Origin of the sequence: Bacteroides sp. FSHCM14E1, from assembly GCF_019633785.1 — a bacterium.
GTDB classification, from domain to species: Bacteria; Bacteroidota; Bacteroidia; order Bacteroidales; family Bacteroidaceae; genus Bacteroides; species Bacteroides hominis.
The window spans coordinates 57672-173014 of the sequence record NZ_JADKYL010000007.1 but is presented as its reverse complement, the minus strand read 5'-3'; the positions used below and the strand labels follow the sequence as shown (position 1 = coordinate 173014).

General features: G+C 44.2%; 83 protein-coding genes (2 of these 83 cut by a window edge). 38 read left to right on the top strand and 45 right to left on the bottom strand.

What is annotated here, in order from left to right; all coding sequences use genetic code 11:
- The 10 genes from ISX59_RS12800 to ISX59_RS12755 all read left to right on the top strand — a co-directional run.
- Positions 1-1458, top strand: the 3' portion of a protein-coding gene (locus ISX59_RS12800; RefSeq protein ID WP_220575953.1) for a bifunctional UDP-N-acetylmuramoyl-tripeptide:D-alanyl-D-alanine ligase/alanine racemase. 1038 nt of this gene lie to the left of the window's left edge; the window shows 1458 of its 2496 coding nt (coding positions 1039-2496); its start codon lies off the left edge, out of view; its stop codon occupies positions 1456-1458.
- Between the two features lie 160 nt (positions 1459-1618).
- Positions 1619-1846, top strand: coding sequence for a twin-arginine translocase TatA/TatE family subunit (locus ISX59_RS12795; protein ID WP_005785095.1), 228 nt, complete (start codon positions 1619-1621; stop codon positions 1844-1846).
- A gap of 113 nt (positions 1847-1959) precedes the next feature.
- Positions 1960-2754, top strand: coding sequence for a twin-arginine translocase subunit TatC (gene tatC / locus ISX59_RS12790; protein WP_044300039.1), 795 nt, complete (start codon positions 1960-1962; stop codon positions 2752-2754).
- A gap of 342 nt (positions 2755-3096) precedes the next feature.
- Complete coding sequence (locus ISX59_RS12785) at positions 3097-5211, top strand: S8 family serine peptidase (protein WP_220575952.1); 2115 nt, start codon at positions 3097-3099, stop codon at positions 5209-5211.
- Between the two features lie 10 nt (positions 5212-5221).
- Positions 5222-5698, top strand: a complete 477-nt coding sequence (locus ISX59_RS12780; RefSeq protein ID WP_005818479.1) for a hypothetical protein — start codon at positions 5222-5224, stop codon at positions 5696-5698.
- A 242-nt stretch (positions 5699-5940) separates the two neighbouring features.
- Positions 5941-6255 carry a hypothetical protein gene (locus ISX59_RS12775; protein ID WP_044300040.1) on the top strand — a complete coding sequence of 105 codons (315 nt, stop codon included), beginning with the start codon at positions 5941-5943 and terminating at the stop codon, positions 6253-6255.
- 98 nt (positions 6256-6353) lie between these two features.
- Positions 6354-7529: a 6-bladed beta-propeller gene (locus ISX59_RS12770; protein ID WP_005818474.1), complete on the top strand. Its 1176-nt coding sequence runs from the start codon at positions 6354-6356 to the stop codon at positions 7527-7529.
- Between the two features lie 11 nt (positions 7530-7540).
- Positions 7541-8779 (top strand): 6-bladed beta-propeller, encoded by a 1239-nt coding sequence (locus ISX59_RS12765; RefSeq protein WP_052510096.1) that lies wholly within the window; start codon positions 7541-7543, stop codon positions 8777-8779.
- Between the two features lie 4 nt (positions 8780-8783).
- Positions 8784-9398 carry a hypothetical protein gene (locus ISX59_RS12760; RefSeq protein WP_022011954.1) on the top strand — a complete coding sequence of 205 codons (615 nt, stop codon included), beginning with the start codon at positions 8784-8786 and terminating at the stop codon, positions 9396-9398.
- Positions 9399-9440: 42 nt separating this feature from the next.
- The gene (locus ISX59_RS12755) at positions 9441-12869 is read left to right on the top strand and encodes an AAA domain-containing protein (RefSeq protein ID WP_220575951.1); all 3429 of its coding nucleotides are present in this window, start codon (positions 9441-9443) and stop codon (positions 12867-12869) included.
- 401 nt (positions 12870-13270) lie between these two features.
- Here the strand turns inward: ISX59_RS12755 and ISX59_RS12750 are convergent, their stop codons facing one another.
- Entirely contained in the window at positions 13271-14518 is a 1248-nt protein-coding gene (locus ISX59_RS12750; RefSeq protein ID WP_005810225.1) for a PNGase F N-terminal domain-containing protein, read from the bottom strand.
- A gap of 14 nt (positions 14519-14532) precedes the next feature.
- A complete protein-coding gene (locus ISX59_RS12745; protein WP_175636831.1) occupies positions 14533-15882 on the bottom strand; it encodes an alpha-L-fucosidase in 1350 nt (449 codons plus the stop codon).
- 455 nt (positions 15883-16337) lie between these two features.
- On the opposite strand from ISX59_RS12745, the gene ISX59_RS12740 reads away from it, so the two are divergent.
- The gene (locus ISX59_RS12740; protein WP_175636830.1) at positions 16338-17783 is read left to right on the top strand and encodes an MFS transporter; all 1446 of its coding nucleotides are present in this window, start codon (positions 16338-16340) and stop codon (positions 17781-17783) included.
- 71 nt (positions 17784-17854) lie between these two features.
- Here ISX59_RS12740 and ISX59_RS12735 read toward each other — a convergent pair whose 3' ends face one another.
- Positions 17855-21940 carry a two-component regulator propeller domain-containing protein gene (locus ISX59_RS12735; protein ID WP_175636862.1) on the bottom strand — a complete coding sequence of 1362 codons (4086 nt, stop codon included), beginning with the start codon at positions 21938-21940 and terminating at the stop codon, positions 17855-17857.
- 184 nt (positions 21941-22124) lie between these two features.
- On the opposite strand from ISX59_RS12735, the gene ISX59_RS12730 reads away from it, so the two are divergent.
- The 6 genes from ISX59_RS12730 to ISX59_RS12705 all read left to right on the top strand — a co-directional run bounded on the left by ISX59_RS12730 (position 22125) and on the right by ISX59_RS12705 (position 33920).
- On the top strand, positions 22125-25310 hold the full coding sequence (locus ISX59_RS12730; protein WP_175636829.1) for a TonB-dependent receptor: 3186 nt from the start codon (positions 22125-22127) through the stop codon (positions 25308-25310).
- Positions 25311-25322: 12 nt separating this feature from the next.
- Positions 25323-27305 carry a RagB/SusD family nutrient uptake outer membrane protein gene (locus tag ISX59_RS12725; RefSeq protein WP_175636828.1) on the top strand — a complete coding sequence of 661 codons (1983 nt, stop codon included), beginning with the start codon at positions 25323-25325 and terminating at the stop codon, positions 27303-27305.
- A gap of 117 nt (positions 27306-27422) precedes the next feature.
- A complete protein-coding gene (locus ISX59_RS12720; protein WP_005810232.1) occupies positions 27423-28868 on the top strand; it encodes a sulfatase in 1446 nt (481 codons plus the stop codon).
- Positions 28869-28873: 5 nt separating this feature from the next.
- Positions 28874-30256 carry an alpha-L-fucosidase gene (locus ISX59_RS12715; RefSeq protein WP_175636827.1) on the top strand — a complete coding sequence of 461 codons (1383 nt, stop codon included), beginning with the start codon at positions 28874-28876 and terminating at the stop codon, positions 30254-30256.
- An 8-nt stretch (positions 30257-30264) separates the two neighbouring features.
- Positions 30265-32343 (top strand): Sip1-related alpha-galactosidase, encoded by a 2079-nt coding sequence (locus ISX59_RS12710; RefSeq protein WP_165016896.1) that lies wholly within the window; start codon positions 30265-30267, stop codon positions 32341-32343.
- Between the two features lie 20 nt (positions 32344-32363).
- Positions 32364-33920 carry a sulfatase gene (locus tag ISX59_RS12705; RefSeq protein WP_175636826.1) on the top strand — a complete coding sequence of 519 codons (1557 nt, stop codon included), beginning with the start codon at positions 32364-32366 and terminating at the stop codon, positions 33918-33920.
- 75 nt (positions 33921-33995) lie between these two features.
- On the opposite strand, the gene ISX59_RS12700 is transcribed toward ISX59_RS12705, so the two are convergent.
- Positions 33996-34643 (bottom strand): HAD family hydrolase, encoded by a 648-nt coding sequence (locus tag ISX59_RS12700; protein ID WP_005775598.1) that lies wholly within the window; start codon positions 34641-34643, stop codon positions 33996-33998.
- Positions 34644-34845: 202 nt separating this feature from the next.
- Between ISX59_RS12700 and ISX59_RS12695 the strand changes: the two genes are divergently transcribed.
- From ISX59_RS12695 to ISX59_RS12615, 17 genes are all read left to right on the top strand, one after another.
- On the top strand, positions 34846-35979 hold the full coding sequence (locus ISX59_RS12695; RefSeq protein ID WP_005775597.1) for an acyltransferase family protein: 1134 nt from the start codon (positions 34846-34848) through the stop codon (positions 35977-35979).
- Between the two features lie 170 nt (positions 35980-36149).
- Positions 36150-36446, top strand: a complete 297-nt coding sequence (locus ISX59_RS12690; RefSeq protein WP_032531193.1) for a hypothetical protein — start codon at positions 36150-36152, stop codon at positions 36444-36446.
- Positions 36443-37783, top strand: coding sequence for an alpha/beta fold hydrolase (locus ISX59_RS12685; RefSeq protein WP_005818455.1), 1341 nt, complete (start codon positions 36443-36445; stop codon positions 37781-37783). Before ISX59_RS12690 ends, ISX59_RS12685 begins: the two co-directional genes overlap by 4 nt.
- A gap of 650 nt (positions 37784-38433) precedes the next feature.
- Entirely contained in the window at positions 38434-40380 is a 1947-nt protein-coding gene (gene dxs, locus ISX59_RS12680; protein ID WP_044300167.1) for a 1-deoxy-D-xylulose-5-phosphate synthase, read from the top strand.
- Positions 40381-40420: 40 nt separating this feature from the next.
- A complete protein-coding gene (trkA, locus tag ISX59_RS12675; protein WP_005775589.1) occupies positions 40421-41761 on the top strand; it encodes a Trk system potassium transporter TrkA in 1341 nt (446 codons plus the stop codon).
- A gap of 4 nt (positions 41762-41765) precedes the next feature.
- Complete coding sequence (locus tag ISX59_RS12670; RefSeq protein WP_005775588.1) at positions 41766-43217, top strand: TrkH family potassium uptake protein; 1452 nt, start codon at positions 41766-41768, stop codon at positions 43215-43217.
- A 133-nt stretch (positions 43218-43350) separates the two neighbouring features.
- On the top strand, positions 43351-43728 hold the full coding sequence (locus ISX59_RS12665; protein WP_005775587.1) for a hypothetical protein: 378 nt from the start codon (positions 43351-43353) through the stop codon (positions 43726-43728).
- A 150-nt stretch (positions 43729-43878) separates the two neighbouring features.
- Positions 43879-44229 carry an NADH-quinone oxidoreductase subunit A gene (locus tag ISX59_RS12660; RefSeq protein ID WP_005775585.1) on the top strand — a complete coding sequence of 117 codons (351 nt, stop codon included), beginning with the start codon at positions 43879-43881 and terminating at the stop codon, positions 44227-44229.
- Positions 44220-44810: an NADH-quinone oxidoreductase subunit B gene (locus tag ISX59_RS12655; protein WP_032531159.1), complete on the top strand. Its 591-nt coding sequence runs from the start codon at positions 44220-44222 to the stop codon at positions 44808-44810. Before ISX59_RS12660 ends, ISX59_RS12655 begins: the two co-directional genes overlap by 10 nt.
- A 38-nt stretch (positions 44811-44848) precedes the next feature.
- Positions 44849-46441, top strand: coding sequence for an NADH-quinone oxidoreductase subunit D (locus ISX59_RS12650; RefSeq protein WP_032540834.1), 1593 nt, complete (start codon positions 44849-44851; stop codon positions 46439-46441).
- A gap of 35 nt (positions 46442-46476) precedes the next feature.
- Positions 46477-47553: an NADH-quinone oxidoreductase subunit NuoH gene (gene nuoH / locus ISX59_RS12645; RefSeq protein WP_122141635.1), complete on the top strand. Its 1077-nt coding sequence runs from the start codon at positions 46477-46479 to the stop codon at positions 47551-47553.
- Between the two features lie 16 nt (positions 47554-47569).
- Positions 47570-48049, top strand: a complete 480-nt coding sequence (locus ISX59_RS12640; protein ID WP_032543499.1) for an NADH-quinone oxidoreductase subunit I — start codon at positions 47570-47572, stop codon at positions 48047-48049.
- 6 nt (positions 48050-48055) lie between these two features.
- Positions 48056-48568: an NADH-quinone oxidoreductase subunit J gene (locus tag ISX59_RS12635; protein WP_005775580.1), complete on the top strand. Its 513-nt coding sequence runs from the start codon at positions 48056-48058 to the stop codon at positions 48566-48568.
- 9 nt (positions 48569-48577) lie between these two features.
- The gene (gene nuoK / locus ISX59_RS12630) at positions 48578-48886 is read left to right on the top strand and encodes an NADH-quinone oxidoreductase subunit NuoK (RefSeq protein WP_005775579.1); all 309 of its coding nucleotides are present in this window, start codon (positions 48578-48580) and stop codon (positions 48884-48886) included.
- A gap of 56 nt (positions 48887-48942) precedes the next feature.
- Complete coding sequence (gene nuoL, locus ISX59_RS12625; RefSeq protein ID WP_005810248.1) at positions 48943-50853, top strand: NADH-quinone oxidoreductase subunit L; 1911 nt, start codon at positions 48943-48945, stop codon at positions 50851-50853.
- 12 nt (positions 50854-50865) lie between these two features.
- Positions 50866-52350, top strand: a complete 1485-nt coding sequence (locus tag ISX59_RS12620; protein ID WP_005810250.1) for a NuoM family protein — start codon at positions 50866-50868, stop codon at positions 52348-52350.
- A 7-nt stretch (positions 52351-52357) separates the two neighbouring features.
- On the top strand, positions 52358-53794 hold the full coding sequence (locus ISX59_RS12615; RefSeq protein ID WP_005775576.1) for an NADH-quinone oxidoreductase subunit N: 1437 nt from the start codon (positions 52358-52360) through the stop codon (positions 53792-53794).
- Positions 53795-53932: 138 nt separating this feature from the next.
- Here the strand turns inward: ISX59_RS12615 and ISX59_RS12610 are convergent, their stop codons facing one another.
- On the bottom strand, positions 53933-56692 hold the full coding sequence (locus ISX59_RS12610; RefSeq protein ID WP_032543500.1) for an ATP-binding protein: 2760 nt from the start codon (positions 56690-56692) through the stop codon (positions 53933-53935).
- Between the two features lie 237 nt (positions 56693-56929).
- Between ISX59_RS12610 and ISX59_RS12605 the strand changes: the two genes are divergently transcribed.
- The 3 genes from ISX59_RS12605 to ISX59_RS12595 all read left to right on the top strand — a co-directional run bounded on the left by ISX59_RS12605 (position 56930) and on the right by ISX59_RS12595 (position 62300).
- On the top strand, positions 56930-59629 hold the full coding sequence (locus ISX59_RS12605) for a TonB-dependent receptor (RefSeq protein WP_005775574.1): 2700 nt from the start codon (positions 56930-56932) through the stop codon (positions 59627-59629).
- A gap of 78 nt (positions 59630-59707) precedes the next feature.
- Positions 59708-60982 carry a hypothetical protein gene (locus ISX59_RS12600; RefSeq protein ID WP_005818445.1) on the top strand — a complete coding sequence of 425 codons (1275 nt, stop codon included), beginning with the start codon at positions 59708-59710 and terminating at the stop codon, positions 60980-60982.
- 169 nt (positions 60983-61151) lie between these two features.
- Positions 61152-62300: a hypothetical protein gene (locus tag ISX59_RS12595; protein ID WP_032540832.1), complete on the top strand. Its 1149-nt coding sequence runs from the start codon at positions 61152-61154 to the stop codon at positions 62298-62300.
- A 482-nt stretch (positions 62301-62782) separates the two neighbouring features.
- Here ISX59_RS12595 and ISX59_RS21255 read toward each other — a convergent pair whose 3' ends face one another.
- The 21 genes from ISX59_RS21255 to ISX59_RS12495 form a co-directional block, all read right to left on the bottom strand.
- Positions 62783-62917, bottom strand: a complete 135-nt coding sequence (locus tag ISX59_RS21255) for a hypothetical protein (protein ID WP_005775568.1) — start codon at positions 62915-62917, stop codon at positions 62783-62785.
- Between the two features lie 32 nt (positions 62918-62949).
- The gene (locus ISX59_RS12590; RefSeq protein ID WP_005775567.1) at positions 62950-64080 is read right to left on the bottom strand and encodes a Rid family hydrolase; all 1131 of its coding nucleotides are present in this window, start codon (positions 64078-64080) and stop codon (positions 62950-62952) included.
- Between the two features lie 3 nt (positions 64081-64083).
- A complete protein-coding gene (locus ISX59_RS12585) occupies positions 64084-65544 on the bottom strand; it encodes a PD40 domain-containing protein (protein ID WP_005818439.1) in 1461 nt (486 codons plus the stop codon).
- Between the two features lie 6 nt (positions 65545-65550).
- On the bottom strand, positions 65551-67314 hold the full coding sequence (locus tag ISX59_RS12580; protein ID WP_044300140.1) for a DUF6057 family protein: 1764 nt from the start codon (positions 67312-67314) through the stop codon (positions 65551-65553).
- A gap of 69 nt (positions 67315-67383) precedes the next feature.
- Entirely contained in the window at positions 67384-68562 is a 1179-nt protein-coding gene (locus ISX59_RS12575; protein WP_032540861.1) for an AGE family epimerase/isomerase, read from the bottom strand.
- An 11-nt stretch (positions 68563-68573) separates the two neighbouring features.
- Positions 68574-69953, bottom strand: coding sequence for an MFS transporter (locus tag ISX59_RS12570; RefSeq protein ID WP_220575964.1), 1380 nt, complete (start codon positions 69951-69953; stop codon positions 68574-68576).
- Positions 69954-69978: 25 nt separating this feature from the next.
- Positions 69979-71151: a 4-O-beta-D-mannosyl-D-glucose phosphorylase gene (locus ISX59_RS12565; protein WP_005810271.1), complete on the bottom strand. Its 1173-nt coding sequence runs from the start codon at positions 71149-71151 to the stop codon at positions 69979-69981.
- A 36-nt stretch (positions 71152-71187) separates the two neighbouring features.
- Positions 71188-72312, bottom strand: coding sequence for a glycoside hydrolase family 26 protein (locus ISX59_RS12560; RefSeq protein WP_044300141.1), 1125 nt, complete (start codon positions 72310-72312; stop codon positions 71188-71190).
- Between the two features lie 91 nt (positions 72313-72403).
- Entirely contained in the window at positions 72404-73408 is a 1005-nt protein-coding gene (locus ISX59_RS12555) for a methylcobamide--CoM methyltransferase (protein WP_005775559.1), read from the bottom strand.
- Between the two features lie 6 nt (positions 73409-73414).
- Complete coding sequence (locus ISX59_RS12550) at positions 73415-74116, bottom strand: vitamin B12 dependent-methionine synthase activation domain-containing protein (RefSeq protein WP_022011978.1); 702 nt, start codon at positions 74114-74116, stop codon at positions 73415-73417.
- Positions 74117-74118: 2 nt separating this feature from the next.
- Positions 74119-74757 (bottom strand): corrinoid protein, encoded by a 639-nt coding sequence (locus ISX59_RS12545; RefSeq protein WP_032540860.1) that lies wholly within the window; start codon positions 74755-74757, stop codon positions 74119-74121.
- Between the two features lie 153 nt (positions 74758-74910).
- The gene (locus ISX59_RS12540) at positions 74911-76164 is read right to left on the bottom strand and encodes a uroporphyrinogen decarboxylase family protein (RefSeq protein ID WP_022011979.1); all 1254 of its coding nucleotides are present in this window, start codon (positions 76162-76164) and stop codon (positions 74911-74913) included.
- Positions 76165-76169: 5 nt separating this feature from the next.
- Positions 76170-78614 carry a glycoside hydrolase family 3 N-terminal domain-containing protein gene (locus tag ISX59_RS12535; RefSeq protein ID WP_220575950.1) on the bottom strand — a complete coding sequence of 815 codons (2445 nt, stop codon included), beginning with the start codon at positions 78612-78614 and terminating at the stop codon, positions 76170-76172.
- Positions 78611-79912 (bottom strand): beta-galactosidase, encoded by a 1302-nt coding sequence (locus ISX59_RS12530; RefSeq protein WP_032537183.1) that lies wholly within the window; start codon positions 79910-79912, stop codon positions 78611-78613. Before ISX59_RS12530 ends, ISX59_RS12535 begins: the two co-directional genes overlap by 4 nt.
- A gap of 121 nt (positions 79913-80033) precedes the next feature.
- Entirely contained in the window at positions 80034-81149 is a 1116-nt protein-coding gene (locus ISX59_RS12525) for a glycoside hydrolase family 26 protein (RefSeq protein WP_220575949.1), read from the bottom strand.
- Entirely contained in the window at positions 81146-84364 is a 3219-nt protein-coding gene (locus ISX59_RS12520; protein ID WP_195341418.1) for a carbohydrate-binding protein, read from the bottom strand. Before ISX59_RS12520 ends, ISX59_RS12525 begins: the two co-directional genes overlap by 4 nt.
- Before the next feature lie 2 nt (positions 84365-84366).
- Complete coding sequence (locus ISX59_RS12515) at positions 84367-86148, bottom strand: hypothetical protein (RefSeq protein WP_195341417.1); 1782 nt, start codon at positions 86146-86148, stop codon at positions 84367-84369.
- Positions 86149-86276: 128 nt separating this feature from the next.
- Positions 86277-87419, bottom strand: a complete 1143-nt coding sequence (locus ISX59_RS12510; protein WP_022011984.1) for a glycan-binding surface protein — start codon at positions 87417-87419, stop codon at positions 86277-86279.
- Positions 87419-89086, bottom strand: coding sequence for a RagB/SusD family nutrient uptake outer membrane protein (locus ISX59_RS12505; RefSeq protein ID WP_022011985.1), 1668 nt, complete (start codon positions 89084-89086; stop codon positions 87419-87421). The genes ISX59_RS12510 and ISX59_RS12505 overlap by 1 nt, the downstream gene beginning before the upstream one ends.
- 25 nt (positions 89087-89111) lie before the next feature.
- Positions 89112-92249: a TonB-dependent receptor gene (locus ISX59_RS12500; protein WP_032537187.1), complete on the bottom strand. Its 3138-nt coding sequence runs from the start codon at positions 92247-92249 to the stop codon at positions 89112-89114.
- A 378-nt stretch (positions 92250-92627) separates the two neighbouring features.
- Positions 92628-94796, bottom strand: coding sequence for a glycoside hydrolase family 3 C-terminal domain-containing protein (locus ISX59_RS12495; protein ID WP_005810298.1), 2169 nt, complete (start codon positions 94794-94796; stop codon positions 92628-92630).
- Positions 94797-94973: 177 nt separating this feature from the next.
- Between ISX59_RS12495 and ISX59_RS12490 the strand changes: the two genes are divergently transcribed.
- Positions 94974-95975 (top strand): aldo/keto reductase, encoded by a 1002-nt coding sequence (locus tag ISX59_RS12490; RefSeq protein ID WP_220575948.1) that lies wholly within the window; start codon positions 94974-94976, stop codon positions 95973-95975.
- 151 nt (positions 95976-96126) lie between these two features.
- On the opposite strand, the gene ISX59_RS12485 is transcribed toward ISX59_RS12490, so the two are convergent.
- The 19 genes from ISX59_RS12485 to aepY form a co-directional block, all read right to left on the bottom strand.
- The gene (locus tag ISX59_RS12485; protein ID WP_005775543.1) at positions 96127-97398 is read right to left on the bottom strand and encodes an ATP-binding protein; all 1272 of its coding nucleotides are present in this window, start codon (positions 97396-97398) and stop codon (positions 96127-96129) included.
- 202 nt (positions 97399-97600) lie between these two features.
- Positions 97601-99148 (bottom strand): ATP-binding protein, encoded by a 1548-nt coding sequence (locus ISX59_RS12480; RefSeq protein WP_005810300.1) that lies wholly within the window; start codon positions 99146-99148, stop codon positions 97601-97603.
- A 147-nt stretch (positions 99149-99295) separates the two neighbouring features.
- Positions 99296-99388 (bottom strand): smalltalk protein, encoded by a 93-nt coding sequence (locus ISX59_RS12475; RefSeq protein ID WP_005784981.1) that lies wholly within the window; start codon positions 99386-99388, stop codon positions 99296-99298.
- A gap of 21 nt (positions 99389-99409) precedes the next feature.
- Complete coding sequence (locus tag ISX59_RS12470; protein ID WP_032537189.1) at positions 99410-99889, bottom strand: HU family DNA-binding protein; 480 nt, start codon at positions 99887-99889, stop codon at positions 99410-99412.
- A 430-nt stretch (positions 99890-100319) separates the two neighbouring features.
- Complete coding sequence (locus ISX59_RS12465; RefSeq protein WP_220575947.1) at positions 100320-100907, bottom strand: N-acetylmuramidase family protein; 588 nt, start codon at positions 100905-100907, stop codon at positions 100320-100322.
- Positions 100908-100909: 2 nt separating this feature from the next.
- Positions 100910-101860, bottom strand: coding sequence for a glycosyltransferase family 4 protein (locus ISX59_RS12460; RefSeq protein ID WP_032537192.1), 951 nt, complete (start codon positions 101858-101860; stop codon positions 100910-100912).
- Between the two features lie 102 nt (positions 101861-101962).
- Entirely contained in the window at positions 101963-102859 is an 897-nt protein-coding gene (locus ISX59_RS12455; RefSeq protein ID WP_032537193.1) for an NAD(P)-dependent oxidoreductase, read from the bottom strand.
- A gap of 6 nt (positions 102860-102865) precedes the next feature.
- Positions 102866-104086: a glycosyltransferase family 4 protein gene (locus tag ISX59_RS12450; RefSeq protein WP_032537194.1), complete on the bottom strand. Its 1221-nt coding sequence runs from the start codon at positions 104084-104086 to the stop codon at positions 102866-102868.
- Positions 104087-104127: 41 nt separating this feature from the next.
- A complete protein-coding gene (gene wecB, locus ISX59_RS12445) occupies positions 104128-105267 on the bottom strand; it encodes a non-hydrolyzing UDP-N-acetylglucosamine 2-epimerase (protein WP_032537195.1) in 1140 nt (379 codons plus the stop codon).
- A gap of 13 nt (positions 105268-105280) precedes the next feature.
- Positions 105281-106432 carry a capsular polysaccharide biosynthesis protein CapF gene (locus ISX59_RS12440; protein ID WP_032537196.1) on the bottom strand — a complete coding sequence of 384 codons (1152 nt, stop codon included), beginning with the start codon at positions 106430-106432 and terminating at the stop codon, positions 105281-105283.
- Between the two features lie 44 nt (positions 106433-106476).
- Positions 106477-107505 carry a polysaccharide biosynthesis protein gene (locus tag ISX59_RS12435; protein ID WP_032537197.1) on the bottom strand — a complete coding sequence of 343 codons (1029 nt, stop codon included), beginning with the start codon at positions 107503-107505 and terminating at the stop codon, positions 106477-106479.
- A 6-nt stretch (positions 107506-107511) separates the two neighbouring features.
- The gene (locus ISX59_RS12430) at positions 107512-108537 is read right to left on the bottom strand and encodes a glycosyltransferase family 4 protein (RefSeq protein WP_032537198.1); all 1026 of its coding nucleotides are present in this window, start codon (positions 108535-108537) and stop codon (positions 107512-107514) included.
- Positions 108534-109733, bottom strand: a complete 1200-nt coding sequence (locus ISX59_RS12425; RefSeq protein ID WP_032537200.1) for a glycosyltransferase — start codon at positions 109731-109733, stop codon at positions 108534-108536. Before ISX59_RS12425 ends, ISX59_RS12430 begins: the two co-directional genes overlap by 4 nt.
- Before the next feature lie 6 nt (positions 109734-109739).
- Positions 109740-110786 carry an EpsG family protein gene (locus ISX59_RS12420; protein WP_033572562.1) on the bottom strand — a complete coding sequence of 349 codons (1047 nt, stop codon included), beginning with the start codon at positions 110784-110786 and terminating at the stop codon, positions 109740-109742.
- Positions 110787-110899: 113 nt separating this feature from the next.
- The gene (locus ISX59_RS12415; RefSeq protein ID WP_050503230.1) at positions 110900-111961 is read right to left on the bottom strand and encodes a hypothetical protein; all 1062 of its coding nucleotides are present in this window, start codon (positions 111959-111961) and stop codon (positions 110900-110902) included.
- A gap of 1 nt (position 111962) precedes the next feature.
- Positions 111963-112823 carry a glycosyltransferase family 2 protein gene (locus ISX59_RS12410; RefSeq protein WP_050503231.1) on the bottom strand — a complete coding sequence of 287 codons (861 nt, stop codon included), beginning with the start codon at positions 112821-112823 and terminating at the stop codon, positions 111963-111965.
- 40 nt (positions 112824-112863) lie between these two features.
- Positions 112864-113736, bottom strand: coding sequence for a phosphorylcholine transferase LicD (locus ISX59_RS12405; protein ID WP_049129554.1), 873 nt, complete (start codon positions 113734-113736; stop codon positions 112864-112866).
- 14 nt (positions 113737-113750) lie between these two features.
- Positions 113751-114890 carry a phosphonoacetaldehyde reductase gene (locus tag ISX59_RS12400; protein ID WP_220575946.1) on the bottom strand — a complete coding sequence of 380 codons (1140 nt, stop codon included), beginning with the start codon at positions 114888-114890 and terminating at the stop codon, positions 113751-113753.
- A protein-coding gene (aepY, locus tag ISX59_RS12395; RefSeq protein ID WP_032537203.1) for a phosphonopyruvate decarboxylase crosses the window boundary here: on the bottom strand, positions 114877-115343 show its end. Its footprint extends 679 nt past the window's final position; only the last 467 of its 1146 coding nucleotides appear in the window; the start codon falls outside the window, past its right edge; it ends in the stop codon at positions 114877-114879. Before aepY ends, ISX59_RS12400 begins: the two co-directional genes overlap by 14 nt.

Below are 115343 nucleotides of genomic sequence, written 5' to 3'. Positions count from 1 at the left end.
AGCTACAACTCAGATCTTGCTTCACTGGATATTGCTCTCGACTTCCTTTACCGCCGTTCACAATCAAAAGGTTTGAAACGTACTCTAATTCTCTCAGACATTCTGGAGACCGGGCAAAGCACCACAACGCTCTATCGCAAAGTAGCACAACTGGTTCATAGCCGGGGCATCGAGAAGATTATCGGCGTAGGAGCTGAAATCTCCTCGTGTGCATCGAAGTTTGATATAGAGAAATATTTCTTTCCCGACACAAAGGCACTTTTAGCATCAGATGTCATAAAGAAGCTCAAAAATGAAATCATCCTGATAAAGGGTTCCCGCAACTTCAGTTTCGACCTCGTATCGGAGGAACTGGAACTGAAAGTGCACGAAACCATCCTGGAAGTCAATCTGGGTGCAATGGTAGCCAATCTGAATCATTATCGTTCGATGCTCAAACCGGAAACCAAAATGGTATGCATGGTGAAAGCATCGGCATATGGAGCCGGTTCATACGAAATAGCCAAAACCCTTCAGGAACATCACGCCGACTATCTGGCAGTAGCAGTAGCCGACGAAGGTTCCGATCTCCGCAAAGCCGGTATCACAGCTTCCATCATTATCATGGACCCGGAACTGACAGCGTTCAAAACCATGTTCGACTATAAACTGGAACCGGAAGTATATAACTTCCACCTGCTCGACGCACTGATTAAAGCTGCAGAAAAAGAAGGCATCACCAACTTCCCGATCCACGTAAAACTGGATACGGGCATGCACCGGCTCGGATTCGAAGAAAAAGATATCCCGCAACTGATTCGCCGGCTGAAGAATCAGAATGCCGTGATACCCCGTTCGGTCTTCTCACATTTCGTGGGAAGCGATTCGCCCCAATTCGACGCATTCACCCGTCAGCAAATCGAACGATACGAACATATTTCGACTGAGCTGCAAGAAGCATTTCCACATAAGATACTGCGCCATATCTGCAATACGGCCGGTATCGAACGTTTTCCCGGAGCACAATTTGACATGGTGCGGCTGGGCATCGGATTGTATGGTATCAGCCCCATTGACAATTCAGTCATCAACAACGTAAGTACACTGAAAACAACCATTCTCCAGATACGTGATGTAGCGGAGGAAGATACGGTAGGATATAGTCGCAAAGGACATTTGGTTCGTCCTTCGCGCATCGCTGCAATCCCCATCGGATATGCTGACGGTCTGAACCGCCATCTGGGATGCGGGCACGGTTATTGCCTCGTCAATGGTAAAAAAGCTCCATATGTGGGTAATATTTGCATGGATGTATGTATGATAGATGTGACGGATATCGATTGCAGAGAAGGTGACCAAGCCGTGATTTTCGGTGACGAGTTGCCCATTACCGTTCTTTCGGATACCCTTGACACCATTCCTTACGAGGTACTGACAGGTATCTCAACCCGGGTAAAGAGGGTATATTATCAGGATTAGTTCCAAAAGATTAAGTCGGAAAGTGAAAAGCAACGGACATCAACCTCCTTCTGCTTTTCACTTTTCGTTTTTATGAGCCCGGTTTTCGCTTTTATGATTCCGCCTTTCTTTTTTCATTCAAAATAGTCTATCTTTGCACACGAACTAATACAATACCGTTATGACAAACCTTTTTTTATTAGGATTCATGCCCAGTGGTTCCGAATGGATTATCATCCTGTTGGTTATACTTTTGCTTTTTGGTGGCAAAAAGATTCCCGAACTTATGCGCGGGCTCGGCAAAGGAGTGAAAAGCTTTAAAGAAGGGGTGAACGAGGCAAAAGAGGAAATAAACAAGGCAAAAGAAGAAATCGACGAACCGGAAAACAAAGAAAAGAAAGATAATTGATATCCTGTTTGGTTTCCGTTTCTTGCATCTACCCATAGGACACAAGATACTGCTTCTCTTTTCACGGTATTAAAGACAGATTGAAAGTAAACTTCAACCGCCTTTCTCGTACAATGGCAGAAATTAAAGAACTGACTTTTTGGGATCACCTGGATGAACTGCGCCGGGTGTTGTTCCGAATTATAAGTATATGGTTTGTTTTGGCTGTAGCCTATTTCATCGCTATGCCCTATCTGTTCGACCACGTCATTCTGGCCCCCTGCCACAACGATTTCATTTTTTACCACCTCCTGCGGGATATCGGGCAGGCATTCGACCTTACCGATGACTTCTTTACCCAGGAGTTTAAAGTCAAGCTGGTAAATATCAATCTGGCGGCACCTTTCTTTATCCATATGTCCACAGCTTTTTGGATGTCCGTAGTCACTGCCACACCTTATTTGTTTTTCGAGATATGGCGTTTCATCCGCCCGGCTCTTTACCCTAATGAACGGAAAGGAGTCCGCAAAGCACTGACCATTGGCACGGTCATGTTCTTTATCGGAGTCCTTTTGGGGTATTTTATGGTTTATCCGCTTACCCTTCGTTTTCTTTCTACCTATCAACTCAGCGCGGAAATAGAAAATCAGATCTCCCTGAATTCTTATATCGATAATTTTATGATGCTAGTGCTTTGCATGGGACTGGCTTTCGAACTGCCTTTGGTAACCTGGCTGCTGTCCTTGCTTGGATTAGTCAATAAATCATTCCTACGAAAGTACCGGAGACATGCCATTGTCCTGATTGTCATTGCTGCCGCTGTCATTACCCCAACAGGAGACCCTTTCACACTCAGCATCGTAGCTATTCCCCTCTATCTGCTTTATGAAATGAGCATATTGATGATTAAAGACAAAGACCGCTCTTAGATCCTGTTTGCCTACTCCGGCTTTTCCTAATATGATTTCAATGTAACTTATTCTAAATAAAAAACGAAGAATAATCGGTTATCGTTGCAATTTCCATTAAAAATAGAAATATACCAAAGAAAAATGTTGCTTACATAACCATAATTCCCCTAGTAACAATATAGTCTGTTAATTCTAACTCAATACACATTACATCTCGTCTATTTTTTTAAAGAGTATTCTAATGATTAACGATATTCAAATAAACAAAACCGTATAGATTAATAAAAAATAATTAAATAAACAAAAATTAATTAATTTAATTATTTTTATTATAATTGCATTAGTCTAAAAATCAAAATCATGAAAACCAGAACATTTTATTTTTACTTTGCATTTGTTTTAATTTTATTATCATGCAATAATGAAATGTACATTGATAATTTAAATAATGAAAATAACGTTGCGACTAGAGCTATAAAAGCTCAAACAACTGAAAATTATTATTATTATAAAGGAACAAAACAGTATATTTCGATTAATCCTAGCAAACGTTACATTATAGCTAAACAAAATATTCACGCATCTCAATGTAACGCCGATAATACAGTAAGAGTATTTGCAAATGGAAATATCGGATACATTGTAGAAACTGAAGCGACTGGAAGATTCTCATCTTCGGACCCAACTACGCCATTAATTAATGACTCAAATATAATTGCAATAGAAAGTGTTATAGGAGACTCTATATTATTACCTAATTCCAATATTTTTTATATCAAATTAAAAGAAGCGACTGATATAACTTTATTAAAAGATAAGATAGCTGAAATAAGATGTGTTATAGAAGGAAAAGTAGAAACTGATAATTCATGGATCAGAGTGTCCTGCAACAAATATTCGAAAATGAATTCCTTAGATGCTTCTAATTATTTATATGAAACAGGGCTATTGGCAGATGTTGATCCCGGTTTTGATTTTGATTTTAAGTCAAGTTATATTCCTTCTGACGCAATGTATAGCCAGCAATGGGGACTTAATGGCAGATGGGGAATTCATCCAACAGGAGCTTGGGACATAACAAAAGGAGAATCTTCAATTACAGTAGCAGTCATTGATCAGGGAATTTATACTCAACATAGTGAATTAAATGGAAAGATGCATTCATATTCTTATGATTGCAGTACTGGGACAAGCGTTGCACCCTCTGTATATCAAAATCATGCTACCATGATTGCAGGTATAATCGCTGCAAATCATGATAATAATATGATAGCAGGAATAGCACCAAATATAAAATTGATGAATATCAAACGCTCCAGCACCTCTAATACCGGCGCTACATCATTGGAATTGCATGCAAATGCAATAAATAAAGCTTGGCAAAATGGAGCTGATGTTATTAATAATTCTTGGGGAAGCAATACTAATCAACACAGTGCTGTTTTAGAAAGTGCTATCAACAATGCTTTAATTAAAGGACGAAATGGAAAAGGTTGCATTGTTTGCTTTGCCGCAGGAAATGACAAAGTTATAACATATCCGGGAAATTGTAATCCTGATATATTAGTTGTTGGCGCATCTAATAGCAGTGGAAGAGAGACATCTTTCTCCGGACGCGGTAACGAATTAGACGTATTAGCTCCAGGAGAGGAAATTTTATCAATTGACGCTACCGGAGGTACCTTCACAGATAGTGGCACTTCTTTTGCGACACCACATGTTGCCGGAATTGCAGCCCTAATGCTATCCGTTAATCCCAATTTAAGTCAAGAACAAGTATCTACTATCATGAAAGAGACCTGTACACTAGTGACATACTATGGCAGTGGTTGGAATAAGAATTCGGGAAATGGCATTGTAAATGCGACAAAAGCAGTTAAAGTAGCCGCAAAACAATATTCAATTATAGGAGGTCCTTATGTCCACGCAACCGCTAAATTTTATATTGACTATGCGCCTAAAGGAGCAGAAGTGACGTGGAGTACCGGTAAAAATATATCAAGAATGATACACCATAAAAATGATACTATAGAATATTATTTCAATTTTGATACAAGAATGACAACTGATGAAGTAAAAGCAAAAATCACTTATCTAGGGCAAAGCGTGAATATTACTTTACCTATCACAATCTTCAATGAGCCTCAAATAACCGGCGTACAGAGAATTGACTATGATCCGTCCGCTAACAACAGGTATGATTTAAAAGTATCTTGTTCTGATCCTAACTCTATTATCACTTGGAGTGGTGACGGAAATTTCATTGATTTTCCTTATGCGGGTGACGCCAGTTTTATGGATCATCCTAATTTATATAAGTCGGTGACATTCTTCTCTTCAGGTGTGCATACTTTAAAGGTTAAAGCAAATAACTCGTATGGATCTGATGAATATCAATTTCAAATAGACAATACGCCCTCTTTATACACCTTCTCAAGGAAAGACACGATCAGTACCAATAAAATTAACCTCTAAAAATAACGATATGAAACGTAAATTTCTTTATTTAACCATGATACTATTCATGGCATTAATTGCAACTTCTTGCAATAATGGCGAAGAATACGATGAAATAGATGGTATTCTTGAAAATAATGTTGAGATCAAGGAAGTAGCTTGCCATTCCGACTCAAAAAAGGATGAAACGGTTTTGGTTTCTTCTTTTTCTGACCTGAAAAGTTTTCAAGTGGAATATTCCAAATATTCAAATGATTTGCCCTTGATAGATTGGAGTAAACAGACTTTGTTAGTTGCAGAAGTCTATACAAATACATTAATGGACAAATGCAATGTATACGTATATAAAGGAAAAAGCAAGTTTACTTTATCAATAGATGTGCTACGAGAGGAATTAATGTCTATGGCATTCGACGCAAAGGCTTATATCATCGTTTTAAATCAGCCGAATGTCGATACAAAAGATATTAAAATACATTTTAAACCACACGCTAAAAAGGAATAATCGGACTTTATCGTCCGATTTGCCCTCCTTCACCATCGATAAACACAGAGTTTACTCCTTCCTACCAATACAACCTATATCGTGGTTTTTCCTGTTCAGTATCATTTTTCTCTATCTATTTTATGAAAAGAGTATAGTAAACAAGAACAGATAAGTTAAGAAAACACAATAATATTATTTAATTTTGAATAAATGAATCATTTTTTTTATAATTGCAACATCAAAATTAAAAACTCAAAATCATGAAAAAAATCATCATTCCATTCGTCATTATGCTAATAAGCATAAACGTTTATTTCGTACAACAATCCAATCAAAAAGTAACAGAATCCCAAACAAGACTCAATGATTTTTTTGAATTATCCGCATTTGCTGATGGAGGTGAAGCCGCTCCAGAAGAATATGGCTGTGCAGGTAACCCGACCTTTATAAAAAATCAATCTCTACAATCTGCTAACTGTTGGAATGGAGGTACCCACAAAAAGTGTAAAGATGATCCAAGCGTTTGCTGCGATCCGAGTAAAGGAACTGACTGTGGGGGAATCATCAAATTATAAAATTCTAAAAAACTTGGATTCATTAAAAACACTATTTTTGAAGTGAATCCAAGTTTTTTTATTTTATCTAAAATTTAATATACCAAACGCCAATAACAATGAAACATTTATCTTTTATCCTGTGGCTATCCGTTTTATTCATAGGATGTTCCCCCTCTTCCGAGACAAGGCCTAAAGATATAATTGAAATAAATGTACCCTTGCATCAAGAAGATAATATAATTAAATTATCAACAATTATAGATTCAATAGATTACGTGCCATTAGCAACTGATAATGAATATCTTATTGGAAACGTCGATAAACTAATAGTCACTGATGATTCTTTCTATATTATAGATAAAGATATTAGTTTTTCTATTTATTGCTTTAACAAAAAAGGAAAATTCATCAGAAAAATAGGAAATCGGGGCGCTTCCGATAAAGAATATGTTTCTATTACAGACGTAAATATTTATAATGAGAAAATTTATATTTGGGATGGTAGTTCAAGAAAATTATTAATTTATAAATCCAATGGTGATTTTATACGTTCCATATCATCGGATTATGCAGCAGAATCAATAGCTATCTTGAATGATTCTCAAGTTGCTTTTTATGGTGACTACAAACATAATTATAAATTTGAGGATAAAGGAAGATATCCGAACTTATTAACTCTCGATTTAGACAATAGAAAGATAGATACTGATTTATTCTATGAAGAATCACTATCAACTTCCGGCATCACTCGTTTACCTAATAATATCTCCAACAATAAATACTTGATCATGCCTTTAAATGATACGATATATCAAATTTTACCATCAGAAGTAGAAAGAAAATACGTCATAAACTATCGCCATGAATTCAAAAAAGCACAAGAAAATTATATAAAAAGATTGAAAACAGAAAAAGTTACAGTAGATGATGCAATGGCAATGGCTGGTGAAAGCGCTCAATTCCCCATCTTTAATGTTTTTTTCGAAGGAAACAACTTCTCTTACTTTTTTTACCAGATGGGGTACCATATTTATTTTGGTTTTTATTATCCACAATCTCAAATATACGTTGAAGCTTCTGCCAATAAAAAGAATCCCATAGAAAACGATATAGATGGTCTTGCCCGTTTTTTACCATATGCTGTTCATAAAGATTTCCTTTATTGTGTAATGGAACCTTCAGCAATTCTTGAACATGCAGAATGGATCCCAGCATCTCAAAAAGCAAAAGTGAATAAGCTAAAATCAGAGGATAATCCGATCATTGTTGCAATGAAAATGAAAAAACAATAGAACTGCAAAAGATGGACTATGTTCTTACAGCCTCACATAAAAATCCATATTTTTATTTTAGATTCATTTTACAGGTGAAAAATATATTTCTCGTCATACTATTGCTTATTTACTTATGGGGATGCTCACAGCCTATCCCTATAGACAATCAAAACCTTATTATAATAAATGCTCCGGTAAAAAAAGAATCTAATATAAAATTATTCTCACTCGTTGACTCAATATATTATATTCCTTTAGAAACTAAGGATGAATTTCTAATAGGAAACATTGATAAACTTATAGTAACAGACAAAAAAATTTACGTTTTAGATAAAAACATTACTGCTGCCACATATTGTTTCGATCAAAAAGGTAAGTTTGTCAGAAAGATAGGAAATAGAGGTTCCTCTGATAAAGAATATATATCAATAACCGACATAAATATTCATAATGGGAAAATGTATATTTGGGACGGAGATGTCAATAAACTACTAATATATAATTCAAATGGGGAATATATTAAGACAATAACATCCAAATATTCAGCTGAGACATTTGCTGTTATTAACGATTCAGAAATAGCTTTTTATGGTGATTATAAACACAACCATCTGTTTTTGGAAAAGGACCAATATCCCAACCTACTATTCCTCAATACCCAAAACAAGGACAGCAAATCAGATCTATTTTTCAGTTCAGAATTATCAACCTCAGGAATTTGGGGATTGCCCAATAATCTAACAAACAACAAAAATTTAATTATTCCATTAAATGATACAATCTATCAAATTTTAGATTCCTTTCATTTAAAGAGAAAATTCGTTATGAATTATGGCGAGAATTATCAAAAAGCTCAAAGAGAATACATAAAAAAACTAAAATCTGAAAATGTATCTGTTGATGAGGCTATGAATATGTTGGGAGATGGAGCACAATTTCCTGTATTGACAGCCTACTATGAAGGCAGTTATTTTTCCTATTTCTTCTATAGAATTGGGTTTCATGCATTCTTCGGATTTTATTATCCGGAATCTCAAACTTATATTGAAGCTTCTGCATACCAAAAGAGTCCTATAGAAAATGACATGGATGGTCTCGCTCGTTTCTTACCTTATGCAGTCCATAAAAATACTCTTTACAGTATAATGGAGCCTTCTTCAATTATAGGTCACACAGAATTAATTCCCGCATCTGAAAAAACAAAGTTAGAAAAACTGACTTTAGAAGATAACCCTGTAATCGTTGCTATAAAAATGAAAAAAATTTAAGACCATGAAAAGAATAAGTAGTATTTGCATTATCGTCTTATTAATTCTATTATGTATTAGTGAATTTTCACTTTTCCAGAAAAACAATCACTTACGAAAGTTGGTAAGCACAAAAGAGAATCAAATAGGAAGTTTAGCTATGGACAAAGATTTGCTTTTAAATAATATGCAAATGCAATATGCTAACAATGGATACCAATTAAATGACTTTCTACTGACAAATATCACTGGATCTACTTTAAAACTATCTAATCTACTAGATGATCATTATAAAATTATTTTCAGGTTTTCATATTTACATTGCTCCTCTTGCGTTGAATTTGAACTAAAAAACATTATAGAAATCGCCGAAAGAATACCTAAAGACAGAATTATCATCATTGCTGAATATGATAATAAAAGAGGATTTTCTGCTTTTACGAAAGCACACAATATCACTTTACCCATTTATTTTTTAAGTGAGAATGCCCATGCCGATAACATCCTGCAAGACGAGAATATCCCCTATGTATGTTTGATGGATAAAAAAATGAAAATTGAACATTTGTTTATTCCCATCAAGGAAGTTCCTATTTATTCAGAACGTTATTACCACCACATCATTCAACGATATTTCTAAGAGATTCATAGGATTCTCACTCTATTTGTCTATTTTTGCTGTATGGAAAATGAAGTGAACGAATCTTTTGAGATCCTGCTTGCAGCTTGCCAGACCACAAACGACAATCTGGCAATGGCTTACAAACAGTTACGTGACCTGCTTGAACGATTGTGCCGGGCGCAAATGCAGGATGAAAGCCTTCAGATGACTGACCTCTCAGCACGCATCAGTTTCGTATCCGCACGAGCCGGCCTGACGGTTGTCGAACAAAACCGGCTGCACACTTTCCGGCTGACCTCGAATGCCATTCTTAACCGCAAGGAAGAACCGGTACGCGAAAAACTGCTGCGAGATATCAAGACACTTGCTTTCTTTATACGCAAACTTTATGAAATTGAGATTCCCGGTACGCTCTATCGCCTACTGCCTCGTACCGATGCAACTTATATCGTGGCTCCTCCGGCTAAGAAACAGGTAAAACGAATGCGTGTATGCTATCAATACGCAGACGAACAGTATCTTTATGTTATTCCGGTCGATGCGCTTGCCGATGAGTTTCTCCGGGTACGCTATAACGTTCCTCAAATCAACGAGGAATTTGCGCAGACTTGTGAAATTCTATGGCACCATGCCCAACTCAATCTGCTCGACGTAGCTATTGACGAAGCCGGCATTCTGACCCCTTCGTTCATTGTACTTGAACCGGACTATCTGATCGATATCAGTTCGTTAGCCGAATGCTTCCGCGATTACGGACATCATCCTGCCAACTATGTATTGGCACGCCTCCAGCCCATTGAGAACGCCCGTCCGCTACTTCTGGGAAACATTGCCAACCTTTTTCTTGACGAATGGATTCATGCTGAAGAGGAACCGGATTATAGAGAATGTATGCAGAAAGCTTTCCGCCGTTACCCGATTGAGCTGGCAGCCTGTGCCGACTTACGCGATAAGGAGAAAGAGCGTCAGTTTTTTGACGATTGCAAACTACACTTCGAACATATCCGGGAAGTGGTAAACGACACTTTCCATGCTCCGGGTTACGAATTGGACAAGAGAGACGCTGTGCTTGAACCTTCTTACATCTGTGAAGCACTCGGTCTGCAAGGACGACTGGATTATATGCAACGGGACATGTCGTCCTTCATCGAAATGAAATCCGGAAAAGCAGACGAATACTCTATCCGCAACAAAGTAGAACCGAAAGAAAACAATAAAGTACAGATGCTGCTTTACCAGGCAGTGCTGCAATATTCGATGGGGATGGATCATCACCGGGTAAAGGCTTACCTACTCTATACACGCTATCCCTTACTCTATCCGGCACGTCCGTCGTGGGCAATGGTACGCCGCGTCATCAATCTGCGCAACCGGATCGTATCCGATGAATACGGAATCCAGCTACGAAACAGCGTGGAATATACTGCTTTAAAACTCCAGGCCATACAGTCCGACGTACTTAATGAACGAGGATTATCCGGCCGTTTCTGGGAACAATATCTCCGCCCTTCCATCGACAACCTATCGCAGAAACTGGGTTCACTCACCTCGTTGGAACGGTCGTACTTCTTCGTACTCTATAATTTCATAACCAAGGAGTTATACACTTCCAAATCCGGAGATGTCGATTATGAAGGCCGCACCGGTGCAGCTGCCTTGTGGCTCTCCACTTTGGCAGAGAAATGCGAAGCCGGAGAAATTCTTTATGACCTGCACATCAAAGAAAACCATGCAGCGGACAAACATAAAGCACATATTCTTCTTTCACAAAAGAAGAGCGAACCTTCGTCTGAAGAAACGAAAACATCTCCGGAAAAAAACGAGCCACAAGCCCTGCCTAATTTCCGCCAGGGAGATGCCATTGTTCTCTACGAGCGTAACAGAGATGAGGATAACGCTACTAACAAAATGGTATTCAAAGGCAATATCGAATTCATCACAGAAGAAGAGATAGGTATCCGCCTGCGCTCCACTCAGCGAAACAGTTCCGTACTTCCTCCGGACAGCCTTTACGCAATCGAACACGATACCATGGATACCACTTTCCGAAGCATGTATCAGGGACTGTCAGCTTTTGCTTCAGCAACAAAGGAACGGCGTGATCTATTGTTGGGACAACGTCCGCCCGAGTTTGACTCCGGACTGGACGGACACATTCTTTCCGCCACCGATGACTTCTCCCGGGTGGCTCTGAAAGCACAGGCTGCCAAAGACTATTTCTTACTGGTAGGTCCTCCGGGAACCGGCAAAACTTCGTGTGCCCTGAAGAAAATGGTAGAAACCTTTCATAGGGAAGAACAGGCGCAAATACTTCTCCTTTCATATACTAACCGGGCTGTAGATGAAATCTGCAAAGCCCTTTCGTCTATCCACCCGAAAGTCGATTTTATCCGTGTGGGCAGCGAACTTTCATGTGATGAAGCCTATCGCGACCACTTGATTGAAAATGAACTATCACACTGCTTCCGCCGGTCCGAAGTAACCGAGCGCATCAGTCACTGCCGTATCTTTGTAGGGACAGTGGCCTCCATTTCCGGTAAGCCCGAACTCTTTCGCCTGAAAAAGTTCGATGTAGCCATCGTGGATGAAGCCACTCAAATTCTGGAGCCTCAACTGTTGGGCATCCTCTGTGCCCGCAGTGAAGATGGAGAAAATGCCATTGGCAAATTTATTCTGATCGGTGACCATAAGCAGCTACCTGCTGTCGTATTGCAAAACACCGGACAATCGGAGATTTATGATGAGGAGCTACGTGCCATCGGACTGAAAAACCTCAAAGATTCTCTCTTTGAGCGCCTCTACCGTACCGCACGTACATCATCAACCGATCTTCTCCCTTCTGTTTCCTCTTCATCACCCAAAGGACATCGCTCCTTCGATATGCTTTGCAAGCAGGGACGGATGCACCCCGAAGTGGCCCTTTTTGCCAACCGTGCTTTTTACGAAGGGCGGTTGATCCCGGTGGGACTTCCCCATCAGGTTGAAACCATAGAAGGAATGTCAAGAATAGTCTTCCTTCCTTCAGAAGCAGAACCACAAGGAGCTTCGGCAAAAGTCAACCACTCGGAAGCGTGTATCACAGCCCGGCTTGCAGCAGACATTTACCGGCAATATGCCGGGACTTTTGAAAGTACACGCACCTTAGGGATCATTACCCCTTACCGAAGCCAGATCGCTTTGATTAAAAAAGAAATTGCCATGTTGGGAATCCCGGAACTGAACTCAATTCTGGTAGATACCGTAGAACGTTTTCAGGGAAGCGAACGAGATGTCATCATCTATTCATTTTGTGTAAACTACCCCTACCAACTTCGCTTCCTCTCTAATCTGACAGAAGAAAATGGAGTCCTTATAGACCGGAAACTAAATGTCGCGCTGACCCGCGCACGCAAGCAAATGTTCATTACAGGAGTGCCCCGACTGCTTGAACAGAATCCAATTTATGACAGTTTGATAAAATTAATAAAACAGCGAGAGGCATTATCTTAATTTTGCAGTCCTTAGCTTTTATTCTTTCTTTCTGAACTTCGTTAACACCTCAGTATATCGCAAACCGCTATATTTGCACTACGTTTTTTTCATAGAGATTTAGATTTAAGGTTAGAAGAATTGTGGAAGTCGTGAGACTTCCCTTTTTTTCATCTTAAAGTTTGCTTTCTTTTTGAGCTAAAGCATAAAAAGAAAGTAAACCCAAAAAGCCGCTTCGTGAGAAGAGGCTTTTTTTATATCCTATCGACAGAAATCACCACAGAGGACACGGAGGACACAGAGTTTTAATTTCTTGCTTAGTATATTAAAGAAAATATTCTCTGTGTCCTCCGTGTCCTCTGTGGTGAATCAAATTCAAAGCAGTATAGAATTATACACTTACGGGATGAACCCTAACGCAATCATTCCTCCCATACCAGATAAGCTGAAACCAGCCAATGGTTCAGTTTATTCCCATCTACAACCTGAGCCTCAGGAATACTGACCGTAAAAGTGTGCTTGCCGGGAGTAAGCGTACCAATAATTGCCTCTTCGGGCACAACGTCCGAACCGGGACACCAATTGGAACGGGAAAGATCCGAAGAAGCCAGCGGCTCTTCCACTTCTTTCTCTGTATACCCCTTTTCACCGATATAAGATGCCAAACGTTTGATCAGCCAAACACCGGTCGCCGGATTGAAACGCCGGAAAGAAGCACAATCATCACGCCAAGGAACAAAGTTGAGCACCTCTTTCCCATCAACAGAAATAATGTTACGCTTTTGCACAAATTCGTCCCCACCGCTATGGCCACCATGTCCGGTCACTATATATTTAAGACGGATATTTTTTGCTCCTTTGGGAACTGTAAAATCAGTAGATACATCCCGACGGGCAAAAATATCAGGATAGCTCTGTCCCATATAATAAACGGTATTCATCAACGGTTCTACATGGCGTTTCGGAAGAGCGTCACAAGTAAGGCGACTTTCTTTCACGTCAATATCCGCACTTACCAAATAACCTTCAGAAGTCCAGGTATCAATATAAATACCGACATAAGCCTCTCCTTCAAGCAAAGGATAAAGATCGGTAATATCTTGTTGCCAGGTAACATTACTTTCCCACTTGGGGATATAAACCGGACGGCGTTTGCTGCTCAGTGAATCATTGTTATTACTATAGTACCCCACACCGAATGGAGTCATAAAACGCATCAACTCTACTGTAGGCAAATAGTCTTTTCCGGAAACGATACCTACCATTTTTTCCAGCTTCAAACTATCTACCGGAGGAAACTTCGCACCATCACGAGCGATTGTCAGCAGATTGACAGCTGATGACTTGGGCAACACAAAACAAGAACCCGACTTATCCCAGCGATCACCGTTGGAAGCAAGGGTAATCTTTAGGTTCACTGACACATTTCGTTTGTATGCAGGAAGAGTTATCTTCTTCAGGATGATACGCCCATTGACCAGATGGTATACACCTGACTCATCCGCCCCGTTATAATTATTAGGATACGTATCAGGAGAGAAACGTACATTCACATTTTCAAATACTGGAACGTGAAGGTCGCCTTTGGCAGGCAGGTTCTTATGTCCTCCCGCCCAAAGCTGAACAGAAAGGAATAGAAAAACGAATAAAGAAGTTAATCTGAAATTCATAAAGGTTTATTTTTTTAATTACTTTCAATCACTTGCCCCACTCCACGATAAAGCTTGATAGGACCATCGAGTAACACAGCAATCACAGTGATCTGTTCATCCTGCACACGTTCGGGAATATCGATATAGAGGTTTCCCGGCACCTCACTCCAATAGTTCTTGTTATAAACCTTGTATGGCAACATAGCTCCGTTGCCCACTACCCATACACGGTTCACCTTATTGACAAGCCCTTTCACCTCAATCGGGCCGTTTGGCTTATAAGGTAAGTAAAGGTAAAGAATATCGCCTGCTTTATTCAGTGTGGTATACCCTTGAAAATGCTCACATGGAATACCGGCACGCGTCTCGTAGATAGCTTCCTTATGCTTCTTCGTCCAACGTCCGAACTCTTTCAGAACAGCAATCTGTTCAGCAGGAATAGTTCCATCTTCTTTCGGTCCTATATCCAGAAGCAGATTACCACCCATGCTGAGGCAATCGACAAAAGTACGCAGCAGCATGAACGGAGTTTTATAATTGGTATCAGCATGTTGATAGCCCCACGAATCGTTCATGGTCATGCAAAGTTCCCAATATTTATCTGCAGGGCGAACCACAGGAACTCCTTGCTCGGGTGTGGCATAATCACCATATCCCTGAATACGGGAGTTTACTATAACATTCGGATTAGTGGAACGCAGCAAATTGATGATCCCTTTCGAATCCCAGGCTTCAGCGGTTTGTTCCCAGTCTCCATCGAACCAATAAAGATCGGGCTTCCAGGTTTTATTCAGTTCAGAAAGCTGTCCGAAATTGAAGTTAACAAACTTAGCCCAACGATCCGGATCGTTTTTGTAACGTACTTCCGTGCGGGTTTTATTAGGATAATCGGGATGCGACCAGTCGAGCAACGAATAGTAAAATCCAAGTTTTAATCCTTGTTTGCGCACCTCCTTCACAAAAGGAGCAATCAGGTCGCGCCCGGCAGGAGTGCTTTTCACGGTACTCAAGTCACCCACCTTCGTATCCCAAAGAGCTACACCATCATGATGCTTGGTAGTGATGACGGTGTAACGCGCGCCACTTTCCTTAATCAGTTTCACCCATTCCTGAGGATTGTAGGCCGATGCCGTAAATCCTTTCTCCTGAGCCATGTACTCTTCATAAGGAAGGTAATTGTTGAAAAATGACCAGCTCTCAGATACTCCGTTCACAGCATAGATTCCCCAATGAATAAAGATTCCTAACTTGGCCTGGGAGAACCATTCCATTCTTTTCTCTTTCTGAGCAGCCGTTTCCTCAGTAGGAGTCGTTTGGGCGTTCAGCCCAAACCCTAAGAGAAACAAGGCAATAAGGGTAATGATCAATCGGTTGTTTTTCATTTTATTTTAATTATGTTTTGTCTCAATTAAGGCAAAGATAAAATTTCTATCTTGAAATACAAAATAAAAGGAAAAACATAAAAATTGAACCGCACATCCTCTGCCTATACCACAATCCGGACCGAATCCGGAATCAGCACCCTGAAGTTTTCATATATTATTTACATTTCAAGCTTCATTAAAGTCTATTTCGTATTGGAAGTACTCTAACGCATCCCAAGAAAGTAAGTCCGGTCTATTTTCAATTCAAACGTAGTTCCTATTTTTTAGTAAGACAAACCGTGTGCGAAAACAACATTTATTGTGTTCGATAACGCATTTATTCTTCCTTTTATAAATATATCATAAAATAATCTCTGAAAGTATGAAAATAAGTAGCCAATATCATTGGATAACATCAAATAATGCGTATTTTTGGCTCCGAAACAAAACCGGAAAATTTTAAATCAAATAGTATGAATACACTCCAAAACACTGTGGGGAAAATGACAAACTACAGATGGACAATTTGCGCCATGTTATTTTTCGCGACAACAATAAACTACCTCGACCGCCAGGTGCTATCGTTGACCTGGGATGAATTTATCAAGCCCGAGTTTCATTGGGACGAATCACATTACGGCATTATAACTTCTGTGTTTTCCATTGTATATGCCATTTGTATGCTTTTTGCCGGTCGGTTTATCGACTGGATGGGTACTAAGAAAGGCTATCTCTGGGCTATCGGTGTATGGTCGGTAGGTGCCTGCATGCATGCATTTTGTGGAGTTGTGACCGAAGAGTATGTAGGTATGCATAGTGCAGCCGAACTGATAGCGGCCACAGGCGATGTAGTGGTAATACTCGCCACTATAAGCATGTATTGTTTTCTGGTTGCACGCTGCATCCTGGCACTTGGTGAGGCGGGTAACTTTCCGGCTGCCATTAAAGTAACGGCCGAATATTTCCCGAAAAAGGATCGGGCGTATGCCACTTCCATTTTCAATGCCGGTGCCTCTATCGGCGCTCTGATTGCTCCTTTAAGCATTCCATTACTGGCCAAAGCCTGGGGATGGGAAATGGCGTTTGTTATCATCGGTGCCCTCGGTTTCATATGGATGGGGTTCTGGGTATTCATGTATACAGCTCCTTCTAAAAGCAAATTCGTAAACAAAACAGAACTCGAATATATCGAACAAGACAAACAGGAGAACGGAACAATACCCGCAAAAGAAGATAAGGAAAAGAAAGGCATGACTTTCCGGCAATGTTTTATGTATAAACAAACCTGGGCTTTTGCATTCGGCAAGTTCATGACGGATGGAGTATGGTGGTTTTTCCTCTTCTGGACACCCTCCTACCTGAGCACTCAATTTGATATAAAAACCTCCGAAGGATTGGGTCGGGCACTGATTTTCACTCTTTACGCAATTACAATGCTGTCCATCTATGGTGGAAAGATTCCCACGATTATCATTAATAAAACGGGACTAAACCCGTATGCAGCCCGCATGAGAGCTATGCTGATTTTCGCCTTCTTCCCTCTGTTGGTACTACTCGCCCAACCACTGGGAACCATCTCCCCCTGGCTTCCGGTTATCATGATCGGTATCGGAGGTGCTGCCCATCAATCCTGGTCCGCCAATATATTTTCTACTGTAGGTGATATGTTCCCCAAAAGCGCTATCGCCAGCATTACCGGTATCGGCGGCATGGCAGGTGGAGTGGGTTCGATGATTCTCCAGTATTCAGCCGGTAAGCTGTTTGTACATGCAGATATAACCCAAATGGTATTTATGGGCTTCATCGGTAAACCGGCCGGGTACTTTATAATTTTCTGCATCTGTTCGGTAGCCTACCTCGTTGGATGGATTGTGATGAAGGCATTGGTTCCCAAGTATAAACCCATCATATTGGATTAAAACAAGCACATAGCAGACTGAAATAAAGAGTTAATTCTTCACCCCCTGTTCAGGAACGAAGAATTAACTCTTTATTTACTTTCCATGTATTTTGAAGGAGGTACACCAAACTGTTCCGTAAAGTGCTTTCTCAACGTCCGGGCATCGCTGAATCCTACCATTTCGGAGATTTCCTGAATGGAATAACGATTTTCCATAATCAATGAAGCAGCTTTACTTACCCGTATACTTCGAATCATATCGACTACAGATAACTCACTACGCTGCTTTACCTTCCGGTACAAAGTGGGCTGGCTCATGTGAAGTTGCTCGGCCAGCATCTTGACATTAAAATTATCATCAGACAGATTCTTCTCAATCACATTAATAAGTTTCTGCATAAATACGTCATCTGCCTCTTCATCTTCAGCCGGCTCCTGCTTCAACATCAAAGCTTTGGTATAAATCCGTTTCAAGCGTTCGCGTTGAAGAATCAGATTCTCCACTTTCGCTTTCAACACTTCCGGATTGAAAGGCTTCATCATATAGTCGTCCGCCCCGCTACGAGAACCTTGCAGTACATCTGCATCTTCTGCCCTGGCTGTCAACATCAGGATAGGAATATGGGCTGTCTCTTGTCGTTCGCGTATCTCCCGGCAACAAGCAAATCCGTCTTTGACTGGCATCATCACGTCCGAAATAATTAAATCGGGAATTTCTTTTGTGGCAACTTGAATACCTTCTTCACCATCGGCAGCCTCAAGTACCGTGTATTTTGCTACAAACAAGGAACGGATATACTGACGTACATCTACATTGTCTTCAATAATCAGAAGCGTTTTTTTAGTGACCGGAACCTCCCCTTCAGTGTTTTCCTGTACGGACAAGGGTTGAAATTGCGGCTCCATTTCATGTTTATGATAATCCACCACTTCGTATAAGTCACCGATAAAATGAGATTTACCTTCCGGTATCAATAGAACAAACGTAGAACCTTTCCCAGGTTCACTATCAAGAGTGACTTGTCCATGATGCAGATCCATCGTATTTTTCACAATCCGCAATCCAATACCGACTTTGGTCGAAAAAGCCGGTGAATTATCGCCGGTGATGAAAGAATCAAAAATACGTTTTTGCAATTCATCCGGAATTCCCGCTCCCGTATCTGATACTGTTATCCGGCAAAAACCCTTTCCATCCCGCTCCATGCGGGTCAGAGAAAGCAAAACTTCTCCGTTTGGCGAAGTATATTTAAAAGCATTGGATAACAGGTTACTGACTGATGAAGTTATTTTCTCCGTATCAATCCAGAGATAAACAGGATCATCTGGGAGGTGTACATTGAACGTAACCCCATTCACTCCTGCCATTTGGCGGAATGACTCAGCCACCTCCTTTACTAATCCTACAATATCCGCCTCTGATAAACGGAGTTTCACCATTCCGGCTTCTATTTTCTGTACATAGAGTAATTGATCGACCAGCGTATGCAGGGAAGCTCCGTTTTTATACATGGTATATAGTTTGCTATATAACGGATCGGAGGCTTTAATATACTGCAACAGCTCTTGTAGAGGTGAGAGAATCAAAGTCAATGGAGTACGCAATTCATGTGCGGCACTTGTAAAAAAGTTCTCGCGCTCCATCCTGATCTGCCGCTCCTTTTCACGCTCCAGATTTACCGTCAATAGTTCATGCTCCATTCGCATCTCATGTTCCATGCGCCTCTGACGAAGTTTAACCAAACGGATCAAATAAGCCACTATTCCAACTAATAATAAGAGAATTAATAATCGGAAAGGCAATGTACGACTCCAATGTGGCAAAATATGTATCTGGAGCAAAGTCACCTTTCCATTCCTTCCGTCAGGATAGATACTTTTCACCTCAAATGTATAATCTCCCTCTGGCAAATTTGTATAAGCCGCTTTCTCTCCATCGTTAGAAACCAACCATTGCGTCTGATAAGGCAATAAGCGATAGTTATATTTCTGCTGCTCTTCAGCATAAGAAAGATTATTGAAAGTCAAAGCGAAATCACGATTCTCATTGTTTAAAGTAACCGAACCTGTATATGAAATACCTTCTTTCAACACTGTCTGCTCGTTGATTTTATCACCAATCCCAACAGAACGGTTATCTACTTCAAGTTCTGTAATAAAAACTTTATCTCCAGCAAGACGCACATCTACATTATCCGGATTAAAATAGGTAAGTGATTTATTATTGCCGAAAAATAACGTTTTATCGGCGAGCAACGCAGAGCGGTTACTACCACTGATATAATAATTATAGAAAAGATGTTGATGCCGACTGTAACGAGAAACGCCCGAATTACTTCCCAGCCAAATATGCCCTCGGTGGTCTTCGACCAGGCATCCGATGAAATTACTACACAACCCGTCCCGGGTCGTATAGTATTCTCGTATCGCATCTGTTTTTGGGGAAAGAATGGCAAAACCATCCATATAGCCCACATATACATTGCCATCGGAAGAAACCAGCAAAGAACGGACTGAACTATTTTTAATATTCGCAACCTTTTCATAGCCTATTTTTATGCTCATCTCACCTTCGGAATCGAGCTTCAGTTTACAGACTCCTATATTACTTGTGCCCAACCAGATTGCTCCATCCTTCGTTCCGACAATAGCCCGCACGTGAACCTTGGTAGAATCCTTAAAGGCCTTCTCAATTGAGATTTTCTGGGAGACCCCGGATTTAGTGTTCAGCTTCCATACTCCATTATTGGTACCTATCCATAAACATCGGTCAGCATCCATATACAATGCCCATACTGCGGCTACATTAACTCTTCCCTTGTCTTGTAAAGATCGCAGCCGAAACTGCCCGGTCGCTCCATCATAAAGAGTCAATGTCCCATCACTGTTTCCAAACCAGAGCGAACCCCTATTGTCTTTCATGGCACAAAGGACAGTATTTTTTTTCCGGACTTCAGGAGTGCCGACAGTAATGAAACTCATTCGTCGTCCCAGTTGAAAAGGTTGCTCACTTTTCATAATACCTTGATGGAAAGTAGCCATCCAGACATATTTCCTGCCATCCATGACAATACCACAAACTTCATTATGCCTCTCCTGATGAAACTGGTTATAAAACTGTGACCTCAAATCAGAATACATCACTCCCCCTCCATTCGTACCTATCCAGACAATGCCATTGGGATCATAATAGGCTGATATCATTCTCGTCTCCAAACTCCGGTGAAGTTGCGAAGCTGTATTATTGTATATTTCAGTAGTCATCTTTTCCGGGTTATCTTTATCTTGTAATAATAAAGTATACCCACTCCAAGTTACAGCTAAATAACGATCGTTTTTAATAGGGACAACCCGAAAAACATCAGTATGTGAAAGACTGTTTTCTTTATTATTTTCCTGATAGGTAATTCTGTCTGCATGCCCGGAAGCAACATGATAACGTAAAATGCCCTGCCCGACAGTAGAAATCCAGACGATTCCTTTATCATATAATACAGAGGTTACATCCCAAACTTTATTTCCCCATAAAGACACCTTTTTAGACTGCTCCAAAGATTCAGGGCGAAACAAAATTAAAGTTCCCCGTCCCGTAATTAGACATAAGGTTTTCTGACTGTCAGCATAACACATTGCGTAAAAACTATCAGTAGAATCAATCAGGTCTTTATACTGTTTCTCACATTCTAATTTTATCAGAACAACCTCTCCCTTCTCATTCTTGACCTCTTTCTTTGTATATAAATATAATGTATGCCCTGAAAACGCCCAAAAAGAGTTGTTTTCTGCAGGCATGATGTGAGGGATACATATACGACTATGATCTGTTGCATGAACAACCGGTATAAATGTCTCTGTTGTCCGGTTAAAACAATATAAAATATTTCCGGCAATGACTCCTAAATATTGATCGGACATTTCTACGATCTCCTTCACATGCATATATGCCTGTGAAGGAGAGAAATTCTTTATTGACTTACCGTCATAACGGCTCAAACCATTATTAGTCCCAAACCACATAAACCCATCCCTATCTTTATAAATTGAGGAGATGGTATTATCTGCCAATCCATCTTGCATAGTTAGCAGACGAATATCTTTATCAAAAAAAGCATAACCGGAAACAATCGGGTAACTACATACAAACAGAATCAGTAAAAAGAGATTTAGCTGCTTCATCATAATATCAATTTACTGCAAATAAACAAAATAAAGACTAAACATACAAAAGAGATTTGAAAAAAACACGCCATTGAATTAAACGTGTATGCTGAATGATACAAGCGTGTCCCTCCGCAATCTGCCAATCCCAGTAAATTTGCCATGTAATTAAACCTTATGTATAACTTTAAATAAGAAACGAATGAAAAAAATTTCAATCTTATTCATGTTGCTGCTCGGCATCACTTCATTGCATGCACAGCAATTCAACATTACGGGTACTGTGATTGACAAAAAGCTCAATGAGCCAATCATCGGTGCCACTGTTCAAGTAAAAGGGACAAACAACGGAACCGTCACAAATCTGGATGGTGAGTTCGCCCTAAAAAATGTTGCAAAAGGAAGTGTATTAAACGTGTCTTATATAGGATACGTAACTCAGTCAATTTCCCTCAATGGTGCCCAAACATCTTTCAGGATTGAATTAAGTGAGGATTCAAAAACACTTGATGAAGTAGTGGTAGTCGGTTTTGGTACCCAAAAGAAAGTAAACTTAACCGGAGCCGTTGCCAGTGTAGATACCAAAGCACTGGCTTCACGCCCGGTATCACAGGTGGGACAAGCCCTGCAAGGAGTAGTTCCGGGATTAAACCTGTCCACCCCTGATTTAGGAGGACAGTTGGGACAAACAATGAACGTAAACATCCGTGGAACAGGTACCATTGGTAAAGGATCAAGTGCCTCACCACTTATCTTGATCGACGGAATGGAAGGTAACATGAACAATCTGAATCCGGAAGACATTGAAAACATCTCTGTACTAAAAGATGCCGCTTCTTCTTCCATTTATGGATCACGTGCCGCATTCGGTGTTATCCTGATCACCACTAAAAAGGGTAAAGCGGGTAAAATGCAGGTAAACTACAACAACAGTTTCCGCTATTCCGGACCAACTAATCTTCCTAACCAAATCGATTCGTATCGCTTTGCCAATTATTTCAATGAAGCATCTATCAACCAAGGTGGTAGTGCAATATTTGATGAAGAGACCATAGACCGTATCCAGAAGTATATGGTAGGTGAAATTACAACAACTACCATAGCTAACGGCAACAATTGGCATTTCCACGAGAAAGCCAATGATAACGTAAACTGGTGGAAAAAGCATTTTCAATGGGCCTGGTCAAATGAACACAATATCAGCCTGAACGGAGGTACAGAAAAATTGCAATACTACGTTTCGGGCAGTTACCTGAATCAGGACGGTAACCTCCGTTACGGTAACGATAATTACAAACGCTATAATGCAACAGCAAAAGTAAATGCGCAAATTAATAAATACGTAGACTTCAACATAAACACCAAATTCGTTCGTTTTGATCTTGACAATCCTATTTACCTTGAAGAAGGTGGACTCCTTTATCATGATATTGCCCGCATGTGGCCTATGATGCCTTTTAAAGACCCGAACGGCTATTATATGAGGAATGGTAAACTCAGCCAATTGACTGACGGCGGACGTGCCAAAACACACAATGACAATATTTACCTTCAGGGACAATTGGTGATTCACCCTATGAAAGGTTGGAATATCTATGCAGAAGCAGGAATGCGGGTTATCAACCAAAATAAACAAACAAACCTAAACCCCATCTACGAGCACGATGTAAACGGTAACCCGTTGGCATTGGCTTTCAGCGGCAGTTATTCTCCAGGATCCTCTTTTGCACGCTCAGCCTACCAAAATAGCAATTTTTACACAACGAGTGTATATACTGATTACACATTGCAAATAAAAGACCATTACTTCAAGGCATTGGTCGGAATGAATACCGAAGAATATATTTATCGCGAACTCGCAGCCCAGCGTCCTGATGTAATCAGCAGTCTTGTTCCGGAAATCAGTGCAGCGACAGGAGAAGACAAGATTAATAGTTCCAAATACAATGACTGGTCCACAGCCGGATTCTTCGGACGCCTCAACTATGCTTATAAAGACCGTTATATGGCTGAAGTAAATGTTCGTTACGACGGTTCTTCCCGCTTCTTGAGAGATCAGCGCTGGAACGTATTTCCTTCTTTCTCTTTAGGATGGAATGTAGCCCGTGAATCATTCTTTGAACCAATCAACGATATTATTGGCACACTGAAACCTCGTGTTTCATGGGGTATGTTAGGTAACCAGAACACAGACTCTTACTATCCGTTCTATCTGACACAAAGTGTAACAGCCAACGGTGGCAACTGGTTAATGGACGGCAGCAGACCAACAACAGCCGGAGTTCCCGGAATGGTCAGTAGCACACTTACATGGGAGAAAATCTATAATACCAATTTCGGTATCGATCTCGGCATGTTCAACAATCGTCTGAACATGACTTTTGAATACTTCATCCGCAGAACCAAAGATATGGTAGGACCGGCAGCCGAAGTAGGTGCTATTTTAGGAACTTCACTACCCAACACCAACAATGCTGAATTAAAAAATAAGGGATGGGAACTACAGGCTAACTGGAGAGATAATATCGGAAAAGTAAACTATAATGTAGGATTCAATCTTTCTGACAACCGTGCCAAAGTCATTTCATATCCTAACGCTTCTAAAGCTCTGTGGGATGCAAACGGCAACGCCCTTTATTACAATGGAATGACTATCGGAGAGATATGGGGATACGAAACCGAAGGTATTGCCCATACAGATGCTCAAATGACGGAATGGTTGGCTAACAATGACCAAAGTAAGATAGGTTCTGCCTGGGGAGCAGGTGATATTATGTACCGGGACCTCAATGGCGATGGCGTAGTAGACAAAGGAAATAGTACAGCAACAGATCATGGTGATTTAAAGAAAATCGGGAACAGTACTCCCCGCTTTCGTTTCGGATTGAGCTTAGGAGCTGACTGGAAAGGCTTTGATGTCCAGATGTTCTTCCAAGGTGTCATGAAACGTGATCTTTGGTTGAGCGGTCCGATGTTCTGGGGAGCAGACGGTGGCGAGTGGCAATCTGTAGGTTTCGACGAACATCTCGATTATTTCCGTCCTGAAAACACAACTTCTATATTCGGAGCAAATGTCGATTCATACTATCCCAAAGCATATCTGGGTGATAAAGGAAACAAAAACAAGCAGACTCAAACACGCTATTTGCAGAACGGTGCTTATATGCGTATGAAAAATCTGCAAATCGGATATACATTCCCCAAAGCCTGGATGAATAAAGCAAAAATTGAAAAGCTCCGTGTTTATGTCAGCGGTGAGAACTTATTTACAATTAGTGGTATCGCCGATATGTTCGACCCTGAAGCAACTGCCGGTAACGGATTCAGTAACGGAAAGACCTACCCATTGTCAAAGACTATTTCATTTGGTTTAAATATAACTCTTTAAAAAGCAAGTATAATGAAAAAGAATCTATTATATATTTTTAGTTTAGCAAGTGTTTTATGCTCTTGCAATGATTTTCTCGATAAAGAGCCATTGGATGCCGTACCTACCGACAAATATCTGTTGGCAGAAAGTGATTTGGCGGCTTATTCGGCTAATTTGTATGACCAACTTCCATCCCACACTCCGGGACAATACAGTATGGGAGTATTTGCTACTGATAACAACAGTGATAACCAAGCTGCAAGTAACCCCAACAGTTCGTTTGTAAAAGGAGAAACTCGTGTAGCTCAAAGTGGTGGCGCCTGGGATTTCGGTAAAATTCGAAATGTAAATTACTTCATCAACAAAGTACGCCCTCGCCTGGAAGCTGGCGAACTAAGTGGAACGGAAGCTAATAACATGCATTATCTGGGAGAGATGTATTTCTTCCGTGCTTACATTTATTACACCAAGTTAGTTGCTCTCGGAGACTTCCCTATCCTAAAACAATGGATTTCGGAAGACTATGAAACGGTCAGGGAAGCAAGTAAACGTCGCCCGCGTAATGAAGTGGCACGCTTCATTTTACAAGATCTGGATTCTGCTTACTATTACATGAAAACAACTGCTCCTATGAGTAACCGTCTAAACAAAGATTGTGCTGCTTTATTGAAAAGCCGTGTAGCTCTCTTCGAAGGCACTTGGGAAAAGTATCATAAAGGAACTGCCCGCGTTCCGGGAGGCCCGGGATGGCCAGGAGCAGAAAAGGATTATCTGAAGGATTTCACGATTGACATCGATTCTGAAATCAAATTCTTCTTGACAGAGGCAAAAGAAGCCGCCCAAATTGTTGCAGATAAGTATCCGTTGTTCAATGATTATCCGTCACTATTCAACAGCCAATCATTAAGCAATGCTTCGGAAGTATTACTGTGGAGAGCTTATGATGCCAGCCTGACTCCTTCTGTGAATCACTTCGTAGTAGGATATATTCAGCGTAATGGAGGAGGTAACACCGGATGGACACGCAGTATGATGCAAACTTACCTGATGGAAAACGGATTACCTATTTATGCCGGCAATTCCGGTTATCAAGGAGATAAATCTTATGAAGCAGTTGCAACCGACCGTGACCCACGTCTGACATACAATACTTTATTACCTGGTGATCTATTATCAGAAGGAGGCAGCAATATCGAATATCTGGTCAAAGGATATGGCTATTATTACCGTGCACCAATTGTACTTGGACAGAATGAAAACAAATGTCCTACCGGCTATTCTGTAAAAAAAGGACTGACAACAGATGCTGCACAAGGTCCGACTCTGCCTTCAACTACAGCATGCGTTGTATTCCGGGCTGCAGAAGCATACCTGAATTATATGGAAGCAGATTATGAACTGAATAACTCACTCGATGCCAACAGTGATAAATACTGGAAAGCCCTCCGCAGCCGCGCAGGAATGGATACCGATTATCAGAAAACAATCAATGCGACAGATTTGAGTAAGGAACTGGATTTTGCCCGCTATTCCGGTTCAGAGTTTGTATCAAACACTTTGTATAACATCCGTCGGGAACGCCGTATTGAGTTTGCAGCCGAAGGGCTTCGTCTGAACGATCTGAAACGCTGGCGCTCACTGGATATGATGCAAAATTATCATGTTGAAGGATTCGATTTGTGGAGCGAAAACTATCAACGCTACACAACTCCCAATCCGGCACCAACAGCAGACGTCACTCTCTCTGTTATTAACCTGATAGAATCAGGGAACGCCAATGCCAATGTGTCAGCAAAATCAGAAAGCCAGTACCTGCGTCCTTACCGGATTAATACAAATAACATAGCCTATAACGGCTATAACTGGAACCAGAATAAATACCTGAATCCGATAGCCTTCGACCACTTCCGTCTGACAACAGCAGAAGAAGGGTCTACAGACTATACCACCTCCACAATTTATCAAAATCCGGGATGGAAGATAGAAACCAGCAGTCTCCCCGATGGAGATTAGTTTTCAGTAGATTAGATATCCGATAACCAACAGGACCTCCTCAAAAAAGTGCGGGGAGGTCTTGTTTCTTTCACCAAAAATTGTATTTTTATAGAAAAGATGTAACTTTACAGCATTATGAAAAAGATTATCCCTCAAACACTGCTTACCTTGCCTATCTTGGCCACAGGACTACAGGCACAGGAAAAGCAAACTCCCCCCAATCTGGTCTTCATTATGGCCGATCAATATCGAGGAGACGCAATGGGATGCATAGGCAAAGAGCCTGTACAAACCCCCAGTTTAGACCAACTTGCTGCCGAAGGTATCAATTTCACCAATGCTGTCAGTAGCTATCCGGTGTCATCGCCTGCGAGAGGAATGTTGATGACCGGTATGTACCCCATCTCCAGCAAGGTAACCGGTAACTGTAATTCTGCCACAGCCCCGTACGGAGTGGAACTCCCACAAGACGCCCGGTGCTGGAGTGATGTACTTAAAGATCAGGGATACAACACCGGATATATCGGAAAGTGGCACCTGGACGCCCCTTACAAACCCTACGTAGATACTTACAACAACCGCGGAAAAGTGGCATGGAATGAATGGTGTCCGCCCGAACGTCGCCACGGTTTTGAACATTGGATAGCATACGGAACGTACGACTATCACCTTAAACCCATGTACTGGAATACAACTGCCCCACGGGACAGCTTCTACTACGTCAACCAATGGGGACCGGAATATGAAGCAGATAAAGCCATCGAGTACATCAACGAACAAAAGAACAAGAAACAGCCGTTTGCACTGGTTGTATCAATGAATCCGCCCCACACGGGATACGAACTGGTACCGGACCGATACAAAGAGATATACAAAAATCTGGATGTAGAAGCTCTCTGCAAAGACCGTCCGGATATTCCGGCAAAAGGCACGGAAATGGGAGACTACTTCCGTAACAACATCCGCAATTACTATGCCTGCATCACAGGGGTAGACGAAAATGTAGGACGCATTATCGAAGCATTGAAACAAAATCATCTGTTCGATAATACCATCGTGGTCTTCACTTCCGACCATGGCATCTGCATGGGTGCTCACGAAAATGCCGGAAAAGATATTTTCTACGAAGAATCAATGCGCATTCCGATGATCATCTCCTGGCCGGATCAAATCAAACCCCGCCGGGATGATAAACTGATGATTGCCTTTGCCGACCTATACCCTTCTCTACTTTCTATGATGGGATTTCAAAAGGAAATACCCTCTACCGTACAGACATTTGATTTGGGCAACGCAATAATAACCGGAGAACCGAAAGAGATTGTTCAGCCTTACTACTTCGTGAAATATGACAATCACGCAACCGGCTACCGCGGGCTACGTACCGACCGATATACTTACGTGGTTCATGCCACCGATGGTAAAATCGATAAAGTGATCCTTTTCGACCGTAACAACGATCCGTATGAAATGGACAACATAGCCAACCAACAACCCGAACTGATACGGAAATTCAGCCGGCAGTTGCAAGCATGGCTTACCCAAACCAATGATCCATTTGCAAATTATATAACCCCTTAACCACCATGAACAAACTTAATTACACCCTACTCTTACTCTTTTTTTCTACCTATTGTGTGGCTCAACAAAGTAACATTCCCGTGCCCAAACCTCTTCAAATGAAATGGCACGAGGCTGAAATGGGAGCTGTGTTCCACTATGACCTTCATGTATTCGACGGAATACGTTATGGACAAGGCAACAACCGTATCAACCCGATAGAAGACTACAACATCTTTAATCCGACCGAATTGAACACTGACCAGTGGGTACAAGCAGCCAAAGCCGCCGGATGCAAATTTGCCGTACTTACCGCAACCCACGAAACCGGTTTCGGGCTATGGCAAAGTGACGTAAACCCATATTGCCTCAAAGCTGTGAAATGGAGAGACGGAAAAGGAGACATTGTCCGTGATTTCGTAAACTCCTGCCGCAAATATGGATTACAACCCGGAATTTATATCGGTATCCGTTGGAACTCTCTGCTGGGTATTCATAACTTTAAAGCCGAAGGAGAAGGTGAATTCGCCCATAACCGCCAGGCCTGGTACAAACGCTTGTGCGAAAAGATGGTGACAGAACTTTGCACCCGATACGGTGACCTTTATATGATCTGGTTTGACGGTGGAGCAGATGATCCCCGGGGAGACGGTCCGGATGTAGAGCCGATAGTCAATAAATATCAGCCCAATTGCCTCTTCTACCATAACATAGACCGTGCCGACTTTCGTTGGGGAGGTTCTGAATCGGGGACAGTGGGATATCCTTGTTGGTCTACCTTCCCGGCTCCCTGCTCACATCACAAAAGGATAGAAAGCAATGTCAACCAACTTGAGTTGCTGAAGCATGGTGACAAAGACGGAAAATATTGGGTACCCGCCATGGCCGATACTCCCCTGCGAGGAGCTAACGGACGTCATGAATGGTTCTGGGAACCGGATGACGAAAATAACATTTATTCGCTGGATGTGTTGATGAATATGTACGAGAAGTCCGTCGGACGTAATGCAACCCTGATTGTCGGACTGACTCCCGATCCGACCGGCCTGATTCCCGCAGGTGACGAACAACGCCTCAAAGAGTGGGGTGAAGAAATCAACCGCCGTTTTACTTCACCTCTGGCACAGACTTCAGGACAAAAGAAGAGCCTGACTCTGAACCTGAAATCCAAGCAACCGGTCAATTACTGCATTATTCAGGAAAACATAAAAAACGGAGAACGCATCCGCCAATATAAAATCGAAGCTAAAGTAGACGGGAAATGGAAAACCGTATGTACCGGAGAATCCGTAGGGCACAAGCGGATCGAGAAATTCGATTCCATTGAAGCAACGGCATTACGGCTGACAGTGCTGCAATCCATTGCCCTGCCCGACATTACAAACTTCAGTGCTTTCTCCGTAAATTAACCACAAGAATGAAGAAACATTTCATCATGAGTTTGCTTGCTTTAGCGGGTATGGTCTTCTCCGGAACGACCATACTCGCACAAAGCACGTTTATCTATGAAAAAGGTAAATCGTTCAAAGATGTAAATGCCTGTCAGATTCCGGAACCTCTCCGGATTGACGGGACATCTGCGCCGATCATGTACACAGAAACAGTTCCCGACAATCAATCTACTCTTTGCTACAACATTCAGCTGCCTGCTTATGTACGAGGTGCATTTTTCAGCAGAGACTCCCGTCCCGGCGACTTCGAGTGGCCTAATAACACCAACCGGCTCTTGCCCTGGATGTTCGGTCGGTTGAAAGACCTTACACAGGAAAACTACCCCGGTATTCCTTCAAATGCACGTCCTTCCACTTTGGGAGACGCATTGTTACTACAACTGGCCGATGGCAATTACCTCTTCGTAAAAGCTCTGTCCGGAGATAATAGTCTCAGTTGGTTCCAGATAAACAAAGACGGTTCCCTGAACCTCTATGTATCCACACTCGGATGCGACCGCCTCTCGGGTAAAGTGCCGGTAGCATTAACTCAAAATGCCGGCAGCATTTATCAGGTACTCCGTCAGGCTTACGAAACACTGATAGCAGACCATAAAACTTCCGCACTGCAAAAGCGTACGGACAAAGAGTATTTCGAAGCACTGAATTACCTCGGATGGTGTACGTGGGAACATTATCACTACGATATTGACGAAACTAAAATACTGAATGATCTCGATGCCATCGAAGCGTCCGGCATTCCCGTACGCTACGTACTGATCGATGACGGGCACATAGCCAACAGACAACGCCAACTGATGAGCTTTGTTCCCGATCCGAAGCGTTTCCCTAACGGATGGAATAAAATCATGGCTCGCAAGAACAAAGACAGAATCCGCTGGATGGGATTATGGTACGCCCTTTCAGGATACTGGGCAGGAATATCTTCCGACAATGACTTCCCGGCAGATATAAAGCAAAGCCTCTACACGTTCAACGGGAGCCTGTTACCCGGCAAAAGCCCCCGGAACATCGATAATTTTTACCGGTACTACGTACGTTCGCTAAAGAACAACGGATTCGATTTTCTCAAAATAGACAATCAGGCGTTCACCTTACCTCTCTATATGGGTGGGACAGAAGTTGTCCGGCAGGCTAAAGAATGCAATCTGGCACTGGAAAGGCAGACACACGACCAACAGGTAGGGCTGATGAACTGCATGGCACAAAACACTCTCAATACTGACCATACATTGTATAGCGGAGTAACCCGCGTCAGCATCGATTACAAAAAGTATGATGAAGACATGGCTAAATCCCATCTTTTCCAATCGTACACCAATACCCTGTTGCAAGGACAGACAGTGTGGCCGGATCATGACATGTTTCATTCCAGCGACACGATCTGCGGCAGCCTGATGGCACGATCGAAAGCCATCTCCGGCGGACCGGTTTATCTTTCGGATTCACCGAAAGAATTTGTCAGTGAAAACATCTTCCCACTGATTGACAACAACGGAAAGATATTCCGTCCGGCAGCACCTGCCATACCGACTCCCGAATCAATCCTTACCAACCCGTTACAGGATGGAAAGGCATATCGGGTATTTGCTCCCACGGGAGATGAAGCAGTAAGCATCATCTGCTACAATCTGAACACTTCTTCCAAATACCGGGAAGTGACAGCCGGAATTGCCAAAGAAGATTATCTGTTACGAGAAACCCTTACCGGAAAACCGGACATGACCTCCTCCGGACGGATACTCCTGTTCGACTGGAAGGCCCGGACAGCCACCGAACTGACTTCGGCATATCCCGTGAAACTTGAAGGATTTACAGACGAGCTGTTCCATTTATGCCCCATCCGCAACGGTTGGGCCGTAATCGGCATACAAGAGAAGTATCTGTCTCCCGCAACCGTAGAGATCCTCTCCTCCACACCGGACCAACTGACCCTCAATGTACTTTGCCCCGGAACCTTAAAAGTATGGGCAGAGACTTCCGGAGGACAGGAACTAAGAAGTATCCGGATCAAAACTCCCGGAGAAATAACCCTCAAAAAGTAATACTCTAAATATATATCACGATGAATAAGAAACTAATCATTCCCCTCGCACTGGCTCCATTGGCTGCCCCGGCTTTGCAAGCACAGAGCCAACAGTCCGACGGACGCACGGACACACGTCCCAACATCATCCTTTTCATGGTGGATGACATGGGGTGGCAGGATACCTCGCTACCTTTCTGGACACAAAAAACGCACTATAATGAAGTGTACGAAACCCCTAACATGGAACGTCTTGCCAAACAAGGCGTAATGTTCACGCAGGCCTATGCCAGCAGTATCAGTTCGCCTACCCGCTGCAGCCTGATTACGGGAACGAATGCCGCCCGTCACCGGGTGACAAACTGGACCTATCCCAAAGGTCAGCAAACAGACCGTCCGAGCGATGTATTCAACGTAGCGGACTGGAACGTTAACGGTGTTTGTCAGGCCCCCAACATCGACCATACTTTCCAGGCGACCTCGTTGGCAGAAATTCTGAAGGACAATGGCTACCACACGATTCATTGCGGAAAAGCACACTTCGGAGCAGTGAATACTCCGGGAGAGAGTCCTTATCACATGGGATTTGAAGTAAACATTGCCGGACATGCAGGAGGCGGACTGGCCAGTTATCTGGGTGAAAACAATTACGGAAACCGGACGGACGGAAAGCCGAATCCTTGGTTTGCCGTTCCGGGACTGGATAAATACTGGGGAACAGACACTTTTGTAAGTGAAGCACTGACTCTGGAAGCTATAAAAGCACTGAACCACGCCAAAGAGTACAATCAGCCTTTCTTCCTTTACATGGCACACTACGCCATTCATGTTCCCATCGATAAAGACAAACGTTTCTACCAAAAGTACATCGACAAAGGACTGACTCCTAAAGAAGCCGCTTACGCCGCCCTGATTGAGGGTATGGACAAGAGTTTAGGCGACCTGATGGACTGGTTGGATAAAAACGGAGAAGCAGACAATACCATCGTCATCTTTATGAGTGACAACGGAGGATTGTCCAGTGAACCGGGATGGCGTGACGGCAAATTACATACGCAAAACTCTCCACTCAACAGCGGCAAAGGTTCTGCTTACGAAGGCGGTGTGCGCGAACCGATGATCGTACGTTGGCCCGGTGTAGTGAAACCGGATACCAAATGTGACAAGTATCTGATTATCGAGGATTTCTATCCTTCCATTCTTGAGATGGCACAAGTGAAGCATTACAAAACTGTTCAGCCGATTGATGGTATCAGCTTTATCCCGCTATTAAAGCAGACAGGCGACCCTTCGAAAGGACGCAGCCTGTACTGGAACTTCCCGAACCATTGGGGTAACGACGGTCCGGGTATAGGCCCGACTTGTACGGTACGTAAAGGAGACTGGAAGTTGATTTATTATTATGACAGCGGCAAGAAAGAGCTGTTCAACATTCCGCAAGATATAGGTGAAAAGAATAATCTGGCAGCCCAGCATCCGGATATCGTAAAACACCTGTCAAAAGATCTGAGTAACTATCTGCGTAAAGTCGGCGGACAACGCCCATCGTTCAAAGCCACCGGAAAACCATGCCCCTGGCCGGACGAAATCAAATAAGCGCGCGAATAGACGCAACTTTATAAAAGAGGAAAACTGAAGCCCCGTAGAACCTTCAGTTTTCCTCTTTACTTATTAAACAATAGACAAAACAGCTTCCGCCTTATCCACTATAAAATCAGGACAGAACGATTCAAGCTCCGTACGGGGGCGGAATCCCCACGTGACTCCACAGGAAGTAACCCCGCTATTGATAGCCGTCTGCATATCTACTCCCGAATCGCCGATATACAATACTTCTTCTTTCGGCACATCGGCTATCTGCAGGATATCATATACCACAGTGGGATCCGGCTTTACCTTCACACCTTCACGCTGGCCAAATACGGCAACGAACCGTATCCCGGGGAAATAATGTGCAATCAGTTTCTCGGTGGCTGCCTGATATTTGTTGGAAGCCACGGCCAATTTGTGACCTTTATTCTGCAATGCTTCCAGTAATTCCGGAATTCCCGGGTAAGGACGACTCTCGTCAGCATTATGCCGATCGTAGTGCAAAAGAAATTCTTTACGGACACGGAGCACATTCTCTTCCGTCTTCTCTCCTTCGGGCAATGCACGCTCAAACAACTTATTGATACCGTTGCCCACCATAAAGTTATAGGAAGCAACTTCGTGAGTAGGGTATCCCAAAACTTGCAAAGCATGATTCGTACTATGTGCCAGATCGGCGATGGTATTCAATAAAGTACCATCCAAATCGAATATTATCAGTTTTTTCATCTCTTTATATCTCTATGTTTACGACAAAGATACGGATAATCCAGCGCTAACTTTACTGTCATCCCACCGACAAGCTTTATAATAATTGTTAACGGGAAGACGACAGTGACAAAAAAGGGATTGAATTTTGAGGGATAAGGCTCTTATACACGTATTTATTAGTAACTATCTATTTATTCTGATGCTTTAAAAACACATCTGTATGAAACAGCCGATAAGACAACGATTAGAATCATTGGACGCTTTAAGAGGACTGGACCTCTTTTTTCTGGTGGCATTAGGCCCCTTGTTAAGAACTTTAGTCAGAGCCATAGACTCTCCCCATCTGGATGGAGTAAACTGGTGCCTGCGACACGTCGACTGGATCGGCTTTTCCCCGTGGGATTTAATCATGCCCTTATTTCTTTTCATGTCCGGAATCTCTATCCCATTCGCTCTATCCCGATTCAAAGGGGAGGCAGACAAGAGTAAACTGATCTATCGGTTATGCAAGCGAGTACTGTTACTCTGGATTTTCGGCATGATGTGCCAAGGTAACCTATTGTCTTTTGATCCCGATCATCTGTATCTGTATACAAACACTCTGCAATCCATCGCTACGGGATATATTGCTGCTGCCTTATTGTTTCTCTATACCGGCAGAAAAACTCAAATCGTTCTCTGCGTTGCATTGCTACTCATTTATTGGGCTGCCATGAAGTTCATCAGCATCGATGGCTACGGAGGTGGCAATTATACTCCCGAAGGTAATCTGGCAGAATGGATCGACCGGACTGTATTGGGACGTTTCCGGGACGGAGCTTCCGTAGAAAACGGAACCATCATTTTTGCTGAAGGTTACTATTATACATGGATACTGAGCAGCCTGAATTTTATAGTCACTGTAATGACCGGATTGTTTGCCGGTTACATTGCCAAAGATGCAACAGAAGGTAAACATAAGCTTCGGTTGTACTTTGGCATCGGTGCAGGCATGGTTCTCGCAGGCTGGACATGGGGACTCGTATTTCCAGTTATCAAAACCATATGGACCAGTTCGATGGTACTGGTCAGCAGTGGTTATTGCTTCCTGCTGATGGGACTGTTTTATTACTGGATCGATTATAAACAACACCGCTCTCACCTGACGCTGCTGAAAGTATATGGAATGAACTCTATCCTCGCCTACTTGCTGGATTGCATCTTCGATTTCCGATGCATAGGAAATTCACTGTTTTATGGGCTCGAACCTTATATGGGTGCCTACTATCCTGTATTAATTTCTTTAGTCAGCATATCTATCGTATATGTCATCTTATGGCTGCTCTACCAACGCTCCATCTTTTTGAGAGTATAGAGAACTAAGGACAATAACTTCGTTGACAGGCCGACACCGCTATCATAATATTTGTTAACAGGGATACGGAATCAGTTCGGAAAACTTCTTTTTCAAAGAAAATATTTTAAGTTTGTGAAATAGCAACCCAAAGGGAAGAATATGAACTTAAAAAAGGAAAGGAGATGCCTATGGGATCAAAGAAAACTGACTTAATGCGTATTTCATATTTTGTAGTCATCGTGATACTGGTATGCCTGATAGGTAACCTCAAAGATCTTTGGCTGCAATCGTGGACCGACCTGATCATCTATCTGATAGTTCTGTTTGCCGCCGCCGAATGTTTGTTCAGTACGTTCGCACGTATCCGTGCCGCCGGAGAGCGGAAACAACCCCGTTGGCTGACTTCTGTCTCCTTGCTGATTTACGGAATCTTTTTCTTCGGAACTCTATTTTTTATCGGAGATTTCTTAATAAACAAGTTATGATAAAAAACAATCTATTCAAAGGGATGTGCCTGTTATGGCTACTGCTGGCGGCAACCCCTGTATTGCAAGCACAGGATCGTATGCAACAGGCATCCGAACTGCTCGACCGACTGATTGCAGGTAAAGGAGACAGTGTGTATGTGCATCTGGACGATAACATCCGGAAAATGCTTTCCGTTGAAATGCTGAACGGACTATTCAAGCAATTGGAACAACAAGTAGGTAAGTACCAGTCGCACGGAGAGTGGAAAAACGAACAAATAAACGGTATGACTATTTATTACTGCGACGCTAAATTCGAACGTATTCCACTACGTTTTCTCACAGCATTCAATCCGGACGGAAAGGTGAATACCATTCGTTTCGTACCTGTTCCGGCTACAAATGCCACTCCCCCGACAGCATCGGTACAAGATAAAATAAAAGAAACAGACATACAAATTTGTACGGGAAGCTTTAAGCTTCCCGGCACACTGACTCTTCCTAAAAACGGCAAAAACCTGCCGGTAGTCATTTTAGTACATGGCTCGGGTCCCAACGACCGCGACGAAACGGTAGGAGTCAACAAACCTTTCCGGGACTTAGCGTACGGATTGGCCGAGCGCGGAATAGCCGTGATCCGTTACGATAAGCGCACCAAAGTGTATGGAGCCGATAGCGCGCCTGCGGGCAAAGAAATTACTTTCGATGAAGAATCAGTAGATGACGCCCTTTCGGCAGTAAAGCTTGCCGAATCAATACCGACTATAGATCCCGGACGAATTTACATCCTCGGACATAGTCTGGGGGGAACTCTGGCTCCCCGCATCGCCCAATGTAGCGATAAAACTCCGGCAGGAATTATTTTACTCGCAGGCGCCGCCCGTCCGCTTGAAGATCTGTTCATAAGTCAAGTAAAATATCTCGCCTCTGCACTCCCATCCACAAACGATATTCAAAAAGACATAGCTCAGTTACAAAAACAAGTGGACAATGTGAAAAAGCTGGATACAGATACGTTCGATATCACCATTCCTTTACCCATGAATCTTCCACACGCTTACTGGGCATTTGCCAATCAATATAAGCCTTTGGAAGTAGTTCGCAAACTGGCTCTCCCCATACTCGTCCTTCAAGGCGAACGTGATTACCAGGTCACCATGCATGATTTCGATTTATGGCACACAGCTCTGGCAGGGAATCCCAAGGCAATGTTTAAAACCTATCCCCGACTCAATCATTTATTCCAGGAAGGAGAAGGTAAGTCAGTCCCCCTTGAATACAGCCGTCCCGCCCCTATTCCCGCTTATGTAATGGATGACATCGCAGCTTTCATCAACCACCCCCCAAAACGATAGTTACCGGATTCCTCTGTATCACCCGCATATCACGCACATACAGTGGCTAATCAGGAATAGGGGAATGAATAATCATCTCACCATTCTTTCAGAAACAGATGATAGTAGAAACAAGGATGTTTCGTTTATCCGTATAAGTACCTCTATGCCTCATTCTTGCAGGACAACCCTCCAATCATTTTAAACCGGATTCAGAGCCCCCGGTGCAACATTGCAACACAAAACCGGTGTCCGTTAGCAAAGCCTTAATATCATTGTGACTTTGACAAGTATCGTCTATAATTTCAAGCGGATAAATCAGAGTACAGAAAAACGAAGGAACGTATTATCCCTCTCGATATCAACAATTTCAAGACTTTCATTCTTTAGTAAGCAAAAGGTTTGATTTAACATTATGTTAAAACAAGTCTTTTGTCTGCAAAGAACAAGCCTTTTAAATGCAAAACACTTGTTCTATGCAAACAGGAAGAAAACATTTTTGAAATAGCATTAACAATGTTAACAAAAGAAGATACCACATTATAAACCATCCCACCATCCGCAAGTTTATCGGTCCGCCTCTCTTTCCGCCCTTACCTATTAAATTTCCAATCAAAAAGATGCTCCTTCCGCTTTCTTTTACTAAATTTGCATTTAAATTTGCCCGAATCATGAAGAATAAACCAACATATAGCTTGCTAAACACTATCAATTACCCCGAAGACCTGCGCCAACTCAGTGTAGATCAGCTGCCGGAGGTATGCGATGAATTGAGGCAAGACATCATCAAGGAACTATCGTGCAACCCGGGACACTTCGCGGCCAGCCTCGGTGTAGTGGAACTGACCGTAGCACTGCATTATGTGTACAATACTCCTTACGACCGTATTGTATGGGATGTAGGTCATCAGGCTTATGGACATAAAATACTGACCGGACGACGGGAAGCCTTCTCTACCAACCGTAAACTGGGCGGAATCCGCCCTTTTCCCTCACCCGAAGAAAGCGAATATGATACATTCACTTGCGGACATGCCTCCAACTCCATCTCGGCAGCGCTCGGCATGGCAGTGGCAGCTGAACGAAAGGGAGAACGGGACCGCCATGTAGTAGCGGTAATCGGCGATGGATCCATGAGCGGCGGACTGGCTTTCGAAGGTCTGAACAATGCTTCGTCTACCGCAAACAATCTGCTGATTATACTCAACGATAACGATATGGCCATCGACCGCAGTGTAGGTGGCATGAAACAATACTTATTTAACCTCACTACCTCGAACCGCTACAATCAGTTGCGTTTCAAGACATCACGGTTGTTGTTTAAAATGGGTCTGCTCAACGAAGAGCGCCGGAAAGCCCTGATACGGCTGGGCAACAGCCTGAAGTCACTGGCAGCCCAGCAACAGAACATTTTCGAGGGAATGAATATCCGTTACTTCGGCCCTATCGACGGGCACGACGTAAAGAACATAGCCCGCATCCTGCATGACATCAAAGATATGCAGGGACCCAAAATCCTGCATCTACACACCATCAAAGGAAAAGGATTCGGTCCGGCAGAGAAACAGGCCACCATATGGCATGCTCCGGGTAAATTTGACCCTGTAACGGGAAAACGGATTGTAGCCAATACAGACGGAATGCCACCGCTTTTCCAGGATGTGTTCGGTCATACACTGGCGGAACTTGCAGAAAAGAATAAACTGATTATGGGGGTTACTCCCGCCATGCCAAGCGGTTGCTCAATGAACATACTGATGGACCGCATGCCGGACCGCGCTTTCGACGTAGGCATCGCCGAAGGACATGCCGTAACTTTCTCAGGAGGTATGGCCAAAGACGGCCTGTTACCTTTCTGCAACATCTATTCATCGTTCATGCAACGGGCATACGATAATATCATTCACGACGTAGCGATACAAAAACTGAACGTAGTGTTCTGCCTCGACCGCGCCGGACTGGTAGGTGAAGACGGACCGACACACCACGGTGTGTTCGATATGGCCTATCTGCGCCCTATACCCAACCTGACCATCTCGTCACCAATGGACGAGCACGAGTTACGCCGCCTGATGTATACCGCCCAATTGCCCGACAAAGGACCTTTCGCCATCCGCTACCCTCGTGGACGGGGTTCACTCGTAGATTGGGAATGCCCGCTGGAAGAGATTCCCGTAGGAAAAGGACGCAAACTGAAGGACGGAGATGATCTGGCGGTAATCACGATTGGTCCTATCGGCAAGTTGGCTGCCCGTGCCATCGAACGTGCCGAAGCCGAAACAGGTATTTCTGTGGCACATTATGACCTGCGTTTCCTTAAGCCGCTCGATGAAGAGTTACTGCACGAAGTAGGTAAAAAGTTCCGCCACGTCATAACAGTGGAAGACGGCATTATAAAAGGCGGTATGGGATGTGCCGTACTGGAGTTCATGGCCGACAACGGATATTATCCCGAAATCAGGCGTATCGGTGTACCGGACAAGTTTATTGAACACGGATCGGTACAGCAACTCTATCACTTGTGCGGGATGGATGAAGAAGGCATTTACAAGGCAATTACTAAAAACGAATTACGGATGGACGCTCCTGTGGAAAGTTGCATGACTGCCCATTCTTAATCTCCGAGAATACGCAATAGAACCGCAATTTGCAATCAAAATGAAGATAATTATTGCTGGTGCCGGAGCTGTAGGCACACACTTGGCTAAATTACTCTCACGCGAGAAACAGGATATTATCCTGATGGATGACGACGAAGAAAAACTAAGCACACTCAGTTCGAACTTTGACCTGATGACTGTCACGGCCTCTCCTTCATCCATCTCCGGCCTGAAAGAGGTAGGCATCAAAGAGGCAGATCTCTTTATAGCCGTCACCCCCGACGAGAGCCGGAACATGACAGCATGTATGCTTGCCACCAATCTGGGAGCCGAAAAGACAGTAGCCCGCATCGACAACTACGAGTACTTGTTGCCGAAGAACAAAGAGTTTTTCCAGAAATTGGGCGTCGACTCACTGATTTACCCGGAGATGCTGGCTGCCAAGGAGATCGTATCGTCCATGCGCATGAGTTGGGTACGCCAATGGTGGGAATTCTGCGGAGGCTCACTGATCCTGATCGGTACAAAGATGCGTGAAAAAGCGGAGATACTGGACGTTACACTGGCCGAGCTGGGTGCACCGGACATCCCCTACCACGTGGTAGCCATCAAACGAGGTACTGAAACCATCATTCCCCGGGGAGACGATACCATCAAGTTACACGATATCGTTTACTTCACCACAACCCGGAAATACATCCCTTACATCCGGAAAATAGCCGGAAAGGAAGAATATGCCGATGTACGCAACGTCATGATCATGGGTGGCAGCCGCATTGCCGTCCGTACGGCGCAGTATGTACCGGATTACATGCAAGTGAAAATCGTAGATAATGATATTAACCGTTGCAATCGCCTGACGGAATTACTGGATGACAAGACAATGATCATCAACGGAGACGGACGGGACATGGACTTGCTCATCGAAGAAGGGCTAAAGAATACGGAAGCTTTCGTAGCCTTGACCGGCAACTCGGAAACAAACATCCTGGCCTGCCTTGCCGCCAAACGCATGGGAGTGAGCAAAACTGTGGCCGAAGTCGAAAATATCGACTACATCGGTATGGCCGAAAGTCTGGATATCGGTACGGTAATCAACAAGAAAATGATTGCTGCCAGCCACATCTACCAGATGATGTTGGATGCGGACGTGTCGAACGTGAAATGCCTGACCTTTGCCAATGCGGACGTAGCGGAATTCACTGTACCCGAAAACGCAAAAATCACCAAAAACAAAGTGAAAGACCTGGGACTGCCCAAGGGGACTACCATCGGCGGCCTGATCCGCAATGGTGAAGGTGTACTGGTTACGGGCGACACCCTTATCCAGGCAGGCGACCACGTCGTCGTATTCTGCCTGAGCATGATGATCAAGAAGATAGAAAAGTACTTTAATTGATGGTATGATAAACTCCAAAATGATATACCGCATTACAGGTTTTCTCTTGCTGATAGAGACCGCCCTGTTACTCTGCTGTGCGGGCGTTTCGCTGATTTACGGTGAAGACGACCTGAACAGTTTCCTATTGTCGGCAGGATTGACCACTCTGGTCGGTATCCTCCTGCTTGCCGTCGGAAAAGGAGCTGAAAAACAACTCAACCGACGCGACGGATATGTCATTGTCAGTGTGGCATGGGTCGTATTCTCCCTCTTCGGAATGCTCCCGTTCTACCTTAGCCATTACATACCAAGCATTACCAACGCCTTCTTTGAGACAATGTCAGGATTCAGCAGTACCGGAGCCACCATTCTTGACGACATAGAGGCACTGCCCCACGGACTCCTTTTCTGGCGAAGCATGACACAATGGATAGGCGGACTGGGTATTGTCTTTTTTACCATTGCCGTACTGCCCATTTTCGGAGTGAGCGGCGTACAGCTTTTCGCAGCCGAATCGAGCGGACCGACTTACGATAAAGTGCACCCCCGTATCGGCGTGACGGCCAAATGGATATGGACGATTTATGCCGGACTGACAGCCATCGAAGTAATTCTGTTGTTATTCGGCGGCATGGGATTGTTTGACAGTATCTGCCATTCGTTCGCCACCACAGGTACAGGAGGCTATTCCACTAAACAAGACAGCATAGCTTACTACAACTCACCTTATATAGAATATGTAATAGGCATTTTTATGTTCCTGTCCGGAATCAACTTTACGCTGCTTCTATTATTATTTACCGGCAAGCTGAAGAAGGTATCCCAGAATGCCGAGCTGAAATGGTACGTCATGTCAGTGATTATCTTTACCGGATTCATCGCAGCGGTACTTTACCGTACTACTTCAATGGGCGCAGAAGAATCATTCCGTAAAGCTTTCTTCCAGGTAGCTTCGCTTCATACTTCCACCGGATTTGTAACGGCCGACTATATGCAATGGGTACCTGTACTCTGGGGAACCCTGACTGTCATTATGTTGATAGGTGCCTGTGCCGGAAGTACCACAGGTGGTATGAAATGCATCCGGATGGTGATTCTCACCAAGGTATCACGGAATGAGTTTAAACACATCGTACACCCGAATGCAGTGCTCCCGGTCCGGGTGAACAAACAGGTCATCTCCCCTTCCATACTCTCGACGGTACTGGCCTTCTCGTTTCTATATGCCGTTATCATCATCATCAGTGTACTATTGATGATGGCAATGGGAGTAGGCTTTACCGAATCCATCGGTACGGTGATTTCAAGTATCGGCAATATGGGTCCCGGACTGGGTAGCTGCGGCCCCGCTTATTCATGGAACGGACTTCCCGAACTGGCAAAATGGTTGTTGTCATTCCTCATGTTGCTGGGACGTCTCGAGCTGTTTACCGTACTGCTTTTATTCAGTTCAGATTTTTGGAAAAGGAATTAGAAACAAGAGGATAACCTCATTTGTTGTATAATATAGAACAATATATGATTTATTAAAAAACCTTTTTTGTCACATGGAGTTTGCAAAAGAGATGAAATTAAATTCTATATTTGCAACCGTTTAAGGAATAGAAATGAAACAAAGCTTAAAATATTATATACTGATAGCGCTTGCCGTGCTGCTTCATTCGGTAACGATGAAGGCGGCAAATACCTCTTATATAATAGAAGATCCGGATCAGGACGAATGTTTTATTTCACAAGCCGCTCCTGCAAACCGGAACATTCTGGAGCGATTCCATTTTTATTGTACCATCATGCCCTGCGAAATGGGTCATGCAGATATTTCTCATGTACCAACGGATAAAAGCTTTATCCGTCCCGAAACGGTCTTCCATAAATACAGAATGAGAAATAATCCCTTATCAGATCATTCAATCTATTCACATACATACAATCCGTCGGATCCACTGACCTACTATGTCTACGGATTAAGGAAAATCATTATTTAGGAAAGCTACAAGCTACGAACAGCGATGCCATTTGTGAACAGATTCACTTGTGTCCTGTAGCTATCAACCCTTTCTCAATCAGTTGTCACTCAGAGGTGTGACGATTTATTGCATCTTTCAGATTATTCAATCTAAACATACTATTGGATTATGAATTTTACATTGTTAGTTGTCGTTCTGCTGACCGCAATTGCCTTTGTCGGTGTGGTGATAGCCCTTTCAAACGCTATCTCACCACGATCGTATAATGCACAAAAGTTCGAAGCGTATGAATGTGGTATCCCTACACGCGGTAAATCATGGATGCAGTTCCGCGTAGGTTACTACCTGTTTGCTATCCTGTTTCTGATGTTCGACGTCGAAACGGTATTCCTGTTTCCCTGGGCAGTGATTGCCCGCGATCTGGGACCCCAAGGATTAATTAGTATTCTCTTCTTTTTAGTTGTGTTGGTTCTGGGCCTTGCCTATGCCTGGAAGAAAGGAGCACTGGAATGGAAATAATGAAAAAGCCCAAAATAAAGTCTATCCCCTATGAAGACTTCATCGATAACGAATCGTTGGAAAAGATGGTCAAAGAACTCAATGAAGGCGGAGCCAACGTCTTCGTGGGAGTGCTTGACGATCTTATCAACTGGGGACGCAGTAACTCGCTGTGGCCGCTTACTTTCGCAACCAGCTGTTGCGGTATCGAATTCATGGCACTGGGTGCCGCACGTTATGACATGGCCCGCTTCGGGTTTGAAGTAGCCCGTGCCAGCCCGCGACAGGCCGACATGATTATGGTATGCGGAACCATCACCAATAAAATGGCCCCGGTACTGAAGCGCCTGTATGATCAGATGGCAGATCCCAAATATGTGATTGCCGTAGGAGGATGTGCAGTGAGCGGCGGTCCGTTCCGCAAGTCCTATCATGTGGTAAACGGAGTAGACAAGATTCTTCCGGTCGATGTATACATTCCCGGATGTCCGCCCCGTCCCGAAGCATTCTATTACGGCATGATGCAACTGCAACGCAAAGTGAAGATAGAAAAATTCTTCGGAGGAGTAAACCGGAAAGAGAAGAAGCCTGAGAAGGAATAAACCCAGATGCATCACAGATTCGCATTAATCATTAAAATATGGAAGAAATAAAATACATAGAACCCGCAGCACTACACGACGAGATGCTGCGTCTGCGTAACGAAAAGCAGATGGACTTTCTCGAAAGCCTGACAGGCATGGACTGGGGAGTGGCAGAGGAAGGCGACGCACCGAACGTAACCCGGGGACTTGGAGTAGTCTACCATCTGGAATCGAGCGTAACCGGCGAACGCATCGCTGTAAAAACATCCACAGATAACCGCGAAACTCCGGAAATCCCTTCCGTCAGTGACATCTGGAAAGCGGCCGACTTCAACGAACGTGAAGTATTCGACTATTATGGCATTGTATTCATCGGACATCCCGACATGAGGCGCCTTTATCTGCGTAACGACTGGGTAGGATATCCGATGCGTAAAGATAATAATCCGGAAAAGGATAACCCGTTGCGTATGGACAATGAAGAGACCTATGACACCACGCAGGAAATAGAACTGAACCCGGACGGAACTTACCAAACCCAGGAGAATGTCATCTTTGATGACCGTGAATATGTAGTCAATATCGGACCACAACACCCGGCCACCCACGGAGTAATGCGTTTCCGCGTATCGCTTGAAGGCGAAACCATCAGGAAACTCGATGCCAACTGCGGCTACATCCACCGGGGAATCGAGAAGATGAACGAAAGCCTCACCTACCCGCAAACCCTTGCACTGACCGACCGGCTCGATTATTTAGGAGCACACCAGAACCGCCATGCCCTTTGCATGTGCATCGAAAAAGCAATGGGAATCGAAGTCAGCGAACGTGTGAAGTACATCCGTACCATTATGGACGAACTTCAGCGTATCGACTCCCACCTGCTGTTCTATTCGTGCCTCGCGATGGACTTGGGAGCACTGACCGCTTTCTTCTACGGTTTCCGTGACCGTGAGATGATTCTGGACATGTTCGAAGAGACCTGTGGCGGACGTCTGATTATGAACTATAATACTATTGGTGGGGTACAAGCGGATCTACACCCGAACTTCATCCCGAGAGTGAAAAAATTCATCCCCTACATGCGTGGCATCATTCACGAATATCACGACGTATTTACCGGCAACGTCATTGCCCGGCAACGCCTGAAAGGTGTAGGCGTACTGAGCCGCGAAGATGCTATTTCCTTCGGATGCACCGGTGGTACAGGCCGTGCCAGCGGATGGGCATGCGATGTGCGCAAACGTATGCCTTATGGTGTATATGACAAAGTAGATTTTAAAGAGATCGTTTACACCGAAGGTGACTCTTTTGCCCGCTACATGGTACGTATGGATGAAATTATGGAAAGTCTGAACATCATCGAACAGTTGATAGACAACATTCCGGAAGGACCGATACAGGAGAAGATGAAACCTATCATCCGGGTGCCGGAGGGAAGTTACTACACTGCTGTCGAAGGCAGCCGAGGTGAATTCGGGGTATTCCTCGAGAGCCACGGAGACAAGACCCCCTACCGCCTGCATTACCGTTCGACGGGACTGCCGTTGGTTTCGGCTGTCGATACCATCTGCCGGGGAGCCAAGATTGCCGACCTGATCGCCATTGGCGGAACGCTGGACTATGTGGTGCCGGATATCGACAGATAAGTAAATAGTAAATCGTCTAATCGTAAATATAGCATATGTTTGACTTTAGTATAATAACAAGCTGGATACACCAGACGCTGACCTCCGTCATGCCGGAGGGGCTGGCTGTATTCATTGAATGTGTCGTAATCGGGGTGTGCATTGTGGCCCTGTACGCCATACTTGCCATTCTCCTTATTTATATGGAGCGTAAGGTGTGCGGTTTCTTCCAGTGCCGTCTGGGACCGAACCGTGTAGGAAAGTGGGGAAGCATCCAGGTGCTCTGTGACGTGCTTAAGATGATGACCAAAGAAATCATCGAGCTGAAACACTCGGATAAATTCCTCTATAACCTGGCTCCGTTCATGGTGATTATCGCTTCGTTTCTCACCTTCTCCTGCCTGCCCATCAGCAAGGGGCTGGAAGTGCTGGACTTCAACGTGGGTGTATTCTTCCTGTTGGCGGCTTCGAGCATCGGTGTGGTAGGTATCTTGCTGGCCGGATGGGGCTCGAACAACAAGTTCTCACTGATCGGTGCCATGCGAAGCGGTGCACAGATCATCAGTTACGAACTGTCCGTGGGACTCAGTATCCTGACGATGGTGGTACTGATGGGTACCATGCAGTTCTCTGAAATCGTAGAGAGCCAGGCCAACGGATGGTTTATATTCAAGGGACACATCCCGGCGGTGATCGCCTTCATTATCTACCTGATAGCCGGAAACGCAGAATGTAACCGCGGCCCGTTCGACCTTCCCGAAGCGGAAAGTGAGTTGACAGCGGGCTACCATACCGAATATTCGGGTATGCACTTCGGATTCTTCTACCTGGCCGAATACCTGAATATGTTTATCGTAGCCGCCGTAGCTTCCACCATCTTCCTCGGAGGCTGGATGCCGTTGCATATCGTCGGTCTGGACGGATTCAATGCCGTAATGGATTACATCCCGGGCTTCATCTGGTTCTTTGGCAAGGCATTCTTCGTGGTATTCCTGCTGATGTGGATCAAGTGGACTTTTCCACGTCTGCGCATTGATCAGATATTGAATCTGGAATGGAAATATCTGGTGCCCATTTCGATGGTCAATCTGGTAATCATGGTATTAATCGTAGTCTTCGGACTGCACTTCTAACCCGGAGGACTGAAAAATGAAGAATGAAGAATATACATATTTAGGTGGCCTGATGCAAGGCATCGGCTCCCTGCTGACGGGTATGAAAACCACCATCAAGGTGTATTTCCGGAAGAAAGTAACCGAACAATACCCGGAAAACCGTGCAGAACTCAAGATGTTCGACCGTTTCCGCGGTACATTGACCATGCCTCACAACGAAAACAATGAGCATCGCTGCGTAGCCTGCGGACTGTGCCAGATGGCATGTCCGAATGATACCATCAAAGTGACCAGTGAGACCATTGAAACGGAAGAGGGTAAAAAGAAGAAAATACTGGCAAAGTATGAGTACGACCTCGGCTCGTGTATCTTCTGCCAGCTATGTGTCAATGCCTGCCCGCACGACGCAATCACCTTCGACCAGATATTTGAGCATGCCGTATTCGACCGGAGCAAGCTCATCCTGCAGCTCAATCACGAAGGCAGTAAAGTAATCGAAAAGAAAAAAGAATAAAAGAATATGGGACTTACACTTGAAACAGTAGTATTCTACTTTCTGGCAGTGTTCATCATTGCCATGTCCATACTGACGGTGACTACACAACGCATCGTACGTTCGGCCACCTATCTGCTGTTTGTGCTTTTCGGCACAGCAGGCATCTACTTTCTGTTGGGGTATACTTTCCTCGGATCGGTACAGATCATGGTCTATGCCGGAGGTATTGTGGTGCTCTACGTATTCTCCATCCTGCTGACGAGTGGAGAAGGCGACCGGGCGGCTCACCTGAAACGGAGTAAATTCCTGGCGGGACTCGCCACGACCATAGTAGGCGCGGCACTGGTGCTCTTTATCACACTGACCCACAAATTCGTACCGACAAGCGATCCGGAACCGGTAGAAATCAGTATCAAGACCATCGGGCATGCACTGCTAAGCAGCGGCAAATATGGATATGTATTGCCTTTCGAAGCAGTCAGCATACTGTTGCTGGCTTGTATCGTAGGCGGATTATTAATTGCACGTAAAAGATAGAAAGATATGATGATACACATGGAATATTATCTGGTGGTTTCTACCATCATGATGTTTGCAGGAATATACGGGTTCTTCACCCGGCGCAACACACTTGCAATCCTGATCTCTGTGGAACTGATGCTGAATGCGACCGATATCAACTTTGCCGTATTCAACCGTTTCCTTTTCCCCGGAGAGCTGGAAGGATATTTCTTTGCCCTGTTCTCCATCGCCATCTCGGCTGCGGAAACGGCTATCGCCATTGCCATCATGATTAATATTTACCGCAATATACGCAGTATACAGGTAAAGAATCTCGATGAATTAAAATGGTAGGCAGAGCATACCTCCTGCAGTATAAACATAGTATAATATACAACAACAGATAGATTATGGAATATACAATTCTGATCCTTCTTCTCCCTTTCCTCTCCTTCCTGACAACAGGGATAGGAGGCAAGTGGATGAGCCACCGGACAGCGGGCACCATTGGCACGCTGGTATTGGCAGCGGTGACCGTACTTTCGTACATCACGGCCATACAATACTTTTCGGCTCCCCGCCTGGCGGACGGAACGTTCGCCACGCTCATTCCTTATAACTTCGAATGGCTTCCGTTTACGGAGACACTGACATTCAATCTGGGCATCCTGCTCGACCCTATTTCGGTAATGATGCTGATCGTGATCTCCACTGTCAGCCTGATGGTACATATCTACTCCTTCGGTTATATGAAAGGTGAACGAGGATTCCAGCGATACTACGCATTCCTGTCCTTGTTCACCATGTCGATGCTCGGACTGGTAGTGGCAACCAATATCTTCCAGATGTATTTGTTCTGGGAACTGGTAGGTGTATCTTCTTACCTGCTGATAGGCTTCTACTATACCCGCCCGGCAGCCATTGCCGCCAGCAAAAAGGCGTTCATCGTAACCCGCTTCGCCGACCTGGGATTCCTGATCGGTATCCTGCTATACGGATATTACGGAGGTACATTCGGCTTCACTCCCGACACAGTTTCGATGTTGAGCGGTGGCGCCAGCATGTTACCTCTGGCCCTCGGACTGATGTTTGTCGGCGGTGCCGGCAAGAGTGCCATGTTCCCGCTGCACATCTGGTTACCGGATGCCATGGAAGGTCCGACTCCTGTCAGTGCATTGATTCATGCCGCTACCATGGTGGTAGCCGGTGTCTATCTGGTGGCACGCATGTTCCCGCTCTTCATCGAATATGCACCGGACGTACTGCACCTGATCGGATGGGTGGGCGCTTTCACTGCGTTTTATGCAGCCAGCGTGGCTTGCGTACAGAGTGATATCAAGCGTGTACTTGCTTTTTCCACCATCTCACAAATCGGCTTTATGATTGTGGCATTAGGTGTCTGCACCTCTTCCGACCCGCATCACGGAGGACTGGGCTATATGGCCGGCATGTTCCATCTTTTCACACATGCCATGTTCAAGGCATTGCTCTTCCTGGGTGCCGGCAGCATCATTCATGCCGTACATTCCAACGAGATGTCCGCCATGGGCGGACTCCGTAAGTACATGCCGATTACGCATATCACCTTCCTGATAGCCTGTCTTGCCATCGCGGGTATTCCTCCGTTCTCAGGTTTCTTCTCTAAAGATGAAATTCTGGCAGCTTGCTTCCAGTACAGCCCTGTGATGGGTTGGGTGATGACAATCATCGCGGCTATGACTGCCTTCTATATGTTCCGTCTCTACTACGGCATTTTCTGGGCCGGTGTAACGCCCGGGCAAAAGTCGGCAAGCAATGGAGTAAGTGACGCACACACTCCACACGAGTCTCCCCTCACCATGACTGTTCCGTTAATCTTCCTGGCTGCCGTTACTTGTGTGGCCGGTTTCATTCCTTTCGGACATTTCATCAGTGCCAACGGTGAATCGTATACCATTCATCTGGAAACTTCAGTGGCCGTCACCAGCGTAGTGATTGCCGTGGGCTCCATCGTTCTGGCCACTTGCATGTACCTGCGTCCGCAACAGCCATTGGCAGATAAACTTGCCAAACGGTTCGCCGGACTGCACCGGGCAGCCTACCACCGTTTCTATATCGACGAAGTATATCAGTTCATCACGCACCGCATCATCTTCCGTTGCATCTCTACGCCGATCGCTTGGTTCGACCGCCATGTAGTAGACGGATTCTTCAACTTCATAGCTTGGGGAACCCACGCCACAAGCGACGAGATACGGGGACTGCAAAGCGGACGTGTACAGCAATACGCTTACGTATTCTTGCTTGGAGCATTGATACTGATCTTAATATTAATCTTATAAAGCACAAAAGATATGAACTTTTTATCCTTATTCGTACTCATTCCTCTGCTGATGCTTGGCGGGTTATACCTTGCCAAAGGCATTAAAGCCATCCGTGGAGTGATGGTAGCGGGAAGTACAGCGTTGCTTATCCTGAGTATTGTGCTGACGTTCCTTTATTTAGGCGAGCGCCAGGCAGGAGCCACAGCCGAAATGCTGTTCCGTGCCGACACAGTATGGTATGCTCCCCTCCACATATCCTATTCAGTAGGAGTCGACGGAATATCGGTAGCCATGCTGCTGCTTAGTGCCGTCATTGTTTTCACCGGTACCTTCGCTTCCTGGAAGCTGCAACCGCTGACCAAAGAATACTTCCTGTGGTTCACACTCCTGTCGATGGGAGTATTCGGATTCTTCATCTCCATTGATCTGTTCACCATGTTCATGTTCTACGAAATCGCGTTGATCCCGATGTATCTGCTGATCGGTGTATGGGGCTCGGGACGCAAGGAATACGCAGCCATGAAGCTGACCCTGATGTTGATGGGTGGTTCGGCTTTCTTGCTGATCGGTATTCTGGGCATATTCTTCGGTGCCGGCGGGACGACAATGAACATCCTCGAAATAGCCCGGCTGCACAACATCCCGTTCGCACAACAGTGCATCTGGTTCCCGCTCACCTTCCTGGGATTCGGCGTACTGGGCGCACTCTTTCCTTTCCACACATGGAGCCCCGACGGTCATGCCTCGGCACCGACTGCCGTCTCCATGCTGCATGCCGGCGTACTGATGAAACTGGGAGGTTACGGATGTTTCCGCATCGCCATGTACCTGATGCCGGAAGCTGCCAACGAACTGGGCTGGATCTTCCTGATCCTGACAGGTATATCGGTTGTATACGGTGCCTTCAGCGCTTGTGTGCAAACCGACCTGAAGTATATTAATGCCTACTCGTCAGTGAGCCACTGTGGTCTGGTGCTCTTCGCTATCCTGATGATGAACCAGACAGCCGCCACCGGTGCAGTGCTCCAGATGCTCAGCCACGGGTTAATGACAGCATTGTTCTTCGCCCTCATCGGTATGATATACGGACGTACACATACCCGCGACGTACGCGAGTTGAACGGACTGATGAAAGTGATGCCGTTCCTCAGTGTCTGCTATGTAATTGCCGGACTTGCCAACCTGGGACTTCCGGGACTCAGCGGCTTCGTAGCCGAGATGACCATCTTTGTCGGTTCATTCCAGAACTTCGATGTGTTCCACCGCACACTGACCATTATCGCTTGTTCATCCATTGTCATTACTGCGGTCTATATCCTCCGGCTGGTAGGCAAGATTCTGTATGGGACTTGTACCAACAAGCATCACCTGGCACTGACAGACGCAACCTGGGATGAACGCTTCGCCGTTATCTGTCTCATTATTTGTGTTGCCGGACTGGGTATGGCTCCTTTCTGGGTAAGCCACATGATCGGCGAAAGTGTATTGCCCGTTGTTTCACACTTAATACCATAAAAAGAAGATGGACTATTCACAATTTCTATATATGAAAGAGGAGCTATCGCTGATAGCGGTTATCCTCATCCTGTTTGTGGTCGACCTGTTTACCTGCCCGGACCATAAAGGCACGGCTCCCAAACTACCTACCAGGTCGCTTACCTTGCCGGCTGTCATCCTGCTGACCATCCACACCGTAATCAACCTCTTCCCCGGAGCTCCGGCGGAGGCTTTCGGCGGAATGTATCAGTATGCACCGATGCAAACCATCATCAAAGCAGTGCTCAACGTAGGTACTCTCATCGTGATACTGATGGCCCACGAATGGCTGAAGCGTGAAGACACCAGCATCAAGCAGGGAGAGTTTTATGTCCTGACACTCTCCACCCTGTTAGGTATGTATTTCATGATCTCTGCCGGACACTTCCTGATGTTCTTCATCGGGCTGGAAATGGCGAGTATCCCTATGGCCGCACTGGTGGCATTCGACAAATACCGCCACCACTCCGCAGAAGCAGGTGCCAAGTATATCCTGACAGCTCTGTTCTCAAGTGCCTTGCTGCTGTTCGGTCTTTCGATGATTTACGGAACGTCAGGCACTCTCTACTTCGATGACCTGCCCGAACACATTACAGGTAACATGCTTCAGGTCATGGCTTTCGTATTCTTCTTTGCCGGCATGGGATTCAAGATCTCCCTGGTTCCCTTCCATCTCTGGACCGCCGACGTATACGAAGGTGCACCCACGGCCGTGACCTCCTATTTAAGTGTGATCTCCAAAGGATCGGCAGCTTTCGTGCTGATGACCATCCTGACGAAAGTATTTGCACCGATGACGGCACAATGGCAGGAAGTACTGTTCTGGGTAACTATTGCCTCAATCACCATTGCCAATCTCTTTGCCATCCGCCAGCAGAACCTAAAACGTTTCATGGCATTCTCAGCCATCTCTCAGGCCGGATACATCATGCTGGGTGTCATAGGTGGCAGTGCGATGGGAATGACCGCCCTGGTTTATTATGTACTGGTTTACCTGGCAGCAAACTTAGGTGTGTTCGCGGTTATCTCGATTGTGGAGCAACGTAGCAACAAGGTAGAAATAAACGACTATAACGGACTGTACCGGACAAACCCCAAACTGGCTTTCATCATGACACTTGCCCTGTTCTCACTGGCCGGTATCCCTCCGTTTGCGGGTTTCTTCTCCAAGTTCTTCATCTTCATGGCCGCATTCAACAGTGGGTTCCATTTACTGGTATTCATTGCCCTGATCAACACAGTAGTTTCACTCTACTACTACCTGCTGATCGTGAAAGCCATGTATATCAATCCCAACGAAGAACCCATCCCCGCTTTCCGCAGTGACGGTTATACCAAGTTAAGTCTCGCACTTTGTACATTGGGCATCATAGCCTTAGGTATCGCAAGCTGCATCTATCAGGGAATCGATAAGTTTGCTTAACCATATTTCACCACAGAGGACGCAGAGGACACAGAGAAGGAGATAAAGATACGTTATCCATTAGGATAATAATATCTTCGGTTTCCCTCTGCGTCCTCTGTGTCCTCTGTGGTGAAATGTCTTTTGCTATGAAAGCCCCTATTTCGGAATGGTGAACCAGAACCGGGAGCCCTTTCCCTCTTCCGAATCCACTCCTATGACTCCGCCTAACTGCTCTACGATGCTTTTGCAGATGGAAAGCCCGAGGCCGGTTCCATGAATAAAGGTGTTCAACTTGACGAAACGCTCAAAGATATGAGGCAGTTGCCCTGCGGGAATTCCAATTCCCGTATCCCGCACATAAAACTCCACGCACTCTTCTTTTTCTTCGTATCCCACGCGGATACTGCCCGATGAAGTAAACTTCAAAGCATTGTTCACGAAATTAGAGATAACCTGATGCAGGCGGTTCCGGTCACTCACCACGCTGCATTCCGACGGATGCGGATCAAAAACCAACTCAACTCCTTGTGGTACCTTGATCTGGGAACTGCGGACAATATCTTCACAAAGCATATTCACATCCGTCTCGCCATAGGTGAATTCAAATGTCCCCGCCTCTATTTTCGACAGATCTAAAATATCAGAGATCAGCTGTAACAGCAAGTCGTTATTCTCTTGTACAATCTTAATGTATTCACGACGTTCTTCCAGATCTTCCGTATCCATCAGCAACCCCGAGAAGCCGACAATCGCATTGAGCGGTGTACGTATCTCATGACTCATATTCGCAAGAAAAGCACTCTTCAGGCGGTCCATCGTCTCAGCTTTCTCTTTAGCCTCAATAAGCATGGCTTCCGTCTCTTTCAGCTCGGTAATGTCATAGTTAATGCCGATGATCTCTATCTCCCCGTTATCCGGTTCAAACTTGGTAACCACCACATTCATGCGCACCCAGTTCCACTCATCGGCAGTGCCGGGCTTCAACACACGCATTTCGCTACGGAAATCCTTCTCCTCACCCTTCAATACCTTTTCGTAGAAATCAACGACTTTCTGCCTGTCTTCCGGATGCATCTTATCATAGACTCCCACAACCGACGACAGCGGAATATCCTCAGGCTCGCCCATATTCTTATACCACTGTTTGATGGCATAACCACGTTTGGTAAGCAAGTTCAGTTTAGCATACCCCACCTTTGCATAGTCCGATATCAGCAGGAAGAAGTTCTCAAAATCACGGATACGGTTAATGGCGTCGATACGCTCCGTATTATCGATATTAATCAATACATATCCGTTGAAGTTCCCCTGACTGTCAAACAGCTTACTGACCTTTGTATAGAGTTCAATCATCTTCTGTCTATCCGAGTGGAAATAGTCGCCTGCCCTCTCAAAAGAGTAATTCAGCCTGAAATCCACCAAATCCTCGTTCCGCACCCGTTCCCTGATTTCAAGAGGCACATTCGGGTTCTCAAAGAAGCTGACACCTATTACATCCGCTTTATCCTTCACCCCAAAGGTCTCCATGTCCCAGTTGTTCAAATCGAGCAGATAGCCATCCTTATCATAAAGCTCCACTCCGGCAGGAATATTGGCAAAGATACTCTTGAAGAGCTTTTCGCTGCGATCCAAAGCCCTATGGGCACGTACTGTCTCCGTAGAGTCCAGAAACAAGGAAACCACCTCGTCTTTCTCCGGAGAATATATGATGCAATGGGAACTGCGCTGGGAGCGATCAAAGAAGACATCCGTCTCTTTATGCACATTATCTTCAATAACGTCCACCAGATAGTCTATTGGTGCTTTCGTATCTGCATACAGTTCACTACCCAGACGCCCCACATAATCCGAAAGAGGCAATCCGATCAGTTCCGAACTCAGATCATTGGCATCGGCTATCCGGTAGTCGCAAGGTTTCCCGCCGGCATCCCGGATGATAGACATACGCACATATCCCATCGGCATGAAGCGGAACAGGTTACGCAAGAAAGAACGTTCGCGGATGGCATCATCTTTTGCTTTGCGCAGTTCGATGCAGATACTGATTATATTGGCCAAAGACGACAACCACTGGAAATCTTCATTACTCCAGTTGCGGTAATTCTCCACAAGGTCGATTCCCATATATCCCCATACATGTTCGCCCGCTATCAGCGGAGTGACCATCAGCGACTTGATGTTCTGGCGGCTGAGGATGGCATATTCGGATTTCGCATGTTTCGGAAGCTGATCCAATGAATCCAGTATCACCGGCTTACCCGATAAGGTCTGACTCGTCCACCAGGGCAAACTGTCGGTAGCGATGCGTTGCAGGCTTTCAATCTCCGCCGGCACTCCCTCTGCCACCACTTCATAGGTACAGTCCTGATAACGGTAATATTCATCATACTCAAAGATATACACCCGTCCGCCACGAAAAAGGTCGAGGATATCTTTCAATATATCCATGATACAAAGGTCCACACTGTCATCTTTCAGGAAGCGCAACAGCGAATGGGAAATGGAGTTCTGACGATACAGCAAATCGTTTACACGCTCCAGGATACGTTCTGAGGTTTCATTGGGAGCCTCTACCCGTTGTATGGTACCGAAGGAAATGATCCCCCTGCCCGGCACTTCCTCCCGATTGCCCAAACGTGTGTGCAACCAGATGATTCCCTCTTTGGAATAAATGGGAAAGGTCTGTTCATAAAACTCCCGGTGTATAGAAGCGTTGAACTCCCGAACTATCTGTTCCTGATAGTCCTTCCGTACCCGTTCTCTGAAATCCATAAAAGAGATAGTATTACCTTCCAGTCCTAATAAATCACATAGATATTCTGAGCATAAATAGTGTCCGGCTGTGAAGTCAGCTTCCCACCACCCGATCTGTGCCATGGAGGCCATTCGCCGTAACCGTTCGATATCGTTATCCATAAAAGTAGTTTACAGGGGTATATGTTTGTCTGCTGTAAGTATGCAAAATTAGAAAATTATCCATTTCTATCAAGAGAATGGATTAAATATTTGCGGTAACGGTGCTCTAAGAGTATTGCAGGGGAAAGAATACACAGGAATGTAACACAGATGTTAACGAATCGTATAGTGCATGTATCACCCCCGTAACCTGAATCCCGCAACTTTGCACCGACAGAAAAACGTAGATAAAAAGACATGAAACAACGAATCGGGAGACTTCTCTCCACCCTTCTTCTCACTACATTTTCCTTGGGAATCACAGCAGGTGTCATCAAGGGAACCATCATTGACAAACAAACCAAAGAACCGCTCACGGGAGCTACCGTACAGGTTACAGGTTCCGCCACCGGTGCCGTAGCCGATTTAAACGGTAATTACACCCTTACACTGAACAACGGCACTTATACCCTCGAAGTGAAATACATAGGATATAAAACGTTCCGGATGAATGAAGTGAAGATAAAAACCGATGCGACACTGAACTTCGAACTGGAAGTGGATGCACAAACGCTGGATGCCGTCACCGTAGTGGCCCGCAAGAACCTGGAAGGTGAAAAGGCTTTGTTGCAGGAAAGACAAAAAGCAACGCTTGCCATCGAGAACATGGGAGCCAAGGAGATGACTCTCAAAGGTATATCGAACGTACAGGATGGGGTTAAAAAAATAACGGGAATCTCCATTGCCAGTGCCGGACAACTGATTGTGCGCGGACTGGGAGACCGGTACAGCACCACCACCCTGAACGGGCTGCCCATAGCTTCGCCCAATCCGGACAACAAGCTGATCCCGCTCGACCTCTTTCCGGCCTCTACCGTAAAGAACATTACGGTCAGCAAAGTATATGCCGCCGGATCTTTCGCCGACTATTCGGGTGCACATATCGACATCAGCACCAAAGAGAATACCGGAAGTGACTTTTTCTCCATCGGCTTCAACGTAGGCGGACGCTTCAACACCATCGGAAAAGATTTCTATTACAGCGACCGGAAGGGGGGACTCTTCAGTACAGGCAACCTAAAGAACAAAGACCGGATTCTGGCTATGGGTAAAAGCGAGTTCCGCGATTATGCCCGCAACAATGATCCGTTCGGTACAAACTTCGCCATCAGCAAGCACCGTTCGTTACCCGAGTTCGGCGGTAACCTCGGAGGAGGCAAGAGCTGGACTCTGCCCAACGGCAACCGCCTGAGCCTACTCGCCTCGGTAGGTATCAGCAACGAAAACCAGATTCTGAAAGATGCCTACGTCACTACCATGACGGCACAAGGCACACATCTCGATAAGTTTAATTACGACAGCTATTCCAGCGCATTGAAAATAGCGGGACTGGGCAGCATCGGATACTCGTTCCGGCAGGCCGACCACATCAACTTTACCCTGTTTTATGCCCGCAATGCCATCAACGACTACATGGCACGCGAAGGGATCGATGCAGAAAAGAACAACATTACGTCGAGCAACAGCGTATTTCATGCGTATTCACTGCTGAACAACCAGTTGATGGGACACCATGAGCTGACCTCTCAGTGGGATGTAAACTGGAGTGCTTCCTACGGGCTGACCAACAGCGATGAACCGGACCGCCGGCAGGTTGTCTTCTTCCGCAATGAAGGAAGCGACAAGCTGAACCTCTTTAAACTGAACCAGACCACCAACCGCTATTTCGGAGAATTGCAGGAAAAGGAGATTGTAGGTGACCTGCGCACTTCGTACAAATGGGGTGACGCGAACCTCATTCGTGTGGGAGGGACTTACAAAAGCAAAAAGCGCGACTTTGAAAGCGTGAACTTCTATTATGACATCAATGCCCTGAATGCCGATGTCACCAACATATACGATACCAACGGATATTTGAATCAGGAAAACATAGCCAACGGAACGATAAAAGCCAATATCGACGCACAACCCCGTTACAACTATTACGCCGGCATGGATGTATGGGCAGGGTTTGCCGAAATAGAATATTATCCGGTTGAATCTCTGCTGGTCAACGTGGGGCTGCGCTACGAGCAAGCCAAGCAATGGGTACGCTACTGGACAGACGGAGGGCAGGAGAAGAAGACGAACCTGGACAAAGGTGATTTCTTCCCGGCACTGAACCTGAAGTACACCATCGATGAAACCAACAGCCTGCGCCTCTCCGTATCACGCACCGTCACCCGGCCTTCGTTCATCGAAATGGCCCCGTTCCTCTACCAGGAGTCCTACGGAAGTGCCTACATCCGTGGTAACAACGAGCTGAAGAATGCTTATAACTACAACATAGACCTGCGCTACGATTTCTTCCCGAAACGTAACAATGGCGACATGTTCTCCGTTACCGGTTACTTCAAGAAACTGAAGTCGCCCATTGAGCAGACCCAGGAGTCTTCGGGCGGAACAGTGATCCGTTCTTTCCGCAACGCCGAAGACGGAATAGCCACGGGAGTGGAAATCGAGTTCCGCAAAGAACTGTTCAAGAATCTCCGTATCGGTGCCAACGGCTCATATATGTATACAAACGTCATCCTTCCTGAAGGCGGGGTATATACCGACTCGGAACGCGCTCTGCAGGGAGCCTCCCCGTTCCTGATCAATGCCGATATCAGCTACACTCCCCAATTAAGGGGAGAAAGCGACCTGACACTGGCACTGGTTTATAATGTGCAAGGGCCACGCATCGAGACAGTAGGTATCTACGGAACAGGCAATATCAAGCAACAGACCCTGCACACGATGGACTTCATAGCAAGCTATGCCATCAACAAGCATCTAAACCTGCGCTTACAGATGAAAGATTTGCTGAACAGTACCATCCGTTTCAAGCAGGAACTACCGGCAACGGGACAAAAGGTGGAAGTAGAATCATTCCGTCCGGGAACAAATGCGGAGATAGGAGTCTCGTACAGATTCTAAGGCTCGCCACAGGGAGAGACAGAATCACACAGAGTATTTATATTAATAATCAAACAGATAGTATAAACCATAAACAGTATGAAGATGAAAATGAATTATCTAAAACTCAACTCTTGGGCCGTAGCAGCCCTGATGGGAATGTGTTCGCTTGCAGCTTGTAGTGACGACAACAACGGCGAAGGTGGCGGAAACGGCGAAGGCGAAGAAGTGGTAGCCAACAACGGAACACTGAAAGGAAGCGTAGACGGATCAAAAACCGTGATCCTGACCAAAGGCTACAACTTCTCCCTCGACGGAGAATATATCATCAAAGCCGGTTCTACCCTGAAGATCGGTGAAGGTGTGACAATCAGCGCCAAGAGCGACGATGCCACCATCGACTACATCCTCGTGGAACAAGGGGCCAAGATCGAAGCGGTAGGTACTGCCTCTGCTCCGATTATCATGACCTCCGACACCAAAGAACCCGGAGCATGGGGCGGTATCCATATTTGCGGTAAAGCCCCGATCAATATCGGATCGACCGGTAAATCGGAAGTAGGAGACGCTACTTACGGTGGTTCCGATCCGGCAGATAACTCAGGTATCCTGAAGTACATCCGCCTGGAATACGCAGGTTATAAGTTCACCACAGAAAAAGAGTGCAACGGTTTCACCTTCTACGGTGTAGGAAACGGCACTACCCTCGAATATCTGGAAGCATACAAAGGTACGGATGACGGTTTCGAATGGTTCGGAGGTACGGTCAATGCCAAGTATCTGGTATCGGTAAGCAACAGTGACGATTCTTTCGACTGGACAGAAGGATGGAGCGGAAAAGGTCAATTCTTTGTCGCCTACCAGGAAGATCCCGCCACTTTGGGATATACATGTGACTGCCTGATCGAAGCCGACAACTATGACAAGAACATGGATGCCACTCCGATTTCATGCCCCACACTGGCTAACCTGACACTGATCGGCGCCAACAATGACGAAGGTAAAAGAGGCATCCGCCTGCGTGCCGGAACTCAGGCCAAAATCTACAATGCTCTGGTTACAGGCAAAGCCAATAACCTGACTACCGAAACAGAACAAACCGAGAAGTACTTGGTGAATGGTCCTTCGGTATTGAACTACATCGCTATCGCGGGAGATATCAAAGCCAGCGGTGACGGCGGTTACTCTTCTGCCCTGTTCACAGCCGCAGAGAATCACAATGCCATCAACCAGACTTTCAGCTTCAGCAACACCTTCATCGGAATCCAAGAAGGAGGAGCCGACCTCTCGGCAGACAGCTTCTTTGAGAAAGCGGCTTATAAAGGCGCAGTGAAAGCAGACAACGAATGGACCAAAGGTTGGACAAAGTTATAAATCACATATACACTCACAGAATGAAGAGGTAGTGTCGAAACTCTTTTCACCACAGAGTAACACAGAGCATCACAGAGTTTTTCAGTAATAATCAACAATTTAAAATTGTCTCTGTGTTACTCTGTGTCCTCTGTGGTGGATTTTGACACATTTACCTGTTTTTCAAACTATGAACAGATACAGACTAAGGATTATCGCACTGACAGCACTGGTTTGCCTGGCCGGCAGTAGCTGTACGGACGACGAGAACGGCGGACAGGGTAACAACATTGTTTACGGTGAAAACATCATCGGAAACGGAGAACAGACCTTTGAGATAAAAGATCATCAATACCTGAAACGAGGCACTTACCTGATGAAAGGTTGGTGTTACGTCACATACGGCTCCACACTGACCATTGAGGCAGGCACCGTCATCAAAGGCGACAAAGAGACCCGTGCCGCCCTGATCATAGAACCGGGCGGAAAGCTGATAGCCCAAGGAACAGTGGATGCACCGATTGTATTCACTTCCGAAATGCCTGCCGGAAAGCGGAAACCGGGCGACTGGGGAGGGCTGATTCTTTGTGGCTATGCCCGGAACAACGAAAACATCATGCAGATAGAAGGAGGTCCGCGCACCACGCACGGCGGTCCGAACAACGCAGATAATTCGGGCATCCTGAGTTACGTCCGCGTAGAGTTTGCGGGGTATCCGTTCAAGAAGAACCAGGAGATTAACGGAATCACTTTCGGCTCGGTAGGAAACGGTACGCAGATAGACCATCTGCAAGTATCCTATGCCAATGACGATGCTTTCGAATGGTTCGGCGGAACGGTCAATGCAGAATATCTGGTGGCCTATCATTGCTGGGACGACGACTTCGATACAGACAATGGTTACAGTGGTACGTGCAAGCATCTCTTGGGTATCCGCCATCCGCGAATAGCCGACATCACAGGTTCTCATGCCTTCGAATGCAGCAACAACGGTACAAACAGCCCGGCCACTCCCACCACAGCCGCCACCTTTGAAGATGTCACGATCTATGGTCCCGCCTCGGGAGACGCTTCATTCGTAAACCGTCCCGACTTCATCAATGGCGGCGGACTGCGGCCGGAGAATGAAAGTATGTTGGGATTGTTCGGTTCGGCACTGTATCTGGGGGCCAATACGTCAGTAACCTTCCGGAACTGCCGGATCAACGGATATCCGTCGGACATAGAAGGGACACCTGCCGTAATGGAAAATGTAGTGTTCAGTGAAAAGGAAGAAATCAACTATCCGGAGTGGACAAAAGGATGGTGTAACTTTAATCCACAGGAAACGGAGTATTGAATTCACCGGAATGAGGTGAATCAAAACCCTTTTCACCTCTGTGTTACTCTGTGTCCTCTGTGGTGAACCTTGGCACACTTCCTGCGGTTTTGACATTCTGTCAAAATGATACTTCAATCCTCTCAGATTGCTTTCTTTCGGCCCGTCATAAAGCCGCAGGACTAAAATCGCCTTCTATGGCGATCGCTGTTTTTACTTTTATCACCCGAACAGCCGATGGACGAACAAGATAACACCGTTTCTGCAAAAAGCAGGACCCATAGACGGAAATTGCCCCAAAGATCCGTTTCTTTGTCATTTCCACTTCATTCGTTCCGGAGTAGCAACCAGGAAAATTCCACTCTCTTTTGAAGCTCCGATCGGAAACAATAAGAGTAATCCGGAAAAACATTAGGAGATATTTCAAAAAGAAGTAAGCATTTGCCCCGAAAGAAGTAAGCATTTTCGGCAAATGCTTACTTCTTTTTCCAGAAAGCCCGGCTCTATTCTCTCAACACCCCGGCTTTCGGAGCCTTCAAGCCCGGCTTTCCAGCTTCCAAAGCCCCTTTGAGGAAGGCTTCTTCTTCCGGATCTATCAAAAAAAAGAAATGCGCTGTTTGGCAAACAGCGCATTTCATATCTTTTAGAAAGCGAAATAGAATAAATTCTATCAAAACGATTGATAACTGGAGTTATCGTTTCCGGCTACTGCCATACATTCCATCTCGATCAGCCAGGTAGGGCGGCACACGGCAGCGGCAACGAACTGTATGGGTATTTGCGGAAAGCGTTCGGCAAACATAGCCCGGACAACCGGATAATCGGAAGCGTCACGAAGATAGACTATTATTTGCGCCACATCGGCAAAACCTGCCTTACCTTCTTCAAGCAACTTCTCCACATTCTCCCACATCCGCCGGGTCTGTTCCCGGACATCGCCTACATGAACCACTTCACCGCGATGATCGATACTCGCCGTACCGCTGATAAAGAGATGACGACGGTCGCCATACTCTACGGAAGTTCCCCGTTCGAAAGTCACTCCATACAAGGCTGTCGGGCTGAGGTGAGACAGCGCATGCAGGTAAGTCACCTGTCCCGGCTGCAATCCTTTCACCGCATAGGCATCGAGCAGCACATGTATCTTCGGATCGGCATGCCGCCCCTCTATGCCGGTACTGGCTATATAATGGGTCGATTCGGTCAGTCCCTGCCCGACAAAGTTTTCACGGCGCGCCTTGACAATGCCCGCATAATTCACATCCACGTTCTGCACAAAGATCCAGGTACGGATGCAATCGGAAGCCAGCGTACAGCCTTTTCCGGTCAAATCGGCTTCGTAAGATTTTAACAAGGTTTTCATCTGCTGCTCCGAATTACCGCAAGGCACACCCGCACCGGCTGTCCAGTAATGCTTATAAGCGGCGTTCCGTTCGGAGGTCAGATAGACCCACAAAGCAATCTTACTTCCATCCAACGGAGGCTGTTGCACAACCGAGACAGCATACGATGGCTCTTCCTGCAAAACAGCTTGCAAAACCTCCCACTGATTGGCGGCATCACTCAGAAAGTAACGGCAAAACGCCGGCACCATTCCCCTGAGTTTTATCTTCCTGCCCAATGTCTTATGATATGCTTTGCAAATAGCCGTCAGCTGCTCTTCATAACTCCCCGCTTCCGGATCGACATGAAACATCAGATGCGCCTCCTTCGTTTCTCCCTCCCCCCCAAAAAGGGAATATTCAACAGTAGTCTTTAAATACTCTATTCTATGTTTTCTGTATTCCATACTCTTACTCATCTTTTATTTCACTTTAACTCGCTCCTTCGACATCAGCCCTTTGGCTATCTCCCGCTTGTCCCATTGCACCGGAGCGGATACAAACTCAGGAACATTATACGAATAGATCAACTGATCGTAGAATATATACGGATCTTGCTGAGGCAACAGGAAAGGCTTCCCGATACGCCCCTGCTCGTCCACCGAGGCGATATAAAGGCGGGTGTACAACCCGTCACCTCTCCGGCTGCTGAACACAAACCAATGTGAATTGCTGCTCCAGTTGTGATAACTTTCCGTGTCGTCACTGTTCACCTCCTCCAGGTTGCGGAAGGCCCCGCTTCTCAGATCCAAAAGCCAAAGATCGGCCTCCTTATGCCAGATGGAGAAGTTTCCATAATCCGAAAGCGTAAACATCAGATACTTTCCGTCGAATGAAGGTTTGGGAAAAGAAATGCTTTTATCCAGTGTACGGGCGGAGATTAATGTATCGATCCGTTCGCCAAATGTTCCGTCCTCCGGATGGAAAGCAATACTGCACAAACTGTATTTCACCTCTTTATACCGGGCAGGCATCTCTTTCTGCTCCGCCGAACAGAAATAAAGTGTCCGTCCGTCGGGCGAGAAGGCGGGAAATGTTTCGAATGCGGCGGTACTCAGCAGAGGAGTAGTCAGTATCCGATGTGACTGCGGATGGTAGACTACCACATCCGAAGCCTGGTCAAAAACCTCGATAGGCTTCTTCCCTCCCAGATGGAAAGTCTGGTTGGTCCGGTTCACCGAATAAGCGATGTATTCGCCCGAAGGATGCCAATAAGGATAAACACAGGCAGAAAGCTGTCCGTCAGCTTTTGTATCGAGGAACTCGCTCTCTCCACCGATGGTCATCACCGTGGCTCCGTGTCCGCCTCTGACATGCAGGCTGGACGGATCGGGGTTCGTCTGATTGAAAGCATGACAATTGACACAGGCGGCCGTCACCTGAGTATTCTCAAACAAAGGAGTCTGGCGAAACGTAGAAAGTTCGCGCTCATAAATACCCATCTTGCTGTATATTTCGTATCCCGGTGCAAGCAGGCGGTACACCAATCCGTAATCAATGGGAAACGGGCTGATATAGAACGGGAAAGACCGATACGCTTTCCATTCTCCGTTTTGACGGATACATACTTTCACTTCAAGGCTGTCCCCTTTATTGTTCTCCAGCAACTCGCTCCATTTTCCGGCAGGGATCTCCACAGATTCTCCGCTTGTCCGGATGGGATCTCCTTTCTTTCCGGAAATCACGACATCTACCGCCTCCGCCCCATCGGCAGTCACACGGAAGTTGAGCGGTGCAATGGTAGCGGGAATCGTTACCCCCGCATAGTCGGGCCATATCGGAGGAAGTGCATCTACCGGAACGGGCGATACCACCTTTTGCCGGCAGGAAACCACCGTTAATGATAACAGCAGGATACCTAAACACTGTTTTATCTTATTCATAATCTTTTATCTAAAATGTACATAGAACCAGTAAGTATCTCCAAACCGGGGTGCCAACGCCTCCTCAGACCGTGTAGAAGTGTAAATGCGCGCATACTCCCGCAACCGCTCTCCTGTCTCCCGGTTAATCTTCCAGGGGATTTCCTCTCCCGGCGTATGCTTCTGCATACTCCAGCCAAACAGCAGTGCCTCCTGATAACTCTTCGGTATCGAGCGGTAGCCCAGTTTCTCTCCCAAAGGATAATAGTGAACGAATCGTCCCATGTCTTTCTTCAGCAGGGTAATGCCCATCAGATATTCATAGGCCATCCGGTTCTCCGGATTTGCCTGCAACAACAATGACAACGTCATCTCCGGTTCTGCCGGATTGAAAAACAGGTCGGTTTGCGGGGTGAGTTTTCTTAGGCGTCCGTACTCGGGATGTGCATCGATCCGCGCCTTATCGTCCAGACAAGCCAGCATCTCCGTAGCCCAGTCTTTATAAAAAAGGGTATGTTGCAGGATACGCAGATATTTGCCTGCCACTTCATATCTTCCGTTTATCAGATTTGTTTCGGCAAGCCGCTTAAAACAGCGGACGCTCTTCTGATAATCGGGGATGGCCTCCATCGCTTCAAAGACAAGTTGTTGGGCTGTGTTCACCATCCCCAGGTAATAATAGGGTTCGGCAGCTACCAGAGGAATTGTAAAGTCATTGACAAACGACATGAACAGCCCCTCTTTTCCACGCTGGCGATAGTGAAACATGCGGTCGGCCAATTGCCCCTTCATCCCTAAGGCAAGGTTGAGGCAGGAAACCGCCATGGGAGTATCGGGCAATTTCTTCCCGGCCAGGGCAATGATACCGTCCCAATCCTGCATACGTACGTGATAGTCGTAAGCCATTACTGCCTCTTTATTCATCGCGATGCTGCGCTTGCCAAGGAGATTCATGGCCAACAGCATCAACAGGAACTGCCCCGTAAGGGCCACAACGTAACGTCCCCGGGTAATCTTCCCAGGCAGGCGGGCTACTAACGGTGGAACCAACACGAGAGCTATCCAGGCAACCACTTGTGCTTTCGGAAAGAATAAAGGGAAACGATAACTCCCGATTCCCCACAACAAGCGGTCCATCGGATAAGGAAACAACCACCGGGAAGCCCAGATTGTGACTCCGGCAACAAGAATCGCTCCGCCTGCCGGAAGCCATAAGGAAGAGTGCTTCGTGCCGAAGCGCCAAAACTCAACCATCAAAGCCAGCGGGATGAACAACCAGGCACAACCTCCCGCCAACATATAGAGTACCGGAATGCCTGCCCAAAGGGAGATACGGCGTACGACAGGATTGGAAATACAGGTATATCCCGCAACTGCCCCCAACACCATGCAAGCGGAAAGGACTCCCGAAAGGAGATAGTTCTCGTCACAAAGAAGAATAAAGAAACACAAAGAGGGCAGCAGGGTAAGCGGATACCACAAAGAGCACTCTCCCATACGTCCGGCAATAAATGCAACCAAACGTTGCATGCCCCACAATACACCTGCTAAGACAGCGGCTCCCGCCCACGAATAATAATAAAACTGAGTGAGGAAATTACCTAAATAATCCGCCACTCCACCGGGATGGGATGCCCGTTCGACAAAATACCCGGACGTGAAAAGAAACATCTGGAACTGTTCCTGATAGTGCAGATGATAAGGATAATATACTCCAAAGAAGATAAAGACACCTGCTCCCAACAGGATGGAGAGAAGCAGGTTCACTCTCTTGACGTGCTTGTTTTTCATATTCGCTAAATTGTGCCCAAAAGTACAAAAAGTTTGGAAAACAATCTAACGAAAGAGGAAACAATGCGTTTATCCGCCCAACAGCTCAATGCACATACGCCCGTTATGATAAGGGCATTTCCAGAATCCGGCTTTGTCATCATCCCGGTTGACAGTGCCGTCGGCCCGAAGGCTCCAGAACCATTCACCGTGGACATCGTCAATCAGATGTTGCCTGATGAATCGCCAACAGACCACGGAACGCTGTAAAGCTTCGCAATCACCGAAATAACGGAACAGGTTATAGTATCCGGCTACGGTTTCGGCTTGTACCCACCAATGACGGTCGCCATCCACATGTCCCGTAGCGAGGTTCTTTTCATACACCATTCCTCCGTCGGGAGTGAAACCTTCGGATGCGGCCGCAGCGATCTTCTTCACAACAGGTTCCACTTCGGCAAGGAGTTCGGCGTCTCCCAGTACGCGGGCAGCTTCGTGCAACAGCCAGGAGGCTTCAATATCATGCCCGTACGAAATAACGGCATATTTACTTTGCCAGTCATCATCAAAAAAGAGTCGCAGATGGAATGTATCGTTGTCCAATATCTTCTGCATAAAAAGTTCTATCAGGTTACGCAACTGCCGTTTCAGCCCCTCGTCTTTCCAAACCCGGTATAAGTTGGTATAAGGCTCAAGAATGTGCAGATGGGTATTCATCGTCTTGCGTTCATTGGCATCTTTCTCGCTAAGGCGCATATCGGCTATCTCGTTCCACTCCCGGGTAAGCGCTTCACAGTAACCGTTCTTTATTCGGTCGAAGCTATGGGACTCTATGTCATAGAACAAACGGACGGCATACTCCAATGCTTCCGGATCTCCGGTGGCCCGGTGATATTCGCTCAGACCATAAATGGCAAAACCGATGGCGTAAATCTGTTTTTTGGTATCCAACGGCTCACCCCTGTAATCAAGAGACCAATAAACTCCTCCGAACTCCGGATCATAAAAACGGTCGATAAGGTAACGTTCGGCCCGGGTTGCCATCTCTTTGTATTCTTCTTTGCCCAACAGGCGGTAAGCGGCAGAGTAGGTCCACAGAATACGTGCATGCAGAATGGCTCCTTTCTCTGCCTGAGGCATCCGTTCTTCCTGTCCGGTGATACGTCCGTAAAATCCACCGTTTTCTTGATCCACCATCCGTTCCATCCAGTAGGGAAGGATGTGGGTGGTGAGTTCTTCCAGCATTTCCTGTTTAAGAATCTTGTCCATAGTATTTTGAATCATGATTGAGCAGTTTGTCTTTTCTTCTCCAATTCCGAGGTCACCTCTTTCATTCTCTTCTCCGACAGTGGGTACATGCTGATAAAGATAACAGACAGTACCGTCCCAACGGCCGGCAACCAACTGAGAAACATCTTAATTCCGTGAATGGCTTCTACACTCTGCACCTCGTTGGCACGAAATCCGAAGTAAGCCAGTAGCCAACCGGTCAATGCACTTCCTATAGCCCATCCGAACTTCTGGCTCATGGACGAAGAGGAAAAGATCAGCCCCGTAGCCCGGTTGCCTGTCTTCAGTTCGGAATAGTCGGCACAATCGGCGTACATCGACCAGAGCAAAGGGAAGATACTTCCGGCACAAATGCTGATGAGTACCTGGAAGACAAAGATCAGAGCGATATCTCCTTTTCCGAACCAGTAAAAAATGACGGAAAGTATGGTAGCCAGGCTCATGGCTCCCATATATGTATTCTTTTTGCCAATGCGGTTGCTGACCGGTGCGGCAAGAATCACCCCCACGATATTGGCAGCCTGCCCCACCGCTAAGTAAAGCCCGCTCAGCACAAAAGAGACCCCGAAGAGGGAGACTGTTGAATAATCCTCTTCTACCACAAAGTACTTAAAATAATAAACCGTAGCTCCGTCACGGATGGAGTTGAAGACCAGAGCCGCCACTCCGGCACCCAGCAAGATCCACCACGGGCGGTTGTGAAGCAGATCCCTCAAGTCATCTTTCAGAGAGCCCTGCACTTCCCGGATCGGTTTCACCCGTTCACGCGTCAACGCAAAACAGAGATAGAACAGAACCGCACACATCACAGCGATCACCACTACACTCAACATCCAGCCACGCTGTTCATCCTCCGCCCCTCCAAACAGATTTACCATCGGCATGAACAGCAACAAAGCGATGAAACTGCCGATATAGGCAAAAGTCATGCGATAGGTGGACAACGTGTTCCGCTCTTTCGGGTCGGGACTCATCACTCCCAGCAGAGAAGCATAAGGCACATTGATAGCCGAATATACCATCATCATCAAAGAATAGGTGATGTAGGCATAGACAAGTTTTCCCGTATCGCTCAGCTGCGGAGTGGTGAAGGTAAAGATACCTATCAGCGCAAAGGGGACAGCAAGATACAGCAGGTAAGGACGAAACTTGCCCCAGCGGGTCTGGGTACGGTCGGCAATCACTCCCACAATAGGGTCGAAAGCCGAATCCCACATCCGGGTAATCAGAAACATGGTTCCTACCACAGCGGCCGGCAGCCCGAACACATCGGTGTAAAAAATCATCAGATAAGAACCGAACAGTTTCCAGAACATGGATGAAGCCATATCGCCTAATCCGTAGCCGATCTTCTCTTTCAGTGTAATCATGGTGGTCATTCTATTCTTGGTTTTCTTATTTCATCAGTTTCAGGTTCCGCTCAATCAGGTTTTTGAGTACCTCCACCGAAGCCGAGGAACAAAAACCGTCCTGAGGGGTATGCAGGCAATAGTCCACCAACCGTTCGACAGTCGAGGTGGCCACGTGCATCCGGGTATCCGACGAGGCATAGTAGATAAACACTTTCCCGTCATCATCGGCTATCCAGCCATTCGAAAAGAGTACATTCGATACATCACCGACGCGCTCTTCTCCTACCGGAGCCATAAAGTAGCCGCCCGGAGAGGCTATCAGCCGGGTAGGATCTTCCAACGAAGTCATATACATATACAGCACATACCTCAGTCCGGCGGCACAATTGCGTACCCCATGAGCCAGGTGAAGCCATCCCTGAGGGGTCTTGATGGGATGCGGCCCTTCACCGTTCTTCACCTCTTTGATGGTGTGGTAATAGCGTTTGTCGATAATCTTCTCTTCACTCACCTCTGCATGAGTCATGTCGTCAATCAGTGCCCACCCGATACCTCCTCCGCTACCTGTATCTATGAATCCGTCTTGCGGACGGGTATAGAGTGCATACTTTCCATCCACAAACTCGGGATGAAGCACCACATTGCGTTGCTGGCTCTTTGTTTTCAGATCCGGCAGACGTTCCCAATTTTTCAGGTCTCTGGTGCGAGCGATACCGGCCGTGGCAGTAGCCGACGACAAGTCACCGGCAGGAGCATCATCATCATGCCGCTCGGCACAGAAGATGCCGTAAATCCAACCGTCTTCGTGGGCGGTGAGACGCATATCGTATACATTGGTTGCCGGAATCACATCTTCGGGCAAAGTCACCGGATATTCCCAGAAACGGAAATTATCAATGCCATTCGGGCTTTCGGCAACAGCAAAGAATGATTTGCGGTCGACTCCCTCTACCCTCACCAGCATCAGATATTTCCCCTCCCACTTAATGGCCCCGGCATTCAGCGTTGCATTCACGCCGATACGCTCCATCAGGAAAGGGTTGGTCTCCTCATTCAGGTCGTATCGCCAAAAGACAGGCGTATGCGCAGCGGTCAGCACAGGATAACGGTAACGCGTTATCACTCCGTTTCCTTCTTCTATCGGTTCGTTCCTGCGTGTTAACAGTGCTTCATGCCCGGAGAGCAATTTAGCAACTTTATCATTAAACAGACTCATAATGGACAGTGTTTTTATCGTTATTTATTTGATTTTCTATTTATAAAGGTCTTTCACGTCCGAGACAAACAAAGTTTTCGGCTCACGGTAGAACTTCACAAAGTCATCGGCAGACACCTGCCCGGGATAAGGAGCATAATAGTGATTCACCCGTTCACGTGCATTGCGCCATACCAGCACATAACTGATAGGGTACTTGCTGATTACCGGATAGAGTGTCTGTGTCCACCAGGTAGAATCGGGAATAGCTTCGAAACCGGTTTCGGTGATGGCGATAGGCTTATTGTGCGACTGCCCCACTTCTGTCAGGATGGCAAGTGACTTATCCAGTTGCTCCATATACTGCGTCCGGTCGAACTGGTAGGTGTCAAAGCCCACCAGGTCGATGATGTCATCTCCCGGATAACGTTCCAGATAAGCTACCGAATCCTTTGGTTCCGATCCCGGGGAATAAGCATAAAGCAAGTTCTTTACTCCTTTGGCATGCATACGTTCATACGTCATCCGCCAGAGGGCTTTGTATTGTTCAGCCGTACAAAGGTTTTGTCCCCACCAGAACCAGCTTCCGGTATGTTCGTGCCAGGGACGGAAAAGAACCGGTATCTTTGTCCCGTCTTCTGTTTCCAGAGTATTCATAAAGGCCGCAACGGCATCGAGCCACCCCACGAACTTGGTGTGATGTGTTCCACCGGGAAGTATGGAGGCAACGACCGTCGTGTCACTCACATCCCATGCGTCTTTGCCGGTCGACGGATTGTCGAGGTGCCAGCTGAAAGAAACCATTCCGCCACGCTTGTACTGGTTAATCGTTTCCTGCCGTATTTTACGGAACTGCACATGATCCAGACTTTTCTCACCTTCCAATTCTATATGCCCCAGATCGAACGACATAACCGCAGGATAGTCACCGCACACACTTTTCACGTCACTGCGCCCTTCGTCACCTTCCCAGCCCACACCGTAAAGCGGATCGTCATGGTGACCGAACATGAATCCTTGTCCGGGAATCTGCCGGAGATTATTCAATAAGTTCACCGTTTCCGCTGTACGCAGGGTATCAGCAACTGTTTCCGACCCCGTTTTCTTTCCCGAAGGAGAACAGGCACCCAATCCTGCCATCAGCAGTGCACCTGTAGCCAATATCTTTATTCTCTTAATCATAAATCGTTTATTTAGCAATGAATACTTCACAAAAGTAGGAGGGATTCCCCCCGGAAACAAGTACAATATTATCCAATACTGGTATTATCATTCATCTCCCCTTATTGTATTTCTCTACAGCCAGATAAAAAGCCTGAATGTTATCAAAAGGTACTTCGGGCGGAGTGTCGCAACCGGTAGAGACAATAAAGTTAGCGTATCCGCCTGTACGGCTAAGAAGTTCTTCTGTCTGCGCGAAAACTTCCTCGGGAGTTAACATCCTGAATACGCCCACAGGATCCAGATTCCCCATCACCCATACATCCGAAGGGCACTCGCGGAGAGCGGCAAGCATATCCGCTTTATTACCGAAATGATATCCTTGGGCACCGGTAGCCAGCATAGCCGGAGTACAATGTCCCGTATTACCGCAATTATGCAGGATAACCGTGAACGAATCGTCCTGCACGGCATCGATAATGCGTTTCACGTAGACAGACGAATATTGCAGGCAATCTTCATTCGAAAGAAGCCCCGCAGCCGGTTCCGCCATAATGACCCCGGCTACCCCGGTCTCCTTAATGGCAAGACAATAGCGCAGAATGAACTCCGTACATTTTTCAAGCAATAGCCGGGCTGTTTCGGGTTCTGTATAAATAGCCATCATGATTTCCGTCATATCATACAGACGTCCTGCCAAAGAGTAAGGACCGATACATCCCGCCAGCACGGGCTTATCTATCCCTTTTGCCGCCAGGCGGTCGGCCTGCAAGTATTGAGGCACACGCCCGGATTCAAGTGAAGGAACCTGCAAGGCCTCTACATCCGCATATCCGGCAAGCAGGCGCCCGGACACGCTGGGTACTTCATTGGAAGACATACTGAGTTGTGCTCCAAAGGCTTCTGCCTCTACTGTAAGATCCATAATGGTGGTACAAGCCACCGATTGCGGAAAACATTCATTCAAGGCACGGATGGCGTGATAATGAATTTCTCCGTTCGTTACGGCATCCAGCACCCGTTTACCCAGTAACTCGATGCCCGGATGGGTCATGATGGGCATCGCCACCCGTTTCTCTGATACTAATTTATCTTTTATATATTGTGACAGTTCCATAGCATTCTATCTTTTTAGTTTATTTCTGTTTTTATAGCAATCGGCTTTGCCGCACAGTTCGCATCCATATTTCCGCTTGACCATGCGGGGACCATAAGCAAGAATACCGCTGACCGACTTAATGGGTGACATCAGGGAAGAATCACTCAACCGAATCCCACAAGGAGATTCGGGCAGGCAACTAAAAAGTAACTGTTGCTGTGTGACATGCCACCCGCAATAACCGGGACTGTAAGGATGGCTCACCCCATAGCCTAAAGCGAACATCTGTGTTTCCACCTTCCGGCACACCTCACGGACGACAGCTTCGGCAATCGCCGAACCATAGGCATCCAGAAGAAACTCCCGCAGAATGTCACCCCGGGCGCACGTCTCATGCTGAAAAGCCTCAAACTCACGCCCCGCAGTGGCCACAAAAAGCGCATAGCCCGCAGCATCTTTCAGATAGGGAGTAATAACGGCTCCCGTCTTCAGGCAAATCCCATTCACTCCCACTTCGCAAGTACCGGCCGGTTCGGAATCGAACAGAATATACAGAAACCGGGGAATACAAATGCCGGCAATCTCTTCTTCGAGTGCACGGCACATTGCCCGCATCTCTGCGTCGGGCACGTAACCGGCACCCATCGAAAGACTGATGTCCTCCGGATCGAGCCTCAACGAGGTGAAAGGCAGGCATCCTTCAACGATATGGGGATTCATAAACATGTTCAGCAGGCGTTTATCAACTTTTTAGCCACGATTACGGCTGCATTGGCATTACTGGTATAGGCATCGGCACCGATAGACCTGGCAAAAGCATCGCTGACAGGCGCACCTCCCACCATCACCTTCACTTTTCCCCTCAATCCGGAGGTTTCAAGGGCATCGATTACCTCCTTCATATAGTTCATGGTAGTGGTGAGCAACGCGGACATACAAATGATGTCTGCCTTGTTCTCCAGTGCCGCAGAGATGAATTTGTCACTCGATACGTCTACTCCCAGGTTGATGACTTCAAATCCACACCCTTCAAACATGGAGGCGACCAAGTTCTTACCGATATCATGCAAATCTCCCTTGACCGTACCAATCACAATCCTGCCGATGTACGAATCGGCCTTTCCCTGCATCAGTGGTTTGAGTATATCGAGGGCACCACGCATGGCACGTGCGCTCATCAGGAGATTCGGCACAAACACCTGTCCCGATTCAAAACGTGCACCGATGGCTTCCATGGCCTTGATCATATATTCATTGATGATCTCCTGAGGTGCGACTCCTCCAGCAACCGCTTCTCTGGTAACACTGACTGCCTGTTCCAATTTACCCGCCAAGATGGCTTCATATAATTCATTGAGGTTATTCATGGCATTTATCATTTATAAGATTAATAATGTATATATATGTACTCTTTCCCAACGAACCTCTGACATAGATTCATTGCATTGATGTATCCTCATCCGGCAACAGTTGCCGGCAGATTTTCATATTGTCAATAATTATAGCCCCACAAACGGTCCTCAGCGGAAATCCTTTAAAGCATCGAACATCGCAACTACATTCTCGACGGGAACATTGGCCTGAATGTTATGGACGGCATTAAAAACAAACCCTCCGTCACGTCCCAATATCTCACACTGCTCCTTTACATGGCGACGTATCTCGTCCGGAGTACCGAAAGGCAGTATCTTCTGCGTGTCGACCCCTCCTCCCCAGAAAGTCAGCCGGCTGCCGAACTCCTCTTTCAACCTCCGGGAATCCATGTCTTTGGCATTAATCTGAACCGGATTGATAATGTCGAATCCGGCTTCGATCAGCCCGGGCAAAATGGGAATGATAGCTCCGCAAGAGTGCTTGAATATTTTCCAGGTGGTATGCTGATGTATCCAGTCGTTCATCCGCCGATAGTGCGGCAACCAAAGTTCGCGGAAGGTATCTATGGAACAAAACTGCGACTCTTGTGAACCGAAATCTGTACCACATGTCAGCACCACCTCTATTTTATCTCCGAGTGCAGCCCAAAGTTTCTCATAATTAGCAATGGCAATATCAATCTCTTTCTCAAATACCTGATGCAGATAATCCTGCCGCATGGCTGTAGACATATACCACTCCACCACACTCCGGATCCCCTTCGGCTGCTTCAGCCCCATACCGGGAACAAAAGCAACGTCTCCCAAGGCTGTGCCTCCGAAACTGGCCACGACGGCCCGGCCGGTCTGATATGCTTTATCTGTCTCCGAACGGTAATAAGCCAGATCTCCCTCCGTCAGCAATCCGAACTCTTCCACATTGTCTTCCGGATTCAGCTGTTCTTCGTCAATGGGGTGCTGACGCTCGATGGCATTAATAAAATAGCATCCTTTGGGCATCACGGCACTGGGGGGATAGCTTTTATCTCCTCCGGCATGCACATAAACATCTCCTTGAGCATCGGGAGTAAGATCCATCGCTTCAGGCACCAGCACCAGTTGTCCCCAAGGTGTTGTCTGTTCACGCATACGGGTTACATCCAGATCGAAAATATCTTTAGGGCCTCCTATACCGATACAGTCCACCCCGATCTTTTCAGCCAGTTCCGCATCTACTTCCCCTAACATTTGAAAGGCATCCACAATCTTTACCGGCCGGGGTTCCAGCCCATAATAATTCCTCAATGCTTCTACAATGCGGCAATGAATGCCCGTAACCGCTGTTGCACCGAAATCGACCGGTACACTACCTGTATTCCGGTGATTGAGTGCACTGCGCACTTTATCTCTTGATCCGTTCATAGCATTTACATTTTAAAAGTATATTTTCGGTTTATCTCAAATTCCTGCTGACAGGCAATGTCTTCGGAAGAGCCTCCTGCCATGACTGTAAAACGTCCCGGTTCCACGGCCCATTCACCGTCCCGCATATACAGGGCCAACGACTTCTTGTCGAGAGTAAAAGTTATTTCCCGGGTCTCACCTGCTTTCAGGCGTACACGGCTGAAAGCACGCAGCTGTCTGTCAGGAGTTGTAAAGCTGCCGACTTCATCCCGCAGATAAAGCTGCACCACTTCGTCACCATCCACTGTACCCTGGTTGCGTACAGTTACCGATACATCTACCCGGCAGTGATTGCTTTCTTCACTCACCCGAACCTTCATGCCGGTATAGGAGAACATCGTATAGCTAAGGCCATAGCCAAAAGGATAACGGGGAGTACCCGCCTCTTCTATATAGCGACTGCGATTTCCCTTACGTTTCGTATTATAGTACACCGGAAGCTGTCCGACCGAACGCGGAACGGAAAGTGTGAGACGACCTGCCGGATTGTAATCGCCAAATAGCACATCTGCCACAGCATTTCCTCCCTGCATACCCGGATACCAGGCATCAAGAATTGCATCTGCTTCCTGAATGACTCCCTCCATCAATAACGGGCGCCCTTTGATCAGGACCAATACCATCGGCTTGCCCAATTTGCGAACCTCTTCCAGCAATTCCAATTGTCTGCCCATAAGATGAAGTGTGGCACGGTCATATCCCTCTCCACTTTCCATATCACTGACCCGGTTTGCAGAGACCTTGGCGGCTCCTGTCTCTTCATATTCCGAAGAAAAATCCCGGGCACTCGATCCTCCTACTACCATCACCACGACATCGGCACTACGGGCAGCCTCTATGGCATCGGCAAATCCGGTACGGGAAGAATCCCGCACGGCACAACCTTTGGCATAAAGCACACGGGTGTCTTTAGAAACTTTTTGCCGGATGCCCTCCAGAACAGTCACCACAGAACCGTCTGCCTGAGGGGCTGTATAGTCACCAAGCATATTATAACCATTATCGGCATTGGGACCTATGACGGCAAGGGTACGAATATCCTTCTTCAACGGTAACAGCTTGTCTTCATTCTTAAGCAGAACGATCGACTGACGGGCAACTTCACGAGCCAGTCCGATATGCTCGGGAGAGGCGACCAGTTGTGCCGGACGCTTATCATCAACAAACGGAGCATCAAACAATCCCATGTGGAATTTGAGAGATAATATGCGGCGTACCGCCTTATCTACTGTCTCCATAGCGACATCTCCTTTTCGAACTGCGGCAACCAGTTGTTCCGCATATACATTCGTCCCCAGATCACTATCCACCCCGGCATTCACAGCTTTCACGGCTGCTTCATAGTCACTGCCTGCAACTCCGTGTTCCCGTAATCCGCCAATAGCATACAAATCGGACACGACGAAACCTTTGAATTGCCAACGGTCTTTCAAAATATCTGTCAGCAAATAGCGGCTTCCGGTACACGGATTACCGTCTATTTCATTATACGAACTCATCACCGACAATGCTCCTGCCCCTACAGCTTCACGAAAAGGAGGGAAAATAGCTTCTTCCAATTCACGTTCGCCCAGATGGGCAGTACCTCCGTTATGTCCCCCTTCGGTCCAGCCATACGAGGCAAAATGCTTGAGAGTGGCAATTACGCTTTTACGCCCCCTTAGTGTGTCCCCTTGAAAACCGCGTACCAAAGCAGCTCCCATCACTCCATTCAGATAAGGGTCTTCTCCGTAAGTCTCTTCCACACGTGACCAACGCGGATCGCGGGCTAAATCGAGTACCGGCCCATAACCGATATGCGCTCCCTGAGCACTTGCTTCGATTGCAATAACACGCCCCATCTGCCTGATCAGCTCCGGATTCCAGGTACTGGCCTGACCAATGGAAGTGGGAAAAACGGTTGTACCAATCGCCATATGTCCATGAGGGCATTCTTCTGCCAGGAACAACGGAATGCCCAAACGGCTATGCTCCATGACAAAAGCCTGAAGACGGTTGGAGGCGCGGGCAGCCAATGAAGGATTGAGGCCGGTATGCAGTGTGCGCTGTGTCCATGGATCGGCCCGCATAAAGCCCCAGAGTGCCCCGATATGATATTCGCTGATTTCCTTTTCCAACCGTGCAGTCAGGCGAATTTCCTCTCCCACCCGTTCGTACATCGGCCATCCCAATGAAGTAAGCATCTGGCCTACCTTTTCTTCCAGCGTCATCTGTGACAGAAGGTGCTCTACACGCTCTTCTACCGGAGCAGAGGGGTTTTCATAGGTATCCATCTGCCCGTTCTTATTCAGATCATAAAAAAGGAGCCGCGTTGCTTTATCTTTTTTCTTCCCGAACGTATCCTTGCCATGGATCGGGCATATGGGAATCACTCCCAGCAACAGAATACACAGTAATTTCATTTTCATTGTTTCTGAATTATCTGGTTAATATCATTTACCGTCTCTCTAATCATATCCACTGTCGAATCCGTTGCATAAACCGAATTCAACCCTTGTTCTTCCTGCCCGGGATCTCCCATGTAGTCATCTCCTTTTTGCCAGAAGAGGTGGCGGGGTTGTGCAAATCCACCCCATGCCCAGAAATTACATCCTTGAAAAACGCCTTTCCCGGCAGCATGCTTTTTGACGATATCAAACACTTCCCTATAATAAAGGTCTCGTTGGACAGTCGGACTGTCCGAGGCAAACTTTACGCTGTCTCTCGGCAAACCGAACTCTTCAAGCACCAACGGCTTGTTTATTTTATAGGCCTCTTGGGCATGTATGTCAATATAAGAGCAAGTATTCTTGATGGCCTGTCCGAGAGTTCCCGGAATATCTTTCTTATCGATCCATCCCCAATTGTTCGGCCAGATATGAATCGTGGCATAATCGATATTGGCATCGGCATGAATGGAAGTCCAAAGTGAAAGATCTCCTTCACAACCGGCCATTCCCTCCGATCCGACCGAGACCAGATGATTAGGGTCCAATGATTTAATAAGTGCCGCACAATCCGCAATCCACGCCGCAAAGCTTTCCTTATTCTCCTCACCGAACGGACGGGGTTCATTTCCTATCTGCCAGGACATGATCGCAGGATCTTCACTGTATTTCTTTCCCGTGTACCGGTTGACACGATTCACGACGTGGGTAACATGATTCCGGAACAGACGGTGTGCTTTTTCAGACTTAGCGTATTGTGCCACATAACCGGAGAAAGCATCCCACCCGGCTATATTCGGCATCGGTACCTCACCGTGCCCCGCCCAATAAAGGTATTGGGAATATCCGCCCGACCACTCCCAACTATTGTTCAGGAAAAGCACAGCATACATATCCCGTTTGCCCAACTCCGATAAGAAATAATCGAGTCCGTCGAAAATAGTATCGTTATATACGCCCGCTTCTATCTGAAGCACAGGTTCAGCTTTTGTCGGGATACCATCTTTTCCATCGGCCCCGACAAGAACACGCAGGTTATTGATTCCATGGGCTTTCAGGTGATCGAGTTCACGAAGCAGCCTTTCACGATTCCCCCCCTGCCCCTGTGACCCCAATATGGCTCCATACCAGAAATTGGTCCCAATATAATAGTAAGGTTTTCCATTCACCGTCAGACGCCCGTCTGACACACGGACAAAAGGATCGGAGGAAATCCGGGGAGAAGTACATGCCCCGAACACGACCAGCAAGGTCAGTAGTATACTCGATAGGGTTTTCATAATTATCAGATGTTTTATTTATAAGATTCTTTTCACTCTGTAACTGATATTGCAAAGATAAGCGTCGTCCGCATATATACCTAATACTATCTTAGCATTCCATGATATTATTATAAGCAGGTTAAGGCCAAGTATAGAAATCGGGAATCTCATCTGCAAAAAGTATCAGGGAATCTTCCTTAAACCGACAAAAATCGGTTGCAGCCGGATGTCCTTTATAAGGAGCAAACCCGGACCAGCTACACACATAGTTCAAAGCTACTCTTTCCAAACGCAGGATGGACAACAATTGCGTATACCACAACGAGTCACGGGTCTGTGTACCGGTCTCGGTAATAGCCGAAAGTTTTGCATGCTGCTGGGCATACTGAGTCAGTATACGTGCTTTCAAAACAACCAGAGAAGTGTCTCCTCCATCCGGACGAAAATCCCAGTAATTATCCATTCCTACCACATCTACATATTCATCTCCCGGATAGCGTTCCAGGTATTCGGCTTCGGTAGTAAAGCCACAATCAGGAGAGAAAGCATACAGAAAGTTATGTACCTGCAGAGAGTCCCTGAGGTAAGTGACCGTAAACCTATATAATTCTTTAAACTCCTCAACCCGGCAATGATTTCTGCCCCACCAGAACCAGTTGCCATCAAACTCATGCCAGGGACGGAATATAATGGGAGTCAATCCTCCGTTGTCGGCTTTTGCATTGTGGGCAAAGTCGGCAATGATTTTCAGGTCAGCCTTAAATATAGCATGATGGGAACCTCCCGGTAAGATATGGCGGACCACCCGGGTGGTATCATAAAAGTTTCCACCGGTCACCGGATTGTAATAATGCCAGCAGAATGTAATCACGTTACCTCGGTTATATGCAGCATGAAACTTCTGCCGGATGTAATCCGAGTCTTTTGTTTCCCAACTACGGGGATTTGTAAAATGAAGAAAATCAAAGCTGGCCAAAGCTGGATAAGTTCCCGTCACATCGTATGCGTCACATCGGTTCGCTTCATCCCGCCAGCGTGTGGTATCCGAGTCAAACCCATCCATTTCATAATTATGTTGTCCGTAAACAACCTGTTTCCCGGTCAGTTGGCGCAAGTTATAAAACAAAGCTGCCGTCCGTTCAGTTGCGCCTGAATCAACCAGCATCTGTCTGGTTTCTGTCAGCAAATTCCTTTGCGGGGGAACACAGGACAAGATGCAGACCACAGTAGCAATGTATATTCCAATTCTTTTCATTGATAATCTATTTGAATGATATCTGATGCCTCACTTTCACAATCCCACCGTGATACGGAAGTCAGGCGATAATAATAAGTCCCTTTTAAAGGAGTTCCGTCAAAATCGAATCCATTATCGGCAAAGGTGCATGTATTTCCAGCTACAAACGTCACAAACGTACCTGCCCCGACTGCAAAATCGGGAGTCTTAGCACGATAGATGCGATACATTTCCGCATTCTCCGTACAAGTCCAGTACATACGGTTATTATCGATTTGTTTTACCACCGGAGGTATCGGTTTATCATTCCCCTGTACTCCCGTCACCACTACCGTATGATTCCGGAACGGAGCAGAGGCCGGATAAAAGGAGGTATTGTGAGAATCGGAAACAGAAATATAGTATTCTATTCCTTTTTCGGTAATCCCGGAAGCAGGCAACGTCAATGTGAAGACAGCTCTGACCCGGCGTTCAAACGGCAACTCTTTCCATACTTTATCTCCCGGTTTCCGATAGTGAAGTGTTCCGGATACAACTTCGGGCAACCGGTCTTCAACCACAGAAAACCGGATATGCAACGGAGCTCCCTTCATTACGGAAGTCACCGGAGAATTAATAACAATAACCGGTGCTTCACGATCTGCATTTCCAGCCGGACACCGGGCAGGTATTCCCAAAGGACTCTTATGCCCTTCAACATCCACCGTGTACACCGAATAGACAGCAACTCCATGAAATATATCCCGATAGCATGTCACACCGGCTGCCAATGTATCAATTTCTTCTCCATTACGACAAACAACAAAAGCCTTTGCCGCCGGTTCTTCATTACGCCAACTGACCAATGCTCCCACACGAGTTCCCTTGGCTGTGATATGCGAAGGTGCCTGTACCCGCTGTTGCTTACGAAGTTGATTGATTTTCGCTACATAATTCTGTTTGACAAATCTATTCTGAGTACTCATGATATTCCCGTAGGACGAAATATCCTCAATACGATACAGGAAGCTGCGCGCCCATTCATCCATCTTTCCGGGTAAATCATCCCACCGATAAGCTTCAAAACCGGCATTCAACGCAATGTGGCAAGCAGCACCCTGAATGCGCGCGCGCAACCGGGAAAGACGCAACCTCTGAAGTGCATCCGGAGTAACCGCCATACAACTATCAATGGTTTTCAATTGTGCTTCAGCTAATTTTTCCGCCCCGGCTATCACATCAAAAGGTTGAAAACGAATATACAATGTATGAATACCCTTCAATCCGCTCATCGGAACCGTCAGCGTTCTCCAAGATTGCCACCCTTCCGTATTCTTTACCTCAAACCGGGCGATAACAGGGCCTTCCAGACGGTCCAGACAAACAGTGGCAACCCCACCCGAAGATGCAGAAGCGACCCGAACGGACATCCGCTCAGGACTATTACTAAAATCAACCGCAGGATACTCCAACCAGTCATCCGCCATAATATACCCTACACACTCACCACCTTCATCACAAGGGGCATTTTGGGTACCTTTCTTCTCTTTGTATCCGGTAGCTTCTATCTTTACGGTTTCTCCATTTTTCCCGATAAAAGCCATCGAACGAAGGTTCATCAACGGATAAGTATGCACCACCTGATTAAATCCGGGTGTTTCCTGACACTCGCCAAAGTCAGTGGCAAAAGGCTCGTTTTGATTGATAATACCGGTAATAACATCAGCCGCATTTTTCCCGTAACTGGCACATGCAAAATCCCGATATACCTTCTCCGAAGAATCCAGTACTTCACGCTTATACCAGGGGGCCTTACTGATATACCACATTTTAGGAGAAATAGCGTCGGCCAGTCTCCACGTCAGTGCATAAAAACCATTCATATTGGGAGAAGCATCTCCAAAGGCCCGGATGGTTTCCGACAGATCCACATTATAAGGATAGTAATATTCAGAACTATTAAAATCCCGTTCCAACCAGGGACATCCCCAGTATTCACGACTGCCATACACACTTCCCGGTTCGAACGCTGCCGAATAATAAGATATGGGAGCACAAATAACATCTTCGGGCAGACTATTCACTGATTCCGGGGGCAGCCCCCACCCCGATACAGCTATACGGGTAGAAGGCGACATCCGCTTCATCTCTTCATAGAATCCATCAAAAACTCTCCGCCAGCGGGCATAAAAAGCTTCATTCTTCTGACCCTCAGACTGGAAACAAAGCAGATAATCCAGTTCCGGATATTCACAGGCAATTTCTGTAACCTGTGCCTTAATTACTTCTCTATTATCCGGCTCAGTCTGATATTCCGGCAAGAGGACATCGATATCCAATCCTAAGCCTATTTTCACACCACGCAAATGTGCATAGGCGATCACCTTGCGGAATATAGTTGCTCCTTTCTCTTTGATCTGGCTATTCGTCAGCGTTTCATTATGTAACCCATAATCAGCTCCAAAATCATAGTCATCATAAATCCCGGATGCTCCAAAAAGATATTCATTGACATCCCATCCGGGGCAACACCATCCGTGTCCGGTCTTTATGGTAGGCATCCATCCACGTGACAAATGGCCTTTATACTCAAAATTATGAAACAATTCATTATGCCCGCAAAACCCGTTATAGTTATGAATCATAATAAAATTCATCCGCATCCGCGCAGCCTGATCTATGATGTAACGCCAATCATCCCATGAGTAAATCGTAGCCGATTGCGGAAAATTAGTCCAGGGAAGAAATCCGCGAACGGTCATTGTCGGCGTACGTTCATCCCGGATAAACGGTAACTTTGTCTGCGGCTTTTTTTTATCGGGATACACATCCCCGTTCATATAGAAACGCATTCCTAAATGATCCTCCAATAACCCATATACGCCATAAAGCAGTCCACTGGCATCCGCACCGGCAATAACCACCAGTTGCCTGCCTTTTTCCTTCACTGTCCAAATGACATACCCCTGTGCTCCGGGCACTGATGCCAGAGACAGCACTCCATTGTCTTTCCAAGAAGTCATCAACGGATGATCCAATCTTGTAAGCACAAATTCCGTTTTCCTGTCCGGCACCTCTCCATGTCCGACAGATAATAGCCGCCCGGACAACTGATAGTAATATCGTTGAAGCTCTGCTGCCGCATATTCTTCGACCGGTGTACCCGAAGTAACCAATAAAATCTGTGCTTTGATTGTCGATGCTGTCATTGCCAGAATCAAAACAGCCAGCAGGTGATATGCCATTCGTCTCATTTCTATTTTATTTTATTTTCCAGATAAGTTTTAAGTTCATTGTATTCACGCCACACACGCTGGTTCAAAGAGCTAAGAACGCCCAGTTCTCCACGTGAATGAACCCGTTTCACATAAGTATCGAACATCTCTTTGATTGGTGCTGAAAGCAATAACCGGTATGCATCCGCATATTCCTGTGAAGCATCTATTTTCTCACCTTGCGCTTCTTTCTTCTTTAAGGTAAAAGCAGGCATCATAGCCTGATCCACCTCTCCCAAGAGAAGTTCAAAACGAAACATTGCTATGAAACGTTCCAGATTATCCCGCTGCTCCCCTTTTAACTTTTTCAATAATGATTCTCCGGAAGACACCAGTTCTTTCCGTATCCGCACATTATTTTCGTCCAGCAGTCCCCATTCCGGAGTATAGGCGTAAAACTCCGGCGAAGGCACATTCCACTGAATTTGTTTCCGATCCATTCCGGCAAGCAACGGGGTCATTTTTTTAGCCGCATCTTTTCCGAACTCCTCCGTCAGAAATCTGTCATACAACTGCTCCACACTTTCTTTGGCATCTTTATCCGAAGCAAAATGGGCAAACGTTCGGAAATTAAAACGAGGTTCCTCCGTACGCCAGTGGATAGCAACCACTCCGTCCAGATTCTGTTTAGCGGCAAGTTTCACATGTTCACGCATCATATGGACCCTTGGCTGAAAATGCCACAACTGGTGATCGCCTTCCAACCAGGGAACTGCCCATACATTACGGTTCCGGGCAATCTCTCCCAGAAACTCCGGTTGTGGATTTTTCCCCAGATCCGGATTGAGACAACTGAAAATAATATCTTTGGGCAAAGCTCTGTCCAATCCTTTCAGCAATGAAGGTAACTGATGTCCTCCTCCCCAGCCACCAAGGATCAATTTGGCATGCGAACCCTTTGATTTCAGATAATCATAAGTCAGTTTCATATATTCCAGCGCCCACACTCCGACAAAACGGGCCGATGAATCGGCCGCTTCCTCAAAGAAGCTTTCATTTTCCCGATAAGCACGGGCAAAAGGTGCATTCCGCAATGCTTTCTGAGTATCGACTCCCATAAACGAATGTTCATTCAGCCACATCCAGATGTAATCAATATCCGGATAAGCTTTCAGGATATCATCAATTGCAGCATAATGTATCTCGGCTGCTATCTGGCTTTTCGGATTCGGAATCATATTCGATTCACCTGGCCAATAGAAACAGTCTCCGGCTACATTCAAAGAAAAGTATTCGGGAGGAATCACTCCGAATTCAAATCCCATAGCCATACGAATTCCCCGTTCATGTGCCATTTTCAATACATCACGCATCAGCCCCTGGGCCTTTTCGTAATGCTCCCGGGGAGAGTACGAGGTAACCGAACCGTCATTACCGAAAGCTTCTGCCCCTGCAGGTAAGTGGAATGCTTTTCCCGTATCATAAGCAAAGTCTTTCACAGCCATCGGCAGATAGCCCCAACGTGCAGTCAGAGAATTATCAAAACAGGCTTGAGGAAGAATATTCTTATATTCTATTTTTATCATAGGTTCCACATAAGTGGCATAACGCTCACCACCCCCCGTATAATTGTGGAAACCAATGAAGTTGATACCATTTTTCTGACATTCATCCAGATAATTCCGGTAATCTGACAAGTTCCATGAAGTAGGTCCTGACAAGAAATTATGCCAGGGAAGTACCCCCCTGATATTAAATTTCTCCTGTGCCTGTATCCCCAGACAGAAGAACAAACCGATAAACAAATATTGAATTTTCCGCATTGTCATTCTTTTTTTATTCATATTGCGGAGTGAGTTAAAAAGAGGGATAGTTATAAGAAAACTGCCCCTCTTTTACCAACTCTACCCTACATCAGGCAGTCAATAAACTACCTTTCACTAAACACACCTTAATCTTTGGGAACAATACGGAAATTATCAAAGCATATATCCGTATCTTCCGCCCAACTATTACCCATAATCTGTAAAACTCCATCATTAGGAATGTCCCCTTTCCACATTTCTCCCAGGTCAATAGAAACCGTTTTCCACTCTCCGTTCGTATTCAAGGCGAGTCCCGATGCAAAAGGTTCCCAATCGTAATTAATCTGCGAGAAGTAAAATCGGATCTGTCTTTTGGTCAATGGCTTGATTGTATTTACTTCAAACTTCAGCAAATATTTATCCTGATCGGCAATAACCTCGGGAAAGTATTCGACAGCACACTGTGCAATAGTAGTCACCTCGTTCCAGTCCCAATCATTCGCATCTCCCTTATTAATCTTGAAACGGGAGAATTGTCCGCTGTACGGAGCAGGAACGGGACCATTTATCACATATTTACCACCTCCCCAACCGGTGAACGGGTCAAAGTCACACAGCATATTGCCCTTTTCCATATATTTACCGGGAACCATGACTTCTCCACAAACCGGGCTGACTAATTTAATTTTTGAACCTATTACGGCATCCTCCGGCAACACAAAACTCAGACTGTTACCGGTTGCTTTTGTTATCTCCGCTTCTTTTCCACCAAAGAACAGCTGCCCCGATTCGGTCGTTATCTCATAAAGATCAAAATAATCGCCAACCACCTGCATCGTATCACCTGCCGGCGTAAATTCATTGAACATACCGTTCACCTCCAATTCAGGAATAAACACCGATATCGGAGTAGTTACGGTAGAATTTCCGTTTCCTAAAGTTATCAGATTATTTACCTCTCCCGGAATTACCCTGGGGATCGGAAAAGTTATTTCTCCGGAAGTGATATACGCATCTCTCAAATCAACCTGTACATCATTTACCAGAATCGAATTAACAGCATTCAATCCTGTACCTTGCACAATGATATATTGTGCAAGATTAGCCTGATCGATCCCCTGTTCGCGATCGAGTACCGTAGATACCCGGGTGACAGCCAGAGGGGCATATTCCACTTCATCATCTTTACACGATGCAAACAGACCACAGCCCAGAATCACCCATACGAATAAAATATATCTAAATGTTTTCATTGTATCTTCAATTTTAAATGTTACGAATGTATTCATTACCATCCCGGATTGTTAGAATCAATCTTATCATTAGAGTTCACCTCACTGGTAGGTATCGGATATAGAAGATTACGCTCCAAACGACGTTTAGTCACATTATGCTCATCCATATCGATGGCATTCATCACATCCAGATAGATACCCCAACGGAAAAGATCATAACGGCGGTCAGCTTCATAGGCCAATTCACGGGCACGCTCTTCCAGTACAGCCGAACGGAATTCATCCTGATTCATTCCGGAGAACGGAGTGGCATGGGCACGCGTACGAATGCGGTTCACCTGATTATAGGCCTCAGCGTCCGGTCCGCCATTCAATTCATTGACAGCCTCAGCATAAATCAACATTATATCCGGCAAACGGAGCAACGGAAAGTGAAAATCACTGTTTTTTTGTTTCCGGTCTGTAACAAAAGTAAATTTCGTCAATTTCGCCAATGTCCACCCCTGACCTTCATGATAGACTTCCGTACCATCAAAAGCATTGCCCTGACTGTCATATACCTCCTTATTCTCTACTTTATCTGCATACCAACGGGGATAATAGTTATAGATAACCTTACCATTGGATATTCCATCCGACGCATATCGGTGAATAACTCCATCGACAATACGCGTATCCTGTTCTTCGAAAAGCAGATACCAGTGATCGCGCATACCATACCAGTTACCTTCCATCGTACCGTCTTCTTTGAAAATGCCCACATAATCCTGACAGATCGTGTTTCCAAAGTCCTTATCACCGCTGATGGCCTGTGCCATCCAGATGTGTTCTCCCTTATTACGGTTTCCTATGGCCCATACGTCCATATAATTATCAAACAGGGTATATTCGTTTATCACCTCCCAAGCTTTGTCACGTGCCAACGCATAATACTTGGCCGGATCAAAAGACTCATAACCTGCAACAGTCTTTGCAATGTGCGTGATAGGTTGTGGTTCAAATATATTCGGATCTCCTCCCTTAACCACGATAGGCACACCGGACATCGCCCCGGAAGCCATAGTAACATATACTTTCGCCAATAACGCTTTGGCAGCTCCGCTCGAGGCACGTCCCGCTACAAACCCGGCATCATCTTTCGAATACATTCCTTCAGCTTGTTCCAGCAATTCAATGATATGTGTGTATACGTCCGATACCGAGGCACGAGGCTGGCTCATAGCTTCCCCTTCCGATATTGATTTCCGGAAAATAGGCACAGGACCGTAATTTCTCACCAAGTTAAAATAAGCCCATGCTTTAAGGAAGCAGAGTTGTGCCAAAGCGTCCTGTTTACTCTCCGGAGTCAGGTTATTCATAGCCGAGATCTTGGATATACCCAGATTTGCCCGGTGAATCAACGTATAGCTGCCCTGCCACATATGATCTATTCCCCAGAATCCTTGTGGATTACCTGCTCCGACATTACCAAATGCCCATGATGCACCCGACGCATAGTCACAATCCATATTGGTCAGATAAAGATAAGAACCCGGAGCAATAAAGCTGGTGATCACTGTATTATAAGTACCTGTCACAAGCTGGGAAGCCGCACTCTCACTGTCTCCCAACTGTTCGGGTGACACAAAATCATAGGCCTTTTCTTCCAGCAAATCATTGCATGAACATGCCAACAGGACTGTCCATAGCAATAAAAACGATTTGAATATTATTTTTTTCATGACTTTTCTTGATTTGAGTTAAACATCAGAACGTACACTGTAAACCAAATGAGAAGGTGCGACTACTTGGATACGAGAATAAATCCACGCCACGGCGAGAAGCATCACTACCGAAAGAGTTTACATCCGGATCATACCAGCTATATCCCGAAATGGTGAATACATTGCTGACAGAAGCAAACAGATTGATCGATTCAATTCCCTTGAACGGAGAGACAAACTTATACCCCAGATTAATATTCTTCATTCTCAGATAAGATCCGTCTTCTACATAACGATCAGACAGTTTCATCGTTCTTCCATAGCCGGCATAAGCTTTCGGCCATTTGGCATTCTCCCGGTTTTCGGGTGTCCAGCGAGATTCATATATATTCAGCGGAATATTACCAATACCACTCATAGTCACCTCGAGTAAGTTCGCATTGAAAATATCACCTCCGACACATCCTTGCAGGAAAAAGCTTAAAGAAAAGTTCTTATAAGTAAAATTGTGAGTCATACCGAAAGTGAAATCCGGATTCGTATCCCCAATTACCTGGCGATCAGCATTTGTAATACCGGCTACTCCATCCAAATCTTTATATTTCACCTCACCCACCATTGCTTTACATACGGCTTCTGACTCTTTTGCATAAAACGGGTCGGCTCTTACTTCAGCAATATTATCATAAAAACCATCTTCCACAAATCCATAAATGGTTCCGATCGGCATTCCGTTGCGCTGCAGGAATACATTATCAGCCTTACTCCATCCCTGGGCAAACTGATCTCCCGGAAGTCCGCTGATCTTGTTACGGTTAAAGGAAATATTAGCATCAAAATCCCAGTTGAAGTTCTTACCGGTGATCGCATAGAACTTTCCGGTAATTTCAAGTCCCTTATTCGTTACATTTCCAAAGTTAGTCGTCATATTCGAGAAACCTGTACTTTGTGGTATCTGTATATTCTGCAATAAGTCAGATGTCTTTTTGTAATACAGATCGACAGTCAAATTAATTCTGTTCTGCAGGAATCCCATATCCACACCCACATTATACTGGCTGGTAGTCTCCCACTTCAAATCCGGATTGGCAGGTCCTCTCCAGGTAAGATTGGCAAATCCACTGGAAAGTGCACCGTTAATCGGATAATTGGCCACAGTCAGATAGTCACGGGTAGCATAGGCGCCTATCGCCTGATTACCAGTCTGCCCGTAACTTGCACGGAACTTCAGGTTACTAAACAAATTCAGGTCCTTAATAAACTGCTCTTCCGATGCTCTCCAGGCAATAGCTCCTGAAGCAAAGTTAGACCATTTGTTGCCCGGTGCAAACTTACTGGAACCATCCCGACGGAAAGAGGCAGTAAACAGATACTTATTCATCAGGTTATAGTTGGCACGTCCCAGGAAAGAAACCAGAGAAGTCATTCCGCGTCCACTGGTCGGCTTCTGCGGATTCACAGCGGCACTCATATCAAAGTCTTCCGTCAGGTCCTGGGGGAATCCGGTAGCTACCATTGCTTTATTACCATAGTCCCCTCTTTCATAAGAGAAAGCAGCAACCACATTCAACGAATGATTCTTATTGAAAGTTTTGTTGTAAGTCGCCATCGTTTCAAGTACCAGATTCTTCGCCCAGTTATCAGCTTTTGAGGCGTATCCGTTTGTCGGATCTTTACCTTCCACCGTCTCTCTGTTATAGTACACATCACGTTCGTTTATATTATAGGAAAAACCCACATTCTGACGAACTTTCAAATCCTTATACGGTGTGATTTCCACAAATGAAGAAGAGAAGAAACTATTCGTTGCCAGTTCATCTTTAGCCGCACGGGTATATACATAAGGATTCGATGAGAACCAGTTCAACTGGGCATTATTCGTTTCATCGTCCAAGGGTGCGGTAGCCGGATAGAACAAAGCCCCCCGGATAATACCATCACTGACAGAATTGGTTTTGGCAAGCTTGTTCAATGAGTTGGTAAAACTCATATTCGTACCGATTTCAATCCAGTCGTGTACCTTACGAGCGAGATTCGCACGGAATGAATAACGTTTGTATCCGGAGTTATGAATGATACCGCTCTGATCCAGTATATTACCGGAGATTGCATAATACCCCTTATCATTCGAACCGTTCACGCTCAGATTGTATTCCTGGGAAAAAGCTGTTTCAAATACTTCATCCTGCCAGTTTACACTGGGATACGTACCATTCCGGTAATCTTCCGGTCCCGGAGAATAAACCGATTCACCGGTATTCGGGTCCACTTTCGAAGTGCCCGGATAAGGAATAGCTTCATTTGCATTCTCGTATTCATTAAACATCCGTGCTGCTTCATTCCTATACATCGCATATGCATATCCATCCAACATATCCAATTTCTTCACTACTTTCGATATTCCGAAATTAGCACTGAAGCTGATATTGTCTTTTCCCTTCGCACCACGCTTGGTGGTAATCAATACCACTCCGTTCGCACCGCGTGATCCGTAAATAGCCGTAGCTGAAGCATCCTTCAGGATCTCAATAGACTCGATATCCGACGGATTAATCGTCGACAGAGGATTGGCCGTCTGCATCATACCATCTTTACCTGTTCCGGGCATTCCACTACTGGTAAAAGGAATACCATCTACAATGTAAAGCGGTTCTGTAGAAGTTGAAAACGAGTTCGCACCACGAATCTGAATACTCACGCCTGCTCCGGGAGCACCATCATTCTGGTTGACCTGCACACCTGCAATACGCCCCTGAAGTCCCTGGTTGATACTGATCGGATTGGTTTTCATCAAGTCTTCGCTTTTGATACTGGTGACCGATCCTGTCAAGTCACTCTTCTTCATTGTACCATAGCCTATGACTACCACCTCATCCAGCAGTTCAGTATCTTCCTTCATTGTCACATTGAGTATTTTCTGTCCGGGTTTTAAAGTAATCTCCTGTTCTTTATACCCCACACACGAGAAGACCAGTACATTCTTGCCACTCGGAACGTTTACACTGTATTTACCGTCCACATTGGCAATAGAACCGGTTCCGGCACCTTTGACCAGTACATTGGCTCCAATCAATGGAGATCCATCGTTAGCATCGGTGATTACGCCTGTAACAATGGTTTGCTGAGCCATCATATGGCTGCTCATCAAGAGCGCCATCAGAAACAACATCATGTTCTTCATACTATTACACTGATTTAAAATGATTAATTTTGTGATAATGCAAAAATAGAGTCAACCGGGAGAACAAACAAGTATGATTTTATCATTCACTTATGCAATTCAGACAAACACTCTTTATTTCTTTTCTGCCTTCAATGCATCCGTTATTCTACCATAGTTTATCTAAAAGACGAAATCGAGACTTGTTTTATCCCAATATCGGAGAACTTTCTCAAATGTAAAATTAGTGCAGTTATCATTAACAATCCAGTATTATTTTATCCGATAGTGATACAATCAGCACACCCTTACATCAGAGAACAAGTACATAAAGAAATTACCTTCAAACAATCTTTCCTTAAAAAAACACTACTACCTCAGAACCTGTAAAAACCAACCTTATTGTGTCTTAACCTCAAAACCTTTCGTAACACCCTTTGCCAGTCCCGGTTGTCCGGAACCTATAAACAGCGTATACTTTCCGGTAAGCATCCTCCAGTTTCCATTTTCCCAGACCGACAACTCCCGGGGAGGTATATTAAATTCAACTCTCTTCTTCTCACCCGGAGCAAGTTTCACCTTTTTAAACGCTACCAATTTTTTCAACGGATATGTATAGACAGGAGTATTTTCTCTGGAAACATACACCTGGACGACTTCTTCTCCGGTCCATTTACCGGTATTGGATAATTCAACCGAACATTGCAACCTTGCGCCCGATTTCAAGGTATCACTTCCTTGTATACCATCGAACCCAAATGATGTATAACTCAACCCATGACCGAAACCATATAAAGGATCTTCCTTCATATAACGATAAGTACGCCCTTTCCACATATCAAAATCCAGGATATCCGGCAACTGATCTTCCGCCCGATAAATAGTCATAGGTAGCTTACCCGATGGATTTTCGTTCCCAAACAATAAATCGGCCAGGGCTCTACCGGCTTCCTGCCCGGGGTACCAGGCCTGCATAATCGCCGGTATATGCACATCCGCCCATTCAGAAGTTAGCGGATTTCCCGAATGGAAAACCAATACGATCCTCGGGTTCACTTGATAAATAGCTTTCAGCAGTTTCTCCTGTTCTTCCGGTAAATAAATAGAAGTCATATCATGATTCTCTCTTGCCATTTTTTCATCACTTCCCAAAGCTACAAGCACCACATCCACTCCTTTTACCGCAGCCACAATAGAATCCCTGGAAGCTCCTATACCGTTCAAATAGTTGACTTTTCCTCTTTTACCCATCAAATCTTTCACCCCTTTCAAAAGTGTAACCGAATAAGGAGGCTGTCCACTATATCCACCTAAATAATTATGATCGGCAAACGGGCCTACTACAGCTACCGATTTAGTCTTCTCCTTACTTAAAGGCAACAGATTTTCATTTTTCAATAGCACAACCGACTTGACAGCCGCTTCATAAGCAAGTTCCGCAAACTTCTTGCCGGCCAATAGCTTCTTATCGTAATGATTATAAGGCACAAGTTCCATCGGATCAAATTCTCCCAACTTAAACCTCGCGGTCAGCACCCGCGTTAAAGCCTGATCAATAGTAGCTTCCGAGATTAAGCCCTGTTTCACTGCCTGAACCAATTTCTCTTTATATGTAGTGCCACATTCCAAATCACACCCACTGTTGACACCCAGCGCTGCCGCTTCCTCCAACGAATTCACGACCCTATGCTGCCAATTCATCACCCCAATGGCCCCGCAATCAGAAACTACAAATCCGTCAAATCCCCACTCTTTTCTCAGCACTTCACCGAGCAGCCAACGGGAGCCACTGGGAGGCACACCGTTAAAAGCATTATAAGCCGTCATTACCGACTGCACGCCTGCCTCTTTCACGCAAGCTTCGTAAGCCGGAAAATAATATTCATACAACTGTTTCGTCGGTATTTGCGAAGAGCTGGAAAAGCGATTGTTCTCTTCGTTGTTAGCCACAAAGTGTTTGATTGTTGCGACAGTTTTCAGATAAGCCGGATGATCACCCTGTAGCCCCTTCACAAAGGCTACTCCAAGCCGTGAAGTCAGATACGGATCTTCACCATAAGTCTCTTCATTTCTTCCCCAGCGCGGGTCACGAGCCATATTGATAGTAGGCGACCAGTAAGTGAGCCCCTTTCCTATTTCCAGATATTTCAGTCGCGCCTCCGTAGAAATAGCAGAAGCCACCCGCTTTACCAATACCGTATCCCAGGTAGAAGCCAGATTAATAGCCTGTGGAAAAACAGTCACTTCACCTGCACGAGCCACTCCATGAAGACATTCATTCCAATAATTATAAGCAGGAAGGTTCAGCCTGGGGATGCTATCACTTTCGCTCACGAGTTGAGATGCCTTCTCTGCCAGTGTCATCTGTTGGATGAGTGTTTTCACGCGAACGGCAATCGGTTGCGACAAATCTCCGATAATCCTCTCTTTCACACCGCGGACTTCCACTTTTCCTCCTGCATTAAAAGCCGGACAATCCTCACACCCTCCATTGTCTTGAGCTCTCAACATTATACCGGCAGAAAGTAGAATCCCTATCATTACTATTTTTGTTTGCATGTCTTTCATATTCTATCTCCACTGTTTTTAGTTCATACGCTTTTCAATAATGCAAAATTATCGGGATTCCATCAAACCATCCAGTATTATTTTATCCATTCATAATACAATTATTATTTTGATAACTTATATTGCTTTATAAATCCATTATCTTTGCACATAGTTAATCCTCAAATACTCCAGAATATGATCAATCCTATTTATTCAGCAGATAAGGCGAGATACTCCGGTGGAATGAAGTATCGCCGTTGTGGCAAAAGCGGTATACTGTTACCGGAAGTTTCCCTGGGCCTCTGGCATAACTTCGGTGATGTAGATACATTAGCCAATAGCCTTCGAATGGCTCACTTTGCATTCGACAAAGGCATCACACATTTCGACCTGGCTAATAACTACGGTCCCTCTTATGGCTCAGCCGAGGAGACGTTCGGGCTAATCATGAAGAAATCCTTTATGCCCTATCGTGATGAGCTATTCATATCCACCAAAGCCGGACATGATATGTGGGAAGGTCCTTACGGGAACTGGGGCTCCCGAAAATATCTGATGAGCAGTCTCAACCAGAGTTTAAAACGCATGAATCTGGAATATGTAGATATTTTCTATATCCACCGTTACGATCCCGAAACTCCACTTGAAGAAACTCTTCAGGCACTCGTCGACATTGTCCGGCAAGGTAAGGCCCTCTACATCGGTATTTCCAAATACCCCAAAGAAAAAGCAGAGTTTGCCTACCGATATCTGGAAGAGCGAGACGTGCATTGTCTCCTCTATCAGGGACGATATAACCTGTTTAACCGTGAACCGGAAGCACAAGGTATCCTCCGGCAAGCCCAAGAGAACGGTACCGGCTTTATCACCTTTTCTCCTCTGGCTCAGGGTCTGCTCACTAACCGGTATCTAAATGGAATTCCTGAAGATTCAAGGATAGCCCGCGGAGGTTTCCTGAAAAAAGAACAACTGACCGATCAAGTATTAAATAAAATCAAAGCATTGAATGAAGTGGCAGGCAGTCGCGGACAAACCTTAGCCGAAATGGCATTAGCCTGGATATTGAAAGATGATCTGGTAACCTCCGTCATTATCGGCGCCAGTTCCGTCAGTCAACTGGCAGACAACCTGAAAGCGACGGAAAACTGTAAGTTTAGTCCGGACGAGCTGCAACGTATCGGGAGCATTCTTCAATAAACTCTTTTTCATCACAGATTAACAGATCACACAGATGTGTAATATTCAGATTATCAATCAAATTAATCTCTTCTCTGTGTTAATCCGTGTAATCTGTGGTGAGTTTTGAAACAGCCCCTGTCAATGACGACTTCTCTGCAATCATCTCTGCCTAAAACCCTTCAATATTCAGCAACCACTTCCACACAGGTACAACATCTATTAATATTCCAGCAATCTCTACTGTCCTTTCGTTGTCATAAGTCACTATAATGAATTTCTCCACATCAAAGCTATTTGCGATTTTTACCAAAGCCTTAGTTTCTCGCTCAAAAGTAGAGCTATCGGAAATACTAAACGAAGCTTGCACAGCCATCTTCTGCGACGGAAGATAGAAGTCCACCTCAACGTTCTTATTATAATAAGATAGTTCTTCATTACCGTACCGCTTCATCAGTGCCAACGCCACGATATTTTCCAATAGCTTAGTCTCCGGATCTGCCAAAAAAACATTCAGTAGCCCGTTATCACAAAAATATCGCTTTTGAGATATCTCACGATCACTCAACGAGTCCGTAAAATTAGAGATACCAAAAACAAGATAGGCATCTTTCATATATCCAATGTAATCCGCAATCGTATTTCGGCTCACCTTAGCTCCTGCAGAACTTACGATATGCTGTAATCGACTTAAAGCTATTGGCTGCATTACACTTTCGGCCATTTTTTTAGCAAGCAAACGGATAGCATCCGCATTGCGGATCTCATTCCGGCTAATAATATCCCCTAGAAGAATCTTTAAGTATAATGAGTTTATCCAACTTCTTTTATCTCTCAAATCAAATGTTTCAGGAAATCCGCCAAAGTGAAAGTAATCATCAAAGAGCTTTGCAACTGTAATCCTCTCATCAGAATATTCCCAATTTTTAGAAAGCTTGACTCCCTTGTAGGTCAGATATTCCGAAAACGAAAATGGGTAAACCTCCTTGATGATAAATCTGCCTCCAAGTGTTGTTGCAATATCCCGACTCAACATTTTAGCATTACTTCCGGTAATGTATACTCTATATTTGGAGTCTGCTAAACGTCGGGCAAAATGTTCCCATCCTTCAATATTTTGTATTTCATCCAGGTATATCAATGGCCGTTTATTTTCGTATAATTCACGATACGACTCAAGAAGTAGATTTAGCTCCTCCATTTGAATGGAGGATATTCGCTCGTCCTCAAAATTGATGTATAAGATATCTTCAATAGTCGCTTTGCCGGATTTTATCATTGATTGAATATGTTGGAACATCAAATATGATTTTCCGGCACGACGAAGCCCTACAAAAACATAGTTGCAGACTTCCTCCAAAAAGATGGGTCTTTCTACTAATTCAGTCGTAGCAATCTCCTGTTGCTTTTCACTGATTATGGTTTTAATGATTCTCTTTTCCATGAAATCGCTCTTTATACAGAGCAAATATAAGGAATTTCCGTCAGTATACAAAGCATAAAAGCAATTTCCTTAATACGGCCATGCGTCTTATATCATCCTGAGGGAGGATATCCCTCCTTAGCTAGAATCAGAACTCTTTTTCATCACAGATTAACAGATCACACAGATGTGTAATATTCAGATTATCATGTGGTATTTAGAGTCAATCCACGACCCAACAATCAATATTCCTTGTCTTCGAGCTAAAGTTCACTCCTGCCTTTAGCAGTTGACGGGGATCATTGGCAAACGGAGCGGCATATTCCCTTTCTTCTATCTGTTTCAAAGCCTCTTCCGCACTCCCGTCAAATTTGAACTCCATCACATAAATGTATCGTTCTGTCTTCAAAACCATATCGATGCGCCCGTTAGAAGTATGATACTCCGCCTGGACATAAAAACCAAGTAACTTATAAACAATAAAAAGAACATTCTGATAATGCAACTCCAAGTCACGTACCAGTTCATAAGGAGTATCGGCGAAGAAACTTTGCAGACGGCGAAAGAAAGCATCACAATCTCCCTGTTCCACTTCAGAAACGAACCGGGTTATATGAAACCCTGTTTGTCCTTTATCAATATTTGCATAAAAAGGAAGTAAATACCTGATAAATCCTTCCTCTACTTCCCGATTGGGAAATCCCAGATGGTAGATATCAAAACGTTCATCATACCCTTTTATCGTCAGATAGCCACTCTGATAAATCACCGGCAGAGGATTCTTCGAAGTAGAATCTATGCAATTCAGCATATCTGATGTCGCCTCATCGTGCGCCAGCTGTTGCAAGTCATATTTATCACGCAGTAAAAGTTTTACCAAATAAGACGGAGTACCTGTTTCGAACCAGTAACTGCCAAACTTCATCTTATAAAAAGTATTCAGTATACTGAACGGATTATATAAACCGATAGAATTTTCCGTGAAATGATAACCATCATACCGTTCCTTCAACTCCCGGCAAGCATCTTCGTACGACATCTTTTGATATTTCGCCAACTGGCGAATTTCCGGTTCCAGATAATGATGGATTTCCTTTTCTGTAATTCCACACAACTCCACATAAGGTTCGTCCATGGAGATATCGTTCAGATTATTCAGGTCACTAAACACACTTACCTTACCAAACTTGGTAACTCCCGTCAAAAGGGCAAAGCGGATATACCCGTCCATCGTTTTCAGCACAGAATAAAAACCTTTCAGTGTATCACGATACTTCTCTCCCAACTCCTCATTGCCGATAGCCTGCAACATCGGTTTATCATATTCATCAATCAAAATCACCACCCGCTGCCCCGACTGTTCACAGGCACGCTGCACAATACCCTTGAAACGCAGAGGAATAGAAGTTTCAGAAGGAGCAGTCCCGTACACCATTTCCCATTTAGCCAACGTATCGTTCAATATCCGATCCAGGCTTTCGGGCGTATCATACTTTTCCGTGTTCAGATCCAGATGTAAAATCGGATATTTTATCCAGTCTTTCTCCAACTCCCCCATAGCCAAACCACAAAACAAGTCCTTTTTCCCTTGAAAATAAGCTTCAAGAGTAGATATCAGCAGACTCTTGCCAAAGCGACGGGGACGGCTCAGGAAATAATATGAACCCGTTTTTACCAATCTACAGACTAATGCAGTCTTATCTATATAAAGATAGCCTTCCCTACGTATTTTCTCAAAGTTCTGTATCCCAATCGGGTAAAGTTTAGCCATAACGCATTTCTATTAATCGTTTCACTCACAAATATACAAGATTATTCTTAATTATCGGTTTTGCTAACCATAATAATAAATGCCGGTACCCATTCTTCCGAACAGATACCGGCATTTATTTTTTCAACCGAAACGATCGGTCAGTTATCAGAGCAGTCCCTGCCCTCCTATCACTCCGGCAATGGCGCTTGCCACAGCTATGATCACCTTTAAAAGGATATTCCAGCTATTCTTCTTCATCTGTTTATCTGATTAAACTTACTATGCGGTCGGATCATCCACAATGTCTCCATCACCATTTCCAGAGCCATTACCGCCCGAAGTGCCGATACTGCCTATCTTCTGAAACTCAACACCCTGAAGCAAAGCACGGGTAGTGCCAATAGCGGCAGGCCGGGTATATTCCGGTGTGAAGTGACAGAGAAGAGCTCCCACCTGGTTCGGATTGACATCCTCCTCTTTGTCTACTCCCCTTCCACGGCTACGCGCCTTCATCGTAAAAGTACCCAACCCTTCCAGGCGTACCGTCTTACTGTTCAATAACTCGCTGCGCATTGCCGTCATTAAGTTCCGGACCACATTATGTACATCACCCGGGGTCAATGACGACTTCTCCGCAATCATCTCTGCCAGTTGCTGGGTGGACACCGTTTTACCTATCTTCACCAGATTCAAATGCCACTTCTTGTCACCGGTCTTAGTTGCCATGGTCGATTGCACTGCTTTATAAAATAAAGTCATATTCCTAATCTCCTTTTCTTCATGTTATTACTACTGATTTTATTCACATTTCGTTGATCAACATTGCAAAGGTGAACATTTACAAGAAGATGACAAAGGGAAACAGGGTATCCGGAACCGATCACTCAGAAAAAGTTATAAGTATCACATTCTCAGCAAATAAAAAAGAGAGTATCCTTTTTCGGACACCCTCTTCCCTACGCATCTGCTTCACATACTTTGCTATTGTTTGATTTCCCATATTATACCCGTTTGGGTACAAATACAATAAAAGGCTCCCACTTTTATACCCGATATGGCATAAAAGTGGGAGCAAAACAGAAATCTATACCTGTTGAGGTATATTTTCACTCATTCTATCTGATTACATCTATGACTTTCCTGATATTTTCATTAGAAGCTACTTCCTCCTATCTATTACATTTCTTATCTATTCCTTTATAAACTTCCGATAAGCCCCTTCCAGTTTTTTATCGTACTGATCCTGGGCATATCCGGGTCCATTGTACCTCCTGGTAAACCCAGCCCAGTCTTTCTGCTCCAGACAGGACTGTAGCCTAGCCAATTTCACAAACCCCGCAAAAGCTTCCAGTTGCTTATCTTCTCCGACACACATATCTTTCACCATTTCCTCCACACTGCCATACCCGCACATCGCATAGTTAAAGCCCATCACCTGAAACATTCCCCATGAAGTGGAAGCGTCAGCAGCTTCTTTATGTATTTCCCGGGCATTTTCCAGACGTTCATACTCTTTCATCCCGCCATAATAATGCCCCTTCTCCCATGTAGGATAAAGAATATTTTCATTGCCCGCAACATACTTCTCCGGATCAAGCCCCCGCTTCTTGAGTTCATGCCAAAAGATGTGCCCTTCGAATAAGATCACTGGTCGCCCCGGAGCCACAAAGCCCCCATACCCACCGGCCTCAACTGCCTGTACGGCTTTTACCACTGCCACCTCAACGCCAAACAAATCCGCCACACGCTGAAAATCATTTTCTGTTAAGTTTCCCATGATTAATTAGATTTATGCAAATAAAAAAATCTCTTCATAAACAGGAGGTACAACAGGCTCAACACCAATATGCTCCCTAATAAATACCCATATCTATACTCCCGCAATGCCAAATACCCTGCCACAACTGCGGCCTGCACCACCATATAGATCAGTGACACTACCGCGTGTGGTATCTTCAGTTCATTAGCCATTATCTGATACAAATGTTTCCGGTGAGGCATACTAATATTTTCATGTAGCAACAACCGATGTACGATCGTCAACACACTATCCACTCCGTACACAACAAGCAATACAAGCCAGCTGAAATCTTTAGTTTGAAGAATCAAACTCCCAATCAGGAACAGGACTACAAAAGCTATACTGACCGAACCCACATCACCGGCAAAGCATCTCGCTCTCTTACGGAAATTAAAGAAGTCAAACACCAACACAGAACAAATCATCGTATAAATAAAATCCTGTTCTGTGAAGGAGATCACTTCTGCATTCACATATGCCAAAGAAACCAAGATAACCAGCGAATACCCGCCCGTAATCCCATTGATGCCATCCATGAAGTTGTATGCATTGATAATCCCCGTGCAGATAATCAGCGCCACCACAATCGTCCACCAAGGTAGCGAGAATAGCCCCCACTGATAAAACATCAATGCCATAGCCGTGAAGTGAAACACCAACCGCAACCGTTGCGACGTCGACCGGATATCATCTACAAAGCTGATCACCGTTATCAGTGTCAGTGCTATCATAAACCAGGGATATGCCCATTCGCTTGTCAGGAAGAAGGCCAATGCTCCGAAGTAGAAAATAATCCCCCCACCCCGCAAGGTGATTCGTGTATGGCTACTACGTTGATTAGGCTTGTCAATGATGTTACATTTATCAGCCACTCTAAAATAAAAAAGTTCTGCAACGAATAGCAGAACTAAGATTATCAGATAGTACATAAATTATCTATTTCTATAAATCCAGTAAAACCATAATTGAATAACTGCAAAAGCTCCAATAATAATTCCTGCCGTAGCACCAATTATCGCAAAAACAGTCATTTATTTTATTCTAAAGTTCTCCAATACACTCATTGGTTTCCAGCCTAATTCCTTTATCGCTTTTTCATTGCTGAAAGTCAATGACTCAGTGATCTTCCGTAATTTGAGAGTATTTATCGGAGCTTTTTCGCCTAAAGCATCCCCTACTTTAGCCAAGCATTTGGCGAACCAATAAGGGACAGACAACGGTAAGCGCTTATTCAACTGTTTACAAATTAACCGTTCCAACTCTCTAAAATTAGGCTGATAAGTATCACAAACATTATAAATACCTCCTTTCTCGATCAGTAAAGGAACTAAGTTTGCAATATCCTGCACCATCAATACACTCTTACGGGCTCTTCCTACCCCAATACTCAAGTATCTACCAGTTTTTAGCCCTTTAATCATTGCTCCCAAATTTCCTGGAGGATTGGGTCCTGCTATTAACGAAGGACGAATTATACTTAACACCACGTTGTGCGAAGCACACCACTCTTCCAAATATTTTTCAGCCTCTATTTTACTTAAAGCATACGGAGTAGTACCATTTAAAGGATGTTCTTCGGTGATATTATCACCAAAGTCACAACCATATACAGCAACAGTACTTATAAAGATAAAAGCCTTGGGAATACCACTATTCTCTAATGCAGCACATAAATTCTTCGTTCCCTGCAAGTTTACATCAAAGAACAGTTTTTTCTCTTCTGCAGTTTTAGGAATAGAATGTGCTTTTCCGGCAGCATGCAATACTACATCAAATTGCTCATTCAGCACTGGAACATCTTGTGCGATATTTACTCTACAATTATCCTGAGAAGTTAAGCCAACAGTAATAATACAATATTTTTGCTCTAACAAACGGAAGATGTTATTGCCTAGAAATCCAGAAGCGCCTGTAAATAGTAATTTCATAAATAATCAACAAAACAACTGATAGTATTTATCTAAAATAAACTCTTTGGCAAACAGTGTATCAGCCATACATCTGGCATTGTTCTTTATAGAAGACAATGCATCTCTATGTTCATAAATTGATTCTAAAGCTTCCTTAAGAACTTTGGGATTACCAGGCTCAACAACCCAACCTAATTGGTATTCTCCCACACATAATGCAATTTCAGAGTTTGAATCTCCAATCATTAGAATAGGCTTTCCTGCTGCCATTATATTATATGATTTAGAAGGTACACCCAGCCCGTACATTCCATCAGCAAGAGTTACAATACCAATATCACATGCATTTAAGAAATCATTCTGCAATGAACGATCCATAAATCCAATCAATGAAATATTTGGTCTGTTTTTTGCAAAATCAGCAATTGTATTATACTTAGCCCCTCCTCCGATAAAAAGAAAATGTATATTAGGATTATCAAGCAAGGCTATAGCCTCCAACAAATTTTCAATTCCTTGAGCATGACCTAAATTCCCGGCAAACTCAAAAACAAATTTACCCTCCAGGTTCAACTGCTTAACCAAATTCGTTTCTTGTTTATCCAAAGAGTGCACTATTTGATTTTCAGCCCAGATGGGAATCAAAGTAACCCGTTCGGTAGTTCCTATTTTTGTAGCCAAAATATCACTCATGTCACGCCCTATAGAAATACACAAACGAGCTTTTGCATAAGCTTTATCAAAAATGATTTTCAGACACTTATATAAAATTGAATTTGCTGATATCTTATTTATTGCAACCAAATTCTCAGGAAAGATATCGTGAACAATAATAGAGTAGTTTATCTTTTTTCTCCATTTTACATAAGGCATCATCAAAATAAGAAAAGCCGGATTAGTAACAACTAATAAGTCATCTCCTGGCCGTACCAAAGATAGTAACCGAAAAAAGAGTTTATAGCTAGACAAAAATAAGCGCAAAACTCTTTTTATAAAATTATTCTTATCAATATCACCAACAAATACCCTATGGATAGAAACGCCATTACAAATTTCATTTTCAGGTAGCTTCGAAGTAACCTCTCCTACATTATAGGTAGATCCTGTGCATATTACATGCACATCTAGTCCCTTCAAGGCCAAGTGCTCTGCAATCTCCGTCATATAATAACCTGTTGAAGTTTTAACAGGATAATATATCTCAGATATCAACCAAACACGCTTAGCTTTTATGGTATTATTCATGTAAACTTAGATTCAGTAATTATTTGCTCAAAAGACTTTAACTACTTTCTCCAAACCATCTTATTAATTACCCCCGTATAGCTTTGGATAATCTTCACTACCTTAGTCGATACATTTTCATCCACATAGTTGGGAACATCCAATCCAAAGTCTCCGTTCTGTTGCATCAACACTGCTGTATCTACAGCCTGCAAAACCTGATCTGTAGTAATTCCCGCCAGAATAAAAACACCTTTATCCAATGCCTCCGGTCGTTCGGTCGAAGTACGAATACATACAGCTGGGAAGGGCATTCCTTTTGAGCTAAAATAGGCACTCTCTTCCGGAAGTGTACCACTATCGGACACTACACAAAAAGCATTCAGCTGCAAGTGATTATAATCATGGAATCCAATAGGTTGATTTTGTATCACCCGACTATCAAACTTAAAACCTCTCGTTTCAATGCATTTCTTGGAGCGGGGATGGCATGAGTAAAGGATAGGCATATCATACTTCTCTGCCATTGCATTCACTGCATTCATCAGATGAAAGAAGTTAGCTTCGGTATCTATATTCTCTTCTCTGTGAGCCGACAATAAAATGTATTTTCCTTTCTCCAATCCTAGCTGATCGAGCACCATGCTTGCCTTGATACTTTCCAGATTAGCAGAGAGGACCTCAGCCATAGGCGAACCTGTGACGTAAGTACGCTCCTTAGCAGTGCCTTCCGAGTTCAGATACCGACGTGCATGCTCACTGTAACACATATTTAAGTCCGAGATATGGTCTACAATCCTTCTGTTGGTTTCTTCTGGCAGATTCTCGTCAAAGCAACGATTGCCTGCTTCCATATGAAAAGTAGGAATATGCAAACGTTTTGCAGAGATAACCGACAGACAAGAGTTCGTATCACCCAACACCATCACAGCATCCGGCTTCACTTCCACCATCAGCTGATACGATTTTGCCAATACATTACCCATCGTTTCACCTAAATCCTGACCTACCACGTTCAGATAATAATCTGGTTCACGCAAACCTAAGTCTTCAAAGAACACCTGGTTCAGCGTATAGTCGTAATTCTGACCGGTATGTACCAACACCTGATCAAAATAGGTATCACACTTCTTTATTACTTCGGACAAGCGGATAATTTCCGGTCTTGTACCTATGATTGTCATTAGCTTGAGTTTACTCATTATTCTATCGCAATTATACCGTTTCGAAAAATGTATCGGGATTCTGTGGATCAAAACATTCATTGCACCACATAAAAGTCACCATATCGGTGTCGCCCAAATTCTCAATATTGTGTGTATATCCGATTGGGATATCCACTACCTCGATTTTACTTCCCGATACCAGATACTCTATCACCTCAGCATCAGGTTCATCCATCTTACGAAAACGGATGACCCCTTGCCCACTCACTACCACAAACTTTTCATTCTTGGTGTGATGCCAATGATTTCCTTTGGTGATATGAGGTTTAGAGATATTTACCGAAACCTGCCCCCTATCAAGAGTACGAATGATTTCTGTAAAGCTCCCCCGCTCATCCACATTCATTTTTAATGGATAACTAAATTGATTGGTAGGCAGATAAGATAAATAAGTAGAATACAACTTTTTCTCAAACGCATTGCCCACATTGGGAACAGTTAGATTCACCCTGCTCGATTGGAAAGTATAAAGTAAATCAACAATTTCTCCCAACGTAATAGTGTGTACTGTAGGTACCGCACAATATTCCCCTACCCGATTCTCATCACCTGTCAATGCAGCAATCAATTCGTTTACCACATCGTCAATGTATACCAGGTTCATCACGACCGAACGGTCATTCACCTGTATATCCAGTCCGTGAGTTATATTGTGGCAAAATGTAGCGACTGCACTATTATAGTTGGGGCGACACCATTTCCCAAAGACATTGGGAAAACGATATATCAATACTTTCGCTCCCGTTTCCCGGGAATACTCAAGCAACAATTGTTCACCCGCCCGTTTAGAGGCTCCATAAGGATTATCCAAAGCGGCTTGTGTAGAAGAGGATATCATGATAGGGCAAGTATTTCCATGTCTCTTCAATGAAGCAAGAAGCACAGAAGCAAAACCAAAGTTCCCTTTCATAAATTCGGACTGATCCAGTGGACGGTTTACACCGGCCAGATTAAGAATGAAATCAGCCTGTCGGCAATAGTCATCCAATTCAGAAGGGTCACTATCTACATCATATTCAAAAATGACCAACTCGTTTCCGGACAAAGCATAATTTTTTACTTTACCACTTTGAATATTGCGCAGTTGGGATACAAGATTCCGCCCGACAAAACCTTTCGCACCGGTTACTAAAACTTTCATAAATAAAGAGGAATTAATTTATTTGATCTTGATTGCTATCAATTCTATTTTTCTTCAAGAGCCAGATCTTTACGAATGAAATCAAGTTTCAAGAGAAGTTCTTTCATTCCTTCAACATCAAGACGACGGGTATTATGAGAATGGTAATCTTCTATTTTGGAGACCTCCTCACTTCCTTCCACAAAAAACTTATCATAATTTAAATCACGCGTATCACATGGGATACGATAATAATCACCCATATCCTCTGCTTTAGACATCTCTTCACGGGTAACAAGAGTTTCATAGAGTTTCTCACCGTGGCGGGTACCAATCACTTTGACATCCGCATTACTATGGTAAAGAGACTTTAATGCATCGGCTAATACATCCAGAGTAGCAGCAGGTGCCTTCTGAACAAACAAATCACCATTTTTTCCATGCTGAAAGGCATAAATCACCAAGTCGACAGCATCATCCAAAGTCATCATGAAGCGGGTCATGTTGGGATCTGTTATTGTTATTGGATTACATTTCTTAATTTGCTCTAGCCACAAGGGTATCACAGAACCACGGCTGGCCATAACATTGCCATAACGGGTACAGCAAATCGTTGTTCCTCCACAATTACCCAACTGACGACCTTTGGCGATAGCAACTTTCTCCATCATGGCTTTGCTGATACCCATCGCATTTATAGGATAGGCAGCTTTATCGGTAGAAAGTACCACCACATTTTTAACACCGTGAGCTATGGCGGAATCCAACACATTTTCTGTACCGAGAACATTTGTCCTAACCGCTTGTGTGGGAAAAAACTCACAGGAAGGGACTTGCTTCAGCGCAGCGGCATGGAAGATATAATCCACTCCATTCATAACTCCATCCACAGAGCGCTTGTCACGGACATCGCCAATGTAGAATTTTACTTTTGGGTTCTGAAGATAGTGACGCATATCATCTTGTTTCTTTTCATCACGAGAGAATATACGAATCTCCCTGATATCAGAATCAAGAAAACGACGTAAAACCGCATTGCCGAAAGAGCCTGTTCCACCGGTAATCAAAAGAGATTTATCTTTAAAAAGTGACATAATACTTTAATTATTTAATTTATAATTCCTATTGTTGTCTGTAATAATAGCCTTAAAATCTTCTTTTCTTCTCTGGATATCATAATAACTTAAGACCTCATCATTTGGAATCAATGAAGTAAAAGAAGCCAATTTTTTAGTTAAAATCGAAAACTCTTTATCAAAATCATTGTCTATATCAAAAAGAAGTTGATCTGTGTAGATAGGATTAGCCAAGCCCCCCCTACCCGAATGAATCAGAATATTGTTGGCACACAAAGCCTCTAAAGCTGCTAAGCCAAAACCTTCATACAATGAGAGCTGAAAATAATATTTAGAACGTTTTAAGAAAGCAATTTTTTCTTCTTCTGAGACTTCACCCACTAATTCAACAAATTTTTCTAAATCATATTCATTAATCAATGATTGAACCAAGGCAGTTCCCTCACCTTTCTTACCCATAATAATAAATCGGTAATCAGAAAATGAAGTTATCTTCTTCAATTCAGCAAAGATTCGCAATGCCTTATCCACCCCTTTTCGTCGCACATTCCCTTCCTCACCCATCCAGACAACCGTAGTAAATAGCTTCTCTTTCGGAACATCAGACATAAACTGTGCAGTATCAACCACATGTTCACTATAACTCAATCTTCTTCTAAAATGAAATACTTTTGCTATATTCTTTAAATCAGATTGAGATACAATAATACAAGAACTTGAGACCCAATAACAGAGCTTAAAAAATAGCACTTGAATCTTATAATTTCGGGTAGAGGCATAATTTTCATCTAAATTATCAATACCTCCAGTAAAATAGGTTCTTTTACCTAAACATTTAGCAAAAAATGAAGCAAAAAATGAATATCGATAAAAATAAGAGAACAAAATATCATATTCCCAAAACTTAAGACTGTCAACTATCCTATTGGATAAACAGACATCATAACCTAGATTCCTCAGCAGAGCAATATCTATCTGATAGAACTTTTGTGTATTCAACAATTCGAGTGATCTAACACTCGAATAAAACAAGATTTTTTTTTTCTTCATGTCTTATTCACCAGGAATTCCAACAATCGCCTTGCCTGATTTTCTGAATTTTTATTATCCAATATAAATTGTCTTGCATGCTTACCAAAGTCATCCAATTCATCCTGTCCCTTATTCCCCCACTCTTTTAACAATGTAGTAAGTGTTTCTCGTGAATGGTCCGGTATAAGAATCAAATGATTTAAGTAGTTAGCAGGAAGTCCTGGTAATTTATACATTATGGTAGGTGTTCCCGAAGCCATATACTCCATTGTCTTAGAAGGAAAAGAATACTTAGTGTATTCTGCATCTCCTTTACGAGGATTAATCAACAACGTGGCTTGTTGCTGCATCTCAAATACACGCTTTTGATCTACAAGTCCCCAATATGTTATACGACAATCGTTCTTGGCTGCAGTCTCAACAAAAGCTCGATCTGTCCCAAAACCACATATCCACAAAGAAAACTCTCTATCATCAATCTTGATAAATGATTCAATCAGATCACGTATGCCAAATCGAGCATCTAACTTACCAGTATAGAGTATCGTTTTCCTCCTCTTTTTTTGTAGAGCAACTTCTACAGGACTATAAATACCCTCTAAAAGATACCAAGGACGAATACCAACTCTCAATTTATCCTTCATAAACTCTGTCAGTAAAATAAAGGAATCAATTTCCTGAACTAAAGAATAAATCTTATTAGTGTTTCTTGCTTCTAACACTCTATGGAGAATGGATGAATTATCTCCAAAATACTCAGGCAAATCCAAGACAATACAACACACTTTCACATTGGAATAATGTTTTTTCAAATCAATAGCTGCCTTAAGGTATGGATACATGAGAGAGTACACAATTATAGTTACTTCCTCATCCCTATGTAAATTAAGCCATCGTTTAGCTTCATTTATCACAGATTGATAGATACTATACTTCTTCAAGTAAGTAATATTAAGAAATGAGCCATTAACTCCCTTCATAAAAGCAAATTGGAAGTTCGTTCTTGAAAAGAATGGATTATTACAGCGTAATGGGAAGCTTCCGATATCGGGAATATTTATGATATAATCTAATTTTTTTTCTAAATTTTCAAAACCAGACAGAAGAGCTTTCTGAAAAGTCGTAGCACTAACTGTTATATGTCCTTTGGTACGTTTTCTAATTAAGAAATCTGTTGAAGGCTCACAAAAAGCACCAATATAAAGTAACTTCATATATAATTAATTCCATATTATATTTTTATAAGGTACGTATGGACAGTCTTGAGAAGCCAACGAAGCACTTATAAAAAGAAAATATAATGAATACAGTACTAAAGCTAACCTAGAATTCCAATATGGAGAAAAACATTTGGCCAATAAAGGGATTACTAATATCATAGAGAAATAAGGAAAATAAGTAGCACGTTGAATCGTAATATTTGCGGATGATAAATTGTATAATATTTGACCAACAAAAAAAAGGTTGAAGAGTAGAATTTGACCGTTCGATTTGAAAAATTTTCTTTTGGTATAAACGACTAAGCATAAAATAAAGGTAATCTTATATACAACACCAAAATTTGCTGCTACATCATCATTAATAAGAGAGGAGTCTAAATAGTAGCCATAGTAAGTCATACGTATCAAAAATTCATATTTTGATATAAAATCTCCAATAAAACCACCTGTATATAAAAGAGCTACAGACATTATATAAACAATAAGCATAACAGTACTTACTCTTATTTTTGAGGCTATCCAAACTATAAGTAGTCCAAAAAATGCAGAATAATGTACCAAACATGCTAATAATAGAAACCAATATCCTTTTTTATTATTTAATATAAGAGATATTCCATACAAAAATATTGCGCAAGCCAAAATTTGGCGAATCAAATTAAACGATTGAAAAAATAATAGAGATTGAAGTATCATCATTACAATAATAAATCGAATACTCTTATCTGATAATAATATCACTTTATACAAAAAATAATAAGTAAGAAAAGCATAGATATAGAAAAATACATAAACAGATAAATCACAAGATCTAATTATATAGAATATAAATAATGTAAATGGTTCCTGAGGAGTGGCCCATGGGGATTTTATCTGAGCAATATAATTAGCATGGTCATTTCCTATACCATCTTGAGACCCCACAAACAAAGTCATCATAATTACCCATAAGAATGCAGTTATCTTATTTACTTTCTCGCTTTTAACATATATATGCGAAATAAATATGACTGTAGAGACAAATATTAAAAATATATAAACAATCACAATTACACAGCTATCATTTGAAGAAAACAATATCACCCGGTGCTAGACACCAAGCACACACTCTGAAACATAAAATTATTCGCAAAGCCAGTTCTTTAAAGTACCACCTATATTTATCCAATAATAATTATTACATCATTTTTCTTATACAGTCTAGTTGGAAGAACTGACATTATATAGAGTTTTTGTTTTTCCTTATCAATAAGATAACTTAACCTATCAATAATCTTTTGGGCAAAAGTTCTTTTATCACATTTAACACCAGGATGTTTTTTAAGCAAAATATTCACAGCATATCTTTCCTTTAGCATTAGTTTAATGTCATAAACCTCAGTCAAATATGGAATATAAAAAGCCTTCACTAGTTCCTTATCTATATGCCATGTATTGAACACATTAATTTTCACAATCTTATCATCTATGTAATTAATATTTTCAAAATGATAAAATACTGTAGAGCAATCAACTTTATTCCTACTTACAATAACACAGCCTGAGTCATTTATTAAACGCAATTTATATTGAGAGATGTTCCAAGGAGCTATTCCAGCACCTACATTAAGAGTTTCATGTACAAAATCATAGTCAGTAGTCCAATTATCCATATATTTTTGATCCCCCCAATAGACACCATCACCATCACAAGAACAATGCGTTATACATTGTCGACGCCATATTTCAAGCAATATATTACCATTTTCATCATTCAAAAAAGTATTATATTGAACACAGTATTTCCCAACAGTCCGACACATTAAATCTCTATTATAGTCATTAAAACGATGACCTACTATTAATACAGAAGCATTCTCATGAAGCATTTCGTTCATCAAAACTATAGGATCCGAAAAAAAGTAGATATCCGCATCAATGTACGTACAATGTGGCTCACAATATTCATGCAGAACGTAAGATATCAAAGAAGATGAACAAGTCCAACAATATTCACCAAAGGTTCTATCTGACTTTACTTTAAGCAAATCATCATCTTCAAAGTCTGATAGCTTAATCGGTTTCAAGTTCCTAAAATTTAGATCAACTAAAATTTCATAGCACCTATCATCCATGGCCAAAGCATATAGAGTAAATTCACTAGAGACTCTCTCAAGAGAATTATACATTGTGATAGCCTTATCTAAATAAGCAACATTAAAAAGTGTACAAAAAATCTGCATACTACTTCAACTTATACAATAGGTTACAACATTTATTAAATAAGTATACAAAAAAGCCAATTTTAGCGCTAAGATATATCCATTTGAGGTCATTTGAATATATAGCTTTAATTTCACTTCGATTATTAGGGTAGATATCTAAACCATAATTAGCTAAAGAACCAAGCTTCATTTTTTCCCAAAACGGTTTTCCTTCAAAAGACATACATGATATATAATCCTTTGAAAAGTCACTTGCTGGTTTACTTAAACCAGCATAATCCTTAGTATATACCATAGTAAATTGAGGAGTTATTGCCACTTTATGATTTCTTAATATGTCAAATTCCAATTTGGCATCTTCATAACGTATTAGAGTCTCATCAAATTTATACTGTTTAATTAATGATGATTTATAGAGTGTAGCCCCTGCTCTGATATCGAAGGAATTAAAGAAAAGTGAACGAAAGTTATTTAACACGACCCCTTCACTTACATTGTAAAGGCAACGCCTCTTTTTTCCTTCAAACTCAACATAAAAGTTACTAGCCGCAATACTTACTTCAAATTTTTCCGCTAAGTTTAATAAGGTCTCTAAAGCATTGGGTAAAAGATAATCATCCGCATCAATATAAAGCAGCCATTCACCTTTCGCCATTTGTATCCCCATATTACGTGCTGACGATACACCACCATTTGACTTATAAATATAATGGATACGTTCATCAAAAGTATATTGCTCAGCCACTTGCCCACTGCCGTCATTCGAACCATCGTCAATAATCAGAAGTTCCCAATCTTTATAAGTTTGCACAATTACTGATTCTATAGTACGCCCAATTGCTAAATACTTATTATACAAAGGAATTATTACCGAAACCATATTTATTAAAAGTAATATAACATATATTTCTATAACTTATTCAAATTTTGCCTCTTAATGAAATTTCTCTACTAATTTCACTAAAAGACAAACGATGGTTTAAATTCAAATAATAACGACTATGGTGAGAAATTCTCTTTTCCTTGGGAGGTAGTTTCATATAATCTCCATATATACTTTTTAAACACTCCTCATAACCAATTGGCACTTCAATAGACATACTTTCAAATGGAACCAACACAGACTCCGAAAACAATTTTTTGTCCAATACCTCTCCCATTCCATAAGGTCCATCATAAGAAACCAAGAAATTACCTTTAGACTTTTTTATATCTTCAACACAACTTAAATACTTCTGTTTATAATATGCGTATTTATGTCTTTTATAGAAAACACAAGAGATTTGTAATAATAAACACTTCAGTTTCAACCTAAACAATGAATGCAAAATATCTCCTAAAGAATATCTCATCATTGATTGAGCCACCAAAAGTGAATACTTATCATATCTATTTTTAAGAGTTATTACTTGCTCCATATTACACTCATCTAAAGGAAATACATCTATGTAAACACCCAAAATAAGAGGGCGATTTTTAAACTCCCAAAGAGTGGTATTCGTATCTACGAACTTTGCTAAAGAGAGTAACCAATAACCATCGTCATTAATATCCATAATATCATAATGATCCATGACTTTTCCCTTCAGAGAGCAGAATTTATCATAATCTTCACGTAACATATAAACATCTATATCATCATCCCATGGAATTAGTCCTTTATGTCGAACAGCACCGATAAGCGTTCCATAAGCCGCATAATATTTTATTCCATTTGCTTTACAGAATCGATCAAAAGCTGCAAATGTTTCTAACAACTTTACCCGATATTCTTTTGTTAAACCTTCATTCATTGACAAATAATTATTCAATTTATTGTTCCCAGAACATTTTTCAATCGTTCTATTATGTCTTTTGTAACTATGACAGGGTTATTTACCAATCGCTGAATATTTACCTGATTCAACATTATGGTCAAGTCATTATCTCCATATCCATTATTACATAAACCTATATTGTTCAGATAACTTTGCATTTCAGACTGTATATTAATCTCATCAGAGAAGCCTAATTGAGACTGAAGCCATGCTGTCTTTTTATAATACTCATCAATATTTATTCTTGGTTGGAAAGCAAAGTCCTGTTTTTCCAATAAGTTTAATGCCATAAAAAAGGGAAATGAAAGAGCTACAGCATGTCCATGTGGATAACCGCAATGAGTAGTAAAAGCATACGAAAAAGCATGTGGAGCTGTAGTCTTAGTAATAGCAATTGCACACCCAGACCAATAAGCTGCAACAGACATCAAATCGCGAATCTCATTTGAAGGAGAATTTACTACCTTTGGAAGATTATCCCAAAGAACAGAAATAGCTCTTTTGGCATATTCATCAGATTCTGCTGTGGCATTCACATTCCAATAGGCCTCTATACTTTGAGAAAGTGCATCGAAACCTGTACAGGCTGTCAGATATGAAGAATTATTATAAGTAAACTGAGGAAATATCACAGCATAATCAGGAAGCATATCATTATGAGCCACTGAGTACTTTATTGAATTCTTATAACATACAGCAAAAGGAGTGGCTTCACATCCAGTCCCAGCTGTGGTTGGTAATGCAATAAGAGGAGTTAATTCCTTTTTCTTTTCAAAAACAGAATCAACCAAATCGCCATCATAAGCAGCTTTAAAACGAATTAATTTAGCCATGTCAAGTACACTTCCGCCCCCACATGCTATTATAATGTCCGATTTTGACTTCTCGAAAAAATTGCAACCATTATTAACTTCTTCTAATATAGGATTTTCCTGAAAGTCACTAAACTCACTTACGAAACAAGCATGTCGCCTAAATAAATCTGAAAGAATATATTCTGCACCACTGCTAATAAAGGAATGTTTGCCACGAATCAAAAAGACACGATGAGGTTTATTCTCATCAAAATATGTTTCAATAAGATTCATTGCATATTTACCTATAGCAGTAATCTGACTATTTTTTTTCATTATTCAAAAAAGTCATAAAAGATAATTTATTTTGTATTGGAGTAATAGATGGCCTTCCCAAATCTTTTCGATTCCCTTTTTTAACCTTAACCTCTAGAAGAATAGGTCCTGCTTCTTTTATGACCTTTTCTAAAGCAGTCTTTAAAGCTTCTTCACAATCAACACTATATACAACTTTATAACCGACAGCTCTTGCTATTGCAGGGATATTAATCTTAAGTCCTACAGTTGGCTGACCACCTACAGAATCGTGAGATCCATTGTTAAACACAACATGGATCAAATTTTCAGGGCCCTTATCTCCAATAATTGCCATTGATCCCATATGCATAATCACAGCACCGTCACCATCAAAACAATAAATTTTACGATCGGGTATTTCCAGTGCAATCCCTAATGCTATTTGTGAAGCATGTCCCATAGAACCAACTGTAAGAAAATCACTCTGATGGC

Excerpts from the sequence above, each read along its gene's own strand:
- ISX59_RS12795 (WP_005785095.1), top strand. The coding sequence starts at position 1,619 with ATGACAAACCTTTTTTTATTAGGATTCATGCCCAGTGGTTCCGAATGG.
- tatC (WP_044300039.1), top strand. The coding sequence starts at position 1,960 with ATGGCAGAAATTAAAGAACTGACTTTTTGGGATCACCTGGATGAACTG.
- ISX59_RS12785 (WP_220575952.1), top strand. The coding sequence starts at position 3,097 with ATGAAAACCAGAACATTTTATTTTTACTTTGCATTTGTTTTAATTTTA.
- ISX59_RS12780 (WP_005818479.1), top strand. The coding sequence starts at position 5,222 with ATGAAACGTAAATTTCTTTATTTAACCATGATACTATTCATGGCATTA.
- ISX59_RS12775 (WP_044300040.1), top strand. The coding sequence starts at position 5,941 with ATGAAAAAAATCATCATTCCATTCGTCATTATGCTAATAAGCATAAAC.
- ISX59_RS12770 (WP_005818474.1), top strand. The coding sequence starts at position 6,354 with ATGAAACATTTATCTTTTATCCTGTGGCTATCCGTTTTATTCATAGGA.
- ISX59_RS12765 (WP_052510096.1), top strand. The coding sequence starts at position 7,541 with ATGGACTATGTTCTTACAGCCTCACATAAAAATCCATATTTTTATTTT.
- ISX59_RS12760 (WP_022011954.1), top strand. The coding sequence starts at position 8,784 with ATGAAAAGAATAAGTAGTATTTGCATTATCGTCTTATTAATTCTATTA.
- ISX59_RS12755 (WP_220575951.1), top strand. The coding sequence starts at position 9,441 with ATGGAAAATGAAGTGAACGAATCTTTTGAGATCCTGCTTGCAGCTTGC.
- ISX59_RS12750 (WP_005810225.1), bottom strand. The coding sequence starts at position 14,518 with ATGAATTTCAGATTAACTTCTTTATTCGTTTTTCTATTCCTTTCTGTT.
- ISX59_RS12745 (WP_175636831.1), bottom strand. The coding sequence starts at position 15,882 with ATGAAAAACAACCGATTGATCATTACCCTTATTGCCTTGTTTCTCTTA.
- ISX59_RS12740 (WP_175636830.1), top strand. The coding sequence starts at position 16,338 with ATGAATACACTCCAAAACACTGTGGGGAAAATGACAAACTACAGATGG.
- ISX59_RS12735 (WP_175636862.1), bottom strand. The coding sequence starts at position 21,940 with ATGAAGCAGCTAAATCTCTTTTTACTGATTCTGTTTGTATGTAGTTAC.
- ISX59_RS12730 (WP_175636829.1), top strand. The coding sequence starts at position 22,125 with ATGAAAAAAATTTCAATCTTATTCATGTTGCTGCTCGGCATCACTTCA.
- ISX59_RS12725 (WP_175636828.1), top strand. The coding sequence starts at position 25,323 with ATGAAAAAGAATCTATTATATATTTTTAGTTTAGCAAGTGTTTTATGC.
- ISX59_RS12720 (WP_005810232.1), top strand. The coding sequence starts at position 27,423 with ATGAAAAAGATTATCCCTCAAACACTGCTTACCTTGCCTATCTTGGCC.
- ISX59_RS12715 (WP_175636827.1), top strand. The coding sequence starts at position 28,874 with ATGAACAAACTTAATTACACCCTACTCTTACTCTTTTTTTCTACCTAT.
- ISX59_RS12710 (WP_165016896.1), top strand. The coding sequence starts at position 30,265 with ATGAAGAAACATTTCATCATGAGTTTGCTTGCTTTAGCGGGTATGGTC.
- ISX59_RS12705 (WP_175636826.1), top strand. The coding sequence starts at position 32,364 with ATGAATAAGAAACTAATCATTCCCCTCGCACTGGCTCCATTGGCTGCC.
- ISX59_RS12700 (WP_005775598.1), bottom strand. The coding sequence starts at position 34,643 with ATGAAAAAACTGATAATATTCGATTTGGATGGTACTTTATTGAATACC.
- ISX59_RS12695 (WP_005775597.1), top strand. The coding sequence starts at position 34,846 with ATGAAACAGCCGATAAGACAACGATTAGAATCATTGGACGCTTTAAGA.
- ISX59_RS12690 (WP_032531193.1), top strand. The coding sequence starts at position 36,150 with ATGGGATCAAAGAAAACTGACTTAATGCGTATTTCATATTTTGTAGTC.
- ISX59_RS12685 (WP_005818455.1), top strand. The coding sequence starts at position 36,443 with ATGATAAAAAACAATCTATTCAAAGGGATGTGCCTGTTATGGCTACTG.
- dxs (WP_044300167.1), top strand. The coding sequence starts at position 38,434 with ATGAAGAATAAACCAACATATAGCTTGCTAAACACTATCAATTACCCC.
- trkA (WP_005775589.1), top strand. The coding sequence starts at position 40,421 with ATGAAGATAATTATTGCTGGTGCCGGAGCTGTAGGCACACACTTGGCT.
- ISX59_RS12670 (WP_005775588.1), top strand. The coding sequence starts at position 41,766 with ATGATAAACTCCAAAATGATATACCGCATTACAGGTTTTCTCTTGCTG.
- ISX59_RS12665 (WP_005775587.1), top strand. The coding sequence starts at position 43,351 with ATGAAACAAAGCTTAAAATATTATATACTGATAGCGCTTGCCGTGCTG.
- ISX59_RS12660 (WP_005775585.1), top strand. The coding sequence starts at position 43,879 with ATGAATTTTACATTGTTAGTTGTCGTTCTGCTGACCGCAATTGCCTTT.
- ISX59_RS12655 (WP_032531159.1), top strand. The coding sequence starts at position 44,220 with ATGGAAATAATGAAAAAGCCCAAAATAAAGTCTATCCCCTATGAAGAC.
- ISX59_RS12650 (WP_032540834.1), top strand. The coding sequence starts at position 44,849 with ATGGAAGAAATAAAATACATAGAACCCGCAGCACTACACGACGAGATG.
- nuoH (WP_122141635.1), top strand. The coding sequence starts at position 46,477 with ATGTTTGACTTTAGTATAATAACAAGCTGGATACACCAGACGCTGACC.
- ISX59_RS12640 (WP_032543499.1), top strand. The coding sequence starts at position 47,570 with ATGAAGAATGAAGAATATACATATTTAGGTGGCCTGATGCAAGGCATC.
- ISX59_RS12635 (WP_005775580.1), top strand. The coding sequence starts at position 48,056 with ATGGGACTTACACTTGAAACAGTAGTATTCTACTTTCTGGCAGTGTTC.
- nuoK (WP_005775579.1), top strand. The coding sequence starts at position 48,578 with ATGATACACATGGAATATTATCTGGTGGTTTCTACCATCATGATGTTT.
- nuoL (WP_005810248.1), top strand. The coding sequence starts at position 48,943 with ATGGAATATACAATTCTGATCCTTCTTCTCCCTTTCCTCTCCTTCCTG.
- ISX59_RS12620 (WP_005810250.1), top strand. The coding sequence starts at position 50,866 with ATGAACTTTTTATCCTTATTCGTACTCATTCCTCTGCTGATGCTTGGC.
- ISX59_RS12615 (WP_005775576.1), top strand. The coding sequence starts at position 52,358 with ATGGACTATTCACAATTTCTATATATGAAAGAGGAGCTATCGCTGATA.
- ISX59_RS12610 (WP_032543500.1), bottom strand. The coding sequence starts at position 56,692 with ATGGATAACGATATCGAACGGTTACGGCGAATGGCCTCCATGGCACAG.
- ISX59_RS12605 (WP_005775574.1), top strand. The coding sequence starts at position 56,930 with ATGAAACAACGAATCGGGAGACTTCTCTCCACCCTTCTTCTCACTACA.
- ISX59_RS12600 (WP_005818445.1), top strand. The coding sequence starts at position 59,708 with ATGAAGATGAAAATGAATTATCTAAAACTCAACTCTTGGGCCGTAGCA.
- ISX59_RS12595 (WP_032540832.1), top strand. The coding sequence starts at position 61,152 with ATGAACAGATACAGACTAAGGATTATCGCACTGACAGCACTGGTTTGC.
- ISX59_RS21255 (WP_005775568.1), bottom strand. The coding sequence starts at position 62,917 with ATGAAATGCGCTGTTTGCCAAACAGCGCATTTCTTTTTTTTGATAGAT.
- ISX59_RS12590 (WP_005775567.1), bottom strand. The coding sequence starts at position 64,080 with ATGAGTAAGAGTATGGAATACAGAAAACATAGAATAGAGTATTTAAAG.
- ISX59_RS12585 (WP_005818439.1), bottom strand. The coding sequence starts at position 65,544 with ATGAATAAGATAAAACAGTGTTTAGGTATCCTGCTGTTATCATTAACG.
- ISX59_RS12580 (WP_044300140.1), bottom strand. The coding sequence starts at position 67,314 with ATGAAAAACAAGCACGTCAAGAGAGTGAACCTGCTTCTCTCCATCCTG.
- ISX59_RS12575 (WP_032540861.1), bottom strand. The coding sequence starts at position 68,562 with ATGGACAAGATTCTTAAACAGGAAATGCTGGAAGAACTCACCACCCAC.
- ISX59_RS12570 (WP_220575964.1), bottom strand. The coding sequence starts at position 69,953 with ATGATTACACTGAAAGAGAAGATCGGCTACGGATTAGGCGATATGGCT.
- ISX59_RS12565 (WP_005810271.1), bottom strand. The coding sequence starts at position 71,151 with ATGAGTCTGTTTAATGATAAAGTTGCTAAATTGCTCTCCGGGCATGAA.
- ISX59_RS12560 (WP_044300141.1), bottom strand. The coding sequence starts at position 72,312 with ATGATTAAGAGAATAAAGATATTGGCTACAGGTGCACTGCTGATGGCA.
- ISX59_RS12555 (WP_005775559.1), bottom strand. The coding sequence starts at position 73,408 with ATGGAACTGTCACAATATATAAAAGATAAATTAGTATCAGAGAAACGG.
- ISX59_RS12550 (WP_022011978.1), bottom strand. The coding sequence starts at position 74,116 with ATGTTTATGAATCCCCATATCGTTGAAGGATGCCTGCCTTTCACCTCG.
- ISX59_RS12545 (WP_032540860.1), bottom strand. The coding sequence starts at position 74,757 with ATGAATAACCTCAATGAATTATATGAAGCCATCTTGGCGGGTAAATTG.
- ISX59_RS12540 (WP_022011979.1), bottom strand. The coding sequence starts at position 76,164 with ATGAACGGATCAAGAGATAAAGTGCGCAGTGCACTCAATCACCGGAAT.
- ISX59_RS12535 (WP_220575950.1), bottom strand. The coding sequence starts at position 78,614 with ATGAAAATGAAATTACTGTGTATTCTGTTGCTGGGAGTGATTCCCATA.
- ISX59_RS12530 (WP_032537183.1), bottom strand. The coding sequence starts at position 79,912 with ATGAAAACCCTATCGAGTATACTACTGACCTTGCTGGTCGTGTTCGGG.
- ISX59_RS12525 (WP_220575949.1), bottom strand. The coding sequence starts at position 81,149 with ATGAAAAGAATTGGAATATACATTGCTACTGTGGTCTGCATCTTGTCC.
- ISX59_RS12520 (WP_195341418.1), bottom strand. The coding sequence starts at position 84,364 with ATGAGACGAATGGCATATCACCTGCTGGCTGTTTTGATTCTGGCAATG.
- ISX59_RS12515 (WP_195341417.1), bottom strand. The coding sequence starts at position 86,148 with ATGCGGAAAATTCAATATTTGTTTATCGGTTTGTTCTTCTGTCTGGGG.
- ISX59_RS12510 (WP_022011984.1), bottom strand. The coding sequence starts at position 87,419 with ATGAATACATTCGTAACATTTAAAATTGAAGATACAATGAAAACATTT.
- ISX59_RS12505 (WP_022011985.1), bottom strand. The coding sequence starts at position 89,086 with ATGAAAAAAATAATATTCAAATCGTTTTTATTGCTATGGACAGTCCTG.
- ISX59_RS12500 (WP_032537187.1), bottom strand. The coding sequence starts at position 92,249 with ATGAAGAACATGATGTTGTTTCTGATGGCGCTCTTGATGAGCAGCCAT.
- ISX59_RS12495 (WP_005810298.1), bottom strand. The coding sequence starts at position 94,796 with ATGAAAGACATGCAAACAAAAATAGTAATGATAGGGATTCTACTTTCT.
- ISX59_RS12490 (WP_220575948.1), top strand. The coding sequence starts at position 94,974 with ATGATCAATCCTATTTATTCAGCAGATAAGGCGAGATACTCCGGTGGA.
- ISX59_RS12485 (WP_005775543.1), bottom strand. The coding sequence starts at position 97,398 with ATGGAAAAGAGAATCATTAAAACCATAATCAGTGAAAAGCAACAGGAG.
- ISX59_RS12480 (WP_005810300.1), bottom strand. The coding sequence starts at position 99,148 with ATGGCTAAACTTTACCCGATTGGGATACAGAACTTTGAGAAAATACGT.
- ISX59_RS12475 (WP_005784981.1), bottom strand. The coding sequence starts at position 99,388 with ATGAAGAAGAATAGCTGGAATATCCTTTTAAAGGTGATCATAGCTGTG.
- ISX59_RS12470 (WP_032537189.1), bottom strand. The coding sequence starts at position 99,889 with ATGACTTTATTTTATAAAGCAGTGCAATCGACCATGGCAACTAAGACC.
- ISX59_RS12465 (WP_220575947.1), bottom strand. The coding sequence starts at position 100,907 with ATGGGAAACTTAACAGAAAATGATTTTCAGCGTGTGGCGGATTTGTTT.
- ISX59_RS12460 (WP_032537192.1), bottom strand. The coding sequence starts at position 101,860 with ATGTACTATCTGATAATCTTAGTTCTGCTATTCGTTGCAGAACTTTTT.
- ISX59_RS12455 (WP_032537193.1), bottom strand. The coding sequence starts at position 102,859 with ATGAAATTACTATTTACAGGCGCTTCTGGATTTCTAGGCAATAACATC.
- ISX59_RS12450 (WP_032537194.1), bottom strand. The coding sequence starts at position 104,086 with ATGAATAATACCATAAAAGCTAAGCGTGTTTGGTTGATATCTGAGATA.
- wecB (WP_032537195.1), bottom strand. The coding sequence starts at position 105,267 with ATGAGTAAACTCAAGCTAATGACAATCATAGGTACAAGACCGGAAATT.
- ISX59_RS12440 (WP_032537196.1), bottom strand. The coding sequence starts at position 106,432 with ATGAAAGTTTTAGTAACCGGTGCGAAAGGTTTTGTCGGGCGGAATCTT.
- ISX59_RS12435 (WP_032537197.1), bottom strand. The coding sequence starts at position 107,505 with ATGTCACTTTTTAAAGATAAATCTCTTTTGATTACCGGTGGAACAGGC.
- ISX59_RS12430 (WP_032537198.1), bottom strand. The coding sequence starts at position 108,537 with ATGAAGAAAAAAAAAATCTTGTTTTATTCGAGTGTTAGATCACTCGAA.
- ISX59_RS12425 (WP_032537200.1), bottom strand. The coding sequence starts at position 109,733 with ATGAAGTTACTTTATATTGGTGCTTTTTGTGAGCCTTCAACAGATTTC.
- ISX59_RS12415 (WP_050503230.1), bottom strand. The coding sequence starts at position 111,961 with ATGCAGATTTTTTGTACACTTTTTAATGTTGCTTATTTAGATAAGGCT.
- ISX59_RS12410 (WP_050503231.1), bottom strand. The coding sequence starts at position 112,823 with ATGGTTTCGGTAATAATTCCTTTGTATAATAAGTATTTAGCAATTGGG.
- ISX59_RS12405 (WP_049129554.1), bottom strand. The coding sequence starts at position 113,736 with ATGAATGAAGGTTTAACAAAAGAATATCGGGTAAAGTTGTTAGAAACA.
- ISX59_RS12400 (WP_220575946.1), bottom strand. The coding sequence starts at position 114,890 with ATGAAAAAAAATAGTCAGATTACTGCTATAGGTAAATATGCAATGAAT.